The organism is Arthrobacter sp. C9C5 (assembly GCF_013359735.1).
GTDB lineage: Bacteria > Actinomycetota > Actinomycetes > Actinomycetales > Micrococcaceae > Arthrobacter.
Map to the genome: position 1 here is coordinate 1 of NZ_JABFMX010000015.1, position 103,048 is coordinate 103,048.

At 69.0% G+C, this 103,048-nt stretch carries 100 protein-coding genes; 76 read left to right on the forward strand and 24 right to left on the reverse strand.

All coding sequences use genetic code 11. From position 1 onward, the window contains the following. Together HNO80_RS17975 and HNO80_RS12615 are read left to right on the forward strand one after the other, a co-directional pair. Nucleotides 1–663 (forward strand): HNH endonuclease signature motif containing protein (locus HNO80_RS17975; RefSeq protein WP_249777328.1); only part of this gene is annotated, 663 nt, incomplete at its 5' end. A gap of 253 nt (nucleotides 664–916) precedes the next feature. Then, nucleotides 917–1,672: a class I SAM-dependent methyltransferase gene (locus HNO80_RS12615; RefSeq protein ID WP_175323200.1), complete on the forward strand. Its 756-nt coding sequence runs from the start codon at nucleotides 917–919 to the stop codon at nucleotides 1,670–1,672. An 8-nt stretch (nucleotides 1,673–1,680) separates the two neighbouring features. Here HNO80_RS12615 and HNO80_RS12620 read toward each other — a convergent pair whose 3' ends face one another. Both HNO80_RS12620 and HNO80_RS12625 read right to left on the reverse strand, forming a co-directional pair. Beyond that, the gene (locus tag HNO80_RS12620; protein WP_175323201.1) at nucleotides 1,681–2,130 is read right to left on the reverse strand and encodes a hypothetical protein; all 450 of its coding nucleotides are present in this window, start codon (nucleotides 2,128–2,130) and stop codon (nucleotides 1,681–1,683) included. 165 nt (nucleotides 2,131–2,295) lie between these two features. Then, nucleotides 2,296–2,721 (reverse strand): GNAT family N-acetyltransferase, encoded by a 426-nt coding sequence (locus HNO80_RS12625; RefSeq protein WP_175323202.1) that lies wholly within the window; start codon nucleotides 2,719–2,721, stop codon nucleotides 2,296–2,298. 14 nt (nucleotides 2,722–2,735) lie between these two features. On the opposite strand from HNO80_RS12625, the gene HNO80_RS12630 reads away from it, so the two are divergent. Beyond that, nucleotides 2,736–3,317, forward strand: a complete 582-nt coding sequence (locus HNO80_RS12630; protein WP_175323203.1) for a P-loop NTPase family protein — start codon at nucleotides 2,736–2,738, stop codon at nucleotides 3,315–3,317. 34 nt (nucleotides 3,318–3,351) lie between these two features. On the opposite strand, the gene HNO80_RS18100 is transcribed toward HNO80_RS12630, so the two are convergent. Beyond that, nucleotides 3,352–3,474, reverse strand: a complete 123-nt coding sequence (locus tag HNO80_RS18100) for a hypothetical protein (protein WP_283810498.1) — start codon at nucleotides 3,472–3,474, stop codon at nucleotides 3,352–3,354. A gap of 134 nt (nucleotides 3,475–3,608) precedes the next feature. Beyond that, nucleotides 3,609–4,397: a DUF937 domain-containing protein gene (locus HNO80_RS12635; RefSeq protein WP_175323204.1), complete on the reverse strand. Its 789-nt coding sequence runs from the start codon at nucleotides 4,395–4,397 to the stop codon at nucleotides 3,609–3,611. A gap of 235 nt (nucleotides 4,398–4,632) precedes the next feature. On the opposite strand from HNO80_RS12635, the gene HNO80_RS12640 reads away from it, so the two are divergent. The 6 genes from HNO80_RS12640 to HNO80_RS12665 all read left to right on the forward strand — a co-directional run bounded on the left by HNO80_RS12640 (nucleotide 4,633) and on the right by HNO80_RS12665 (nucleotide 12,198). Continuing rightward, complete coding sequence (locus HNO80_RS12640) at nucleotides 4,633–5,637, forward strand: bifunctional riboflavin kinase/FAD synthetase (RefSeq protein ID WP_175323205.1); 1,005 nt, start codon at nucleotides 4,633–4,635, stop codon at nucleotides 5,635–5,637. Nucleotides 5,638–5,666: 29 nt separating this feature from the next. Then, entirely contained in the window at nucleotides 5,667–6,521 is an 855-nt protein-coding gene (gene kynA / locus HNO80_RS12645; protein ID WP_175323206.1) for a tryptophan 2,3-dioxygenase, read from the forward strand. Then, on the forward strand, nucleotides 6,518–7,774 hold the full coding sequence (gene kynU, locus HNO80_RS12650; protein WP_175323207.1) for a kynureninase: 1,257 nt from the start codon (nucleotides 6,518–6,520) through the stop codon (nucleotides 7,772–7,774). The genes kynA and kynU overlap by 4 nt, the downstream gene beginning before the upstream one ends. A 195-nt stretch (nucleotides 7,775–7,969) precedes the next feature. After that, complete coding sequence (rpsO, locus tag HNO80_RS12655) at nucleotides 7,970–8,239, forward strand: 30S ribosomal protein S15 (RefSeq protein ID WP_138769772.1); 270 nt, start codon at nucleotides 7,970–7,972, stop codon at nucleotides 8,237–8,239. 243 nt (nucleotides 8,240–8,482) lie between these two features. Beyond that, nucleotides 8,483–10,732 carry a polyribonucleotide nucleotidyltransferase gene (locus HNO80_RS12660; protein WP_175323283.1) on the forward strand — a complete coding sequence of 750 codons (2,250 nt, stop codon included), beginning with the start codon at nucleotides 8,483–8,485 and terminating at the stop codon, nucleotides 10,730–10,732. A gap of 122 nt (nucleotides 10,733–10,854) precedes the next feature. Next, nucleotides 10,855–12,198, forward strand: a complete 1,344-nt coding sequence (locus HNO80_RS12665; protein WP_175323208.1) for a M16 family metallopeptidase — start codon at nucleotides 10,855–10,857, stop codon at nucleotides 12,196–12,198. Between the two features lie 82 nt (nucleotides 12,199–12,280). Here HNO80_RS12665 and HNO80_RS12670 read toward each other — a convergent pair whose 3' ends face one another. Further along, complete coding sequence (locus HNO80_RS12670) at nucleotides 12,281–12,766, reverse strand: DUF1579 family protein (protein ID WP_175323209.1); 486 nt, start codon at nucleotides 12,764–12,766, stop codon at nucleotides 12,281–12,283. Nucleotides 12,767–13,110: 344 nt separating this feature from the next. Between HNO80_RS12670 and HNO80_RS12675 the strand changes: the two genes are divergently transcribed. The 8 genes from HNO80_RS12675 to HNO80_RS12710 all read left to right on the forward strand — a co-directional run bounded on the left by HNO80_RS12675 (nucleotide 13,111) and on the right by HNO80_RS12710 (nucleotide 21,286). Then, entirely contained in the window at nucleotides 13,111–14,310 is a 1,200-nt protein-coding gene (locus tag HNO80_RS12675) for a substrate-binding domain-containing protein (RefSeq protein WP_175323210.1), read from the forward strand. A gap of 64 nt (nucleotides 14,311–14,374) precedes the next feature. Further along, nucleotides 14,375–15,139, forward strand: coding sequence for an ABC transporter ATP-binding protein (locus tag HNO80_RS12680; RefSeq protein WP_175323211.1), 765 nt, complete (start codon nucleotides 14,375–14,377; stop codon nucleotides 15,137–15,139). Next, the gene (locus HNO80_RS12685) at nucleotides 15,136–15,969 is read left to right on the forward strand and encodes an ABC transporter ATP-binding protein (protein WP_175323212.1); all 834 of its coding nucleotides are present in this window, start codon (nucleotides 15,136–15,138) and stop codon (nucleotides 15,967–15,969) included. Before HNO80_RS12680 ends, HNO80_RS12685 begins: the two co-directional genes overlap by 4 nt. Further along, nucleotides 15,966–16,841, forward strand: coding sequence for a branched-chain amino acid ABC transporter permease (locus tag HNO80_RS12690; RefSeq protein ID WP_175323213.1), 876 nt, complete (start codon nucleotides 15,966–15,968; stop codon nucleotides 16,839–16,841). Before HNO80_RS12685 ends, HNO80_RS12690 begins: the two co-directional genes overlap by 4 nt. After that, nucleotides 16,838–18,091 (forward strand): branched-chain amino acid ABC transporter permease, encoded by a 1,254-nt coding sequence (locus HNO80_RS12695; protein ID WP_249777329.1) that lies wholly within the window; start codon nucleotides 16,838–16,840, stop codon nucleotides 18,089–18,091. Before HNO80_RS12690 ends, HNO80_RS12695 begins: the two co-directional genes overlap by 4 nt. Next, nucleotides 18,088–19,710: a class I adenylate-forming enzyme family protein gene (locus HNO80_RS12700; protein WP_175323214.1), complete on the forward strand. Its 1,623-nt coding sequence runs from the start codon at nucleotides 18,088–18,090 to the stop codon at nucleotides 19,708–19,710. The genes HNO80_RS12695 and HNO80_RS12700 overlap by 4 nt, the downstream gene beginning before the upstream one ends. After that, nucleotides 19,707–20,384, forward strand: a complete 678-nt coding sequence (locus tag HNO80_RS12705; protein WP_175323215.1) for a TetR/AcrR family transcriptional regulator — start codon at nucleotides 19,707–19,709, stop codon at nucleotides 20,382–20,384. The genes HNO80_RS12700 and HNO80_RS12705 overlap by 4 nt, the downstream gene beginning before the upstream one ends. After that, nucleotides 20,381–21,286: an alpha/beta hydrolase gene (locus tag HNO80_RS12710; protein WP_175323216.1), complete on the forward strand. Its 906-nt coding sequence runs from the start codon at nucleotides 20,381–20,383 to the stop codon at nucleotides 21,284–21,286. Before HNO80_RS12705 ends, HNO80_RS12710 begins: the two co-directional genes overlap by 4 nt. Before the next feature lie 58 nt (nucleotides 21,287–21,344). Here HNO80_RS12710 and HNO80_RS12715 read toward each other — a convergent pair whose 3' ends face one another. After that, nucleotides 21,345–21,626 carry a hypothetical protein gene (locus tag HNO80_RS12715; protein ID WP_175323285.1) on the reverse strand — a complete coding sequence of 94 codons (282 nt, stop codon included), beginning with the start codon at nucleotides 21,624–21,626 and terminating at the stop codon, nucleotides 21,345–21,347. Nucleotides 21,627–21,800: 174 nt separating this feature from the next. Here HNO80_RS12715 and HNO80_RS12720 point away from each other — a divergent pair, with 174 nt between their 5' ends. After that, nucleotides 21,801–22,934 (forward strand): helix-turn-helix transcriptional regulator, encoded by a 1,134-nt coding sequence (locus HNO80_RS12720; protein WP_175323217.1) that lies wholly within the window; start codon nucleotides 21,801–21,803, stop codon nucleotides 22,932–22,934. Nucleotides 22,935–22,951: 17 nt separating this feature from the next. Here the strand turns inward: HNO80_RS12720 and HNO80_RS12725 are convergent, their stop codons facing one another. Both HNO80_RS12725 and moaA read right to left on the reverse strand, forming a co-directional pair. After that, nucleotides 22,952–23,218, reverse strand: coding sequence for a MoaD/ThiS family protein (locus HNO80_RS12725; protein ID WP_175323218.1), 267 nt, complete (start codon nucleotides 23,216–23,218; stop codon nucleotides 22,952–22,954). Between the two features lie 7 nt (nucleotides 23,219–23,225). Continuing rightward, nucleotides 23,226–24,362, reverse strand: coding sequence for a GTP 3',8-cyclase MoaA (gene moaA, locus HNO80_RS12730; RefSeq protein ID WP_175323219.1), 1,137 nt, complete (start codon nucleotides 24,360–24,362; stop codon nucleotides 23,226–23,228). An 80-nt stretch (nucleotides 24,363–24,442) separates the two neighbouring features. On the opposite strand from moaA, the gene HNO80_RS12735 reads away from it, so the two are divergent. The 7 genes from HNO80_RS12735 (at nucleotide 24,443) to HNO80_RS12765 (ending at nucleotide 30,153) form a co-directional block, all read left to right on the forward strand. Then, on the forward strand, nucleotides 24,443–26,134 hold the full coding sequence (locus HNO80_RS12735; RefSeq protein ID WP_175323220.1) for a molybdopterin-dependent oxidoreductase: 1,692 nt from the start codon (nucleotides 24,443–24,445) through the stop codon (nucleotides 26,132–26,134). A gap of 26 nt (nucleotides 26,135–26,160) precedes the next feature. Then, nucleotides 26,161–27,378, forward strand: coding sequence for a molybdopterin molybdotransferase MoeA (locus tag HNO80_RS12740; protein WP_175323221.1), 1,218 nt, complete (start codon nucleotides 26,161–26,163; stop codon nucleotides 27,376–27,378). Next, the gene (gene moaC, locus HNO80_RS12745; protein ID WP_175323222.1) at nucleotides 27,366–27,866 is read left to right on the forward strand and encodes a cyclic pyranopterin monophosphate synthase MoaC; all 501 of its coding nucleotides are present in this window, start codon (nucleotides 27,366–27,368) and stop codon (nucleotides 27,864–27,866) included. Before HNO80_RS12740 ends, moaC begins: the two co-directional genes overlap by 13 nt. Beyond that, complete coding sequence (locus tag HNO80_RS12750; RefSeq protein ID WP_175323223.1) at nucleotides 27,863–28,375, forward strand: MogA/MoaB family molybdenum cofactor biosynthesis protein; 513 nt, start codon at nucleotides 27,863–27,865, stop codon at nucleotides 28,373–28,375. Before moaC ends, HNO80_RS12750 begins: the two co-directional genes overlap by 4 nt. Continuing rightward, the gene (locus HNO80_RS12755; RefSeq protein ID WP_175323224.1) at nucleotides 28,365–28,832 is read left to right on the forward strand and encodes a molybdenum cofactor biosynthesis protein MoaE; all 468 of its coding nucleotides are present in this window, start codon (nucleotides 28,365–28,367) and stop codon (nucleotides 28,830–28,832) included. The genes HNO80_RS12750 and HNO80_RS12755 overlap by 11 nt, the downstream gene beginning before the upstream one ends. A gap of 74 nt (nucleotides 28,833–28,906) precedes the next feature. Beyond that, nucleotides 28,907–29,665, forward strand: a complete 759-nt coding sequence (gene dapB, locus HNO80_RS12760) for a 4-hydroxy-tetrahydrodipicolinate reductase (protein WP_175323225.1) — start codon at nucleotides 28,907–28,909, stop codon at nucleotides 29,663–29,665. Continuing rightward, nucleotides 29,665–30,153, forward strand: a complete 489-nt coding sequence (locus HNO80_RS12765; protein WP_175323226.1) for a hypothetical protein — start codon at nucleotides 29,665–29,667, stop codon at nucleotides 30,151–30,153. Before dapB ends, HNO80_RS12765 begins: the two co-directional genes overlap by 1 nt. Nucleotides 30,154–30,216: 63 nt before the next feature. Here the strand turns inward: HNO80_RS12765 and HNO80_RS12770 are convergent, their stop codons facing one another. Further along, complete coding sequence (locus HNO80_RS12770) at nucleotides 30,217–31,452, reverse strand: heparan-alpha-glucosaminide N-acetyltransferase domain-containing protein (RefSeq protein WP_175323227.1); 1,236 nt, start codon at nucleotides 31,450–31,452, stop codon at nucleotides 30,217–30,219. 138 nt (nucleotides 31,453–31,590) lie between these two features. On the opposite strand from HNO80_RS12770, the gene HNO80_RS17980 reads away from it, so the two are divergent. From HNO80_RS17980 to HNO80_RS12805, 7 genes are all read left to right on the forward strand, one after another. Further along, nucleotides 31,591–32,073, forward strand: a complete 483-nt coding sequence (locus HNO80_RS17980) for a hypothetical protein (protein WP_249777330.1) — start codon at nucleotides 31,591–31,593, stop codon at nucleotides 32,071–32,073. Nucleotides 32,074–32,137: 64 nt separating this feature from the next. Beyond that, nucleotides 32,138–33,046: a 4-hydroxy-tetrahydrodipicolinate synthase gene (gene dapA, locus HNO80_RS12780; RefSeq protein ID WP_175323228.1), complete on the forward strand. Its 909-nt coding sequence runs from the start codon at nucleotides 32,138–32,140 to the stop codon at nucleotides 33,044–33,046. 58 nt (nucleotides 33,047–33,104) lie between these two features. Next, the gene (locus HNO80_RS12785; protein WP_175323229.1) at nucleotides 33,105–34,793 is read left to right on the forward strand and encodes a ribonuclease J; all 1,689 of its coding nucleotides are present in this window, start codon (nucleotides 33,105–33,107) and stop codon (nucleotides 34,791–34,793) included. Between the two features lie 249 nt (nucleotides 34,794–35,042). Then, nucleotides 35,043–37,991, forward strand: coding sequence for an FtsK/SpoIIIE family DNA translocase (locus tag HNO80_RS12790; RefSeq protein WP_175323230.1), 2,949 nt, complete (start codon nucleotides 35,043–35,045; stop codon nucleotides 37,989–37,991). Nucleotides 37,992–38,018: 27 nt separating this feature from the next. Then, complete coding sequence (gene pgsA / locus HNO80_RS12795) at nucleotides 38,019–38,657, forward strand: CDP-diacylglycerol--glycerol-3-phosphate 3-phosphatidyltransferase (RefSeq protein ID WP_175323231.1); 639 nt, start codon at nucleotides 38,019–38,021, stop codon at nucleotides 38,655–38,657. Then, nucleotides 38,654–39,163, forward strand: a complete 510-nt coding sequence (locus HNO80_RS12800) for a CinA family protein (protein ID WP_175323232.1) — start codon at nucleotides 38,654–38,656, stop codon at nucleotides 39,161–39,163. Before pgsA ends, HNO80_RS12800 begins: the two co-directional genes overlap by 4 nt. A 159-nt stretch (nucleotides 39,164–39,322) precedes the next feature. After that, entirely contained in the window at nucleotides 39,323–39,775 is a 453-nt protein-coding gene (locus tag HNO80_RS12805; protein ID WP_138769747.1) for a helix-turn-helix domain-containing protein, read from the forward strand. A 103-nt stretch (nucleotides 39,776–39,878) separates the two neighbouring features. On the opposite strand, the gene HNO80_RS12810 is transcribed toward HNO80_RS12805, so the two are convergent. Then, nucleotides 39,879–40,400: a MarR family winged helix-turn-helix transcriptional regulator gene (locus tag HNO80_RS12810; protein WP_175323233.1), complete on the reverse strand. Its 522-nt coding sequence runs from the start codon at nucleotides 40,398–40,400 to the stop codon at nucleotides 39,879–39,881. Nucleotides 40,401–40,441: 41 nt separating this feature from the next. Between HNO80_RS12810 and HNO80_RS12815 the strand changes: the two genes are divergently transcribed. The 6 genes from HNO80_RS12815 to dapF all read left to right on the forward strand — a co-directional run bounded on the left by HNO80_RS12815 (nucleotide 40,442) and on the right by dapF (nucleotide 46,259). Beyond that, nucleotides 40,442–40,660, forward strand: coding sequence for a DUF3046 domain-containing protein (locus tag HNO80_RS12815; protein ID WP_175323234.1), 219 nt, complete (start codon nucleotides 40,442–40,444; stop codon nucleotides 40,658–40,660). A gap of 231 nt (nucleotides 40,661–40,891) precedes the next feature. Then, nucleotides 40,892–41,941, forward strand: coding sequence for a recombinase RecA (gene recA / locus HNO80_RS12820; RefSeq protein WP_138769744.1), 1,050 nt, complete (start codon nucleotides 40,892–40,894; stop codon nucleotides 41,939–41,941). A 145-nt stretch (nucleotides 41,942–42,086) separates the two neighbouring features. Beyond that, nucleotides 42,087–42,572, forward strand: coding sequence for a regulatory protein RecX (locus tag HNO80_RS12825; protein ID WP_175323287.1), 486 nt, complete (start codon nucleotides 42,087–42,089; stop codon nucleotides 42,570–42,572). 72 nt (nucleotides 42,573–42,644) lie between these two features. Beyond that, entirely contained in the window at nucleotides 42,645–44,198 is a 1,554-nt protein-coding gene (gene miaB / locus HNO80_RS12830) for a tRNA (N6-isopentenyl adenosine(37)-C2)-methylthiotransferase MiaB (RefSeq protein WP_175323235.1), read from the forward strand. Nucleotides 44,199–44,304: 106 nt separating this feature from the next. Beyond that, on the forward strand, nucleotides 44,305–45,183 hold the full coding sequence (gene miaA / locus HNO80_RS12835) for a tRNA (adenosine(37)-N6)-dimethylallyltransferase MiaA (protein WP_349627351.1): 879 nt from the start codon (nucleotides 44,305–44,307) through the stop codon (nucleotides 45,181–45,183). Nucleotides 45,184–45,302: 119 nt separating this feature from the next. Next, nucleotides 45,303–46,259, forward strand: coding sequence for a diaminopimelate epimerase (dapF, locus tag HNO80_RS12840; protein WP_175323237.1), 957 nt, complete (start codon nucleotides 45,303–45,305; stop codon nucleotides 46,257–46,259). On the opposite strand, the gene HNO80_RS12845 is transcribed toward dapF, so the two are convergent. Beyond that, entirely contained in the window at nucleotides 46,240–46,854 is a 615-nt protein-coding gene (locus HNO80_RS12845; RefSeq protein WP_175323238.1) for a class I SAM-dependent methyltransferase, read from the reverse strand. The two genes, dapF and HNO80_RS12845, sit on opposite strands and share 20 nt — an antisense overlap. 559 nt (nucleotides 46,855–47,413) lie before the next feature. On the opposite strand from HNO80_RS12845, the gene hflX reads away from it, so the two are divergent. Then, nucleotides 47,414–48,997, forward strand: coding sequence for a GTPase HflX (hflX, locus tag HNO80_RS12850; protein ID WP_175323239.1), 1,584 nt, complete (start codon nucleotides 47,414–47,416; stop codon nucleotides 48,995–48,997). Then, on the forward strand, nucleotides 48,990–51,128 hold the full coding sequence (locus HNO80_RS12855; RefSeq protein WP_283810500.1) for an ATP-dependent DNA helicase: 2,139 nt from the start codon (nucleotides 48,990–48,992) through the stop codon (nucleotides 51,126–51,128). Before hflX ends, HNO80_RS12855 begins: the two co-directional genes overlap by 8 nt. Before the next feature lie 100 nt (nucleotides 51,129–51,228). Here the strand turns inward: HNO80_RS12855 and lexA are convergent, their stop codons facing one another. Continuing rightward, on the reverse strand, nucleotides 51,229–51,978 hold the full coding sequence (gene lexA / locus HNO80_RS12860) for a transcriptional repressor LexA (protein ID WP_175323240.1): 750 nt from the start codon (nucleotides 51,976–51,978) through the stop codon (nucleotides 51,229–51,231). Nucleotides 51,979–52,366: 388 nt separating this feature from the next. On the opposite strand from lexA, the gene HNO80_RS12865 reads away from it, so the two are divergent. From HNO80_RS12865 to HNO80_RS12900, 8 genes are all read left to right on the forward strand, one after another. Continuing rightward, nucleotides 52,367–52,756: a LysM peptidoglycan-binding domain-containing protein gene (locus HNO80_RS12865; protein ID WP_175323241.1), complete on the forward strand. Its 390-nt coding sequence runs from the start codon at nucleotides 52,367–52,369 to the stop codon at nucleotides 52,754–52,756. Between the two features lie 101 nt (nucleotides 52,757–52,857). Continuing rightward, nucleotides 52,858–53,976 carry a histidinol-phosphate transaminase gene (locus tag HNO80_RS12870; RefSeq protein ID WP_175323242.1) on the forward strand — a complete coding sequence of 373 codons (1,119 nt, stop codon included), beginning with the start codon at nucleotides 52,858–52,860 and terminating at the stop codon, nucleotides 53,974–53,976. Nucleotides 53,977–54,043: 67 nt separating this feature from the next. After that, nucleotides 54,044–54,664: an imidazoleglycerol-phosphate dehydratase HisB gene (hisB, locus tag HNO80_RS12875; RefSeq protein ID WP_175323243.1), complete on the forward strand. Its 621-nt coding sequence runs from the start codon at nucleotides 54,044–54,046 to the stop codon at nucleotides 54,662–54,664. Next, nucleotides 54,661–55,419, forward strand: coding sequence for an imidazole glycerol phosphate synthase subunit HisH (hisH, locus tag HNO80_RS12880; RefSeq protein WP_175323244.1), 759 nt, complete (start codon nucleotides 54,661–54,663; stop codon nucleotides 55,417–55,419). The genes hisB and hisH overlap by 4 nt, the downstream gene beginning before the upstream one ends. Beyond that, complete coding sequence (locus tag HNO80_RS12885; RefSeq protein WP_175323245.1) at nucleotides 55,420–55,578, forward strand: CG2302 family histidine operon protein; 159 nt, start codon at nucleotides 55,420–55,422, stop codon at nucleotides 55,576–55,578. Between the two features lie 60 nt (nucleotides 55,579–55,638). Next, entirely contained in the window at nucleotides 55,639–56,385 is a 747-nt protein-coding gene (gene priA, locus HNO80_RS12890; protein ID WP_175323246.1) for a bifunctional 1-(5-phosphoribosyl)-5-((5-phosphoribosylamino)methylideneamino)imidazole-4-carboxamide isomerase/phosphoribosylanthranilate isomerase PriA, read from the forward strand. Nucleotides 56,386–56,398: 13 nt separating this feature from the next. Next, complete coding sequence (locus HNO80_RS12895) at nucleotides 56,399–57,304, forward strand: SseB family protein (RefSeq protein WP_175323247.1); 906 nt, start codon at nucleotides 56,399–56,401, stop codon at nucleotides 57,302–57,304. 63 nt (nucleotides 57,305–57,367) lie between these two features. Further along, a complete protein-coding gene (locus HNO80_RS12900; protein ID WP_175323248.1) occupies nucleotides 57,368–58,687 on the forward strand; it encodes an MFS transporter in 1,320 nt (439 codons plus the stop codon). Between the two features lie 150 nt (nucleotides 58,688–58,837). On the opposite strand, the gene HNO80_RS12905 is transcribed toward HNO80_RS12900, so the two are convergent. After that, nucleotides 58,838–59,224 carry a DUF1844 domain-containing protein gene (locus HNO80_RS12905; RefSeq protein ID WP_175323249.1) on the reverse strand — a complete coding sequence of 129 codons (387 nt, stop codon included), beginning with the start codon at nucleotides 59,222–59,224 and terminating at the stop codon, nucleotides 58,838–58,840. A 394-nt stretch (nucleotides 59,225–59,618) separates the two neighbouring features. Here HNO80_RS12905 and infC point away from each other — a divergent pair, with 394 nt between their 5' ends. The 4 genes from infC (at nucleotide 59,619) to HNO80_RS12925 (ending at nucleotide 62,518) form a co-directional block, all read left to right on the forward strand. Then, the gene (infC, locus tag HNO80_RS12910; protein WP_502707853.1) at nucleotides 59,619–60,653 is read left to right on the forward strand and encodes a translation initiation factor IF-3; all 1,035 of its coding nucleotides are present in this window, start codon (nucleotides 59,619–59,621) and stop codon (nucleotides 60,651–60,653) included. A 115-nt stretch (nucleotides 60,654–60,768) separates the two neighbouring features. Next, nucleotides 60,769–60,963, forward strand: a complete 195-nt coding sequence (rpmI, locus tag HNO80_RS12915) for a 50S ribosomal protein L35 (RefSeq protein WP_009358635.1) — start codon at nucleotides 60,769–60,771, stop codon at nucleotides 60,961–60,963. Between the two features lie 119 nt (nucleotides 60,964–61,082). Then, on the forward strand, nucleotides 61,083–61,553 hold the full coding sequence (gene rplT, locus HNO80_RS12920) for a 50S ribosomal protein L20 (protein ID WP_175323251.1): 471 nt from the start codon (nucleotides 61,083–61,085) through the stop codon (nucleotides 61,551–61,553). 65 nt (nucleotides 61,554–61,618) lie between these two features. Further along, nucleotides 61,619–62,518, forward strand: coding sequence for a TrmH family RNA methyltransferase (locus HNO80_RS12925; protein WP_175323252.1), 900 nt, complete (start codon nucleotides 61,619–61,621; stop codon nucleotides 62,516–62,518). A 111-nt stretch (nucleotides 62,519–62,629) separates the two neighbouring features. Here HNO80_RS12925 and HNO80_RS12930 read toward each other — a convergent pair whose 3' ends face one another. Continuing rightward, nucleotides 62,630–62,896 (reverse strand): GlsB/YeaQ/YmgE family stress response membrane protein, encoded by a 267-nt coding sequence (locus HNO80_RS12930; protein ID WP_056740672.1) that lies wholly within the window; start codon nucleotides 62,894–62,896, stop codon nucleotides 62,630–62,632. Between the two features lie 230 nt (nucleotides 62,897–63,126). Between HNO80_RS12930 and HNO80_RS12935 the strand changes: the two genes are divergently transcribed. Beyond that, a complete protein-coding gene (locus HNO80_RS12935) occupies nucleotides 63,127–64,047 on the forward strand; it encodes a cation diffusion facilitator family transporter (protein WP_175323253.1) in 921 nt (306 codons plus the stop codon). 48 nt (nucleotides 64,048–64,095) lie between these two features. Here HNO80_RS12935 and HNO80_RS12940 read toward each other — a convergent pair whose 3' ends face one another. Continuing rightward, entirely contained in the window at nucleotides 64,096–65,304 is a 1,209-nt protein-coding gene (locus tag HNO80_RS12940) for an MFS transporter (protein ID WP_175323254.1), read from the reverse strand. 186 nt (nucleotides 65,305–65,490) lie between these two features. Here HNO80_RS12940 and HNO80_RS12945 point away from each other — a divergent pair, with 186 nt between their 5' ends. Genes HNO80_RS12945 through HNO80_RS12960 form a run of 4 tightly spaced genes read left to right on the forward strand, consistent with a single transcriptional unit; the run spans nucleotide 65,491 to nucleotide 68,842 of the window. Continuing rightward, on the forward strand, nucleotides 65,491–65,934 hold the full coding sequence (locus tag HNO80_RS12945) for a (deoxy)nucleoside triphosphate pyrophosphohydrolase (RefSeq protein WP_175323255.1): 444 nt from the start codon (nucleotides 65,491–65,493) through the stop codon (nucleotides 65,932–65,934). A 42-nt stretch (nucleotides 65,935–65,976) separates the two neighbouring features. Beyond that, the gene (locus tag HNO80_RS12950) at nucleotides 65,977–67,134 is read left to right on the forward strand and encodes an NAD(P) transhydrogenase subunit alpha (protein WP_175323256.1); all 1,158 of its coding nucleotides are present in this window, start codon (nucleotides 65,977–65,979) and stop codon (nucleotides 67,132–67,134) included. Continuing rightward, nucleotides 67,134–67,472 (forward strand): NAD(P) transhydrogenase subunit alpha part 2, encoded by a 339-nt coding sequence (locus HNO80_RS12955; RefSeq protein WP_175323257.1) that lies wholly within the window; start codon nucleotides 67,134–67,136, stop codon nucleotides 67,470–67,472. Before HNO80_RS12950 ends, HNO80_RS12955 begins: the two co-directional genes overlap by 1 nt. Beyond that, nucleotides 67,469–68,842 carry an NAD(P)(+) transhydrogenase (Re/Si-specific) subunit beta gene (locus tag HNO80_RS12960; protein WP_175323258.1) on the forward strand — a complete coding sequence of 458 codons (1,374 nt, stop codon included), beginning with the start codon at nucleotides 67,469–67,471 and terminating at the stop codon, nucleotides 68,840–68,842. The genes HNO80_RS12955 and HNO80_RS12960 overlap by 4 nt, the downstream gene beginning before the upstream one ends. A gap of 63 nt (nucleotides 68,843–68,905) precedes the next feature. Here HNO80_RS12960 and HNO80_RS12965 read toward each other — a convergent pair whose 3' ends face one another. Beyond that, the gene (locus tag HNO80_RS12965) at nucleotides 68,906–70,045 is read right to left on the reverse strand and encodes an Rv2578c family radical SAM protein (protein WP_175323259.1); all 1,140 of its coding nucleotides are present in this window, start codon (nucleotides 70,043–70,045) and stop codon (nucleotides 68,906–68,908) included. 93 nt (nucleotides 70,046–70,138) lie between these two features. On the opposite strand from HNO80_RS12965, the gene pcp reads away from it, so the two are divergent. Next, the gene (pcp, locus tag HNO80_RS12970) at nucleotides 70,139–70,780 is read left to right on the forward strand and encodes a pyroglutamyl-peptidase I (protein ID WP_175323260.1); all 642 of its coding nucleotides are present in this window, start codon (nucleotides 70,139–70,141) and stop codon (nucleotides 70,778–70,780) included. Nucleotides 70,781–70,816: 36 nt separating this feature from the next. Here the strand turns inward: pcp and HNO80_RS12975 are convergent, their stop codons facing one another. Further along, nucleotides 70,817–71,455, reverse strand: a complete 639-nt coding sequence (locus HNO80_RS12975; RefSeq protein ID WP_175323261.1) for an SIMPL domain-containing protein — start codon at nucleotides 71,453–71,455, stop codon at nucleotides 70,817–70,819. Between the two features lies 1 nt (nucleotide 71,456). Beyond that, entirely contained in the window at nucleotides 71,457–71,927 is a 471-nt protein-coding gene (locus HNO80_RS12980; protein ID WP_249777331.1) for a hypothetical protein, read from the reverse strand. Between the two features lie 204 nt (nucleotides 71,928–72,131). Here HNO80_RS12980 and pheS point away from each other — a divergent pair, with 204 nt between their 5' ends. The 3 genes from pheS (at nucleotide 72,132) to HNO80_RS12995 (ending at nucleotide 76,490) form a co-directional block, all read left to right on the forward strand. Continuing rightward, the gene (pheS, locus tag HNO80_RS12985; protein ID WP_175323262.1) at nucleotides 72,132–73,193 is read left to right on the forward strand and encodes a phenylalanine--tRNA ligase subunit alpha; all 1,062 of its coding nucleotides are present in this window, start codon (nucleotides 72,132–72,134) and stop codon (nucleotides 73,191–73,193) included. 2 nt (nucleotides 73,194–73,195) lie between these two features. Then, a complete protein-coding gene (pheT, locus tag HNO80_RS12990; protein WP_175323263.1) occupies nucleotides 73,196–75,739 on the forward strand; it encodes a phenylalanine--tRNA ligase subunit beta in 2,544 nt (847 codons plus the stop codon). Between the two features lie 73 nt (nucleotides 75,740–75,812). Beyond that, a complete protein-coding gene (locus HNO80_RS12995) occupies nucleotides 75,813–76,490 on the forward strand; it encodes a 4'-phosphopantetheinyl transferase family protein (RefSeq protein WP_175323264.1) in 678 nt (225 codons plus the stop codon). 30 nt (nucleotides 76,491–76,520) lie between these two features. Here the strand turns inward: HNO80_RS12995 and HNO80_RS13000 are convergent, their stop codons facing one another. The 4 genes from HNO80_RS13000 to HNO80_RS13015 all read right to left on the reverse strand — a co-directional run bounded on the left by HNO80_RS13000 (nucleotide 76,521) and on the right by HNO80_RS13015 (nucleotide 84,186). After that, on the reverse strand, nucleotides 76,521–77,897 hold the full coding sequence (locus HNO80_RS13000) for a M1 family metallopeptidase (RefSeq protein WP_175323265.1): 1,377 nt from the start codon (nucleotides 77,895–77,897) through the stop codon (nucleotides 76,521–76,523). Nucleotides 77,898–77,962: 65 nt separating this feature from the next. Further along, nucleotides 77,963–81,895 carry a Pls/PosA family non-ribosomal peptide synthetase gene (locus tag HNO80_RS13005; RefSeq protein ID WP_217500905.1) on the reverse strand — a complete coding sequence of 1,311 codons (3,933 nt, stop codon included), beginning with the start codon at nucleotides 81,893–81,895 and terminating at the stop codon, nucleotides 77,963–77,965. Between the two features lie 94 nt (nucleotides 81,896–81,989). Beyond that, nucleotides 81,990–82,955: a quinone oxidoreductase family protein gene (locus HNO80_RS13010; protein ID WP_175323266.1), complete on the reverse strand. Its 966-nt coding sequence runs from the start codon at nucleotides 82,953–82,955 to the stop codon at nucleotides 81,990–81,992. Between the two features lie 127 nt (nucleotides 82,956–83,082). Beyond that, nucleotides 83,083–84,186 carry a fatty acid desaturase family protein gene (locus HNO80_RS13015; protein ID WP_175323290.1) on the reverse strand — a complete coding sequence of 368 codons (1,104 nt, stop codon included), beginning with the start codon at nucleotides 84,184–84,186 and terminating at the stop codon, nucleotides 83,083–83,085. Nucleotides 84,187–84,371: 185 nt separating this feature from the next. On the opposite strand from HNO80_RS13015, the gene argC reads away from it, so the two are divergent. The 10 genes from argC (at nucleotide 84,372) to HNO80_RS13065 (ending at nucleotide 94,575) form a co-directional block, all read left to right on the forward strand. After that, nucleotides 84,372–85,403 carry an N-acetyl-gamma-glutamyl-phosphate reductase gene (gene argC, locus HNO80_RS13020; RefSeq protein WP_175323267.1) on the forward strand — a complete coding sequence of 344 codons (1,032 nt, stop codon included), beginning with the start codon at nucleotides 84,372–84,374 and terminating at the stop codon, nucleotides 85,401–85,403. Beyond that, entirely contained in the window at nucleotides 85,400–86,566 is a 1,167-nt protein-coding gene (argJ, locus tag HNO80_RS13025) for a bifunctional glutamate N-acetyltransferase/amino-acid acetyltransferase ArgJ (protein ID WP_175323268.1), read from the forward strand. The genes argC and argJ overlap by 4 nt, the downstream gene beginning before the upstream one ends. Nucleotides 86,567–86,591: 25 nt before the next feature. Beyond that, on the forward strand, nucleotides 86,592–87,524 hold the full coding sequence (gene argB / locus HNO80_RS13030; RefSeq protein ID WP_175323269.1) for an acetylglutamate kinase: 933 nt from the start codon (nucleotides 86,592–86,594) through the stop codon (nucleotides 87,522–87,524). 164 nt (nucleotides 87,525–87,688) lie between these two features. Next, a complete protein-coding gene (locus HNO80_RS13035; RefSeq protein WP_175323270.1) occupies nucleotides 87,689–88,903 on the forward strand; it encodes an acetylornithine transaminase in 1,215 nt (404 codons plus the stop codon). After that, a complete protein-coding gene (argF, locus tag HNO80_RS13040) occupies nucleotides 88,900–89,892 on the forward strand; it encodes an ornithine carbamoyltransferase (protein WP_175323271.1) in 993 nt (330 codons plus the stop codon). The genes HNO80_RS13035 and argF overlap by 4 nt, the downstream gene beginning before the upstream one ends. After that, nucleotides 89,892–90,422 carry an arginine repressor gene (locus HNO80_RS13045; RefSeq protein WP_175323272.1) on the forward strand — a complete coding sequence of 177 codons (531 nt, stop codon included), beginning with the start codon at nucleotides 89,892–89,894 and terminating at the stop codon, nucleotides 90,420–90,422. Before argF ends, HNO80_RS13045 begins: the two co-directional genes overlap by 1 nt. Before the next feature lie 60 nt (nucleotides 90,423–90,482). Then, the gene (locus HNO80_RS13050; RefSeq protein WP_175323273.1) at nucleotides 90,483–91,688 is read left to right on the forward strand and encodes an argininosuccinate synthase; all 1,206 of its coding nucleotides are present in this window, start codon (nucleotides 90,483–90,485) and stop codon (nucleotides 91,686–91,688) included. 5 nt (nucleotides 91,689–91,693) lie between these two features. Next, the gene (gene argH / locus HNO80_RS13055) at nucleotides 91,694–93,118 is read left to right on the forward strand and encodes an argininosuccinate lyase (RefSeq protein WP_175323274.1); all 1,425 of its coding nucleotides are present in this window, start codon (nucleotides 91,694–91,696) and stop codon (nucleotides 93,116–93,118) included. Between the two features lie 138 nt (nucleotides 93,119–93,256). Continuing rightward, nucleotides 93,257–93,778 (forward strand): pyridoxine/pyridoxamine 5'-phosphate oxidase, encoded by a 522-nt coding sequence (locus HNO80_RS13060; protein ID WP_175323275.1) that lies wholly within the window; start codon nucleotides 93,257–93,259, stop codon nucleotides 93,776–93,778. A 56-nt stretch (nucleotides 93,779–93,834) separates the two neighbouring features. Continuing rightward, a complete protein-coding gene (locus HNO80_RS13065; RefSeq protein ID WP_175323276.1) occupies nucleotides 93,835–94,575 on the forward strand; it encodes a maleylpyruvate isomerase family mycothiol-dependent enzyme in 741 nt (246 codons plus the stop codon). 44 nt (nucleotides 94,576–94,619) lie between these two features. Here HNO80_RS13065 and HNO80_RS13070 read toward each other — a convergent pair whose 3' ends face one another. Both HNO80_RS13070 and HNO80_RS13075 read right to left on the reverse strand, forming a co-directional pair. Beyond that, on the reverse strand, nucleotides 94,620–95,135 hold the full coding sequence (locus HNO80_RS13070) for a methylated-DNA--[protein]-cysteine S-methyltransferase (RefSeq protein ID WP_175323277.1): 516 nt from the start codon (nucleotides 95,133–95,135) through the stop codon (nucleotides 94,620–94,622). Next, entirely contained in the window at nucleotides 95,132–96,775 is a 1,644-nt protein-coding gene (locus HNO80_RS13075) for a DNA-3-methyladenine glycosylase 2 family protein (protein WP_175323278.1), read from the reverse strand. The genes HNO80_RS13070 and HNO80_RS13075 overlap by 4 nt, the downstream gene beginning before the upstream one ends. 101 nt (nucleotides 96,776–96,876) lie before the next feature. On the opposite strand from HNO80_RS13075, the gene HNO80_RS13080 reads away from it, so the two are divergent. From HNO80_RS13080 to tyrS, 5 genes are all read left to right on the forward strand, one after another. After that, on the forward strand, nucleotides 96,877–97,518 hold the full coding sequence (locus tag HNO80_RS13080; protein WP_175323279.1) for a DNA-3-methyladenine glycosylase: 642 nt from the start codon (nucleotides 96,877–96,879) through the stop codon (nucleotides 97,516–97,518). A gap of 9 nt (nucleotides 97,519–97,527) precedes the next feature. Beyond that, entirely contained in the window at nucleotides 97,528–98,193 is a 666-nt protein-coding gene (locus HNO80_RS13085) for a hypothetical protein (RefSeq protein WP_175323280.1), read from the forward strand. Between the two features lie 54 nt (nucleotides 98,194–98,247). Further along, on the forward strand, nucleotides 98,248–98,811 hold the full coding sequence (locus HNO80_RS13090) for an adenine phosphoribosyltransferase (protein WP_349627349.1): 564 nt from the start codon (nucleotides 98,248–98,250) through the stop codon (nucleotides 98,809–98,811). Nucleotides 98,812–98,980: 169 nt separating this feature from the next. Continuing rightward, nucleotides 98,981–101,209, forward strand: coding sequence for a HelD family protein (locus tag HNO80_RS13095; protein WP_175323281.1), 2,229 nt, complete (start codon nucleotides 98,981–98,983; stop codon nucleotides 101,207–101,209). 138 nt (nucleotides 101,210–101,347) lie between these two features. Next, nucleotides 101,348–102,661 carry a tyrosine--tRNA ligase gene (gene tyrS / locus HNO80_RS13100; protein ID WP_175323282.1) on the forward strand — a complete coding sequence of 438 codons (1,314 nt, stop codon included), beginning with the start codon at nucleotides 101,348–101,350 and terminating at the stop codon, nucleotides 102,659–102,661. Nucleotides 102,662–103,048: the final 387 nt, after the last annotated feature.

Sequence of the window (103,048 nt, forward strand, 5' to 3'; positions counted from 1 at the left end):
CGGCCCCAGGTCATGGTCACCATCGACTACCGCGACCTCCTCGAACGCCTCCACCACGAAACCAACATCAACACTGACACCGACGCCAAGACGGGTCCGTTCGGGACCGGCGACGCCACCGGACACAGCCCCGGAGTGGGCCCGCTCGGGTTCACCGGCACCGGAGCCAGCGGACGCGGCACCGGCGCGGGGGCCGGCCGCCGCGGCGGCGACGGCCCCGGAGCGGGACCGCTCGGGTTTGCCGGCACCGGGACCCTGGCCTTCACCGGACCCGTCACCGCCGCGACCATCCGCAAGATCGCCTGCGACGCGGACATCATCCCCGTCCTGCTCGGATCCCGGGGCCGGATCCTGGACGTCGGCCGCACCAGCCGGATCTTCCCGCCCCACATCCGCAAAGCCATCACCGCCCGCGACCAGGGCTGCGCCTTCCCCGGCTGCACCATCCCGGCACCCTGGTGCGAAGCCCACCACATCACCTACTGGTCCACAGGCGGCAGCACGTCCACCAACAACGGAACACTCCTCTGCTCCCACCATCACCACCTGACCCACAAAGAACAATGGACCATCCAGATCCGCGCCGGAATCCCCTGGTTCATCCCGCCACCCCACCTCGACCCACGCCAAACACCCCGAAGAAACCACTACTTCAGATGCTGAACAACGAAGCCGGTCGACCGGAATCCGAACGGTCACGCGCCGGGGGAGTCCAGCAGGACCGCCGGGACCGGTCGTGACCGCAGCGAGGGCGGTCATGGGGCCTGGGCTCCGAGACCGAACACCCGAGACCGAACACCCGAGACGGAAGACCGACAGTCGAAGACGTGCGGCCGGAGGCTGTGGATCGAATGTTGGCCGGCGCAGGCGGCGCGGGCCGACGGAGGAACTGCACAGCAGAGGCGATAGTGACGGGATGACAAACCAGCAACAGCTCTGGGACGACGAGGCCGCGAGGAAGTACGACACGCCTGGAGAGGGAATGTTCGCGCCCGCGGTACTCGGCCCCACGGTAGAGGTGCTGTCGAAGCTCGCGGGCGACGGACCGGCCATCGAATTTGCCATTGGCACGGGCCGGGTCGCGATTCCCCTTTCAGAAGCAGGGGTTCGAGTCAGCGGTATCGAACTGTCCCACGCGATGATCTCCCGCTTGCGTGAGAAGGCCAGCGAACGCCATATTCCCGTCGTTCAGGGCGACATGACCGAGGCAGTGGCGGGTGAGAACTTCTCGCTTGCATTCCTGGTGTTCAACACCATCGCCAACCTCTTGACGCAGGACGAGCAGGTGCGCTGCTTCCAGAACGCTGCGCGCCATCTTGCACCTGGCGGGCGCTTTGTCATAGAGCTCTGGGTGCCACAACTCCGTTCACTGCCGCCCGGCCAGGGTGGGACGGTTGAAGTGAGCAAGCCCGGGTATCTCCTGGTTGACACGTATGACGTGCTGCACCAGCACGTCATTTCGCACCATGTGCGCTTCGGGCCGGAACTGTCGGATGGGCGGGAATCGCGGATCGGACGGACGCCGCACCGATACATCTGGCCCAGCGAGCTGGATCTCATGGCCCGGCTAGCCGGCTTCGAGTTGGAATCCAGGTGGGCGGACTGGGACGGCAGCGAATTCACCGGAGAATCCCGCAGCCACGTGTCGGTGTACCGGCTTACTTCACCCTGAAGGACCGCTCAACCGGCTTTGAAGGGGAGCGGGGTGCCGGGCGGGAACGGGACAGCGCCCTGTTCCGGCGTCATCGTGAACCATTCGCCGTTCTGCTCGGTAAGGAAGAACAGTTGCCGCGCGCCGGTGTCGAGCGGATCGCCGTCGGGATAGGACTTTCCGCAAGTCACCGGCATGGACGCGATACGGACCGGGTCCGCACCAATTCCGCCCTTGAGTACCTGCTCCACTTCTACCGTGTGAACGTTCGCCTGGTATCCGTAGCTCCGGACCTCACCGTCCCCCTTGACCGGCTTGCCGACCAGAACCGCACTGGCGTGTTCGACGCGCTGTTGCATCGTCTCGAAACGGACCCAGTCGACGCAGACATCCGTGCGGGTGACCGGCACGAGCCAGCAACCGCAGAGCAGCACTCCCGAGAGAACGCCGATGATCGCTGTCCCCGCCAGTCTCCGCATGCTCAGACTGTAGCTTCGGTCAACCGCGTGGTCCATGGAAAACCACCGTCGGGAACACAGCCGGCGGAGACCGCTGCCGGCAATGCGGGCCCACGGAGAGCGCGAAAAGCAGCCGCCGCAGACTCGCGCGCGACGGACCGCCGCCGGCCGCTCCACACCGGCGCGTCAGCGGAATAGCGCGAAAACCCGCAACGGCTCAGGACTAAAGTCGGCGCCTTCGGTGAAACCCAGGGCCTCGTAAAAGGCTCGCTGGCCCGGCTTGTTGTCGGTGAGGAGGACCGTCTGCCGGACGTGCCCGTACCGTGCCTGCACGGCTTCCAGCAGCGTCCGTCCCACACCGGTCCCTTGGAGCGCCGGGTCCACGAGGATGTCCTGCAAGTAACAGATGCTCGCATCGTCGGAGACGGCCCGGGCAAGGCCAACAAGTTCCCCTCCGGCACTGCGAGCCGTGACCACAAAAGAAGAATTCCGGATGGCCCGTACGAGCAGTCCCGGGTCCCGGGTGTAGGCGGCCCACCCGACGGATTCGTACAGCGCCAGTGCCTCGGCGTCGGACACGTCGGCGCTGGCGGAGATTGAGAACTGAGGCATCGCATCAGTGTGGCATGCTGAGCTTCGTGCACCCCCGGAATCCAACCGCTGCCCCCTCGCGAGTCCTCTTCTACGGCGTCACAGGAAGCGGGAAGTCCTCCGCCGCCCGTGCCTATGCGGCGAGAACGGGGCTCCCGGAATTCTCTGCCGACGACGATATCGGCTGGCTTCCGGGCTGGCGGCAGCCGGACACCGCCGTGCAGCGGGAGCTCGCGGCGCGCATCGCCGGCCAGGATCAGTGGGTCCTCGACAGTGCCTATGGAGTGTGGCGTGACCTTGTTGTGCCGCGCGCGGAGCTGATCGTAGGACTGGACTATCCGCGCTGGCTTTCGCTGCTTCGGCTGCTCCGCCGCTCGCTTCGCCGGGTCATCGCCCGGGAAGAGGTCTGCAACGGAAACCGGGAAACTTTCGGCCGCCTCCTCGCGCCCGACTCGATCATCGGCTGGCATTTCCGCTCGTTCAGTCGCAAGCGACGGGTCATGCGGGAGATGCAGGCCGCACCCGGCACCTCGAAGGTCCTCATTTTCCGTCACCCCCGCGAACTCGAGGCGTGGCTCCAAGGGCTCCCGAAAGCAGGCCCGCGCCCTGCCGGGTAGTGTGGCAGCCCCTTCCCGCGGGGCCAGGCCTGCGTCAGCGGACCGGCTCGCCCTGGGCGTTGACCGGGAAGTCCGCTATCACGCGATTCGTCGTCGTATCGATGATGACCACGGAATGATCCGGCCACCCCGGGTCGGGCACGACCGTGTAGCTCACGTCCGTGAGTTTCGTCGGCCGGCCCGGTTCTGCCGCCTGTCCGGCACCCGCCAGACCGCCCGACACCAAACCGGCGGACGGCCCCCGGCGTCGTCAGTAACCCGCCGAAGGCCGCCCGCCACCCATTGCGGACGCTATTTCTTCCCGAACAGCCCGCCCAACAGGCCGCCGAGGCCTCCGTCGGTCTTCTGTGTGTCGCTCCGCGTGTCCTGCGGCACGTCCTCCTGCTGGCCCGGGAGGTCAATGTCGATCAGCTCACCCGGCTGCGGCTCACTGCCGGACGGCTGGTCCTGCGGGACAGCCTGCGGCTGGAGCTCAGGCTCGGCGGCATTGCCGGCGTCCGGGGCTACAGCCTCATTGGCCGTCCGCTGCTGCCCACCGCCAAGCATGCCCCCGAGGATGTCGCCCAGGCCGCCGCCGGCAGCGCCGCCGCCGAGAATTCCACCGAGGATGCCGCCTAGGTCAATGCCGCCGGCCCCGGCACCAGCCCCGGTCCCGCCGCCGGCCTGGCCGCGGCCGCCCAGGACCTTGTTCGCGAGGTATGACATGACGATCGGCGCGAGCAGGGGCAGGAGCTTGCGGACCAAGTCCCCGCCCATGCCGCCGAGCTGCGCGGTTCCCGCCAGCTGGTTGGCGACCTGGTCCTGCTGGCCGCCGAAGACATGGTTAACGATCTTTTCGCCGTCGGCAGTGTCCACCTGCGCCGCATCGACGCCGCCGTCGACCAGCCCGTCGCGGTGCTGGCCGAGCGCGGACTCCAGCGAGGCCGCGCCCTCCGGAGCCTGTGCGTTGTTATGCAGTCCGGCGAGGAGCGTGGGCACGGCGGCCTCCACCGCGGCCTGGGCGGTCTGCCGGTCAGTTCCGAGCATGCCGGCAATTTGGTCTACCGGGATCTGCCCGAGGATGTCCTGGAGCTCAGTCATGGCGTTCTCCTTCAGCCGCGGGCCGGGCCGCGGACATTGTTGGCGGCGCCGGCAGCGTTGCCGTGGCCGAACTGGTGCCCTTGCATCGTAGCCGGGGGCGGGGGAGGCGGAAAGGCGTCCGCCGGAGCCCCGGGTGCCGTCCAAGAGCCGGGGCGATAGCGGGTAATCTTAGAGAGTTCCGGAGCCGGCCCAACCCTCCGGAGGAGTCAATGGCAGGCAGCAAAAGGCGAGGTAGATGGTCCACATCTGGAACGATCCGTCCGAAGTCCCGGCGGACTTCGGCCCGTCCGTGGTCACGTTCGGGAACTTCGACGGCGTGCACCGCGGCCACCAGCAGGTGCTCTCGCAGCTCATCCGCACGGCCCGCCTGAACCATGCCCGCGCCGTCGCCATCACGTTTGACCCGCACCCGGCGCAGGTCCACCGCCCCGAATCCGCCCCCGAGCTGATCATGGGGCTGGAGGACAAGCTCGTCGCCCTCGGCGAGGTGGGCCTCGACGCCGTCCTGGTGATGAAGTACTCGCTCGAACTGGCCAGCCTCACGCCGGAAGAGTTCGTTTCCTCCGTGCTGGTCGATGCGCTCAAGGCCAGCCACGTGGTGATCGGCCACGACGCCCGCTTCGGCCGCGGCAACTCCGGCGACCTGGACACCATGAAGGAACTGGGGGAAAAGCTCGGCTTCGAGGTCCAGGTCATCAGCGAGTTCGGTTCCGAAGGCTACCCGCTGCACCACGGGCACGACGACGGCGACGACGACGGCGCGAGCGACCGCCGCTGTTCCTCGACCTGGGTCCGGGAAGCGCTGCGGGAGGGCGACGTCGCCACCGCCGCCGCGGTCCTGGGCCGGCCGCACCGGATGCGCGGCGAGGTGGTCCACGGGGCCGCCCGCGGCCGCGACCTCGGTTTCCCCACGGCCAACCTCTCCTCCGATGCCAGCGGCTACATCCCCGCGGACGGCATTTACGCCGGCTGGCTCGTGGACCAGGCCGGCACGCGCTGGCCCGCCGCGATTTCCGTGGGCTCCAACCCGACCTTCGACGGCGTCAGCCGGCAGGTCGAGGCGCACGTGATCGACCGCCCGGAAGAGGCCGTCGAGGACTTCGATCTGTACGGCCAGACAGTGGTGGTCGAGTTCGTGGCCCGTTTGCGCGGCATGGTCGCGTACCGTGGCCCTGAGGCGCTGGTCGAGCAGATGCGGCTGGACGTCGTGCAGGCGCACGACATCCTTTTCGCCGGCTAGCGCGCCCCGTTTGGCAAGGAAGGCAAGACGTGACGATTGAGAAGAACACGCGGGAGCTGGACAAGGACATCGTCCGCGACTTCAGCGCCCGGATGAGCTACGCCTCGTACCTGCAGTTGCCGACGCTGCTCAGTGCCCAGCAGCCGGTCAGCGAGCCGGAGCACCACGACGAGATGCTGTTCATCATCCAGCACCAGACCACGGAACTGTGGCTCAAGCTCGTGCTGCACGAACTCCGTAGCGCCGCCGCCTGGCTGCGCGCGGACGACCTCGGCTCGGCGCTCAAGGCGATCGCCCGGGTCAAGCACATCCAGAAAACCCTGACCGAGCAGTGGTCCGTGCTGGCCACGCTCACGCCGACCGAGTACTCCCAGTTCCGCGGCTTCCTCGGCAACTCGTCCGGGTTCCAGTCCAGCCAGTACCGGGCGGTGGAATTCCTGCTCGGCAACAAGAACCGCAAAATGCTGCCCGTGTTCGAATCAGACCCCGAAGCCCACGGGATGCTCCAGGAACTCCTCGAAGCCCCGAGCATCTACGACGACTTCCTCGCCTACCTCAAGCGCCAGGGCTTCGACGTGCCGGCCTCGGTGCTCAACCGGGATGTCAGCCAGGCCCACGAGTTCTGCCCCGAGCTGGTCCCGGTGTTCAAGTACATCTACGAAAACGCGGCCAGTAACTGGGGCGCCTACGAAGCCTGCGAGGAACTCGTAGACCTGGAGGACAACTTCCAGCTCTGGCGCTTCCGGCACCTGCGGACCGTGCAGCGCACCATCGGGATGAAGGCCGGCACCGGCGGATCCAGCGGCGCCGCGTTCCTGCAAAAAGCCCTCGAACTGACCTTCTTCCCGGAGCTGTTCGCAGTCCGCACGGAGATCGGCCAGTGAGCGCCGAACCCGCCGCCCAGTTGGGCGCCGATGGTCTGTGGCAGCGCGCGCTCGACCTCGACGCCGCAGATCCCCTCGCCTCCTACCGCGACCACTTCGTCGGCACGGACACGGAGCTGTCCTACCTCGACGGCAACTCACTGGGCCGTCCGCTCAAACGGACCGTCACGGACATCAGCAGCTTCATCCAGGACAGCTGGGGCGGGCGCCTGATCCGCGGCTGGGACGAGGAATGGCTGGAGCTCCCGCAGGCCATCGGAGACCAGCTTGGCCGCGCCGTGCTCGGCGCCGCCGCGGGGCAGACCATCATCGCGGATTCCACCACGGTGGTGCTCTACAAGCTGATCCGCGCCGCGCTGGCCGCCGTCACCGACCCCAGCCGCACCGAAATCGTGCTGGACACGGACAACTTCCCGACCGACCGCTACCTCGTCGAAGGCATCGCCCGCGAAGAGGGGCTCACCCTGCGCTGGATCGAGGCGGACCCTGCCTCCGGCGTGACCGTGGAGCAGGTGCGCGCCGCCACCGGCCCGGCCACCGCCGTCGTGGTCCTGAGCCAGATCGCCTACCGCTCCGGATTCCTCGCGGACCTGCCGGGCATCACTGCCGCCGTGCACGACGCCGGCGCGCTGGTGGTGTGGGACCTGTGCCACTCCGCCGGTTCGGTGGAGATCGGCCTGGACGCCGCGGACGTGGACTTCGCCGCGGGCTGCACCTACAAATACCTGAACGGGGGACCGGGCTCGCCCGCGTTCGCCTACGTCAATGCCCGGCACCTGCCCGGCCTGCAGCAACCGATCTGGGGCTGGATGGGGCGCAAGGACGCCTTCGAAATGGGGCCCGGCTATGAGGCCGCTGCCGGCATCCGGGGTTTCCTCAGCGGTACCCCGGCCGTCTTCGGCATGCTCGCCATGCGCGGCACGCTGGACCTGCTCGAGGAAGTCGGCATGGCCGCCGTGCGGGAGAAATCCCGGCTGCTGACCGCGTTCGCCGTCGAACTCCACGACGCCTGGCTCGAACCGGCCGGGGTGCGGCTGGCAACTCCGCGGGACCCGGAGCTGCGCGGCAGCCACATCACAGTGGACCACCCGGCCTTCCGGGAGATGACGGCGGCGCTGTGGGAGCAGGACGTGATCCCGGACTTCCGTGCGCCGCAGGGCATCCGGATCGGCCTGTCGCCGCTGAGCACCTCGTTCGCCGAGCTGTACCGGGGCGTCGCGGCGATCCGCGGGCTGCTGGCAGACTCCGAGTAACAGTGGACGCCGTGCGGACTGTTTAGACAACTTCGACGGCGTGCCAGTAAACTAAACGTTGGATCCGGCTGCAGTCCGTGGCGGCTGGCTCTTGTTGTGCTGTGGAGGCCCTCCCAAGGGGCAGGGATTTCCGGCGCGGCACCCCCGGCAGTGAATTACTGATTCGGGCCTCACGGCACATCTCTAGGAGTTAACGTGGCACTTGAAGCCGCTGTAAAGCAGTCCATCATGAAGGATTTCGCAACGTCCGAGGGCGACACCGGTTCGCCGGAGGTCCAGGTTGCAGTCCTGACCCAGCGGATCAAGGATCTGACGGAGCACATGAAGGAGCACAAGCACGATTACCACACCCAGCGCGGTCTGCTGGCCATGGTTGGTCGTCGCAAGCGCATGCTCACCTACCTCAAGAACACTGACATCAACCGCTACCGTGCGCTCATCGAGCGCCTCGGCCTGCGCCGCTAGTCAGCTCTAAGGGGCGGCCCTTTCCATCGGAAGGGGCCGCCTTCTTCAAAAAAACTCAACAGGAGGATCAACCGCATCACGCATTCGCGGTCCTCGGTAGTGATCTCCGGGAACGGCTTCAAGGACTGAAGCCTTGGCCCGGGGGTCTCGATCGATGACCGGGTGCAGTGCAGTCCAGTAGACAGATGCTGGACTGGGTTGATGCGGCTGGACTCCGTAAATCAAGAAACGGAGGTGACTCTCTTGGAGGGTCCCGAAATCCAGTTCTCAGAAGCCGTCATTGACAATGGCCGCTTCGGCAAGCGGGTTATCCGCTTTGAAACCGGCCGTCTTGCCAAGCAGGCAGCCGGCGCAGCAATGGTCTACATCGATGAAGAGACCGCGCTGCTGTCCGCAACCACCGCCGGCAAGCACCCGCGTGAAGGTTTTGACTTCTTCCCGCTGACCGTCGACGTCGAAGAGCGCATGTACGCCGCGGGCCGCATCCCGGGCTCGTTCTTCCGCCGCGAAGGCCGTCCCTCGACGGAAGCCATCCTGGCCTGCCGCCTGATGGACCGCCCGCTGCGCCCCGCGTTCGTGAAGGGCCTCCGCAACGAGGTCCAGATCGTCGTCACCGTGCTGTCCATCAACCCGGACGAGCTGTACGACGTCGTCGCGATCAACGCGTCCTCGATGTCCACCCAGCTCTCCGGCCTGCCCTTCTCCGGCCCGATCGGCGGCGTCCGCGTTGCCCTCGTCGCCGACGAGCACGGCTCGCAGTGGGTTGCCTTCCCGAAGCACTCGCAGCTTGAGAACGCCGTCTTCAACATGGTTGTTGCCGGCCGCATCGCTGGCGACGACGTCGCCATCATGATGGTTGAAGCCGAAGCCACGGACAACTCCTGGAACCTGATCAAGGAACAGGGCGCCACCGCCCCGACCGAAGAGGTTGTTTCCGAGGGCCTCGAGGCCGCCAAGCCGTTCATCAAGGCCCTCTGCGAAGCGCAGTCCGACCTGGCAGCCCGCGCCGCCAAGCCGACCGTCGAGTTCCCGGTCTTCCTGGACTACCAGGACGACGTGTACGCCGCTGTGGAGTCCGCTGCCGCCGAGAAGCTGGCCGCTGTCTTCCAGATCGCCGACAAGCAGGAGCGCGACACCGCCTCCGACGAGCTCAAGGACGAGGTCACCTCTTCCTTGGCCGGCCAGTTCGAAGGCCGCGAGAAGGAACTGTCCGCAGCCTTCCGCTCCGTCACCAAGCAGGTCGTGCGCCAGCGCATCCTGAAGGACCAGATCCGCATCGACGGCCGCGGCCTGACGGACATCCGCCAGCTCACCGCCGAGGTCGAGGTCCTGCCCCGCGTCCACGGCTCGGCCATCTTCGAACGCGGCGAGACCCAGATCATGGGTGTCACCACGCTGAACATGCTCAAGATGGAACAGCAGATCGACTCGCTGTCTCCCGTGACGCGCAAGCGCTACATGCACAACTACAACTTCCCGCCGTACTCCACCGGCGAGACCGGCCGCGTCGGTTCGCCGAAGCGCCGCGAAATCGGCCACGGCGCCCTCGCAGAGCGCGCCATCATGCCGGTGCTTCCGTCCCGCGAGGAATTCCCCTACGCCATCCGCCAGGTGTCTGAGGCCCTCAGCTCCAACGGTTCGACGTCGATGGGTTCCGTCTGCGCCTCCACACTGTCCCTGTTCAACGCAGGTGTGCCGCTGAAGGCTGCCGTTGCCGGTATCGCCATGGGCCTGGTTTCCGACCAGGTTGACGGCCAGACCCGCTACGCCGCGCTGACCGACATCCTCGGCGCCGAAGATGCCTTCGGCGACATGGACTTCAAGGTTGCCGGTACCTCCGAGTTCGTCACGGCCATCCAGCTGGACACCAAGCTCGATGGCATCCCGGCCTCGGTCCTGGCCGCCGCCCTGAAGCAGGCCCGCGAAGCCCGCCTGCACATCCTGGACGTGCTGAACTCCGCGATCGACACCCCGGACGAGCTCTCCGAGTTCGCGCCGCGCGTCATCGCGGTCAAGATCCCGGTAGACAAGATCGGCGAGGTCATCGGCCCGAAGGGCAAGATGATCAACCAGATCCAGGAAGACACCGGAGCCGACATCTCGATCGAGGACGACGGAACTGTCTACATTGGCGCCACGAACGGCCCGTCTGCCGACGCAGCACGGTCCGCGATCAACGCCATCGCCAACCCGCAGGTCCCGGAAATCGGCGAGCGATACCTGGGCACGGTCGTCAAGACCACGACCTTCGGCGCCTTCGTTTCCCTGACCCCGGGCAAGGACGGTCTGCTGCACATCTCCGAGCTGCGCAAGATCGCCGGCGGCAAGCGCGTGGACAACGTCGAGGACGTAGTTTCCGTAGGCCAGAAGATCCAGGTGGAAATCACCAAGATCGACGACCGCGGAAAGCTCTCCCTCTCGCCCGTCGTGGCCGATGAGGAAGGGTCAGCGGACGCTGCCAACGCTGAGGTCTCGGAGGAGTCCGCAGAGTAGTATTTCCCGACTCGCACAGCGGGGCCGGTGGATTCGTCCACCGGCCCCGCTGCCGTTAAAGGCAGGTAGGATTGCAGGCAGATTTGGCACGTTTCCCGTGACGGTTTTATTGAAAGGCCTTAATGACTGTCGTCCCCCTGCCGCTTGAGCAGAACCAGCACGCTGACACCCTCATCCACGGAGCCGACGGCGGCTCGCAGGTGCGTCGCTCGGTGCTGCCCGGCGGTGTCCGGGTGCTGACCGAGGCGATGCCGGGGCAGCGCTCCGCAACCATCGGTTTCTGGGTCGGCGTCGGCTCGCGAGATGAGGCCCCCGGGCAGCACGGCTCCACCCACTTCCTGGAGCACCTGCTGTTCAAGGGCACCAAGCGGCGCACCGCGCTGGAAATCGCCTCCGCCTTCGACGAGGTGGGCGGGGAATCGAACGCCGCCACCGCCAAGGAGAGCACCTGCTACTTCGCCCGGGTGCTGGACACGGACCTTCCGATGGCCATCGACGTCATCGCGGACATGATCACCGGCGCCGTGTTGGACCCGCAGGAGATGGAGCAGGAGCGCGACGTCATCCTTGAGGAAATCGCCATGGACAGCGACGACCCCACCGACGTCGCGCACGAACACTTCGTTGCCGCCGTGCTGGGCACGCACCCGCTCGGCCGCCCGATCGGCGGCACCCCGGATGCGATCCGCGCCGTCGCCCGCGACTCGGTCTGGGACCACTACCGCCGCTATTACCGTCCGGACGAGCTTGTCATCACCGCCGCCGGGGGACTGGACCACGACGTCGTCTGCGAACTCGTGGTGGACGCTTTGCACTCCGCCGGCTGGGAACTCGAACACGACGCCGCCCCCGTGCAGCGCCGCTCCACCGATCGCGCCTCGATCACCGGCACCGCGGGCCTGCACGTGGTCAAGCGCCCGGTGGAACAGGCCAACATCATCATGGGCTGCCCGTCCCTGGTCGCCACCGATGAGCGACGCTTCGTAATGAGCGTGCTCAATGCCGTCCTGGGCGGCGGCATGTCGTCCCGGCTGTTCCAGGAGGTCCGCGAGAAGCGCGGCCTGGTGTACTCGACCTACTCCTTCGCCTCCTCCTACGCCGACGCCGGCTACTTCGGCATGTACGCCGGCTGCACGCCGTCGAAGGTCCGGCAGGTCTTGGAGCTCCTCGGCGCCGAACTGGACAAACTGGCCGAGGGCGGCATTTCCGAAGAGGAACTGCGCAAGGCCGTCGGCCAGCTCAGCGGCGGCATCGTCCTGGCCTTGGAGGACACCGGTTCGCGGATGTCCCGGCTGGGCCGCGCCGAACTGGTCTCCGGCGAATACCAGGACATCGACGAGACGCTGCGCCAGATCAAGGCCGTCACCGCGGCCGAGGTCCAGGAGCTGGCGCGCGAACTCGCCGCCGCCCCGCGCACCGTCACAGTGGTCGGTCCGTTCGAAGAATCCGAGACCTTCGGCCTCTGACCCGGACCCTCCCTCAGCTCCGGAGGGGTAACTGCCGGACCCTCCCTAAGCTCCGGAGGGGTAACTGCCGGACCCCCTCAGGTCAGGCGGCGACGGGAGCGGGCTCGGGGACGCGGCGGCACACCGTGGTCATGAAAGGGCTGAACTCGCTCGCGCTCCCTAGCCTTAGCCCGGCGGCGTGAGTTAGCTGGCCGTCCTCGACCCGCAGGGTGTGCCGGGCGGTGCCGCGGTCGCTGCGCCGTTCGATGGTCAGGGTGCCGTCGTGCCAGCTGGCCCGGGCGGGCGCCTCCGGGGGCAGGCCCATGCTGTTGACGTGGTACCAGAGCGTGTCGGGATGGTCTGGGTCCATGGTGAAAACCCCGACGCCCTCGGTCTTGACGCCGTCGGCGTCGGTGTGGCGGTAGCTCATGGTCACAGCCAGGCCGGCTGCGGCGCGGGCGAAAACGACCTCGGCCGCGGCGGTCCGGGCCGGACCCCAAGCCGTGGCTTCCCACTGGGTGGTGCCGTTCCATTGCCCCAGAAATGACTCAAGGGCCTCGTGTGCGCTGCCTGGCAGCGGTCGATCCATGCTTCCTCCGACTGGGATTCCTTCCGACTGGCCCCGCCACCATCATCACGCCGAGTCCCGCGGCTGTAAAGGATCGGACCCGGTTGGGATCTGAGGGAGGGTCGGATATTCCCGCTCCTGGTCTGACGGAGGGTGGGGTGTTTCCGCGCCCGTCTGCGGGAGGGTCGCAGACGCACGTGGGCGGGAAAGTTGCCGTTTCGTTACCGGGGCTGCCCCGAAGCCCATTGACACGGTGTGAGCCGCATCATAGGTTTGCCGTAATCTGAATCACCTTTCAGGTTTAGCTGCTTCCTCCTGTCGGATCTCCTGCTGAGATTCCGCGGATTCTCAATGAAAGGCATCCCGTGAAGGATACAAAGAAGTTCCTGATGGCCGCCGTGATGGCCACGGGGCTCGCCCTCAGCGCCTGCGCGCCCACCGCCGGGTCGGCCGCGCCGGCGGGCTCCGGCGGGGCCGGCAAAGCCGCCGAGCCCGTCAACGTCGGCATCATCTACTCCAAGACCGGACCGCTCGCGGCCTACGGCGCGACCTACTACGAGGGCCTCCAGGCCGGCATCGACTACGCGACCGGCGGCACCGGCGAAATCAACGGCGCCAAGATCAACTTCACGTACGCCGACGACGGCGGCGACCCGGACAAGGCTGTCACCGCCGCCAAGGACCTGATCGGCAAGGGCTACAAAGTCATCGGCGGCACGGCTTCTTCCGGCATCGCGCTGAAGCTCGCCGAGCAGGCCCAGCAGAACAAGGTGCTGTACATCTCCGGCCCAGCCGCGACCGACGCGATCCAGGGCATCAACAAGTACACCTTCCGCTCGGGCCGGCAGAGCCTGCAGGACGTCGCCACCGCGGGCACCTTCATCGACATCAAGGGCAAGAAGGTGATGGTGTTCGCGCAGGACAACGCCTTCGGCCAGGGCAACGTCGCCGCGGTCAAGGCCGTCCTCGGTGCCAAGGGCGCCACGGTGGAATCCATCCTTGTGGCGGAGGGCCAGGAGCTCACCCCGTTCGCCCGCCAGCTCATCGACGCCAAGCCGGACATGGTCTTCGTGGCCTGGGCCGGGGCAACGACCGGCAGCATGTGGCAGGCGCTGAGCCAGCAGGGCGTCTTCGACACCGCGCCCGTCGTGACCGGACTCGGTGACGCGGCCAGCTTCGGCGCCTATGGCCCGGCAAGCTCCAAGATCAGTTTCCTCAACCACTACTTCCCCGGTGTCGCCGGCAACGAGGTGGAAAAGAAGATGATCGCCGCCGTCGAGAAGGCCGGCCACAAGGCCGACCTCTTCACGCCGGACGGCTTCGTCGCCGGCCAGCTGATCGTCCAGGCCATCAAGGAGGGCGGCTCCGATCCCGACGCCATGGTCAAGGCCCTTGAAGGCTTCAGCTTCGACGGCCCCAAGGGCAAGGAAACCGTCCGCCCCTCGGACCACGCCCTGATCCAGGACATGTACCAGGCCAAGCTCGTCCAGAAGGGCGGCACCTGGGCTCCCGAGCTCGTCAAGGTGGTTCCCGGCGACACCGTCGCGCCGCCGGAAAAGAAGTAGCCGCCCGGCGCGTTGGCGCCAGGCACCCTTCCCCGGACCAGACCGCGAGAAACGAAGGACCAGTATGAAGACCCCAGCCCTGCCCGCCCTTGCGGTGGACGGCCTAGGCTTGCAGATCGGCGGTGCACGCATCCTCCAGGATGTGGGCTTCGCCGTCGGCGCCGGCGAAATGATCGGCGTGATCGGCCCCAACGGGGCCGGCAAGACCACCTTGTTCAACCTGATTTCCGGCGTGCTGCGGCCCACCGCGGGCAGCATCATGCTGAACGGCAGGGAGATCACGGCCGCGCCGATCCACCGCCGGTCCCGGGCAGGGCTGGGACGGACCTTCCAGACCTCCAACCTGTTTCCCAGGCTCAGCGTGCTGGAGAATGTCCGGCTCGCCGCCCAGGCGAAGCTCGGCGGCAGCTTCAGCATCCTGCGCTTCCCGTCCGCTTCGGACGAGGCCACCAGGATCGCCCGCGGCACCATCGACGAGGTGGGGCTCACCAGCAAACTCACGACGCCGGCGGGGGACCTCTCGCACGGCGAAAAGCGCAAGGTCGAAATCGCCGTGCTGCTGGCGACGGATCCCGCCGTCGTCCTGCTCGACGAACCGATGGCCGGGGTGGCGTCGGGGGACGTCCCGTCCCTCACCCAGATCATCCGGGGAATGCACCGGGACCGCGGCTGCACCGTGATGATGGTGGAGCACCACATGGACGTCGTCCTGGGCCTGGTGGACCGGGTCGCGGTGATGCACCACGGCAGCCTGCTGGCCCTGGACAGCCCGGACGCCGTCATGGCCGACCCCACCGTGCAAAGCGCCTACCTCGGAGAACCCGTATGAGCACCGCAGCGGACAACCGCGCCACCGAAGCCCGTCCCATCCTGAGGGTCGAGTCCCTGTTCGCCTCGATCGCCGGCCAGCAGGTCGTGGAGGACGTGTCCTTCACCGTCCCAGCCACCGGGATCACGGCCCTGCTGGGCCGCAACGGCGTCGGGAAGACCAGCACCATCAAGGCCATCATCGGCCTGATCGACCGCACCGGCACCGTGGAACTCGACGGGGAGCGGATTGAGAAGGAAGCCACCTTCAAGATCATCCGCAGCGGCGTGGGCTACGTCCCCGAGGACCGCGAAGTCTTCTCCAAGCTCACCGTCGCGGAGAACCTCCGGCTCGCCGAACGTGACGCCGCGCCCCGGCGGCAGCTGGTCGAGGAACTCTTCCCGGACCTGCTGGCGCGCGCCGGGCAGATGGCCGGTACGCTCTCCGGCGGGCAACAGCAGATGGTCTCGCTGGCGCGTGCCCTGCTGAACACCAATAAGATCCTGCTGGTCGACGAACCCACCAAGGGCCTCGCGCCCAAGATCGTCGGCGAGGTGGCGGAGACCCTGGCCGAGGCAGCCAGGACCGTCCCGATCCTGCTCGTCGAGCAAAACCTCCAAGTGGTCCGGCAACTGGCCGAGGGCGCCGTCGTGCTCTCCGGCGGACGCGTGGTCCACACCGGCCGGGCCCTCGACTTCCTCGACGACGCGGGGCTGATCCAGCGTCACCTGGGCGTGTCCACGGACCCGGCCGCTGCCGGGAATCCCGCGATGGAACCCGCCGGGAAACCCGCTATGGAACCCGCCGGCAAACCCGCCGCGGAACCAGCCGAGAAAGGCGCTGCCCTGTGAGCACCCTCGTCCTGCTGCTGTTCACCGGCCTCGGTCTGGGTGCCCTGTACTTCCTCGTGGCCGCCGGGCTGTCCCTGATCTACGGACTGATGGGCGTGCTCAACTTCGCGCACGGCGCCTTCCTGACCCTGGGCGCCTTCACCGGCTGGGAAATCGCCCGCCGCACCGGCTCCGACAACTGGGGGACGTTCCTGCTGTCCCTCGTGATCGGGGCCGCCGCCGGCGCCGCCTTTGCCGCGTTCACCGAGTTCGTCCTGATCCGCAGGCTCTACCAGCGCCACATTGAGCAGGTGCTCGTCACGGTGGGCCTCTCGCTCGCCGCGGTGGCGCTCTTCGACGGCATCTGGGGCACCGACCCGGTATTCATCAAGGGGCCGGCCTGGTTCAAGGACACCACCGAAATCCTCGGCGCCAGGATCCCCAACGACCGCTTCATCTGCATCATTGCCGCGCTTCTGGTGCTGCTTGCCCTGGTGTTCTTCCTGAAAAAGACCCGCTACGGCATGATCATCCGCGCCGGCGTGGAAAACCGGTCCATGGTCACCGCCCTGGGGATCGACGTCCGCAAGGCCTTCACCCTCGTCTTCACCATCGGCGGGGCGGCGGCCGGCCTCGGCGGGGTCCTCGCCTCGCACTACTTCGGCTACGTTTCGCCCATGCTCGGCGGCTCGCTGCTGATCTTCGCTTTCATCGTCACGGTGATCGGCGGGCTCGGCTCGCTGACCGGGGCGGCCATCGCCGCCGTCGCCGTCGCCGTCCTGCAGCAGTTCGCGAACTTCTACCTCGGCGGCACCGGCGACTTCGTCGTCGTGCTCGCCCTGGCGCTCGTGCTGCTGTTCCGTCCCACCGGCCTGCTCGGGAGAACCTCATGACCACCCACACGGACACTTCCAGCACCGACGGCACCAACATCGACGGCACCAACACACGACAGCCGGTGGCCGACGGCGGCGCCGCCCGCCGGAGCCGGAAGGCCGACGCGCAGCCGGGCCCCGGCACGGCTCCCGACGGCGCGCGCCCCGGCCCGGCGGGCCGCAGGCTCGCGGCGTGGGCCGCGGGCGGCGCCGGAGTGCTGCTCCTGGTCCTGCTTCCGCTGCTGAACATCTCGCTGCCCGGCGTGCTGCCCGGCCCCAGCTACACGCCCGGGTCCCTGCAACTGCTGGCCATGTGCATGCTGATGGCCGCCGCCGCCCTGACCTACCACCTGCTGCTGGGTGTGGCCGGGCTGCTGTCCTTCGGGCACGCCCTCTACTTCGGCGCCGGCGTCTACGGGCTCGCGATCATCCTGCAGAACTTCGATATCCCGCTGCTGCCGGCGATGGGGTTGACCCTGCTGATCGTGATCGTGCTGGCCCACGTGGTGGGCAGCATCAGCCTGCGCGTCAGCGGCATCCCCTTCGCCATGGTCACGCTGGCCTTCGCGCAGGCCGGGTCGGTGATCGTGGGCCGCAACCCCGAGGGCAGGACCGGCGGCGACGAGGGGCTGACGCTGCGCACGGACAACCTGCCCGATTTCCTGGTGGGCGTGGTCAACACCCGCAACCTGTACTGGCTGGCCCTGGCCGTGCTTGTCGCGGTCTTCGTCATCGTCACCTGGGTGCAGTCTTCCCGGGCCGGCCACGCCGCGGCCGCCGTGCGCGAGAACGAACTCCGGGTCCGCGTCCTGGGCCTGCAGCCCTACCTCGTGAAGCTGCTGATTTTCGTGGTCTCCGCCGTGCTGGTCTGCGTCATCGGCATGGTCTTCCTGTTGCTGCAGAGCGGCGCCGTGCCCCGGGCGGTGTCCGCGGACTTCACCGTCACGTTGCTGGTGATGGTGGTCCTGGGTGGCGTGGGCTCGCGCTGGGGCGCCGTGGTTGGCGGCGTCTTCTACACCATCCTCGACCAGCGCCTTACGACGCTGGCGAACTCCGAGGCGGTGAAGTCGCTTCCGGATGTTCTGCGTGTACCGTTGTCCGAACCGTTGTTCATCCTCGGCACCCTCTTCGTCCTGGTGGTGCTCTTCCTGCCGGGCGGCCTCACCGGAGCCGCCGAGCGGCTGGCGCAGCGCCGCAACCGGCGCGGCCAGCGTGGTGGTGGCGGCGGCACTTCGACGTCGCGCGAAATCCTGGAGGAAGCCGCATGAGCAACCCAACCGGTCCGAACCAGGCCGACGGCCTGCACACCCTGGGCCGCTGGACCACCGACCGCAGCCTTTCCACCCCGCACCGGGTCGCCATCGACGACCGCGGCTGCACCCTGCTCTACAGCGAGCTGGAACGCCGGGCCTCTGCCCTGGCTGGCGGGTTCCGTGCCGCCGGTTACGGGATCGGGGACCGGATCGCGAGCCTCACCGGCAACAGCTCGGACCACGTGGTGGCCTTCTTCGCCTGTGCCAAGGCCGGGCTGGTCCTGGTCCCGCTGTCCTGGCGGCTCTCGCCCCGGGAACTCGCGGCGCAGCTCGAACTCGCGGAGCCTCAGCTGCTGCTGGTGGAAGGCGAGCTCGACTCGCTCGCCGCCGCGGCGTGCGCAATGCTGCCGCACCGGCCGCGGACCGCTGCCCTGGGCCCCGGCGGCGTCGAAAGGGCCGTCCCGCCGCCTTCGCGCGTGCGGCCGGCGGCCTCGACCGACCCCCGCGCGCCCCGCCGGGACGTGCGCGACGACGATGCCCTGCTGATGATTTTCACCTCCGGTACCGAGGGGGCCAGCAAGGCCGCCGTCCTGACCCACGCCAACTGTTTCTGGAACAACCTCTCGCTCTCGCGGACCCTGGACATGGGCAGCAACGACGTGGTGCTGGCCGTGCTCCCGCAGTTCCACGTGGGCGGCTGGAACATCCAGCCGCTGCTGGCCTGGTGGGTCGGCGCCACCGTGGTGCTGGAACGCGGGTTCGATCCGGGCCGGGTGCTGCAGCTCATCGCCGAGCGGGGCGTGACCATGCTGATGGGTGTCCCCACCCAGTACCTGATGCTGGCCGAACACCCGGACTTTGCGCACGCGGAACTGGGCAGCCTGCGCCACGCCGTGGTGGGCGGGGCGCCGATGCCGGCGCCGCTGCTGCGGATCTGGCACCGCCGGGGGGTGGCCTTGAGCCAGGGCTACGGCCTGACCGAGGCCTCGCCCAACGTCCTGTGCCTGCCGAACGACGACGCCGAACGGATGGTGGGCTACTCCGGCAAGCCGTATCCGCACGTCGCCGTCGCCGTGGCAGACCCGGTCACCGGAGAAATCCTCGACGGCGCCGCCAGCGGCGAGCTGCTGGTGGGAGGCCCGGGCGTGTTCGCCGGCTACTTCCGCGACCCCGCCGCCACGGCAGCCGTGCTCGCCGGCGGCTGGCTGCGCACCGGCGACCTGGTGGAGCGCGACGCCGAGGGGTACATCAAAGTCGTGGACCGGCTCAAGGACATCTACATCTCCGGCGGCGAGAACGTGGCCCCGGCCGAGGTCGAGGCAGCCCTGCTGGCCCACCCGGCGGTGGCGCAGGCCGCCGTCGTCGGGGTGGAGGACGCGCGCTGGGGTGAAAGCGGCATGGGCTTCGTGGTGGTCCGTCCCGGCATGGCCACCGACGAGCAGGAGCTGCTGGAACACTGCGCCTCCCAGCTGGCCCGCTTCAAGGTCCCGGCGCGGATCGAGCTGGTCGCCGCGCTGCCACGCACCGCACTGAACAAGGTGCTCCGCGCCAGGCTGCGCCAGGAACTGGCCGGGAGAACTCCGGCGGAGCGCCTTCCTGCCGGCCGCGGCTCCGCGGCAGGGGGACGGGCATGAGCGCCGCGCCGCGCACCGCCCGCGGCACCCGCACCCGGGCCAAGCTGCTCGAGGCCGCGGAGTCGGTCTTCGCCTCGGTGGGCTACCACGAAGCCTCGATCGTCAAGATCACGGAGGCGGCCGGCGTCGGCCTCGGCACGTTCTACCTGTACTTTGACGGCAAACAGGCCATCTTCGACGAAGTGGTCGAGGACCTGAACCGGCGCGTCCGGCACGCCATGACCGACGCGGCCAAGAGCGCAGGCACCCGGCTCGAGGCGGAACGGGCCGGCTTCCGGGCCTTCTTCCGCTTCACCGCGCAGCACCCCGCCCTGTACCGGATCATCCGGCAGGCCGAGTTCGTCTCGCCCGGCGCGCTGCGGCTCCACTACACCCGGATCGTCAACGGCTACATCGAGGGCCTGAAAGCGGCCCAGCTCAGCGGCGAGGTCCGGGAGATGGACCCCACCGTCGCGGCCTGGGCCCTGATGGGCATCGGCGAGCTGATCGGCATGCGCTGGGTCCTCTGGGACGAGGAAGGCGCCGAACCCGCCGCCGGCGCCCGGCCCGACGTGCCCGAAGAAGTCTTCGAGGAAATGATGCAGTTCATCGAACGGGCCCTTGCGCCCTCGCCCGGTTCCGCCCCAGGAACGGCCGCGAACCCCACACCGCCCCAGGAAGGGACAGCCCCATGACCCAGACAGCCAGCAAGGACACGTACCGCACCGCCGAAGTGGAGGTCCGCGGCGGCACGTTGCACACCGCCATCTGGGGCCCGGACGAGCCCGACGCCCCGACCATCCTCGCCGTCCACGGGGTCACCGCCTCGCACAAGGCCTGGCCGTACCTGGCCGAGGCGCTGCCGGACGTCCGGATCATCGCTCCGGACCTGCGCGGCCGCGGCCGCAGCAATGCCCTGCCCGCACCGTACGGGATGCCCTCGCACGCCGAGGACCTCGCTGCCGTGCTGGCGGCGTTGGCTCCGGAGCCGGTCGTCGTGGTGGGGCATTCGATGGGCGGCTTCGCGTCGGTCGTCCTTGCGAACCTGTTCCCGGAGCGCGTCCGCTCGCTCGTGCTGGTGGACGGAGGCCTGCCGCTGCAGGTCCCGGAGGGGATCTCCGACGAGCAGCTCATCTCCTCGGTGCTCGGCCCGGCTGCCGAGCGCCTCAACGCCACGTTCCCGAGCCGCGAGGTGTACCGCTCCTTCTGGCGGCAGCACCCGGCGTTCAGCGCCGGCTGGGGACCGCTCGTGGAAGCCTACGTGGACTACGACCTCACCGGCGAGGAGCCGGAACTGCGGCCCTCCACGCGCTATCAGGCGATGGCCGAAGATACCGCGGAACTGCACCGGGGCGCCTCACTGCTCAAAGCGCTGGACGAACTCGCCGTGGACACCGTGGTCCTCCGGGCGCCGCGCGGGCTGCTCAACGAGCCGGCCGCCCTCTATGCGCCCGGGTACCTGGACGAGTGGGCCGCGAAGCTGCCGTCCCTGCGGGTCCGGGAGGTGCCGGACGTGAACCACTACACGATCGTGATGGGCGAGACCGGTGCCGCGGCCGTGGCGGAAAGCGTGCGGGAGGCCCTGGCCGGCAGTTGAGGGAGCCTGTAGACGGGGCCTAGCCGCCGTCGTCGCCGGAGTGCCTGACGGCGGCGGATCAGGGCGCGGACTCGATAATCCGGGTCGCTGGGGCTCCCTGCAGGGCAGGGGCCGCGGCGGGCGAATTCCAGACGGTTGCCTGAAGCTTCGCCAGTAGGGCTTCGGCCTGGGCACGTTGCTCGAAATCGAGCTCGACTACCACATAGTTCGGGTCATCCACCGGACGGCTGATGCGGGGTGCGGTGACTCCCGACGCCGCGCGGTTGACCGGGTCACGGTCGAACGCTTCCTTCCACAGCTCGTAGTCCTTGATCTTGTGCTCAATCTGCAGGGTGAACATCACGAGCCCTCCTTATGTCTCTTCTCTGGCTGCGGGATGTTCAACGGTAGGCGCGGCGGGGCGGCGCGCGGTATCCCAGATTTCTGGTGGGGGTGCCGGGTTTCGGTCCCGCGTCCGGCCCGCACCTTTAGCCGGCCGATTCAGAAGGCAAAGCCCGAGGGGCATACTGATTCCATGGCCACCAGTTGGGCGCTGAGCCGGAGTCTGGAACGAATCGGCTACCTCTGCCGCGACGTGCTGGATGACCGGGAGCTGCGCCGGGAAGTGCTTGCGGAACTCGGAAAAGTGGTGCCGTTCAGCGCCTTTGCCTGGCCGTTGACAGATCCGGAATCGGCCACCGGGATCTCGCCGATGGCCAGGATTCCCTGTCCGGACGAGCTGCCTGAGCTGATCCGGCTTAAGTACCTGACGGCGGACGCCCGATGGACCTCCCTGATGGGCCAGCGACGGCCGGCGACGACCCTGCTGATGGCCACTGGCGGGCGGCCGGCGCGCAGCCGACTCTGGAACGGGCTGTTGATCCGCTACGGGGTGACGGACGTGCTGTCCGTGGTTTTCGCCGATAAACATGGGTGCTGGGGCTGGCTCGACTTGTGGCGTGGCGGGGACGAGGGCACGTTCTCCGAGCCCGAGACCGATTTCCTCGCCACGGCGGCACCGCTGTTGGCAGCAGGCCTGCGGCGGAGCCGGGCGGCACAGTGGCAGCGGGACGTTGGAGGTGGTGCCGGGGCCCGGACGGCTGTTGGGAAGTCCTTGCCGCCCCAGGCCGTGCTGGTCCTCGACGAGCGGCTGGCCGTGAGGGGCCAGACGGCAACGGCCGGCGACTGGCTGGGGCTGCTGCAGCGCGGGCCCCGGCCGTATGAGGGCATCCCCGCGGAAGTCTTGAATGTCGCCGCCCAACTTCTGGCGAGGGAAGCCGGGGTGGACGCCCACCAAGCCATGTCCCGCGTTCCGGTGGGGCACGGCGCCTGGGCTCTTTTGCGCTCCGCCCGGATGGACCCCGGGAAAGGGGGAGCGCCTCCGCTCGCGGTGACTATTCAGGAGTGCCCGGCAGCGGACCGGCTGGAAGCGTTTGCCCGCTGCTTTGCGCTGACTCCGCAACAGCACCGGCTGCTGGGGCTCGCCGCCGGCGGCCTCAGCACGTCTGAGCTGGCAGCTGCCCTGCAGATCCGCCCCTACACCGTGCAGGACCTGTTCAAGGCTGTCTTCGTGGCCTGCGGTGTCCGGAGCCGGGGTGCGCTGCTGGGCCTGGCTCTCGGAGCCGCGGCTGTGTCGCCGACCGCCGCCTCGGCATCAGACGGGCGGTGAGGACCAGTTGACGGAGCCTAGCCGCCGGCGAAGGGCGGCAGCACGTCGACGACGTCGTCGGGGCCCAGGACCGCGGCAGTATTACGGACGGCCACCTCATTGAGCAGGAAGCTGGACCGGGACAGGATGCGGACCAGCGGCGGCGTGCCCGCCGGCGGCTCAGGGCGTTCGACGGCGAGGACCGCCTCCACCAGGGTGGCCAGCGTGGCGCCGTCGGGCAGCTCGAACTTTTCCTCGTCCACGCCGGCGGCAGCGCGCGCGGCAGCGAAGTAACGTACGTTCACGGGTGGTTCAGCCTCCGATGGCGCTCATGCTGCGGTCCGGCTGGACGAAGTCCGGGGCGTCCAGTCCGACGTGGTCCATGCCGTGGGCCTTGGGCTTGAGCCACATGGCGTCCTGCCAGCGTTCGGCGAGTTGTTCGTCGCTGGCGCCCCCGCGCAGCAGCCCCAGCAGGTCGGTTTCCTCGCGGGAGAAGAGGCAGCTCATGATCTTCCCCTCCGCGGTGATCCGGGTCCGGCGGCAGTCCGCGCAGAACGGTTCGGTGACCGAGGCGATGATCCCCACGGTGCCCAGCACGGGGCCCGTGGCCTGGTCCGTGCCCGGCACGCGGGCGCGGACCTCGAAACGCTCGGCCGGGGCGCCGTCGCGCTCCCGCGGATCGGCGCTGAGCACGTAGTCGACGGAGAGCAGGTCCCGGATCTCCGCTGCGGTAATCATGTTCCGGCGGGTCCAGCCGTGGTCGGCGTCGAGCGGCATCTGTTCGATGAAGCGCAGTTCGTAGCCGCGGTCCAGGGCCCAGGCGAGCAGCGAGGGGGACTCGGCGTCGTTGATGCCGCGCATCAACACGGCGTTGAGCTTCACGGGTCCCAGGCCGGCGGCCCAGGCGGCGTCGACACCGGCGAGGACGCGGCCCAGGAACGGCCGCCGGGTCAGCTTGGTGAAGGTTTCCTCGTGCAGCGAGTCCAGGGAGACATTGATCCGGGTCAGCCCGGCTGCCTTCAGCCCGGCCGCTTTCTTGTCCAGCCCGACCGCGTTGGTGGTCATCGAGATCGGCAGGTCCGGGTGCGCCTGGCGAAGGGCGGAAATAATGTCCAGCAGGTCCGCCCTGACCAGCGGTTCGCCGCCGGTGAGCCGGAGTTCGCGGACACCCAGCTGTTCGACGCCGATCCGCACGATCCGCACGATTTCCTCCGCCGTCATGACGGCCTGCTTGGACAGCCATTCGAGGCCTTCGGCCGGCATGCAGTAGCTGCAGCGGAGGTTGCATTTATCCGTCAGCGAGAGCCGCATGTCGGTGGCGCGGCGGCCGTATCGGTCCACCAGCCCGGCAGGCATTCCGGCCGGGCGCCCGGCCGGCTGCGGCGCCGGTACGTCCGCGCCGGGGCCGCTTTCCGCGCGGGGCTGGGGCATGCCAAGCTGAACACTCATAAGGTCAGGCTACGCCACTGCGGGCCAGGCATCACGCCCCGGAGCCAACGAACTGGCGCCTGCGAACTTATGCTGGAAGCGTGAACACGTCCCGGGCCGTTCCATCTTCGGCCCCCAGCGGAACGCCGCAGCCCGCCCCGCGGCGCACCCCGTGGTGGGCCGCCGCTGCCGGGGTGGCCGCCGTCGGGGCCGGCGTCGTCCTGGGGGAACTGGCGGCCGGGCTGCTGAGCCCCTCGGTTTCGCCGGTGACGGCCGTCGGGGGAGCGGTGATCGACGCCGTCCCGCCGGGCGTCAAGGACTGGGCCATCTCGCTCTTCGGCACGGCCGACAAACTGGCCCTGCTCGGCGGAATGGGACTGGTGATTGCGGCCCTGGCCGCACTGGGCGGGGTGCTGGAATGGCGCCGCCGCTTCGCCGGGCTGGCCGTGATCGCCATCTTCGGCCTGGTGGGCGTCGCGGCCGTGCTGACCCGGGCCGAGGGGAGCGCCAACGCCGTTCCCGAGCCGCTGCTGGCCGCCGTGCTGGGCATGGTGCTGCTGCGCTGGCTGATCCGCCGGCTTAAAGACTGGTCCGACGCCGACGCCGACGCCGACGCCGACGCCGACGCCGACCCCGCAGCACCGGCCCCGGCAGCCTCCGCAGAGGCAACCCCCGCAGCGGGCGAACCGGCCAAGGGCCCCATGGGCCAACCACCCGCCCGCCCCGCCCGCCGCCGCTTCCTGCAGTCCCTGGCGGTTACGGCGGCCATCGCGGGCGTGGGCGGGGTGCTTGCATCCACCCTGCGCGGCGCGGCGGCGGCCGTCGTGGAGCTGCGCGGCAAGCTGGTCCTGCCCGGCCCGGCGTCCCGGGCGCAGCCGATACCCGCAGGAGCCGAGCTTGGGCTCGCTGGACTGGACCCCCTGATCACCCCGAACAAGGACTTCTACCGGATCGACACCGCCCTGCGCGTTCCGCTCGTGGATCCGCACCAATGGAAGCTCAAAGTCACCGGGCTGGTGGACCACGAGGTCGAACTGGACTTTGACGCCCTGCTGGCCAAGCCCCTGACCGAGCGGTACATCACCATCGCCTGCGTCTCCAACGAGGTGGGCGGCGAGCTGATCGGCAACGCGCGCTGGCTCGGCTGGCCGGTCCGGGAACTGCTGGCGCAGGCCGGCCCGAAACCGGGAGCGGACATGGTGCTCTCCCGCAGCGCCGACGGCTGGACCGCGGGCACGCCGCTGGAGGTGCTCACGGACACCCGGGACGCGCTGCTGGCGGTGGGGATGAACGGGGAGCCGCTGCCGCTCGAGCACGGCTTCCCGGTCCGGCTCGTCGTGCCGGGGCTCTACGGCTACGTCTCGGCGACCAAGTGGGTCACCGAACTGAAAGTCACCCGGTTCGCGGACGACGTCGCCTACTGGACGCCGCGGGGCTGGAGCGAGCGCGGACCGATCAAGACGTCGTCGCGGATCGACGTGCCGCGGGCCGGCCGGAGCGTGAACGCGGGGACGGTGGACTTCGGCGGCGTGGCCTGGGCCCAGCACCGCGGCATCGGCAAGGTGGAAGTGCGCGTGAACCGCGGCGAGTGGGAGCAAGCCGAATTGGCACCCGCGATCTCCACAGACACCTGGCGCCAGTGGAAGCTCTCAGTGCCGCTGGGCCCGGGACAGTACGAGGTCCAGGTCCGGGCCACCGACCTCGCCGGCGTCCCGCAGGTGGAGGAGCGCGCCCCGGTGGCGCCCAGCGGGGCCACCGGCTACCACACAGTTACAGTGGACGTGAAGTCCTAGCCAGCCGAGCCAAAGGTCAACAACGTATGCACCGCACCGCGAACAGGCCCGTAACCGTGGAAGCGCACCGGGACAAGGTCCGCGCGCTGCTGGCACCCCTTGCCGCCCGCGTGGACACCGTGCCGCTCCGGGACGCGCTGGGCCGGGGACTGGCCGCCGACATCACGGCCCCGCTGGACCTCCCGCCGTTTGCCAACTCGCAGATGGACGGCTTTGCCATCCGCAGCGCCGACGTGCCCGACGGCGGCGCCGAACTGCGCGTCGCGGCTCCCGTCCCGGCCGGCGCACAGCCCGCCGAACTGGCCCCCGGCACAGCCGCGCCCATCATGACCGGAGCCATGATCCCGGCCGGGGCCGACGCCGTCGTCCCCATTGAGCAGGCCGTTCCGGATTCCTTCCCCGCCCCCGGGGAAACCGCCACCGTCCGCCTGCCCGCGACCCCGGCGGGCACCTTCGTCCGCGACGCCGGCAGCGACATTGCCGCCGGCCAGCCAGCCTTGGCCGCCGGAACCTTCCTGGGCCCCGGGCAGCTGGGGCTGCTGGCCGCCCTGGGCCTGAGCCAGGTGCCGGTGCACGCCGTGCCGAGGGTCCTGCTGGTGACGACCGGCGACGAGGTGGTGGAACCGGGCAGCCCGCTGCAGCCCGGCAAGATCTACGACGCGAACGGCACCCTGCTCGAATCCGCCCTCCGCCAGGCCGGCCTCCACGTCACCCGCACCGGCATCTCCGCCGACAACCCCGAGGAGCTGGCATCCCTGCTGCGCCGGCACGCGGCTGAGGTGGATCTGATAGTCACCACCGGGGGAGTCAGCAAGGGCGCGTACGAGGTGGTCCGGCAGGCGCTGGCGGGCCACGACGTCGAGTTCGGCGGCGTGGCAATGCAGCCGGGCGGCCCGCAGGGCATCGGCACCTTCGACGGCGTCCCCGTCCTCGGCTTCCCGGGGAACCCGGTCAGCTGCCTCGTCTCCTTCGAAATGTTCCTGCGGCCCGTGCTGGCCGAACTGTTCGGCTCGCCGGCGCCGCGGACCGTGGTCCGGGCCCGGCTGGCCGAAGCACTGACTTCCCCCGAAGCCAAGCACCAGGTCCGGCGCGGCACCCTCGGCGCGGACGGCACCGTCCGCTTGGAAGGCGGCGCGGGATCCCATCTGGTGCACGCACTGGCGCACTCCAATGCCCTCGTGCAGCTTCCGGTGGGAACCGCGGCGCTCGCCGAGGGCGACGAGGTGGAAGTATGGATGCTGTGAACGAAGCAGATACCCCAGACAAGCCCGTGCTGACCCATCTCCGGCAGGACGGCACCGCGCAGATGGTCGACGTGTCCAACAAGGCCGAGACCACGCGGGAGGCCACCGCCACCGCCACGGTCAACAGCACCGCCGAGGTCCTGGCCCTGCTCGGTGCCGGCGAACTGCCCAAGGGAGATGCGCTGGCCGTCGCGCGGGTGGCCGGAATCCTGGCTGCCAAGAAGACCCCGGACCTGATTCCGCTCTGCCACCCGCTGCCGATCACCAAGGTGACCGTCGATTTCGAGCTCGACGCCGAGTCCGTCACCGTGTTCGCCACGGTCAAGACCCGCGGCGTGACCGGGGTGGAGATGGAAGCCCTCACCGCGGTCTCCGTGGCGGCCCTGAGCGTGTACGACATGATCAAGGCCGTGGACAAGCATGCGGTCCTGACGGACATCAAGGTGCTGGCCAAAAGCGGCGGCAAGAGTGGGGACTGGACACTGTGAGCAGCACCGAACCGCACCGCCACGGCGAGGCCACCGGCCGGAAGGCCGGCATCGTGATCGCCTCCACCCGCGCCGCGGCCGGGGTCTATGAAGACCTCACCGGCCCCGTCATCGTCGACTGGCTGACCGAACACGGCTTCGAGCCGTTTCCCGCGCTGGTAGTTCCCGACGGCGAGCCCGTCGGTGCCGCCCTGCGTGCGCTGCTGACCCAGCACCCCGCCGTCATCATCACCAGCGGGGGCACCGGCCTCAGCCCTACCGACGCCACCCCGGAACAGACGCTGCCGCTGTTGGACCGGGAGATCCCCGGCATCATGGAAGGCCTGCGGAGCGCGGGCACCGCCAAGACCCCGACCGCCATGCTGAGCCGCGGCCACGCCGGCGCCGCCGGCAGCACCTTCATCGTCAACCTCCCCGGATCCCCGAAGGGCGTCATGGACGGCCTGGGCGTGCTGGACCCGATCATCGGACACCTCTGCGACCAGCTGGAAGGCAGCCATGGACACTGAATCCGGCTTTGAAATCGTGCACGCCGTCCTCAGCGCCGAGCCCATCTCGGTGGACCAGGCCATCGCGGCGGTCGAATCGGACACGGCCGGCGCCGTGGTGAGCTTCAGCGGCGTCGTCCGCAACCACGACGGCGGCAAACCGGTACAACGGCTCAGCTACAGTGCGCATCCCACGGCACACCAGGTGCTGGCCGACGTCGTCGCGCAACTCGTCGCCGAGCAGTCGGCGGCCGGGGCGGGCCAGCCGGGCCAGCCGGTCCGGATCTGGGTCGCGCACCGGACCGGCTCGCTGGAGATCGGTGATCCCGCCCTGGTCTGCGCCGTCTCTGCGGCGCACCGCGGACAAGCCTTCGCGGTCTGCGCCGAACTCGTGGACCGGATCAAGGAGCAGGTTCCGATCTGGAAGGAACAATTCTTCGCCGACGGCACCGTGGAGTGGGTGGGCGCGGGCGGGTAGGAGCCGCGGCGCGGGGTGGTAACGTACGGGCCCCGGTTCCAGCCGGGAACCGCCCCGGCGGTAGGGTTGAAGCCATGATCGAACAACTCGCCGTCGCCGTCCTGGGCGCCAACGGGCGCATGGGCGCCGAGGCCGTCAAAGCCGTGGAAACCGCCGAAGACCTGAAGCTTGTCGCAGCCCTGGGCCGCGGCGACTCCCTCGACACCCTGGTGGACTCCGGCGCCCGCATCGTGATCGACCTGACCGTGCCCGAGAGCACCGAAGCGAACGTCCGCTTCGCCGTCGAACACGGCATGCACGCCGTCGTCGGCACCACCGGCTGGGACGCGGAACGGCTGGCCCGGCTCGAAGCGCACCTCGCGGGCCAGCCCGGCACCGGCGTCCTCATCGCCCCGAACTTCGCCCTCGGCTCGGTCCTGGCGTCCGCCTTCGCCGCGAAGGCGTCCCGCTATTTCGAATCGGTCGAAATCGTTGAGCTGCACCACCCGGAGAAGGTGGACGCCCCCTCCGGCACCGCCGTTCGCACCGCCCAGCTGATTGCCGCCGAGCGCGCCAGCGCCGGCGTCGCGGCCAGCCCGGACGCCACCACCAGCGAACGCCCTGGCGCGCGCGGCTGCGAGGTCGACGGTGTCCGCGTCCACAGCGTCCGGTTGCGCGGCCTCGTGGCGCACCAGGAGGTCCTGCTGGGCGGCCCGGGGGAGCAGCTGACCTTCCGCCACGACTCCTTCGACCGCGCCTCCTTCATGCCCGGCGTGCTGCTGGGCGTGCGCAACGTCGCGGCGCACCCGGGGCTCACGGTAGGCCTGGACGGCTACCTGGATCTGGGCCTCTGATGGTCAACCTCCTCGCGGCCTTCAAGGCCAACCGCACCAAGATCTGGGTGGGCGCGGTGACGCTCCTGCTGGTGTTCTACCTGGTGGTGTCCCTGCAGCGTTCGGTGCTGCTGCTTTCCGATTCAAACCTGGTGGCGAAAGCCCTCGGTCTGGCCTACCTGCTGCTCCCGATCGTCGGGGCTTGGGCGCTGGTCAGGGAGCTCTTGTTCGGGGCCCGGACCGAGCGGCTGGCCAAGATCCTGGAAGCCGAGGGCGGCCTGCCGGAGGACACCCTGCCGCGCACCCCCGCCGGCCGAATCATCCGCGAGGCCGCGGATCTGGAGTTCGAGAAATACCGGGCGGAAGCCGAGGCCGCCCCCGGGGACTGGCGCTCTTGGTTCCGGCTCAGCTGCGCCTACGACGCCGCCGGGGACCGCAAGCGCGCCCGTGCCTCGATGCGCGACGCTGTCCGCCTCTTCCGCGCCGGGTCACCGGACACCGGCGCTTAGCCAGGCGCCCCCTGGCGGTTCGCCATTGGCCGGCGAACGACGGCGGTTAGCCGTTTCCTGCGCCTAGCGTGTCCGTGCCCAGCGGCCGCGGCCCAGCTGGTTCGCGCCGTGGCCCACCCATTCCAGCGGTCCGCGCCAGGCCTGTGCCGCGAAAACGCCGCCAATGACCAGCGCGGCGACCGCCTGGGCCCAGTAAACGCCTTCCGTGCTCCAGCCGGCGGGAAGCGGGTGTCCGTGCAGCGACGCCATCAGGCACACATGCGCCGTATACAGGCTCAGGGTCAGGGCGCCGGCGCCGCGGAGCGGGAGCAGCAGGTCCAACTGCACCCAATCGGCGAGCCGTCCCAGCAGCAGGCAGAAACCCACCACCGCGGCGGCGACGCCGGCGGTGTGCAGCAGGTCCAGCGTGGTGCCCGAATGCGGGGCGCTCGAGGCCAGCCACCAGACAGAACCGGACTGGTCGATGCCCGCGAGGTTCACCTGCAGCAGGCTTGCCAGGGGATAGGCCGGATCGCCCACCTGCTCCTGCAGCGCCGCCCGGCCGCCCCAGTCCTCCATCAGCACCACGCTCAGCCACTTGGCGATAACCGCGGCGACGGTCCCGGCGGCCAGCAGCAGCCAGGGAACGGCCGCCTTAGCCAGCGCCAGTCGGCCGATCGCCAGTCCGATGAGCAGGTAGGCGAGCCATTGCAGCACCGGGTAGTACCCGGTCAGGAACAAGTCGCCGAGCAGCCGCGCCGGAGTGGCCAGATCCTCCCAGCCAGGGTTGTGGCCGAGCCGGAGGGGCGGTTCGGCGGCCAACAGCCACGGGCGCAGGAGATAGGCCAGGACCGGGGTAGCCAGCAGCCAGGCCGCCGCCAGGGCCCAGAGGCGTTTCGCGCGGAGGCCGAGGAACGGCAGCACACAGAGAAACAGCAGGGCGTAGTTGACCAGGATGACCGCGATGTTGACTTCCAGGCCGCCGAGGGAAAGCCCGACGGCGCCCACGACGAGGGCCCGGAGCGCGACGCCGCGGCGGGCCGCCCATAACTCCGAGCCCTCCAGCGGGCGCTCCTTTCCGGTGGACAGCGCTAGGCCTATCCCCGCGAGCACGGCAAAGAGTGCGGCCGCGCGGCCGGAGAACGCCAGGCCGACCCAGGTGGGGGTGAGCTGCGCATCGGCTTCGAAGGTGGGGAGCACGTGGGTCGCCATCATGCCCAGCAGCGCCAGCCCCCGGGCCGCGTCGACGCCGGCAAGCCGGGGCGCCGCCGCCTTGGTCCTGGCAGTCCTTGTAGTCGTAGCCATGCCGCGCGAGGTCATCTTCTGATCGTCTCACGTCCGGCCGACCCCGGCCCGTTGGCCGTCCCATTGCCAGGGCTGTGCCGGCCGGTGCGGCCGTCTGGTACAGCGGCAACACAATCCTTGTATTCGAATATATGTTCGAATAATATGGCCAGTATGAACAATGCATCAGAGCCGGCCCCCGGTTTCCATCAGGCAGCCGGTCTCCACCAGAAAGCCGGTTTCCATCAGGCAGCCGGTCTCCACCAGAAAGCCGGTCTCCACCAGGCAGCCGGCCCCCTCAAGGCAACTGGCGCCGTCAATACCACCGTCAATACCACCGGCGTCCTCAAGGCCATGAGTCCGGGTGTCGTGGATTTCCTCTTCCGGCGCCTAGTCGCGGGGGAGGCGGCCGAGGACGTCCAGTGGCATCGTGAGGGGACGGCCCTGTCCGCCGAGGCGCCCGGCGCCGAGCTGGCCCGCCGGCTCGCCGAGACCGACCTCGAGGCGCTCACCCCCACGGAGCTGTTTCACTATGTGCGTGCCGCGCAGCGGCTCTCGGCCTGGGCTGAGGCGCTGCGCGAGGAGGCCGTGAGCCGCTACTGCGCCGTTCCCCCGGGGCGTCCCGAAGCCCCGGCAGACGCGGCACGGGAGGGCTGAATTTGACGCGCATCACTCTGTCGCCATTGTCCTAACAAGCCACGGACAAGGTAACGTTTTTCCTATGGCTGACTCTGACATTCGCTCTTACACGTTTGGAACCCTTGTGACCGCCATGGTCACTCCGTTCACCAACGACGGTGAGGTCGACTATCAGCAGTCCGCAGAGCTGGCCAACAAGCTCGTCGACGACGGCAACGACGCCCTCGTAATCTCCGGCACCACGGGCGAAACCTCCACGCTGGAAGACGACGAAAAAGAAAAGCTGTTCCGCGTCATCGTCGAGGCCGTGGGGGACCGGGCCAAGGTCATTGCCGGCACCGGCACCAACCACACCTCGCACTCGATCGAGATGGCCAAGCGGGCCGCCAAGGCCGGCGCGCACGGCCAGCTGATCGTCACCCCGTATTACAACAAGCCGAGCCAGGCCGGAATCCAGGCCCACATCGAGGCCGTTGCCGACGCCGCGGACCTGCCCGTCATGGTCTATGACATCCCGGGCCGTGCCGGTGTCCCGATCCTGCCCGAAACCATGATCCGGCTCGCGGAACACCCCCGCGTCATCGCCCTCAAGGACGCCAAGGCCGACTTCGCCGCGGTCACCCGCGTCATGGCGAACACCGAATTGGATGTCTACTCCGGAGACGACGGGCTGACCCTGCCGTGGATGGCGGCCGGCGCCGTCGGGCTGGTCAGCGTCTCCGCGCACGTGGCCACCAAGCAGTACCGTGCGATGATCGATGCCGCACTTGCAGGCGATTTTGCCACCGCCCGCACCATACATTTCGAACTGGACCCAGTGGTCCGTGCAGTGATGACCCATATCCAGGGTGCTGTTGCTGCGAAGCAAGTTCTTAAGTGGCAGGGAGTCCTGCCCAACTCGGTTGTCCGTTTGCCCCTCGTGGAGCCGGGCGAAGCCGAGATCGAAACGATCCGCGAGGACTTGGCGGAGGCAGGACTCGTCTTCTCCTGATCCGGCCCTGCCTGATCGAAAGAAGACCTCTCCTGTTCCGCCTGGAAAGTAGTGCACTATGACCCAAACCGCCCTTCCCGGCCTTGTCACGCCGCCGAAACTGCCCAAGAACACCCTGCGGATCGTTCCGCTCGGCGGCCTCGGGGAGATTGGCCGCAACATGACTGTCTTCGAAATCGACGGCAAGCTGCTCATCGTTGACTGCGGCGTCCTCTTCCCGGAAGAGACCCAGCCCGGCGTCGACCTGATCCTGCCCGATTTCTCCTACATCGAGAACCGCATGGACGACATCGTCGCCGTCATCCTCACGCACGGCCACGAGGACCACATCGGTGCCGTCCCGTACCTGCTGCGCCTGCGCAACGACATCCCCATCGTCGGCTCCCAGCTGACGCTGGCCCTGATCGAGGCGAAGCTCCAGGAACACCGGATCAAGCCGAACACGCAGATCGTGAGTGAGGGCCAGGTCCAGAAGCTCGGCCCCTTCGAATGCGAATTCGTGGCCGTCAACCACTCGATCCCGGACGCCCTCGCCGTCTTCCTGCGCACTTCCGGCGGCACCGTGCTGCACACCGGCGACTTCAAGATGGACCAGCTTCCCCTCGACGGCCGGATCACCGACCTGCGGCACTTCGCCAAGCTCGGTGAAGAAGGCGTGGATCTGTTCATGTCCGACTCCACGAACGCGGACGTCCCCGGCTTCACCACCGCGGAAAAGGAAATCGGCCCCACCCTGGACCGGCTCTTCGGCCAGGCGTCCAAGCGCATCATTGTGGCCTCGTTCTCCTCGCACGTGCACCGCGTCCAGCAGGTCCTCGACGCCGCAGCGAACCACAACCGCAAGGTGGCCTTCGTCGGCCGCTCCATGGTCCGCAACATGGCCATCGCCGCCAAGCTCGGCTACCTCGAAGTGCCGGCGGGCATCCTCGTCGACATCAAGAACATCGACAACCTGCCGGACAACCGCGTGGTCCTGATGTCCACCGGCTCCCAGGGCGAACCGATGGCGGCGCTGTCCCGCATGGCGAACGGCGACCACCGCGTGGTCGTCGGCCAGGGCGACACCGTGATCCTCGCCTCCAGCCTCATCCCGGGCAATGAAAACGCCGTCTTCCGCATCATCAACGGCCTGCTCAAGCTCGGCGCGGACGTCATCCACAAGGGCAACGCCAAGGTACACGTCTCCGGCCACGCGGCCGCGGGTGAGCTCCTTTACTGCTACAACATCCTTGAGCCGCTCAACGCGATGCCGGTGCACGGCGAGACGCGCCACCTGATCGCCAACGGCAAGATTGCCCTCGAGTCGGGCGTCCCGGAGGAGAGCATCCTGCTGGCGGACAACGGCACCGTCATCGACCTCCGCGACCACCAGGCCGACGTCGTGGGCCAGGTCGAGGTCGGCTTTGTCTACGTTGACGGCTCCAGCGTCGGCGAAGTCACCGAAGCGGACCTCAAGGACCGCCAGACCCTGGGGGATGAGGGCTTCATCTCGATCATCACGGTCATCCACCGGGCCACCGGCAAGGTGGTCTCCGGGCCGGAGATCCACGCCCGCGGCGTGGCCGAGGACGATTCGGTCTTCGACGAGATCATCCCCAAAATCAACGCCGCACTCGAGGAAGCCGTGCAGAACCGGGACCACACCTCGCAGCAGCTCCAGCAGGTTGTCCGACGCGTCGTCGGCACCTGGGTCAACCGCAAGCTGCGCCGCAAGCCCATGATCATCCCGGTGGTCCTGGAGGCGTAGGCCCCGCGCGCGGCCCGGCAAAAAGCACAGCCCGGCAACGAGCAGAGCCCAAGAGCTGAACTGAAACGGCCCTCCCCGGCCGGCACCGCCTTCCCGGCGGCGCCAGCCGGGGAGGGCCGTTTTCGTTGCCAGAAAGCCCCGAGGGCGCAAGTTGGGCGCGGGAAACCAGCCGCCCGGGCGGTTCAACATGATCCCCGCCCGCCCCGGAAATCCGCGGTTTTCCGCCCGGCGTCGGGTACCGTTGCGGGTATGGCGACACGCACCTCCTCCGCGCCTAGAGGCAACTCCAGCGGCAATTCACGCGGCAATTCAAAGAGCAACACCGGCAGCTCTGCAGGCCGGGGCTCAGGCGCAGCTGCGTCCAAGACCAGCCGTCCGCAGGGAACCGCGCGCACCCGGCAGCTGCCCGCCGTCGAACCGCGGCAGCCCTGGCTGGTGCGAATTGTGGCCGGGGCCTGGCTGGGGGTCGGCCATGTGGTGGGCGCCGGTATCCGCCGGATTGGCCACGACGTCAGCGGCCTCGACCCGGCAGACCGCCGCGACGGCGCTGCCCTGTTCAACCTCGCGCTCGGCGTCTTCATTGCCACCTTCGCCTGGTGGGGCTTCCAGGGCTGGCTCCCGGACCTGGTCTTCGGAATCGTCAACGGCACCTTCGGCTGGATGTCCCTGCTGCTGCCGCTGATGCTCTTCGTCTGCGCCTTCCGGCTGTTCCGCCAACCGGTCGACGGCCGCGGCAACAACCGGATCGGCATCGGCTTCCTCATCATGACCTTCGCCGGCTGCGGCCTGGCGCACATCATCGGCGGCCAGCCGACGGTCGCCGACGGCTTCGACGGGCTCCGCCGCGCCGGCGGCATGCTCGGCTACCTCGCCGCCGCCCCGCTGGCAACCATCCACGCCGCCGTCCCGGTCGCCCTCTACAGCCTGCTGGCCTTCACCTCGCTGCTCATCGTCACGGCCACGCCCTTCGGCGCCATCCCGTCCCGGCTGCGCGGCGCCTACGAGCACCTGATGGGCATCGACCTGCAGGACTACCAGGACGAAGCCGAGAACGACGCCCACGACCGCAGCTACCTGTACGAGAATGACGCCCCCGCACCCAAGAAGAAGCGCAAGCGCCTCTTCGGCAAGGACGACGACGGCGACGCCCGCCTGGAAGGCTACGTCGGCGACGAAGCCTTCGAACACGCCGTCGTCGACGACGACCAAACAACCGCAGGCGCCGCCGGCACGAAGGCAGGCGGCAAAGCCGCCAAGGCCGTGGCGCCCGGCGTCCGGCGGCCCACGCAGGCCGAAATCGCCGTCGAAAAGATCAAGGCGGCCCAGGGTCTTGGCAGCACCGCGGCCGGAGCCGCGGCGGACAACGCCACCGAGGCCATCCCGCTCGTCACCCCCGGCATGGTCGCCGCCGGATCCCTGAACGCCCCCCTTAACCCCGGCGCGGCCGCTCCCAAGGTCCCCGCGAACCCGGTCGCCCCGGCGCCGCCGCCCACCCCGATCCCGCAGCGCACCGAACAGCTCTCGCTCGCCGGCGACGTCACCTACACGCTGCCGGCGTCGGACATGCTCACCCCCGGCTCCATCCCCAAGGAGCGCACCGAGGCCAACGACGCGATCGTCGCCTCGCTGACCGAGACGCTCACCCAGTTCAACGTCGACGCCCAGGTCACCGGCTTCAGCCGGGGGCCCACCGTGACCCGCTACGAGATCGAGCTGTCCCCGGGCACCAAGGTGGAACGCGTCACCGCCCTGTCCAAGAACATCTCCTACGCCGTCGCGAGCTCCGATGTGCGCATCCTGAGCCCCATCCCGGGCAAGTCCGCCATCGGCATCGAGATCCCCAACACGGACCGCGAGACCGTGTCGCTCGGCGATGTCCTGCGCAGCCAGAACGCGCGCCGCACGGACCACCCCATGGTGATGGGCGTCGGCAAGGACGTCGAGGGCGGCTACGTCGTCGCCAACCTCGCAAAGATGCCGCACCTGCTCGTGGCCGGTGCCACCGGCGCCGGTAAGTCCTCGTTCGTGAACTCGATGATCACCTCGATCCTGATGCGCGCCACCCCGGATGAGGTCCGCATGGTCATGGTCGACCCCAAGCGGGTGGAGCTGACCGCCTACGAGGGCGTCCCGCACCTCATCACCCCGATCATCACCAACCCCAAGAAGGCCGCCGAAGCGCTGCAATGGGTGGTCCGCGAAATGGACGCCCGCTACGACGACCTCGCCAACTACGGCTTCAAGCACATCGACGACTTCAACAAGGCGGTCCGGGCCGGAAAAGTCCACCCGCCGGAGGGCTCCAAGCGCGTCATCCGCCCGTACCCGTACCTGCTGGTGATCGTGGACGAACTCGCCGACCTCATGATGGTGGCCCCGCGCGACGTCGAAGACTCCATCGTCCGCATCACCCAGCTGGCCCGCGCCGCCGGCATCCACCTGGTGCTCGCCACGCAGCGGCCCTCCGTCGACGTCGTCACCGGCCTGATCAAGGCCAACGTCCCGTCCCGCATGGCCTTCGCCACCTCCTCCGTGACCGACTCCCGCGTGGTCCTAGACCAGCCCGGCGCCGAGAAGCTGATCGGCCAGGGCGACGCGCTCTTCCTGCCGATGGGCGCCTCCAAGGCGATGCGTGTGCAGGGCGCCTGGGTGACCGAGTCCGAAATCCACAAGGTCGTCGAACACGTCAAGGGCCAGCTCAAGGCCGTCTACCGGGACGACGTTGCCCCCGAGGCGCAGAAGAAACAGATCGACGACGACATCGGAGACGACCTCGAGGTCCTGCTGCAAGCCACCGAGCTCGTCGTCACGACGCAGTTCGGCTCGACGTCGATGCTGCAGCGCAAGCTCCGCGTCGGCTTCGCCAAGGCCGGCCGCCTGATGGACCTGCTGGAGTCCAGGGGAGTGGTGGGCCCCTCGGAGGGCTCCAAGGCACGCGACGTCCTGGTCAAACCGGACGACCTTGCCGCGGTCCTGGCCGCCATGAAGGGCCAGGACGGCCCGGTCGCCGCCGATTCGCAGACGGCCGCGCTGAGCGAGAACGCGAACGCCAACATCGCCCAGGGCGGCTACGCGGAGGACCTGGTGGCCGCCGACCTGGGCAACCGCACCCAGAGCGTCGACTACTACGATGGGGCCGACGGTCCCGGCGACGACGACGAGGGTTCCGAGGACGCCTGGTCGCTGACCGGACGGTAGCTGGCGGCGAGACGGTAGCCTAGGAAGGTGACTAGCGCCGAAACCAACGCCGGGTCCGCCCCGCGGATCTGGAACCTGCCCAACATCCTCACGATGCTGCGGATCGCGCTGGTGCCGTTTTTCGTCTGGTTCCTCCTCGCCGATGCCCCGGGCCTGGACGCGCAGAACGGCGCGTGGCGCTGGGCCGCCGTCGTCGTTTTCGCGGTGGCGATCTACACGGACAAGCTCGACGGCGACATCGCGCGCAGCCGCGGGCTGATCACCGACTTCGGCAAGATCGCGGACCCGATCGCGGACAAACTGCTGATCGGCTCGGCCCTGGTGATGCTTTCCCTACTCGGCGAACTGCCCTGGTGGGTCACGGTCCTGATCCTCGTCCGCGAGTGGGGCGTCACGGCGCTGCGCTTCTTCGTCATCCGCTACGGCGTCATCCCGGCATCCCGTGGCGGCAAGCTCAAGACCGTGGTGCAGACCGCGGCGATCTTCCTGTACGTGATGCCGCTGGCCTCGATTGCGCCGTGGCTGGGATTCCTGGCCTTCGCGGTCATGATGGCGGCCCTGGCGATCACGGTCTGGACCGGCGCCGAATATCTCGTTGAAGCCCTCAAGCTGCGCGCCAACGGCATCCGGGCCAAAAAGCAGCAGGTCCAGGAGGGGACACCATGAGCAATCCGCAGCCGAACGCCCACCCGGGGCTCCACCCGAATCTGCACCGACTCGCCGAGCAGGCCGTGGCCCGCGCCATTGAGCGCGGGCTGACCGTGGCCACGGCGGAGTCGCTCACCGCCGGAATGGTAGCGGCCGTGCTGGCCGACACCCCCGGTGCGTCCGGCATGCTGCAGGGCGGTGTGGTCGCCTATGCGAACCCCGTCAAGGCCAGCGTCCTGGGCGTGTCCCGCGAACTCCTCGACGCCGCCGGCTCCGTGGACGGGCAGGTCGCCGCGGCGATGGCCTCCGGCGCGCGCACCGCGTGCGGTGCCGACGTCGCCGTGGCCACCACCGGGGTGGCAGGCCCTGAGGCGCACGACGGCAAGGACGTGGGAACGGTCTTCATCGGCCTCGCCACGGCAGAGGGCGCGACGTCGTTCGCGTACCGCTTCGAGGGGGGGCGCCAGGAGATCCGGGCGCTGGCCTGCGGCGCCGCCCTGGAGCGCCTGCTCGAAGCCCTGTAGCCGGCAAGCTACCGCGGGTAAAGTTGCCGGGAACAAAAGTTGATTCCGAATAGTTGTTACATTGTGTCGCCCCGGAATAAGGGTGGCGCCTAGGATGAAATCATCACAACGTTCGCACTCAACCGCGAACAACACATACGAGGGAGCAAGGCGATACAGATGGTAAAGCAGCCCGTATCCGTAAACGGCGTTGTCCGCTGGAAGGATGTGGGCCTCGCCGATCAGGCAAAGAGCGAACAGAAGGAGCGCAAGATGGTCGTACTTCGTCACGAAATCGGTGATGTCCTGCGCGATGTCCGCCAACGCCAAGGCCGTACCCTCCGCGAAGTCTCGCACAGTGCCCGTGTATCCCTGGGCTACCTGAGTGAAGTGGAACGCGGCCAGAAGGAAGCCTCCTCGGAGCTGCTCTCCTCGATCTGCTCGGCCCTCGACGTCCCGTTGTCCAGCATGCTCCGCGAAGTCAGCGACCGCGTCGCCGTGGCCGAGGGCGTAGCGGTACCGGACACCGTGCCCCAGGAATTCGCGCAGCGCTACGGCCGTGACCTGGACCGTGAACTCAACACCGAGTTGAACGACGAGCTGGCCACGGGCCTGCTCTCCGGGGCCCGCTAGCCCCACCCCATTCGATCCAAAGGAAGGTCCCCGGCGGTGTGCCGGGGACCTTTTCCGTGTCCTGGAGCCTATGTTCTGGCCTGTGCTCCTTCTCCGGAGCGGCTTAGAGGCCTTCGTCCCGCGGGAAGCCGTCGCGTTCGTAGGTGGCGTTGAGCTTCGCCATGTAGCCGGCGAAGGCTTCCAGTTCCCCGGCCGGCCACTCCGCCAGCCGTTCGCGGAAGACCTCGCGCCGCGCATCCTGGACCAGGTGCATCTTCTCCTCGCCCTTGGCCGTCAGGCTGATGGCCTGGGCACGGCCGTCCAGCGGGTCGGCTTCCTTGGATACCAGGCCGAGGCCTTCCAGGAAGGCGACCTGGCGGCTCACCGAGGGCTTGCCGACGCCGATGCAGGAGGCCAGTTCGGTCAGCCTGATGGGGCCCTTGGTCCGGAGTACCGACAGCAGCCCGTAGGCCGCAGGCTCCATCTCGGGATGGACTTGGCGGGAGAGCTGCTGCGACATGGAACGGGCACGCCGCCAAAGCAGGCTCAACTGGCGCTCGACGGCGGCCAGCGCCTCCTCCGCGGAGGGTTCGCCGGTCCCGGAAATGGGCGCCGGATCCGGGCCGGCATCGCTTGGGTTGCTCATAGCAACCATTCTAGGGTCCGCGCCCGTGAGAGACTTTATCGGTGAGAATCAGCGACTTCTGGCGGCTTATGGACGACGAGTTCGGGGCGGGATATTCCCGTGTCCTCAGCAGCTCCCTGGTGCTGGCGGGCGTTGGCGGACGCACCGCGGACCAGGCCCTGAGCGCGGGCGTGCCGCCCAAACAGGTCTGGCTGGCGCTCTGCGAGGTCCAGGATGTGCCCGCCGAGCGGCGGCTCGGCCGCGACGTTAAGCCGCGCTGACCGGGCGCCGGTCCGGCACGGGTCCGGCACCGGCCCGCGGGCATCGGAGGACTGACACGCCGTTGCGATTGTTCGAATATCTGTTCGGGTCGGGCTATGCTTTTTTCAGAGCGTTATCCACATACGCGACGGCGGCGGCAACTTTGTCAGTGGCTGCCACTAGCGTCAGGGATGACATAACAACGGCCGCGACGGCCACTCTCCAGCGAGAAAGTATTAGAGGTGTGAATCATGGCCGCAGCCCCGGATCGCCAGAAGGCGCTCGACGCAGCGCTAGCCCAGATTGACAAGCAGTTCGGCAAGGGCTCCGTCATGCGCCTGGGCGACGAAGTCCGCGCGCCCATCGAGGTCATCCCCACCGGCTCCATCGCACTGGACGTGGCCCTCGGAATTGGCGGCCTGCCCCGCGGCCGCGTCGTCGAGATTTACGGCCCTGAGTCCTCCGGTAAGACCACCGTCGCGCTGCACGCCGTGGCCAACGCCCAGCGCCAGGGCGGCATCGCCGCCTTCATCGACGCCGAGCACGCCCTCGATCCGGAATACGCCGCCAAGCTCGGCGTCGACACCGATGCGCTTCTCGTCTCCCAGCCGGACACGGGTGAGCAGGCGCTCGAAATCATGGACATGCTGATCGGCTCCGGCTCGCTGGACGTGATCGTCATCGACTCCGTCGCCGCGCTGGTACCCCGCGCCGAAATCGAAGGCGACATGGGCGACAGCCACGTCGGCCTGCAGGCCCGGCTGATGAGCCAGGCGCTGCGTAAGATCACCGGCCGGTTGAGCCAGACCAAGACCACCGCCATCTTCATCAACCAGCTGCGCGAGAAGATCGGCGTGTTCTTCGGCTCCCCGGAAACCACCACCGGTGGTAAGGCGCTGAAGTTCTACGCCTCGATCCGCATCGACGTCCGCCGCATCCAGACCCTCAAGGAGGGCGCGGACTCCGTCGGCAACCGGACCAAGGCGAAAATCGTCAAGAACAAGATGGCTCCGCCGTTCAAGATCGCCGAATTCGACATCATCTACGGCCAGGGCATCTCCCGCGAGGGCGGCATCATCGACATGGGTGTCGAGCACGGCCTGATCAAGAAGTCCGGCTCGTGGTTCACCTACGACGGGGACCAGCTGGGCCAGGGCATGGAGAACTCTCGCCGCTTCCTGCGGGACAACCCGGAACTCGCCGCCGAACTCGAGCGCCTGATCAAGGAAAAGCTCGGCGTCGGCGTCAAGGCAGCCGACCCGGAGGAATCACCGAAGCTGAAGGCCGTTGACGGCTTCTAACAGCCGGGCCTCCGCCGCACGACGCCGCAAGGGGTCAGGATTCCCTTCCCGGAATCCTGGCCCCGGCGTCGTTGAGGGCCCCGGCGACCCGCACCGTCCCGGGCCGCCGGCGCCGGAGCAGGATGCCGACGCTGATCCCGCCGCCGTGGCACGCGCCGTCGTGCTGCGGCAGTTGACCAACTCGCCCAAGAGCCGCCTGCAGCTTTCCCGCAAGCTGGCCGAGCGCAACATCCCGGACGACGTGGCCGAGGCCGTACTCGACCGCTTCGAAGAGGTCCGCCTCATCGACGACGCCGAGTTCGCCGACATGTGGGTGCGGAGCCGGTCCCAGACCCGGAAGCTGGCCAAGGGCGCCCTGCGCCGGGAGTTGGCCGAGAAGGGCATCGATGAGGAGACCGCTGCCGGCGCCCTCGAACAGCTCAGTGACGAGGACGAGGAAACCGCGGCGCGGGAACTCGTGGAACGCAAGCTGCGGAACGCGCGGGGACTGGAGGACCGTGCCGAGCGGGACAAGACGGTCCGTCGGCTGGCCTCCATGCTCGCGCGCAAGGGCTACCAGCCGTCGCAGGCCTTCCGGATCGTGGGGGAGGTTCTGGACGCTGCCCTCGAAGAGCAGGACGGCGGGGCCTGACGCGGGGCCTGCCGCGGCACCGGAAACGAGGCCGCCGCGAATACGGCCGCGCCGAACCGGTACCCTTAACAGGTGAGTTTGACCATTCCTTCCCCCGCCGCCGGCGGAGCCCCTTATCCGGATGAGACTGCCCCGGCCCGTACCTACCAGGTGCGGACCTTCGGCTGCCAGATGAACGTGCACGACTCCGAGCGGATGTCCGGAATGCTCGAAGCCGCCGGTTACGTCCGCTCCGAAGGCGAACTGGCCGACGTCGTCGTCTTCAACACCTGCGCGGTGCGGGAAAACGCCGACAACAAGCTCTACGGCAACCTCGGCATCCTCCGCCCGGTCAAGGAAGCCAACCCCGGCATGCAGATCGCCGTTGGCGGCTGCCTGGCGCAGAAGGACCGCGAAACCATCCTCAAGAAGGCGCCCTGGGTCGACGCGGTCTTCGGAACCCACAACGTCGGCGCCCTGCCCGCCCTGCTGGACCGCGCACGCCACAACGACGAGGCGCAGCTGGAAATCCTGGAATCGCTCGACGTGTTCCCCTCGACCCTGCCCACCAAGCGCGACTCGGTCTATTCGGGCTGGGTCTCCATCTCGGTCGGCTGCAACAACACCTGCACGTTCTGCATCGTTCCCGCGCTGCGCGGCAAGGAAAAGGACCGCCGGCCCGGCGACATCCTCGCCGAGATCCAGGCCCTCGTCGACGACGGCGCCATCGAGGTCACACTGCTGGGCCAGAACGTGAACTCCTACGGCGTCGAGTTCGGCGACCGGCAGGCGTTCTCCAAGCTGCTGCGGGCCTGCGGCGAGATCCCCGGGCTGGAGCGCGTCCGGTTCACCAGCCCGCACCCGGCCGCCTTCACCGACGACGTCATCGACGCCATGGCCGAGACCCCCAATGTCATGCCGCAGCTGCACATGCCCCTGCAGTCCGGCTCGGACAAGGTGCTCCGGGAGATGAAACGGTCCTACCGTTCCACCAAGTTCCTCGGCATCCTGGACAAAGTCCGGGAGAAGATTCCGCACGCCGCCATCTCCACCGACATCATCGTCGGGTTCCCCGGTGAAACCGAGGAGGACTTCCAGGCCACGCTCGACGTCGTGGAAAAGTCCCGCTTCGCCACCGCCTTCACCTTCCAGTACTCCAAGCGGCCCGGCACGCCTGCCGCGGAACTCCCGGACCAGCTGCCGAAGGCCGTGGTCCAGGAACGCTTCGAACGGCTCACCGCCCTGCAGGACCGGATCGCGGCCGAGGAAAACGCCCGCCAGCTCGGCCGCCGCGTCGAGGTCATGGTCACCGCGCAGTCGGGCCGAAAGGCCGGGGAAACCCACCGCCTCTCCGGCCGCGCGCAGGACCAGCGCCTGGTGCACTTCTCCGTGCCGGCCGGCGCCGAAACGCCCCGCCCCGGAGACCTCGTCACGGTGACAATCACCGAGGCCGCGGCGTTCCACCTCGTCGCCGACCCGGCCACTGCGGACGATTACAGCCTGCGCCGCTCCCGCGCCGGCGACGCCTGGGACCGGTCCCAGGCCGATTCCTGCGGCGCTCCGGCCGCCGGCGGAGCCGGTAGCGGGTCGGGAGGCACGTCCGGCGTTTCGCTCGGCATGCCGAGCCTCCCGGTCCGCGCCCGCTAGCGCCGTGGCCGCCCCCGCCCCGCACGACGGCCCCGACACCGCCGGCACCTCCAACGTTTCCGCGACGCCGGGAAGCCCCGGCGCCGCCGGATCGACACCGCCGGTCATCGCCGTCGTCGGGCCCACCGGCTCGGGAAAGTCGGATCTGGCTGTCTCGCTGGCACTGGCCCTCGACGGCGAGGTCGTCAACGCCGACGCCATGCAGTTCTACCGCGGCATGGATATCGGCACGGCCAAGATCACCGCCGCCGAACGCAGGGGAGTGCCCCACCACCTGCTGGACATCCTCGATGTGACCGAGGAGGCCAGTGTCTCGGACTTCCAGCAGCAGGCGAGGGCCGTGATTGCGGACATCCACGCCCGGGGCAAACGGGCCATCCTCGCCGGCGGTTCCGGCTTGTACGTCCGCGCCGCCCTGGACGTGCTCGAATTCCCCGGAACCGATCCCGCCATCCGGCGCCGCCTCGAAGCGGAGGAAGCAGCGGCCGGCCTCGCCCCGCTGCGTGCCCGGCTGCAACTCGTGGATCCGGTCTCCGCCGGGCGGCTGGGCGACGCACGCCGTGTCATCCGGGCACTGGAGGTCTTCGAACTGACCGGCCGGCCGTTCAGCTCCTTCATGCCCAGCCGGGAGTACTTCCAGCCGGCCGTGCAGATCGGGCTCCAGGTGGACCGCGAACAGCTGCGGGCACGCCTCGCCGCCCGCGTTCACGCGATGGTGCAGCAGGGGCTGCTGGCCGAGGTCCGGCGCCTCGACGCCGAAGGACTGCGCCGCGGCAAGACCGCCTCGCGAGCCTTGGGCTATGCGCAGTTCCTGAAAGTCGTCGACGGCACGTCGGCCCCGGAGCAGGCCGCCGAAGAAACCATTGTCGCAACCCGGCAGTTCGCCCGGCGCCAGCTCACCTGGTTCCGCGCTGACCCCCGGATCAGCTGGCTTGACTGGCAGGACCCCGGACTGCTGGCGAAGGCCACCGCGCTGTCCCGCTAAAGATCTCCCGCTAGGGATCCCTCCGCTGCTCCGCCTGCGGCTTCCACCGCTGCGGCTTCTGCCGGGGTGGCGGGTGTCACGGTTCCGTCCCGGCCCGGCCGGAACGGTAACCTTGGAGCATGGACGAAACCCTTGCCGCGGCCGCTGACCACCACGCTGCTTCAGACACTGCCGCGCTCGGCGGCCTGAAGTTCTCGAAGGGCCACGGAACCGGCAACGACTTCGTCCTGATCGCGGACCCCAACGGTGCCCTCTCCGTCACCCCGGAGCAGGTCGCGGCCCTCTGCGACCGCCACCGCGGCATCGGCGGCGACGGCCTCATCCGCGCCGTTCCCTCCCGGCTGCTCGCCGAAGGCCGGGAGCTGCTCGCCGACCACCCCGGAGCCGAATGGTTCATGGACTACCGCAACGGAGACGGCTCGCTCTCGGAAATGTGCGGCAACGGCGTCCGCGTCTTCGTCCACTTCCTCATCAATGAGGGACTCGTCGACCTGCCGGCCGGCGAGTCGCTCACCATTGGAACCCGCGGCGGTGCGAAGACCGTGGTCCGGACGGCGGCTGGCTACGCCGTGGACATGGGTCCCTGGGAGTTCATCTTCCCGGGAGAAGCCACCGCGCGGGCCATGGATTCGCTGGTCAGCGCCGACGGACTGGAAGTCGCCAGGCCCGCGCTGTCCGTAAGCATGGGAAACCCGCACACCGTGGTCGCGCTGGCGGAACTCTCGGAACTCGACGCCACGGAACTCTTCAGGGCACCCCGCGTAGACCCGGTGCCGCCGCACGGGACCAACGTTGAGTTCGTCGTGCCGTCCGAGCCGCTCGTTCACGACGGTGTCGGGACCATCACCATGCGCGTGCACGAACGGGGAGTGGGGGAGACCCTGTCCTGCGGGACCGGCGCCTGCGCCGCCGCCGTCGCGATCCGGCACTGGGCCGGCCAGGGCGCTCCGGACACTTGGAACGTTAAGGTTCCCGGCGGCGTCGTCGGCGTGAAATTCTTCCTCGCAGCGGACGGCCACGAGCATGTGGAGCTTAGCGGCCCCGCCGTGATCGTTGCTAGCGGGACGCTTTCCTGACCCGCAGGATCCGGAAGGATTTTGACGTGCTCTCGCGGGTGACGGTGAAGCTGCTGTCGAGTTCCGCGGTGAGCCAGCGCTGAAGCGAATCCGAACCAAGGTTCTTCTGCACCACCAGCCAGGCCGACCCGCCCGGGGCAAGGCGCGGCAGCCAGAGCAGCAGCAGGGCGTGGAGTTCGTCCTTGCCGATCCGGATGGGCGGGTTGGACCAGATCGTGTCGAAGCGCAGTTCCGGGTCGACGTCCCCGGGTGCGCTGGCCGTGACATTCTCCAGCCCCAGCAGGGCCGCATTTTCATTCGTCAGCGCCACGCAGCGCTCATTGACATCCACCGCATAAACCCGGGCATGCGGCGCCCTCAGGGCCATGGTCAGCGCGATCGGCCCCCAGCCGCAGCCGATGTCCAGCAGGTTCCCCTGCGGTGCCGGGGCCGGGACGTCTGCAAGCAGGACGGCGGTTCCCTTGTCGATTCCATCCGGGCTGAAGATCCCCGAGGACGTCTGCAGTTGCCGCTGCTCGCCGGCAAGCTCCACGGTCAGTGGCTTGCGGGTGAACGGCCCGGCGGGCTGGGCGCTGAAATAGTGTGCAGACTCCATAACTGGCCAGATTAGTTGGCGGTCCCGCGGTATGGGAAACCGGCCTGGACACGCCGGCGACCCGCACAGCCCGGCCGCGCCGGGGCCACGGCACGGTCTGCTAATCTTAAATACATGATCCTGAACTTCAAGTAACCGGCACGGGCCTTCGATTCGTAGTCGAAAGTCCCGTCCCCGCAGCGACGCAGGTAGTTACCTTCCGCTCAGTGCGCCCCCTCCGTGATGCAATGCATCACCCGCTGGCGCCAGATGACTTGGAGTCAAGCCTTGAAGCCAAAGGGCTTTAAACCAAAACAGTGCCCGGCAGCAGTTGCCGCAGTGCTGAACGGACCGTTTCTCCCCGCCACACGGCGCCATCAGACGCCATTCCCCTCCCATATCCACCGCCCCGCTCCCTTGTTTAGCGCTTCACCAGGGAGCCCCGCCCGGCCAGCGGCGCCGCAGCCGCCAGGCAACCCAGGAGGCACGGATGACCAATAGTCGTCAGCCCAGCGCGAATACCGCGCCACGAAACACCGAACAGCACTATTCTGAAGTTGCAGACCCTTCAAAGGAGACCATGACCAGTCAGCCCAACACCGGACCCGATTCAGCCGCCCAGGACATGAGCCCTGCGGAAATCCAGGCTGTCATCGACCGGATCCTCTCCAAAGATGCCCCCGCCCCGAAGGCCGGACGCAGCGCCGACGCCGGGCACCCCGGCGAGTCCAAGGCGGTGTTCGGCAAGGCCCAGGCGATTTCGCGGCTGGATGAGGAACACAGCAGCTACGACGGCGACCAGCAGGACCTCGAGGAGCGCCACGCGCTGCGCCGAACCGCCGGCCTGTCGACGGAACTCGAAGATGTCACCGAAGTCGAATACCGGCAGCTGCGCCTCGAGCGCGTCGTGCTCGCCGGGCTCTGGACCGAAGGCACCCTCGCCGACGCCGAAAACTCCCTGCGCGAACTGGCGGCCCTCGCGGAAACCGCCGGTTCCGAGGTCCTCGACGGTCTCGTCCAGCGCCGCGCCAAGCCCGACCCTGGCACCTTCCTGGGCTCCGGCAAGGCCCAGGAGCTCAAGGACATCGTGATGTCCACCGGCGCAGACACGGTGGTGGTCGACGCCGAGCTCGCCCCGTCCCAGCGCCGCGGCCTGGAAGACATCGTCAAGGTCAAAGTCATCGACCGCACGGCCCTGATCCTGGACATCTTCGCCCAGCACGCCAAGAGCCGCGAGGGCAAGGCCCAGGTGGAACTGGCGCAGCTCGAATACCTGCTCCCGCGCCTGCGCGGCTGGGGTGAGTCGATGTCGCGCCAGGCCGGTGGCCAGGTGGGCGGCGCCGGAGCCGGCATGGGTTCGCGCGGCCCCGGTGAAACCAAGATCGAGCTGGACCGACGCCGGATCCGCACCCGGATGGCCAAGCTGCGGCGCGAAATCGCCGCGATGAAGCCGGCCCGGGAAACGAAACGGGCCAACCGCCGTCGTAATGCCGTGCCGTCGGTGGCGATCGCCGGCTACACCAACGCCGGTAAGTCCTCGCTGCTGAACCGCCTGACCGACGCCGGCGTCCTGGTGGAGAACGCGCTGTTCGCCACCCTGGACCCGACGGTCCGCAAGGCCGAAACCTCGGACGGCCTGGGCTACACCCTAGCCGACACCGTGGGCTTTGTCCGCTCGCTGCCGACCCAGCTCGTGGAGGCCTTCCGCTCCACCCTGGAGGAGGTCGCCGACTCGGACCTGATCCTGCACGTCGTCGACGTCTCCCACCCCGATCCGGAGGGCCAGATTGCGGCCGTCCGCCAGGTGTTCAGCGAAGTCGACGCCCGCAAGGTGCCGGAAATCATCGTCCTGAACAAGGCCGACGCCGCCGACCCGTTCGTGATCGAACGGCTCAAGCAGCGCGAACCGCGCCACGTTGTGGTCTCGGCACGCACCGGGGAAGGCATCCCGGAGCTGCTCAAGGCCATCAGCGAGGGCATTCCGCGGCCCAGCGTGAAGATGGAGCTGATGATCCCGTACAACCGCGGGGACCTGCTCAGCAAGCTGCACGAGACCGACGCCGAGATCATCAGCCTCGACCACGAGGAGACCGGCACCCGTGCCGTGGTGATGGTGCGCGAGGGGCTCGCGGCCGAACTGGATTCCTTCGTCAGCAATGACTGAACCAGCGGTGGCCGAAGGGGCGGCCGCGCCGTCCGAAAGCAGCCCGTCCGAAAGTGGCCCGTCCGGCGACGGCCCGGCTAAGAGCAAGGCTAAAGGCGGCCCGTCCGGCGAGCAGTTCGTGGTTGAACTGCTCGACCGGGCGGTCGCCGGCATGGGCGGCCAGAGCCGCGACGGCCAGCACGAAATGGCCCGGCAGGTGGCGCGCGCGATCGAGACCGGCGACCACCTGCTGGTCCAGGCCGGCACCGGCACCGGCAAGTCCCTGGCCTACCTGATTCCGTTGATCGCCCACTCGCTGGTCAGCGACAAGCCCACCCTTGTCTCCACCGCCACCCTGGCACTTCAGACCCAGATTGTCGGCAGGGACCTGCCCCGGCTCCTTAAGACCATTACCCCGGCCTTGGAGCGGCCGGTGAAGGTCGCATTGGTCAAGGGCCGGTCCAACTATGTCTGCCGCCATAAGCTCGAAGGCGGCTTCCCCTCCGAGGAGCCGTCCGAGGGCCAGCTGTTCTCCCTCGGCGAGGACACCTCCGTGCCGCACTTCGCCGCCGCGATGGGCGGCCCGTCCTCGCAGCTCGGGAAGGAAGTGGTCCGGCTCCGCGACTGGGCCGAGGACACCCAGACCGGGGACCGCGACGAGCTCATGCCGGGCGTGACCGACCGTGCCTGGCGGCAGGTCTCCGTCACCTCGATGGAGTGCCTGGGCGCGCAGAAGTGCCCGCTCGCCGCCGAATGCTTCAGCGAACTCGCCCGCCAGAACGCCGCCGACGCCGATGTGGTGGTCACCAACCACGCCATGCTGGCGGTCAGCGCCTTCGAGGGCCTTGCCGTGCTGCCCGAATACGACGTCGTGGTGGTGGACGAGGCTCACGAACTGCAGGACCGGGTCACGGGCGCCGTGTCCGGCCAGCTGTCCGTGGCCATGGTGCACGCCGCCGCCTCCGGCGCCCGCAAGCACACCGGGATCACCGTGGATGCGCTCAATAACGCCGCGTCCAACCTTGAACTCGCCATCGAGGGCGTTCCCAGCGGGCTGATGCCGAACGGACTGAACAGCGAACAGCTCGACTGCGTGGACCAGTTGCGCGACGCCTGCCGCGCCGCGCTCTCCGATTCCAAGGGGGACAGCGCCAGCACGGCCGACGGCGGCCGGCAGCTTGCACGGTCCCGGCTGATGGTGATCCTGGAACTGTGCGAACGGCTCCTGGCCGCCAAGGAGAACCGCGAGGTGGTGTGGTTCTCCCGCAACAGCAGCTTCGACCCGCAACAGGGCTACTCGCAGCCCGATGACTCGGCGCCAGCCCTGATCAACATCGCCCCGCTCAGCGTCGCCGGTCGGCTGCGCGAGGGGCTGTTCGCCGACCATACCGTCGTCCTGACGTCGGCAACCCTGGCGATCGGTTCGGCCTTCGAGCCGGCGGCCGGAGGGCTCGGACTGGTGGGCCCGGGCGCACCCAGCTGGACCGGCGTCGACGTCGGTTCACCCTTCGAATATCCGAAGCAAGGCATCCTTTACGTTGCCAAGCACCTGCCCAAGCCGGGCCGGGGAACATCCCCGGAAGCCCTCGATGAGCTCGAAAAGCTGATTCGCGCCTCCGGCGGCGGTGCCCTGTGTCTCTTCTCTTCCCGGCGCGCCGCCGAGGAAGCGGCCGAGGCGATGCGTCCCCGGCTGGGCCTGAGCATTTTCTGCCAAGGCGAGTCGACCATGACCGCGCTCGTGAAGCAGTTCGCCGATGAGCCGGACACCTGTCTCTTTGGCACCATGTCGCTTTGGCAGGGAGTCGACGTGCCCGGGAACTCCTGCCGCCTGGTAGTGATCGACAGGATTCCGTTCCCGCGGCCGGACGATCCGTTGATGACCGCCCGCTCCCGGGCCGTGGCCCAGTCCGGCGGCAACGGCTTCATGAGCGTCTCGGCGACCCATGCGGCGATCCGCCTCGCCCAGGGCGCCGGCCGGCTGATCCGTTCGACGTCGGACAAGGGCGTGGTCGCGGTCCTTGATTCCAGGCTGTCCACCGAACGGTACGGGGCGTTCCTCCGGGCCGCCCTGCCCCCGTTCTGGCCCACCACCGACCCATCGGTGGCCATGGCCGCACTGGAACGCCTCGCCAAGGAGAGCCCGGCCAAGTAGGCGCCAACGCGAGAGGCCCCGTCCGGAACTGCGGACGGGGCCTTCGAGCTGCCGGGAGACGGGCCAGCCGGGCGGCCGGCCGGAGTGGTGTGGCCGGGGGCTACAGGGAGCGCAGCACCGAGACGACCTTGCCCATGATGACGGCATGGTCGCCGAGGATCGGCTCGTACTGGGTGTTCTGCGGGAGCAGCCAGGTGTGGCCGTCCCGTTGGCGGAACGTCTTGACCGTGGCCTCGTCGTCGAGCAGGGCGGCAACGATGTCCCCGTTGACGGCATCGTTCTGACGCCGGACGACCACCCAGTCGCCGTCGCAGATGGCGGCGTCGATCATCGAATCGCCCGCCACCCGGAGCATGAACAATTCGCCGTGGCCCACCAGTTGGCGCGGCAGGGGCATCACGTCCTCCACCACCTGGTCGGCCAGGATCGGACCGCCGGCGGCGATACGGCCCACAAACGGAACCATCGCGGTGTCCGTGGCGCTGGCAAGCTCCGAGACGGCGAGGCCGCCGACAGCCCGTAGGCCGCTGGACTTCTCCACGCCGGAAATCCTGGTTGTGCCCTCATCCAGTGTCAGCGGCATGAGCACTTCCATGGCGCGCGGCCGCTTGGGGTCCCGCCGCAGGTAGCCGAGCTTTTCCAGTTGCGAGAGCTGGTGGGTGACGCTGGAGAGGCTGGCGAGCCCGACGGTGTCGCCGATCTCGCGCATCGAGGGCGGGTAGCCGTTGTCCGTCACGGAACGCTGGATGGTCTCCAGGATCTTCTTCTGCCGGACGGTCAGGCTTTTCGGCGCCCGGCCGGTCTGGGGGCTGCGCTGGGAAGCCCTCCCGCCGGCGGCTTGTGCTGCCATGTTCGCCATGCCTTTCCATTCCGCCCGGCCGCTGTGGCTACCGGGACCTGCCGAGCTGAAAATGTCAGACCCCGCTGATCAACTGATGTTCATCAACACAAGTGGTTGTCCTGTGATTCAAAAGTAGGCCAGCCTGCAAGGTTTTTCAAACATTTGTTCTAGCGAGTCTCGACAATGTTCGTTCATAAGTGCTAAAACAGGAACAGCAAAGTTCGAATATGTGTTCGAAGCTTCACCCTCGGGCCGGTCCGCTAGTTTCGGTTCTGTGTTCGAAGTTTCGTGTTCGAGGGTTCGCATTCGAAGGTTTTGCGTTTGACGGTTAGGCCGGTTGGCGGCAGGTACGAGGAGTACGCCGGGCGGCACAGATAAGTCCAGGAGGGCTCAGCTCATGTCAGCAGTAAGCGCTATTTCCGGTTCGCTGGTTTCCATTCCCGTGCAGGCCGCACCGGCGGCACCCGCCCGGCAGGCTCCGCTGCGGCTGACCCGCCGCGGCCGGTTCGTCTTCTTCGGGCTGCCGCTGGTTCTGCTGGCCGTGCTCGTCCTCTCACTGTCCGGCTTCCTGAATGCTCCGGCCAAGGCCGCCGACTCGGCCGCGGAGCTCTCGCTCACCCCGACGGTCACCGTCACGGTCCAGCCGGGGGAGTCTCTCTGGGCCATCGCCGGCGCCGTGGCTCCGGAGCGCGATCCCCGTGACGTGGTCGCCGACATCGTTCAGCTCAACAACCTCGGAGCCGCCCGCGTGATCCCCGGCCAGCAGCTCTACGTACCCTCCAAGTAAGCCGCACCCGGGCGAATGGCGCGCCGTGCCATCGGTGCCGTGGGGCGCCCCTTCGCGGTCACAGTTTCGGGGCGGGGCCGGGTCTCACTTAAACTGGGCAAGTGACTGACCAGCTAGAGCGCCTCAACCGACTGCCCCTCCGGACCAATCTGCGGGGACTGCGCCCCTACGGTGCGCCCCAGCTGGATGTCCCCATCCTGCTGAACGTCAACGAAAACACCCACGGCGTCCCGGCCGACGTCCGCGCCGCCATCGCCGAAGCCGTGACGGAGGCCGCTGCGGGGCTGAACCGGTACCCGGACCGCGAGTTCACCGAACTGCGGGAAGCCCTCGCCGAGTATCTCGGCCACGGACTGGACGCCACCAACATCTGGGCGGCCAACGGCTCGAACGAAGTCCTGCAGCAAATCCTCCAGGCCTTCGGTGGCCCGGGACGCACCGCGCTCGGCTTCCCTCCCACCTACTCGATGTACCCCCTGCTCGCCGCCGGCACGGACACCGAATACATCGTCGGAGTACGCGCCGAGGACTACGGGTTGAGCGCCGAATCGGCGGCCCGCCAGGTCCGGGAGCTGAAGCCCAATGTCGTCTTCCTCTGTTCGCCGAACAACCCCACCGGCACAGGCCTGGGGCTCGACGTGGTCGAGGCGGTCTACGAGGCCGGAGAAGCAAGCCAGACCATTGTCATCGTCGACGAGGCGTACCACGAGTTCGCCCACGACGGCACGCCCAGCGCCCTGACGCTGCTGCCCGGCCGGGAGCGGCTGATCGTCTCGCGCACTATGAGCAAGGCCTTCGCCCTGGCCGGCGCCCGGCTTGGCTACATGGCGGCGGCACCGGAGGTCACAGATGCCCTGCGCCTGGTCCGCCTCCCGTACCACCTCTCCGCCATCACCCAGGCGACGGCGCTGGCCGCCCTGCGCCACCGGGTGGCCCTGATGGCCGACGTCGAGGACATCAAGCGCCAGCGGGACCGGATCGTGACGGAGCTGACCCGGATGGGCCTCAAGCCGGCCGCCTCGGATTCGAACTACGTTTTCTTCGGCGGCCTCGAGAACCCGCACGAGACCTGGCAGGGTCTGCTCGACGCCGGCGTGCTCATCCGCGACGTCGGCATCCCCGGCCACCTCCGCGTGACCGCCGGAACTGAGACGGAAACCACAGCGTTTCTGGAAGCACTGGAACGGATCCTGACCGGCCACGAAGTAGAGTCCGCCTAGACTTAAGCCAGGACCCACGCACACCGCCCCGTTCGCCGGGCGCCCGCCTCATCCAAAGGACACCCACATGAGCAACACCGGATCAGCCGCTGCCCGGACCGCACGCATGGAGCGGACCACCAGCGAATCCTCCGTCCTGGTCGAGATCAACCTGGACGGCACCGGCGTCTCGGACATCAGCACCTCGGTGCCGTTCTACGACCACATGCTGACCGCGCTGAGCAAGCACTCCCTGATCGACATGACGGTCAAGGCCACCGGCGACACCCACATCGACGTCCACCACACCGTGGAAGACGTCGCCATCACCTTCGGCGAGGTCCTCCGCACGGCGCTGGGCAACAAGGCAGGCATCCGCCGCTTCGGCGAGGCCACGGTCCCGCTCGATGAGGCGCTCGCGCAGGCCGTCGTCGACGTCTCCGGCCGGCCTTACCTCGTGCACGCCGGCGAACCGGCCGGCCAGGAATACCACCTGATCGGCGGACACTTCACCGGATCCCTGACCCGGCACGTCTTCGAGGCGATCACCCTGCACGCCGGGATCTGCCTGCACATGAACGTCACCGCCGGCCGGGACCCGCACCACATCGTCGAGGCCCAGTTCAAGGCCTTCGCCCGTGCGCTCCGGGCCGCCGTGGAGCCGGACCCGCGCGTCGAGGGCATTCCCTCCACCAAGGGCGCACTGTGACCGGCAAGGTGCTCCGGGACGGCGCCATCATCAACCCCGACGCCGCGAGGAAGCCGGCTTCGCCGGAGGGCAAGCCCACCGTCACCGTGCTCGACTACGGTTCCGGCAACGTCCGCTCGGCCGTCCGCGCCCTGGAACGCGCCGGGGCCGAGGTCATCCTCAGCTCCAAGCCCGAAGACGTGCTCAACGCCGACGGGCTGGTTGTCCCCGGCGTCGGTGCCTTTGAGACCGTCATGAACGAGCTCAAGGCCGTTGACGCCGTGCGCATGATCGGCCGCCGAGTCGCCGGCGGCCGGCCCGTGCTCGCGATCTGCGTGGGGCTGCAGGTCCTGTTCGAAGCCGGCGTGGAACACGGCACCGTCGCCGAGGGCATGGGGGAGTGGCCCGGCAAGGTCGAGCTCCTCCCGGCCGAGGTCGTACCGCACATGGGCTGGAACACGGTCACCGTGCCGGAGGGCTCCCGGCTCTTCGCCGGCGTCGAGAACGAGCGCTTCTACTTTGTGCACTCCTACGGCGTCCAGCACTGGGACTTCGACGTGATCCAGCCGCGCATGGCGGCCCCGCTCGTCACCTGGTCCGAGCACGGCGCCCCGTTCATCGCGGCGGTGGAAAACGGCCCGTTGTGCGCCACCCAGTTCCACCCGGAAAAGTCTGGCGACGCCGGTGCGCGCCTGCTGCGCAACTGGGTCGACAGCCTCCGTGGCGGCGCCAAAGCCGGCGCCGGCCAGGCCGGCACCCCGGAACAGAACGCCTAGATGTGGTCCATAGTCCTGATGGGCCTTGCCGGCCTGCTGGTCGGCGGCGCCTTGTCCTTCCGCCAGCAGAAAAGCCCGCTGTGGGTCCAGATCGTGTTCTACTTCCTGGCCGGCATGTCGCTGCTGGCCGCCTGGCTCTTGACCCTGCCGGGGAACTGACCGGCCTGCAAACGCGCTCCCTTTCCCGACCCGCCGCCCCAACACCGTGAGGACCCTACGATGACCACCGAAACCCCGCTGCCGGTACTCGAGCTGCTCCCCGCCGTCGATGTCGTCAACGGCCAGGCCGTGCGCCTGGTCCAGGGCGAAGCCGGCAGCGAAACCAGCTACGGCACGCCGCTGGAAGCCGCGCTCAACTGGCAGGAACAGGGGGCCGAATGGGTTCACCTCGTCGACCTCGACGCCGCCTTCGGCCGCGGGTCAAATGCCGAACTCTTGCGGGAGGTCGTGGGCCGGCTGGACATCAAGGTCGAGCTCTCCGGCGGCCTGCGCGACGACGAGTCCCTGGAAAAGGCCCTGGACCTCGGGGTCGCCCGGGTGAACCTGGGCACCGCGGCGCTGGAGAACCCCGAGTGGACGCAGCGGGTGATCGAGCGCTTCGGCGACAAGATCGCCGTCGGCCTCGACGTCCGCGGCACCACCCTCGCCGGCCGCGGCTGGACCAAGGAAGGCGGCGACCTCTGGGAGGTCCTCGGCCGCCTCGAGGAGGCCGGCTGCGCCCGCTACGTCGTCACCGACGTCACCAAGGACGGCACGCTGCAGGGCCCCAACGTGGAGCTGCTGCGCCAAATGGTGGAGAAGACCGGCAAGCCCGTCGTGGCTTCCGGTGGCATCTCCAGCCTCGAGGACCTTTTGGTCCTGCGCTCCCTCGTGCCGCTCGGCGTCGAGGGCGCCATCGTCGGCAAGGCCCTCTACAACGGGAACTTCACGCTGCCCCAGGCCCTCGACGTTGCCGGCCGCCGCTAGGCACATCCCAGCCATGGAGCACAGCACCCAGCCCGCCGGGCGGCCGTTACCCGGGCATATTGCTGCCGCCCTCGCGCGTGCCGGCGGGGCGACGGACTCGGCCGGGCAGCCCTGGGCGGGCCGCAGCCTCAGCGGTGACGACGCCAGGATCCACAACTTCGAGGACGACGACGGCGCCGCCGACGCCGGCTACCTGGCCGCCTTGGCCGCCCTGGCCGCCGGCCAGGGCGACGAGGCATCGGTAGTGGCATCCCTGGCGACCGCACGCGTCTTCGTGCCGATCCTCGCCCGGCTCGTCGAAGAAGGCGAGGCTGTGATCGGCCAGGAAGGCAAGGAACAGCACGGCGGTGAGCTGCACGGGGACAAGCAGGCGGACATGGCCCTGGTAACCCTCAAGGCACCCGACGGCCGGACTGCGCTGCCGGTGTTTACCTCGGCCGAAGCCCTGGCCGCGTGGCACTCCGAGGCCCGGCCCGTGGCGGTGTACGCGGCACGCGCCGCGCTCTCCGCCGTTGCCGAGGGCGCCGAACTGCTGGTGCTGGACCCCGGCTCCGCCGCCACCTTCGTGGTGCGCCGCCCGGCCGTCTGGGCGCTGGCCCGGCAGCACGCCTGGACGCCCAGCTACAGCGATCCGGCGGTAGCGGAAGCGGTCGAAGCGGCCGCGGCCGGTGTTGCGGCCCTCCGCCGCGTGGAAATGCATCCCGGCGCTGGCGTTGCGTCGGCGCAGGCCGGCGGCAGCCAGCTTCCCGGCGGCGGCGCCGGTCCGGAGCTGCGCGTGGTGCTGTACCTTGAAGACGGACTCAACGCCGCAGCGGTGCAGTCCATCGTGGCCGGCCTCAACGATGCCTGGGCCCGGAATGAAACGTTTGCTGAACGGGTTGACTCGATCGAAATCAAGTTGCAGCGCGCAGCTCAATAGCCGACGGCCAGTGCGGAGACATCCCGGGGCTGCCGAAGGCAGTACTCAAAGGAATGCAGTTTCGTGAATTTCGCGCTTTACCGGGACCTGCTGGCCGTGAGGCCCATCAGGAACCTCCTGCTGGTCGGCATGGTCGCCCGCATCCCGCACTCCGCCGCAGGCGTGCTGTTGACCCTCCACATCGTCCTCACCCTGGGCCAGGGCTATGCCGCGGCCGGGGCGGCTGCCGCTGTCATGACGATTGGCATCGCCGTCGGCGCCCCGTGGCGCGGCCGCCGCGTGGATACCGTGGGCCTGCGGAGGGCGCTGATCCCGTCCGTCGTCTCCGAGACCGTCATCTGGTCGATCGTGCCCCACGTCAGCTATGAGCTGCTGTTGCCGCTGGTCTTCGTGGGCGGCCTGCTGACGCTGCCGATCTTCAGCGTCGTGCGCCAGTCGCTGGGAATCCTGGCCAGCGGGGAGCAGCGGCGGACGGCTTTCGCCCTGGACGCGATCAGCACCGAACTGGTCTTCATGATCGGCCCCGCCGCAGGTGCCCTCGTCGCCACCGCGGGCTTCTCCGTGCTGGGCCTGACCGTGGTGGGGGTCGCTACCTCCCTGTCCGGCCTGTTCCTGATGTGGATCAACCCGCCCACCCGCAGTGCCGCGCCCGGCGTCGAACCGGATCCGGCGTTCGAGGCGAGCCAGCAGATGGGTGCCGAGACGGCCCTCGTCGCCGCGGCGCCCCACGTCCAGGAGGCTGCAGCGGAACTGGCGCCGCTGGCTGCCGCGGAACAGCGGCGGCAGGGCCGGCTCGGGTTGCGGCACAAGGTCATCCACAACTTCGCCTGGTTCACGGCCGCCGTCGCGGCGGTCTTCGCCGTCGCAGCCGGGGCGGGCATGGTGCTCAGCGGCACCGACGTCGGAATTGTCGCCGCACTGCAGACGGGCGGCCATCAGGCCGAAATCGGCATCGTTTTCCTGTTCTGGTGCGCGGCATCGGTGCTGGGCGGCCTGGTCTACGGCGCCATGCACCGGCCTGTCTCACCGGTCCTGCTGTTGCTGGGCATGTCCGCACTGACCCTTCCGATGGCGTTCGCACAGGACACCTGGACGCTCGCACTGCTCTCGCTGCTGCCGGGCCTGTTGTGCGCACCGGTGCTCTCTGCAGCCTCCGAGAAGGTGGCCGAACTGGTCGAGGAGGGCCGCCGCGGCGAGGCGATGGGTTGGTACGGCTCGGCCCTCACCGGCGGCGTGGCGCTCGGCGCCCCGCTGGCCGGGCTCTTCATTGACGGCGTGGGCCCGGGCGCCGGCTTCGTCTCGGTGGGACTGGCCGGCGTCGTGCTGTGCCTCGTGGGCCTGGTCCTGCAGCACCGCCGACGGCGGCGGCTCGCCGCAGCCTGACCTGCCGCAACCCTGCCAACGGAGGAGTTAACGCCGGCGGCGGGCGGACCGATGTGGTCCGCCCGCCGCCGTCGTCGTTGCCTGCTGGCTGTGGGTGCTCAGCGTGTCCCGGCAGATGGGGCCTTGTTTACGGGCCCTAGTTGACGGGCCCTAGTTGACGGCGCCGGTGTACTTCTCGCCCGGACCCTTGCCCGGCGCGTCCGGAATGGCGGATTCCTCGCGGAAGGCCAACTGCAGGGACCGCAGGCCGTCGCGCAACGGGCCGGCATGCTGGGAGCCGATCTCGGGGGCCGCGGCGGTGACCAGTCCGGCGAGGGCGGTGATCAGTTTGCGCGCCTCATCCAGGTCCTTGAGCTCTTCGGCGTTGTCCTCGGCGGCCAGCCCGAGCTTCACTGCGGCGGCACTCATCAGGTGCACTGCGGCGGTGGTAATGACTTCGATCGCGGGGACCTCGGAGATGTCGCGGATCTGCTGGGAAACATCGGCCTGGGCATCGGCCGGCTGGTAAACGTGTGAATTACGCTCTGGTGTGCTCATGCTGGTAAGCTTGTCACAGACCAACTGAATGTCGTTATTTCTGCAGAAGTCCACAAACGGAACAGAGACCCGGCGGCGCCACGTGCGTTGAGCCGGTATCTTTCTGTAGGATTGGTTTTCAGTTTGCAAGCGGAGTTCTCTCCCACCCGCGTCAGCCGCGAGTATTCCCTAGGAATCAAGGTTGCCGGGTACCTGGTCGGGCATTTTCTCCGGGCATTACGCCTGGCGGGTATGCATGCCGCCTCCTCGCGAGGACGGCAGTACCGATCTTTGAGGCCTTCGATTGCTCCGGCAATTGGAGGCCTTCTTCATTTGCCGGCGGAGTACCCCTCACGAACACAGGAGCTTTAACATTAGCGAGCCAAGAATCAATGAGCGTATCCGCGTCCCCGAGGTGCGGCTGGTCGGCCCTGCAGGCGAACAAGTAGGCGTCGTCCGTATTGAGGATGCCCTGCGTTTGGCTGCCGAGTCCGATCTTGATCTCGTTGAAGTTGCACCGCAGGCCAAGCCTCCGGTGTGCAAGCTGATGGACTTCGGCAAGTACAAGTACGAAGCCGCCGTCAAGGCACGCGAAGCCCGGAAGAACCAGACCAACACGGTCCTGAAGGAAATCCGCTTCCGCCTGAAGATCGACACCCACGACTACGAGACGAAGCGCGGCCACGCGCTCCGCTTCCTCGGCGCCGGTGACAAGGTCAAGGCCATGATCCAGTTCCGCGGCCGTGAGCAGCAGCGCCCCGAGATGGGCATCCGCCTGCTCCAGCGCTTCGCTGACGACGTCGCCGAGGTGGGCGTCGTGGAGTCAAGCCCGCGCATCGACGGCCGCAACATGGTCATGGTTGTCGGACCGCTGAAGAACAAGGCGGAAGCCAAGGCAGAGGCACGCCGTGCAACGCAGCGCGCAGAAGCCAAGGCCGAGAACGAAGCCAAGGCTTCGGGCGGAGGCCGCGTTGACACGTCCGGCCCCGAGGCACCCCTGACGCAGTCGCTTGCCGATCTTCTTCCGGAGGGCTACCAGGTCCGGACTGAGGCGCCCGAAGCCGAGGCAGCCGTGACGGAGGCTCCGGCAACGGAAGCCCCCGCCGCTGAGGCGCCCAAGGCAGAGGAAGCCGCGGCAGAGGCTCCGGCAACGGAAGCTCCCGCCCAGGAAGAGCCGAAGCAGGAGGCCCCCAAGGCCCCGAAGGCGGCTGCTCCGAAGCAGGCAGCTCCGAAGGCGGCAGCGAAGCCCGCAGTGACCAAGGCGCCCGCGGCTCCCAAGGCTGCAGCACCGAAGGCGCCTGCGGCACCGGCAACGCCGGCGGCCGAGAAGCCTGCACCGAAGCCGGTTGCGGCGCCGAAGCCGGTCGCCCGGCCGGCGGCTCCGAAGCCTGCGGCACGGCCGGCGGCCCCCAAGGCCGCCCCGAAGCCGGGCAGCAAGAAGACCAACTAGTTCACGGCTGACGGACAGCAATGTCCGGCAGCAAGCAACCAGCACGCCGCCCGCAGGGGTGGCTGCACGAAAGACTGCAGACCCCGTCTGCGGATACGTAAGGAGATCGGTTCCCATGCCGAAGATGAAGACCCACAGCGGTGCTAAGAAGCGCTTCAAGCTGACCGGTAGCGGCAAGCTGCGCCGCCAGCAGGCCAACCGCCGCCACTACCTCGAGCACAAGTCCTCCAGGCTGACTCGCCGCCTCGCCGGCGACAAGATCGTCTTCAAGGGCGACGCCAAGGTCATCCGGAAGATGCTCGGCATCTAAGTTCCAAGTTCTCGGATCGATTGCCACCTGGCAGCGGTCCACTACCAAAAAGGCTTCTCAGGCCAGCCGGGTTTTCCGGCAGTAGATGCTTGGGATCAGAATTCTGAAGGAGTACGCACGTGGCACGTGTGAAGAGGGCGGTCAACGCCCACAAGAAGCGCCGGGTTATCCTCGAACGCGCAAAGGGCTACCGTGGACAGCGTTCACGCCTGTACCGCAAGGCCAAAGAGCAGCTGCTGCACTCGTTTGTGTACAGCTACGGCGACCGCAAGAAGAAGAAGGGCGACTTCCGCCGCCTGTGGATCCAGCGCATCAACGCTGCTTCCCGCGCCAACGGCCTGACCTACAACCGTCTGATCCAGGGCCTCAAGGCCGCTGAGGTCGAGGTTGACCGCCGTATGCTGGCCGAGCTGGCCGTCTCCGACGCCAACGCCTTCGCCGCGCTGGTCAAGGTCGCCAAGGACTCGCTGCCTGCTGACACTTCCGCTCCGGCCGTCCAGGTAGAGGCTGCTGCGGCCCCGAAGGCTGCGAAGAAGCCTGCCGCGAAGAAGCCTGCTGCCAAGAAGGCTGACGCCGAGGCCGCAAAGTAGTTCCTGCCGCCGTCGAAAGACAGCGTCGTTCAAGAACTGCTCGCGAGAGCAACTAAGGTTCTTATATGAACGAAACCGGGCGCCCGCAAGGCTTTCCACTTTCCAACCCTCGAGCAGATCGAGTGAGGAAGGTGGCACAGCTTGCCGGGCGTCCGGCCCGTTTAAAGCGCAGCGAGTTCCTGGCCGAGGGCCCGCAGGCTGTCCGGGAGGCCCTGGTCCTGCACCAGAAGAGGATTGCCGCGGGGGAGCCCGGCCTCGTCTATGAGGTCTACGCCAGTGAGGCCTGCCTGGACCGGCACCCGGACCTGGAGGCACTCGCGGAGGGCACCACCGCCTACCTCGCCACGGACGAAGTGCTGGCCGCGATGGCGGACACGGTCACCCCGCAGGGCATCCTCGCGGTCTGCGGCTTCCTGGACGTCGGCCTCGACCAGGTGCTGGACGCGAACCCACGACTGGTCGCGGTCCTGTGCCAGGTCCGCGACCCCGGCAACGCCGGAACCGTGCTCCGGGCCGCCGACGCCGCCGGTGCGGACGCCGTCATCCTGACCGCCTCCAGCGTTGATATCTACAACCCGAAGGCCGTGCGCTCGACGGCCGGATCCCTCTTCCACCTGCCCGTGGTGCTCGGCGCCGATGTAGAGGAACTGGTGGCGCGCTGTAAGGAACGCGGCATCGGTGTCCTCGCGGCGGACGGCCAGGGCCAGCTGAACCTCGACCGGCTCCAGGACGAGAACGCGGCCCGGCGGCTCGGAGCGTCCGCGGCCGAATCCGAGTACGCCCTGGAACAGCCAACCGCCTGGCTGTTCGGCAACGAGGCCCAGGGGCTGTCCGAAGAGGAACTCGCCCTCGCAGACCACCGGGTCGCCGTGCCGGTCTACGGAGCGGCGGAAAGCCTCAACCTCGGCACCGCGGCAACGGTTTGCCTTTACGCCAGCGCCAGGTCGCAGCAGCGCTCCGCTTAGCCGGTACCACCTTCAGAAAAACCAACGACGGCGGGGGCCCACCAAATGGTGAGCCCCCGCCGTCGTACCTTCACCGCTGCGGCACTGCAGCCGGGCGGTGACGTGAGAGATTTACGTGGTCCGGTTTCGCCCGGTGATGGCGCCGTAGATGCCGGCTACGACGAGGCCGCCGACAATGGCCAGGATCCAGGAACCGAGGTTCCAGAATTCCATCTTGCCGCCGCCGAACAGCAGGTCGCCGATCCAGCCGCCGACAATGGCTCCGACGACGCCGAGCACGAGGCTGGTGACCCAGCCGCCGCCGACCCTGCCAGGCATGATTGCCTTAACGATTGCACCTACAATGAGTCCGAGAATGATCCAGCCTAGAAAGCCCATTTCTCCTCCTACATATTCGTCGGCATTCACCTTAGGAATCCCGATTATGGCTTCAAGCTAACACAGGCGTGATCGCGTGTCAGCAACATCACACTCAATCGTTACGTACCGCAGGCGGCCCCGCCGCGGTGCGGGAGCGGGCCCTAAAACGGGTACGGTGTTCCTTGCGGACCCGGGCGCACGGCGCTTTCCGCAAGTCCCCCTGAAAAACCTCCAAAGGAGAAGCTCTCTTGGCTGCAAACGGCGGTACCAAGGCGATTGTCGCGGCGCTGGCCGCCAACCTGACGATCGCCGTCCTCAAGTTCATCGCATTCATCCTGACGCTGTCCTCATCGATGCTCGCGGAGGCTATCCACTCGCTCGCCGATTCAGGGAACCAGCTGCTCCTGCTGGTCGGCGGAAAGCGCGCCAAGAAGGAAGCGAGCCCCGAACACCCGTTCGGCTACGGCCGGGAACGCTACATCTACGCCTTCATCGTCTCGATCGTGCTCTTTTCCGTCGGCGGCCTGTTCGCACTCTACGAGGCCTGGGGCAAGATCCAGCACCCGCACGGCATTGAAGGCGACTTCTGGTGGGTCCCGCTGGCCGTGCTGATCGGCGCGATCATCGCCGAGTCTTTCTCGTTCCGGACCGCCATCCGGGAGTCCAACCCGCTGCGCGGCAAGCAGAGCTGGGTCCACTTCATCCGCAACGCCAAGCAGCCCGAGCTGCCCGTGATCCTGCTGGAGGACTTCGGCGCCCTGCTGGGCCTGCTCTTCGCCCTCTTCGGCGTGAGCCTGACGCTGGTGACCGGTGACGGCATCTGGGACGCCCTCGGCACCGGGATGATCGGTCTGCTGCTGGTGGCGATCGCCGGAGTGTTGGCCGTGGAAACCAAGTCCCTGCTGCTGGGCGAGTCGGCGACCAAGGCCGACGTCGCAAAGATCCGCGGCGCCATCGAGTCCGACGGCACCAGCATCATCCACATCAAGACCATGCACCTCGGCCCCGAGGAACTGCTGGTCGCGGCCAAGATCAGCGTCGGCGCGGCCGACTCGGGCCGGGACATCGCGGCGGCCATCGACGCCACCGAGGTCCGGATCCGCGACGCCGTGCCCACCGCCCGGGTGATCTACCTGGAACCGGACGTGGAGCGCGTCAGCGCCAGCTAGTCCGCGCGTTCCACCCGGAGGCCGCTGGTCCGGTACCGCATCATGCGGCTACCGGACCAGCGGCTTTCTACGTTCGACCGCGCCGCTGAGGGCCGCGACGCCGAGGCCCAGGATGGCAAGCACCGCCCCCACGAGGGCTGGCGCCACGTAACCCCAGCCCCACGCGATGACGAGGCCGCCGAGGAAAGCGCCCAGGGCGTTCGCCACGTTGAGGGCCGCATGGTTCAGCGAGGACGCCAGGGACGGCGCGTCGGGGGAGGCATCGAGGAGCCGGGTCTGCAGCGCCGGGACGAGCATGGAACCGGCGGCCCCCACGACGAAGACCATCACGTAGGCGGACCAGGGCCAGTGCACGGCCACCGCGTAGACCACCAGCGCCACGGCAACGCCGGGCAGGACCCAGTAGATGGTGCCCATGACGGATTTGTCCGCGATCCGGCCGCCGACGATGTTTCCCACCACCATGCCCACGCCGTAAAGGGCGACGACGAGCGGCAGCCACTCCGAGGGAATGCCGGCCACCGAGGTCATGGTGTGGGCGATATAGGTGTACGTGGCGAAGAAACCGCCGAAGCCGACCACGCCGATCAGCACGGCGAGCCAGACCTGCAGCCGCTTCAGCGCGCCGAGTTCACGGCGGATGCTCGCGTCGGCGTGGGGTTTCTGGAACGGCACGAACTTCCAGAGCATGGCCATGGTGGCGATGCCGATCAGGCCGACCAGCAGGAAGAGCAGCCGCCAGCCGAAGTTCTGTCCCAGCCAGGTCCCGAACGGCACCCCGATGACGTTGGACACGGTCAGGCCGGCCATCACCATGGAGATGGCCCAGCCGCGCTTGGTCGGCGCGACCAGGGAAGAGGCAATGACCGCGGCAACCCCGAAGAAGGCGCCGTGCGGCAGGCCGGCGGCGAAGCGGGACACCAGCATGGTGCCGTAGTCCGGGGCGATGAAGGAACTGAGGTTGGCGAGGCTGAAGAACAGCATGAGCCCCAGTGCGAGGTACTTGCGCGGCAGTTTGGCACCGACGGCGGCCAGCACCGGGGCGCCGACCACCACGCCCAGGGCATACGCCGAGATCAGGTGCCCGGCCTCCGGAGTGCCGATGCCCAGGCCCTGCTCCACCTCCTTGAGCAGGCCCATCATGGTGAACTCGGTGGTGCCGATGCCGAATCCGCCCATGGCAAGGGAAATGATGGCGAGGGCAAGGTGGCGGGTGCCGGTTTTCGGCGTCGCGGGGGCGTCTTTGGTGGTTGTCATCCGTCTACTTTTCGGGAATGATCCCGGCTGGAGCCAGGAGAATGCGGCGCAGTGGTTCGGCGTGGAGTCTCTGTGCAGGGAACGCGGGGCGAGGGCTCCGGTATTCCAAAATTCCAACGGCGTACGCCAGGTCTCCCATCATTGTCCCCCGGCAGCCACGGCCGCGGCGCCCCTAGACTGGTGGACGTGACTGAACTCATCAACGTTGTCGGCGGCGCAGTAGTGGATTCCCTGGCCGAGCCCCGGACCCTCCTGGTGGCGAGGCGGACCGCGCCGCCCCAGTTTGCCGGCATGTGGGAGTTCCCCGGCGGCAAGGTGGACCCGGGTGAGGCTCCGGAGCGTGCGCTGCACCGTGAACTGCTGGAGGAACTCGGGGTGGAGGTCCGGCTGGGTCCGGAGCTGCCCGCTGAGACACCGACCGGCTGGCCGCTCAACGGCCGGGCCGCGATGCGGGTCTGGTTCGCCGAGCTGGCGGCCGGCACGCCGCAGCCGCTGGAGGACCATGACGAACTCCGCTGGGTGGCGCTGACGGACCCGCAGGAAGTCCTGGGGCTGCCCTGGATCCCGGCCGACCTGCCGATCGTGGAAGCACTCCTGGCGGCCGTCGCGGCGGAACCCTCGCCAAACTGAGTCCTGTGTGCCTACGCTGGGGCGAACCGAGAGGAGCTGGGCGTGCAGGTGGGGGTCAGACGGGAACAGCGTGCGGGGGAACGCCGGGTGGCGGCCACCCCCGAGACGGTGCGGCAGCTCACGGGCCTCGGCTTGTCGCTGCTGGTGGAATGCGGTGCCGGCGTCGCATCCGGCTACGGCGACGCCGACTATGAGGCGGCCGGGGCCAGCCTCACCCCGGAGCTCCCGCTGGACGCCGTGGATGTCCTGCTGCACGTCCGCCCACTTTCCCCGGAAACCGCCGGCGCGCTGCAGCCCGGCACCGTCACCATCGGCTTTGCCTCACCGGCTTCGGAACTGCCGGCCGTGGGTGCCCTCGCCGCCGCCGGCGTGACATCCTTTGCCTTGGAACTCGTGCCTCGGATTTCCCGCGCCCAGTCCATGGACGCGCTCAGCTCCCAGTCCCTGGTCGCCGGCTACCGCGCCGTGCTGGAGGCGGCCCTGCGCTACCCGAGGTTCTTTCCGTTGTACATGACCGCGGCCGGGACCATCCCGCCGGCCCGGGTGCTGGTCCTCGGCGCCGGCGTCGCAGGCCTGCAGGCGATCGGCACCGCGAAACGGCTCGGCGCGCGGGTCTCGGCCAACGACATCCGCGCCGCCTCCGCCGACGAGGTCGCTTCGATGGGCGGCACCTTCATCAACCTGGAGCTCGATACTGGAGCTGCGAACGCGTCCGCCGAGGGCAGCGGCGGGTACGCCCGTGAACTCGCGGAGGACCGCGCCGCCCGGCAGCGTGCCTTGCTGGCGCCACACGTCGCCGCGGCGGACGTGCTGATTACGACGGCGGCGATTCCGGGCCGTGCCGCCCCGCTGCTCGTCACCGCCGACATGGTGGCCGGGATGCGGGCCGGATCCGTCGTCGTGGACCTCGCCGCGGAATCCGGCGGCAACGTCGAGGGAGTCATCGCCGGCCGGGACATCCTGGTTCCGGTCCCGGGCGGCGCCGTGACGCTGGTGGGGATGCAGGACGCGGCGTCTGCCGTTGCTTCCGACGCGTCCCGGCTGTACGCCAAGAACGTCGCCAACCTCCTGGCCCTGATGACCGTGGACGGCAAGGTGGTCCCGGACTTCGACGACGACGTCGTCGCGGGGGCCTGCCTGACCCACGACGGCGCCGTCCGGCACGCCGGCACGGCTGCAGCGATGGAGGCCCACAACTAATGGATGCTGTCACGTTGCTCACGGTGGTGGTGCTCGCCGTCTTCGTCGGCTTTGAAGTCGTCTCCAAAGTCACCAGCAAGCTGCATACCCCGCTGATGTCCGGCGCCAATGCCATCCACGGCATCATCCTGGTCGGCGCGGTCATCGTGGCGGGCCAGGCCGACGACCCCTGGCTGCTCGCCGTCGCGTTGCTCGCGGTGGTCCTCGCGACCGTCAACCTGGTCGGTGGCTTCGTCGTTACCGACCGGATGCTGGAGATGTTCGGCCCGCGGAAAACCGCGCGTCCCGGCGGTTCGGCCGGTGCCGGCACCGGCCGGACGGAGGAGGAAGGCCAATGAGCATCCTCGCCCCGGCCTGGACCGCGCTGTTCTATCTCGTGGCGGCCGTTTGCTTCATTCTCGCGCTGAAAGGCCTCAGCTCGCCCCGGACCGCCCGCCGCGGCAACGCCATCGGCGCGGCCGGTGCTGCGGTGGCCGTGGTGACAGTGTTCCTCTCCGCGCGGCTGGAGAACATTCCGCTGATCCTGGCCGCCATCGCCGTCGGCACCGCCCTGGCCGTACCGGTGGCCCGGCGCGTGCAGATGACCCAGATGCCGCAATTGGTGGCCCTGTTCAACGGGGTGGGCGGCGGCGCGGCCGCACTGGTCGCGGTGCTGGAACTCGGCCACAGCGGGGACTCCTGGGTGCGGCTGGCCGTCGTCTTCACCATGCTGGTCGGTGCGGTGTCCTTCGCCGGTTCGGCCGTCACGGTTGGGAAACTGCAGGAGCTGATCAGCACCCGCCCGTTGCTCTTCCCGGGCATGCCTGCCGTGATGGTGCTCGTCCTGGCGGGCGCCCTGACCGCCGGGGGATTCGTTGTGCTGACGGGGTCGGCGGGCTGGGCCGGGGCGCTGCTGGTGCTGGGCCTGGCCGCGGGTCTGCTGTTGGTGCTCCCGGTCGGCGGCGCCGACGTGCCGATCGTGATCTCGCTGCTGAACGCCTTCACCGGCCTCGCCGTCGCCGCGTCCGGGATCGTGCTCGGCAACGTGCTGCTGCTCGTCGCCGGGACGCTCGTGGGCGCCAGCGGCACCATCCTGACCAAGGTGATGGCCTCGGCCATGGGGCGCGGCGTGGCCGGCATCATGTTCGGCGCCTTCCGAGGCGGATCCACCGCGGGTTCGACCACCCTCAGTGACCGGCCGGTGCGCTCCTCCTCGGCCGAGGACGTCGCCGTCCAGCTCGGCTATGCCCAGCGTGTCGTGATCGTGCCGGGCTACGGCCTCGCCGTCGCCCAGGGCCAGCACACGGTAGCCGAGCTCGCCACCGCCCTCACGGCCAGGGGAGTCGACGTCGTCTTCGCCATCCACCCCGTGGCCGGACGGATGCCCGGGCATATGAACGTGCTGCTGGCGGAGGCAAACGTGCCGTACGAGTCGCTCCGGGAACTCGAGGAGGTCAACCCGGAGTTCGCCAACACGGACATCGCCTTAGTGGTGGGGGCGAACGACGTCGTCAACCCCGCCGCGAAGTCGTCCCCGGGGTCGCCGATCTACGGGATGCCGATCCTCGAGGTGGTCCAGGCGCAGCAGGTGGTGTTCCTGAAGCGCTCGATGCGGCCGGGCTTCGCCGGAATCGAGAACGAGCTCCTGCATGACCCCAAAACGACCCTGCTGTTCGGCGACGCCAAGGATTCGCTCTCCAAGGTCCTCGGAGCGGTCAAAATCCTCTAGGCACCGGTCCGGGGAGGGGCTCGGGCACCGGACCCGGGAGGGGGCAGGAAGAGACCGCGCCGCTCAGAAGAGCGTGGGCTGCGCTGTTCCGGCGGTGAGGCTGGCGGTGACGCCGGCGCGGTAAGCCGCCGCTCCGGGCGCTGCCGGCCCGGGGATGCTGCCTGCCGGGTACTGGGCCTCCTCCTCCCGCGGATCATCGTTGAGGTCCCGGTGGCTGAACCCCGAGGAGCCCAGGAAGCCGTGCCGGGACTTGAAGTACCGGATGCGGCCCGCCAGCCAGGCGCGGTATTCCTTGGAAGCGTAGGAACCGCCGCCGTAGAGGCGGCGGTACTTTCCGGCGAGCTGGGGGTGCTCACGGGCGATCCACTGCATGAACCACTCCCGGGTGCCGGGTTTGAGGTAGAGCGCCCCTGCCGTGACGCCGGTGGCGCCCGCCGCTGCGAGCGAGCCGAAGAGCGAATCCAACGCTTCGTCGGAGTCCGAAAGCCAGGGCAGGATGGGCATCGCCATCACGCCGCAGGGAAGCCCCGCGTCGCGCAGCCGGGATACCAGTTTGAGCCGGGCCCGGGGGCCGGGAGTTCCGGGTTCCACCGCCTCGGCGAGCCGCTCGTCGGTCATGGCCAGCGAGATCCCCACGCCCACGGGGACCTGGGCGGCGGCGTGCTTGAGCAGCGGGATGTCCCGGGCCAGCAGCGTGCCCTTGGTGAGGATGGACAGCGGAGTGCCGGAGTCGGCCAGGGCGCCGATGATGCCGGGCATCAGCTGGTACCGGCCCTCGGCGCGCTGGTACGGGTCCGTGTTGGTGCCCAGGGCGACGTGATGACGCTGCCAGGAGGGCTTGGCCAGCTCCTTGCGCAGCACCTCGGCGGCGTTGATCTTGACCACCACCTGGCTGTCAAAGTCCAGGCCGGCGTCGAAGTCGAGGTAGGTGTGGCTCTTGCGGGCGAAGCAGTAGACGCAGGCGTGGCTGCAGCCGCGGTAAGGATTGACCGTCCACTCGAACGGCATGCGGGAACCGGCGGCCACCTTATTGAGCACCGATTTGGCGGTGACCTCATGAAAAGTGACCCCGGCAAACTCAGGGGTGGAGACGGACCGCACGAGTCCCGCCAGCGGCAGCAGGGCCGGAGAAGCAGGCCCGGCGGCGGACCCGGCAGGGGGAGTTTCACCGCTTGGCCTCAGTGCTTGCGCGTCCCATCTCATGAATACATTCGAATATATGTTCGATCTTAAGTCAAGGACCGCGGGCCAAAGAAACGGCGCCGGCACGGACCGCAGCGTTGCTAGGCTGGGCCCATGATTCTCCTGACCGGCTTCGAACCATTTGGCGGCGAACGCAGCAACCCGTCCTGGACCGCGGCGCGCGGGGCGGCCGCCCTGCTCGAAGCCGAGGGCCACGAGGTGGCGGCGATCGAACTTCCCTGCGTCTTCGGGGACGCCATCACGGTCCTGCACGCGGCCCTGGCGGAGCACCGCCCGGACCTCGTGGTCTGCGCAGGACAGGCCGGCGGCAGGGCACGCATCTCGCTGGAGCGGGTCGCGATCAACTGCGATGACGCGCGAATCCCGGACAACGCGGGCAACGCCCCGGTCGACGAGCCTGTAGTCCCCGGCGCCCCGGCGGCCTACTTCAGCACGCTGCCGGTGAAGGCGGCACTGGAAGCGCTGGGAACGGCGGGGATTCCCGCCGAGGTGTCACAGACGGCCGGGACCTACGTCTGCAACCACGTCTTTTACGGCCTGATGCACGCCCTGCGGCTCACCCCGGGGGCACGCGGCGGCTTTGTCCATGTACCGTACGGGCCGGACCAGGTCCCGCCCGGAAGCGGACTGGCCTCGCTCCCGCTCGAGCAGATGGTGCAGGCGCTCGCCGTCGTCGTCCGGACCGCGCTGGCGACGACGGCGGACCTCAAGCTCGCCGCGGGCGCCACCCACTAGCCCCGCCCCGCAGGAACGGCCGCCCGGCCGGTGAGCTCAGTCGAGCAGCTCCCAGACGACGTCGGCGGCCGCCGTGACGCTGGAACCGCCCGCCTCGACGGTCAGCGGCTCGGACGCCGCCACGCGCTGCATCCTGGCCAGCGGGATGGGTGAGGCGGCCCCGGACTGCTGCGTTACGGAGAGTGTCCTGCCCAGCCGGGCGCCCGCCAGCGCGGCGAAGTGCTCGGCCGCGGTGCGGGCATCGTTCCAGGCCGCCTCCCGGGCGCGCGCCTCGACCGCGGAGGGATCCGCAAAGCCGAGTTCCAGCCCGTTGAGGCGCACATCGTCCCCGCCGGCCGCGACCGCCGCGGCAATGAGCGCGGAAGCGGCCGCCAGCTCGCGGAGCCGGACACTCAGCGTGCTGGAGGCCAGGTAGCCGGAGACGAGCTGCCCGCGGCCCTCCTGCCAGCTGACCTCGGCCCGGACGTTCAGGCCCGACGTCGTGATGTCCGCGTCCGGCACGCCGTGCTCCCTGAGCACGGCCGTGATCGCGGACGAGGCACGGGCGGCGTCGCCATACGCCGCCTCCACCCCGGGGCGGCGGCATTCGACGCCGATGGAGAGGGTTAGCAGGTCCGGCGCGGCTTCCGCGGTGCCGGATCCGGTGACCGCAATGGACCTGGGAGTTTCCGTCATGTCATGCCTCGTTCCGCTCGGGGGCCGTGCTGGCAGGTTTTTCTGGGGGCGTCGTGGGGAAGCGCTTAAGGAGGGCCGGGGGGTAGCCGCCGGCCCGGAGCCCGGCGTGCCGCTCAAAGGGGTTGGCCGATCCGGGGTTGCCCGTCCGCCACAGCGACCAGGCAGCGGACAGGAAGTACAGCGGCAGGAACGGCACGCCCAGGCACCAGGCGTACTGGGTGCTGTGCCGTTCCTCGTGCCCCAGCAGTACCGGGTTGCCCAGGGCTTCGGCGGGACCGGCCCGGAACAGCACCACGTTGCCCACGGTGAACGCCGCCGCGAACGGCAAGCGCCAGCGGTACCCGGTGGCGAGGATCAGGCCACGGGGGCCGCGGCGGACCCTGGTCCGGGCGCAGGCTGCCAGCAGCAACCCCAGCGGGGTCGATGCATTCAACAGATTGGCAAGCTGCCGCAGCCGCTGTCCGGACGTCATGAGGCCATGGTAGCGGGGGAGCCGTGTTGCCCGGCGGGCCCTCTCCGTCACGTTCGGGCGCCCGGACGCGTTCAACTAGACTGGAGGGGAGCGCCCGCCGGAACGATTTTGGCGAGCCCTGCCCTTTGTCGACGCACCGGTTCCTGCACCTGTTGAAGGTACTGCGTGCGCTGGCATCACCCGACTCGTAGCTAAGAACAGTAGATGACTGAAACTTTGCCGGGCGCCGCCGTCCCGAACCCTCTGGATGAAGCCGCCATCACCGCCGCCGTAGACCAGGCCGTCGCCGCCATTGCCGCCGCCTCGACGCTCGATGAGCTCAAGGCCGTGCGTCTGGCCCACACCGGGGAAAAATCCGCGCTGAGCCTGGCCAACCGTGAGATCGGCGCGCTGCCCAAGGACCAGAAGGCCGCCGCCGGCAAGCTCATGGGAGCCTCCCGCGGACGCGTCAACAAGGCGCTCGCGGACCGCACGGTCGAACTCGAGGCGGAGAACGACGCCCGCATCCTGGTCGAGGAAACCGTGGACGTCACGGCTGCTCCGCGCCGCCGTCGCGCCGGTGCCCGCCACCCGCTGTCCACGCTGCAGGACCGCGTCGCGGACATCTTCGTCGGGATGGGCTGGGAGATCGCCGAGGGCCCCGAGGTCGAGTCGGAGTGGTTCAACTTCGATGCGCTGAACTTCAAGCCGGACCACCCGGCCCGCGAAATGCAGGACACCTTCTTCGTGGAGCCGCCCGAGGCCCACCTGCTGATGCGCACCCACACCTCCCCGGTGCAGGTCCGCTCCATGCTGGAACGCGAGGTGCCGATCTACGTGCTGTGCCCCGGCAAGGTGTTCCGCACCGACGAGCTGGACGCCACGCACACCCCGGTCTTCCACCAGTTCGAGGGCCTCGCGATCGACAAGGGCCTGTCCATGGCGGACCTGCGCGGGACCCTGGAGCACTTCGCCCGCCAGATGTTCGGCGACGAGGCCCAGATCCGGTTGCGCCCCAACTACTTCCCGTTCACCGAGCCGTCCGCGGAGCTGGACATCTGGCACCCGGGGGCCAAGGGCGGCCCGCGCTGGATCGAGTGGGGCGGCTGCGGCATGGTCAACCCCAACGTGCTGCGCGCCGCCGGCATCGATCCGGACGTCTTTTCAGGTTTTGCCTTCGGCATGGGCATCGAACGCACCCTCATGTTCCGCAATGAGGTCGGCGACATGCGCGACATGATCGAAGGCGATGTACGTTTCAGCGAGCACTTCGGGATGGAGATCTAACAGTGCGTATCCCACTTTCCTGGCTGCGTGAATTCGCAGCGGTACCGGCCGGAGCGACGGCCGAAGACGTGATGGCCGAACTGGTCAAGGTCGGCCTCGAGGAGGAAGCGGTCCACCGCCCCACCGACGCGCTCCAGGGCCCCATCGTGGTGGGCCAGGTCCTGAGCCTGGTCAAGGAGCCGCAGTCCAACGGCAAGACCATCAACTGGTGCCAGGTCCGCGTGGTCCCCGAAGGCCAGGAGCAGACGCTCACCGGCGACGGCATCGACCCCTCCGGCGTGCAGGGCATTATCTGCGGCGCACACAACTTCGTGGAAGGCGACAAGGTGGTGGTCACGCTTCCGGGCGCCGTCCTGCCCGGCGACTTCCGGATCTCCGCCCGCAAGACCTACGGGCACCTGTCCGCGGGCATGATTGCCTCCGTCCGCGAACTCGGCATCGGCGAGGACCACGACGGCATCCTGGTGCTTTCCCGGATCGGCCTGGACCCGGAACTGGGCACCGACGCCATGGAACTGCTCGGCCTCTACGACCAGGCCGCAGAAATCAACGTCACCCCGGACCGCAGCTACTGCTTCTCGATCCGCGGCGTAGCCCGGGAATACGCGCACGCCACTGGCACCGGCTTCACCGACCCCGCGTCCAAGGTGCAGGCCCCCGCTGCCCTGGCCGGCGGCTACCCGGTCAAGCTCAACGACGACGCACCGATCTACGGCAAGCCCGGCTGCGACCGCTTCGTCGCCCGCACCGTGCACGGTGTGGACGCCACCCGTCCCACCCCGCCGTGGATGTCCGCCCGGCTCCGCCTCGCCGGCATCCGCTCCATCTCGCTGCCGGTGGACATCTCCAACTACGTCATGCTGGAGCTCGGCCAGCCGCTGCACTTCTACGACCAGGACAAGCTTTCCGGCGAGATCGTAGTCCGCCGCGCCGTCGCCGGCGAGAAGCTCAAGACCCTGGACGGCAAGGACCGCGCGCTCGACGCCGAGGACCTCCTGATCACGGACGGCTCCGGCCCGATCGGCGTCGCCGGTGTGATGGGCGGTGCCGCCACCGAAGTCAGCGACGCGACGTCGACCATCCTGATCGAAGCGGCGCACTTCGAGGAAGTCTCGATTGCCCGTTCGCGCCGCCGCCACAAGCTGCCCTCAGAGGCGTCCAAGCGCTTCGAACGCGGCGTGGACTGGCACGTTGCCCATGTGGCCGCCCAGCGCGCCGTCGACCTCCTCGTTGAACTCGCCGGAGGCACGGCGGACGAGGCCGGCACCGACGTCGGCACCGCGCCCGCCCCGGTTACCGTGCAGTTGCCGGCGGCCTTCGCCGCCGAGCGGATCGGCATCGACTTCACCGAGGAACAGATCCTGACCTCGCTCCAGGACCTCGGCGCCGTCGTCGAAAAGACCGGCACCGGCTACAGCGTCACGGCCCCGAGCTGGCGCAACGACCTGGAAACGAAGGAAGACCTTTCCGAGGAAATCGCCCGGCTGGTCGGCTACGACAAGATCCCCGCGACCCTGCCCGTGGCGCCTCCGGGCCGCGGACTGACCCGCGTCCAGCAGCAGCGCCGCCGGCTCGTGCAGGCCCTGGCCGACGCCGGCCTGACCGAGGTGATGGCGTACCCGTTCGTCTCCAAGGCCGCCAACGACACCTTCGGGGTCGCCGCGGCCGGCGCGGAGCGCAAGGCGCTCAAGCTGGCCAACCCGATCAGCGAAGAGCACGGCTACCTGCGGACCTCCATCCTGCCGGGCCTGATCGAGGTCGCCAAGCGCAACCACTCCCGCGGCTTCCGCGACCTCGCGCTCTTCGAGTCCGGGCTGGTCTTCCTGCCCGGCGACACGCTGGGCACCGCCTCGATTCCGCCGCTGGGCGCCAAGCCCTCCGATGAGGTGCTGGACGGCCTGTACGACGGCGTCCCGGACCAGCCGCTGCACCTCGCCGCCGTGCTGACCGGCCACGATTCCCCGGCCGCGCCGGCGCACACACCCCGTGCCTGGGACTGGGCCGACGCGCTGGACATCGCCCGGCTCGCCGGTGACGTCCTCGGCGTCGAACTCGTGGTCAGCAAGGGCCAACACCAGGCGTTCCACCCGGGCCGTGCCGCGCAGCTGGCGCTCCGCAGCGGCGAGGTCGTGGGCTACGCCGGCGAACTGCACCCGAAGCTGCTCGCGGCGCACGACATGCCGGCCCGCTCGGTGGCGCTGGAGCTGAACGCCGATGCGCTCTTCGAAGCCGCCGCCGACGTGATCGTCGCCCGTCACATCTCCAGCTACCCCGTGGCGACCCAGGACGTGGCCCTCGTGGTCGCGGCCGAGGTTGCGGCGGACGAGGTGCTGGCCGCCCTGCGCGAGGGCGCGGGGGAGCTGCTCGAGGAGGTGTCCCTGTTCGACGTCTACGCCGGCAAGGGCATCGAGGAGGGCAAGAAGTCGCTCGCCTTCAACCTGCGCTTCCGGGCCGACGACCGGACGCTGACCGCGGACGAGGCCTCGGCCGCCCGCGACAGCGCGGTCGCTGCCGCGCACGAGCGTTTCGGCGCCGTGCAGCGCTAGCGCCTACGAAGCCCCCGGAGGGAAGCCCCCGGGGGCCCCGGAGGGAAAGCCTGAAATACAGGAGGGCGGGACCATGGCATCGCAGTTGATTGTGCGGTCGGTCCCGCCCTTTGGCGTACCCGGCGCACCCGAGGTACTGGACGCCGCCGCCCGCGAACAGCTGGACGACGTCGAGCTCGGGCGCGCCCGGGGCCTGGAGCCAGGTCCGCGGGCGGCGTTCCTGGCCGGCCGGCTGGCCCAGCGGCGGCTGGCCGCCGAACTGCTGGACGTGCCGCCGGCGAAGCTCATAGCCGCCTACGACTGTCCGCAGTGCGGTCCCGGAAGCCCGCACGGCAGGCCCGGCTACACCCTGAGCGGCGCGCCGGCGCCGCTGCTGCTCAGCCTGTCCCGCAGCGCGGGCTGGGTCCTGCTGGCCGCCGTGCTGGATCCTGAAGCGGGGCTGCGCCTCGGCGTCGACGTGCAGGACCCGGCGGGTGCGGATTTTGACGGCTTCGACCAGGTGGCGCTGGGCCGCGCGGAACGTGACAGCCTTCGCGGCCTCTCCGCGGCGGGGCTGCTGCACGGACGTGCCCGGCTCTGGGCACGCAAGGAGGCTTGGCTCAAGCTGTGCGGCACCGGGCTGCTCACCGCGCCCGAGACCGTGGAGGTGCTGCACCGGCCCGGCATCCGGGACCTGCCGCCCGACGAATCAGGACTGCCCGCGCAGTTCGCTGCCGCCCTCGCTCTCTCCGCGCTTCCGGGCCGGGGTTAGCGCGGTCTCAGGGCCAAATTTTTCAGGCGGTCAGCCGGCCGGCAGGGGCGGCAGCGCCTCTTCATAGAGCCAGGGGTGCAGCACAGCCTCGGCGTCCATCCCGGTGACGCGGTCCGCCGCCAGGATGAAGTCCTCCGTGGTGACGGAGCCGTGCCGCTGGCTGCCGGTCCACTCGTGCAGGAGCGCGAAGAAGGCAAGATCGCCGCAGCGGAGGCGGACCGCATGCAGGGCGAGGGCACCGCGCTTGTAGACGCGGTCATCGAACATCAATTCCGGTCCCGGGTCACCGACCAGCAGGTCCTGGCCCTCGCGGTTGAGCATCCGCCAGGCAGCCCGCGCGCGGTCGGCCACACTCATGATGCCGGCCTCCTCGGACCAGATCCACTCCGCGTAGCAGGCGAAGCCTTCGTGCAGCCAGATGTCCTTCCACGACGCTGCCGTCAGCGAATTCCCGAACCATTGGTGGGAGAGCTCGTGCGCGATCAGCCGCTGTGATTCCCAGTCCGACGCCAGGTGGTTGCGGCCGAAGATGGACAGGGACTGGGCCTCCAGCGGGATCTCCAGGGCGTCCTCGGTCACCACCACGGTGTAGCCGGCGAACGGATAGGGCCCGAAGCAGCTGGTGAAGGTTCGCATCATCTGCGGCTGGAGGGCGAGCCCGGCGCGGGCCTCGGCCGACAGTTCGGCCGGCACCGCGGCGGTCTGGGCGACGTCGCCGGCCGTCCGGTCCGGGTTGAGCGGCAGCAGCTCGTACCGGCCGATCTGGACCGTGGCGAGGTAGCTGGCCATTGGTTCGGACTGCTCGTAGACCCAGGTTTCGCGGCTGGAACGGGCCTGGTGCGAGACCAGCACCCCGTTGCAGACGGCCCGGTAATTGGCGTCGGTGGTGACCGCGATGCGGTAGCTGGCCTTGTCCCGCGGATGGTCGTTGCAGGGAAACCACGACGCCGCTCCGTTGGGCTGCCCGGCGACCAGGACGCCGTCGCTCAGTTCCTCCCAGCCCACCTCTCCCCAGAGCCCGCGGCGGGGCGCCGGGTTGCCCTCGTAGCGGATGTCCAGGGTGAATTCGTCGCCGGGCAGCAGCGCCGTGTCTGGCACCACGACCAGCCGCTCAGCCCGCTGGTTGAACTTGCGCACCTTCCGGCCGGGCATCAACACCTTCGTCGCGCGGAGCCCGGTCAGGTCCAGGACAATGGCGGAGCTCTGGCGACGGGCGACGGCGTGCAGCGTCGCCCGTCCGCCCAGATGGTTGCTGTTGATCCGGTAGTCGAGCTCCAGCTCGTAGCGCGTGACGCGGTACACGTCGGTGCCGTGGCCCGGCATGTACGGATCAGGAGCGGCCGCGGGCGTTGCGGCCGGCAGTTCAGCGGGAAATTCCTCGGCGGCGGCTGAGGCGGTGGGGCTCATGGCACGGCTTTCGGTCGTTGCGGTGGGCGGGAGGCGTCTTCCGGGTCAGGAACTACCGGGCGGGGCTACTTGGGCTTGGGTGCCGGAACATCCGGGCCGACCCACGGGCTGACCGGATTTCCCATCCAGTACGTGGCGGCCGGGACCGTTTCGCCCCGCATCACGAGTGATGCCGAGCCCACCGTGCCGCCGTTGCCGATCCGGGCCCGCGGCAGGATGACTCCGTGCGGACCCATCGTGGCCCCGTCTTCGAGCGTAACAGTGTCGATGCTCATGACCCGGTCGTGGAAGAGATGGGTTTGGACCACGCAGCCGCGGTTGACCGTGGCGCTGCGGCCCAGGGTGACGAGGTCCGCCTCCGGCAGCCAGTAGCTCTCGCACCAGGTGCCGGCACCGATCTTGGCGCCCAGGGCGCGCAGCCACCAGACGAGGGCCGGGGTGCCGGATGCCGCGCGCGCGAACCAAGGGGCGCTGACCATCTCGATGAAGGTGTCCACCACCTCGTTCCGCCAGATGAACGAACTCCAGAGCGGGTGCTCACCGGGACGGATGCGTCCCACCAGGAGCCACTTCGCGACGACGGCGCTGCCGGCAGCAGCCGCGCCGGCCAGCAGGACGACGACGCCGCCCAGGAGGGCGGCCGCCGCGTAGTTGAAGGTGCCGGCCAGCCAGTCCAAGGCCACGAGCACGCCCGCGGCGACGGCGACCGTGAGGACCACCGGGACAAAGCGGCAGAGCTCCCACAGGGCACGGGCCAGTTTGAGCCGCAGGGGCGGCTGGAAGGTGCGGGTGTCGTCGGAGGCGATCGCGGTCCTGCGCAGCCGCACCGGCGGGCTGCCCAGCCATGAGGTCCCTGATTTCGCCTTCGCAGGGGTCGCGGAGAGCACCGCCACGAGGGAGTTCTTGGGCACGCTGCGCCCCGCGGCGGTCATGCCTGAGTTGCCGAGGAAGGAGCGTTTGCCCACCTTGGCCGGCGCGATCTTCATCCAGCCGCCGCCGAGCTCGTAGGACGCGATCAGGGTGTCGTCGGCCAGGAAGGCCCCCTCGCCCACGGTCGTCATTTTCGGGATCAGCAGCACCGTGGAGGCCTCCACGTTCCGGCCGATCCTGGCGCCGAGCAGGCGAAGCCAGATTGGTGTGAAGAGGCTGGCGTAGACGGGGAAGAGCAGGTCCCGGGCCAGGTCGAGGACCCGTTCCGTCGCCCACACCTGCCAGCCGATCCGGCTGCGTACCCGGTAGTAGCCGGTGCGCAGCCCGACGCCGAGCAGGCGCGTGGTGGCGAGAACCAGGACCAGGTTGGTGCCGAACCACGCGAGCGCGGCCAGCGGGAGCGAGTACGCCAGCTGCAGCAGGGCCGCGGCGAGTGAGTCGCGGCCTTGGATGAAGAGGAACATCACCAGCCCGGCCGCCGCGGCGGACAGGTAGGGGATCAGGGCCAGCAGGGCCGAGGCGGAGGCGAAGCCGGCAAACCAGAGCCGGCCGATCAGGTGGTGCTCCGGCGGCGTCTCGGGCCAGCCCTGTTTGGCTTTGCCCCGGCGTTCTGCCGGGGAGCCGGCTACCAAGTGGCCGGCTTTGACCTTGCCGAGGACGGCGGAGCCCGGCTCTACCTGCGCCCCGGCGCCGATGCTGGCACCCGGCATGAGCGTGCTGCGGGCGCCGACGACGGCGCCGGCTCCGATCCGGATCGCGCCGATGTGGACGGAGTCGCCGTCGATCCACCAGCCGGAGAGATCGACTTCGGGTTCGATGTTGCAGCCGTTGCCGAGCGTGAGCAGCCCGGTCACCGGCGGCAGCGAATGGAGCTGGACGTTGTTGCCTATCGTGGCACCCAGGGCCCTGGCGTAGTAGGGCACCCACGGGGCGCTGGCCAGGCTGATGGCGCCGGCCAGGTCTTGGATTTGTTCGGCCAGCCACAGGCGCAAATGCACCCGGCCGGAGCGAGGGTAGCTCCCGGGGGAGACGTTGCGCAGCAGGAGCCGCGCCGCGGCCACTGAGATCGCCATCCGCCCGGCCGGGCTGACGAACACCAGCCAGGAGGCTCCCACCCACCACCAGGACAGGGTCGGCGCCGCGGTGAAACCGGCGAGGGACGCGAGCAGATTGTTCGCCACCATCAGGTAAGTCAGCCAGCGCATCCCGACGAGGATGTGCAGCGGGATACCCAGCAGCGTCTGGGCCCACTGGGCGCGGCGGGACGTGGGACGCACCGAACGCTCGCCGGCCGCCGGGGCCCCGCCCTCCGGGAGGGACTGGCGTGCCGCATCGACCAGGGCGCCGATCCGGGGAGTGGCATAGATATCCGCCACCGTGATCGTGGGGTAGCGGACGCGCAGGGCGGAGACCAGCTGGGCCGCGGCCAGCGAGCCGCCGCCGAACGCAAAGAAGTCGGCATCGAGGTCCGAAACGGTCCCGCCCAGGACAGCGCTCCACTGTTCGACGATCCAGCGAGCGTCATCCGGAAGGTTCAAGGGCGCCGCCGCGGCATCCGCCGCCCCCGCCCCGGCCAGCGGCCACGGCAGTGCGTGCCGGTCCACCTTGCCGCTGGTCTTGGTCGGCAAGGCGTCCACGACCGTGAGCAGCGGGATCAGCGGGGCGGGCAGGGTGGACGCGAGCAACTGCCGTGCGGCCGCCAGGTCCAGCTCCCTGCCGTCGGCCGGTGAGAGGTAGCCGACCAGCACCTGGTTCCCGGCCGCCGTCGTCCGCACCGCTGCCGCCGCCCCGGCGACGTCGGTCAGCGACTGGAGCGCGGCGTCGATTTCGCCGAGCTCGATCCGGCGGCCGCCCAGTTTGACCTGTTCGTCGGCGCGGCCGACGAAGAGCAGTCCCGCCCGCTCGTAACGGACCAGATCGCCGGACCGGTAGGCGCGGGACCAGCCCAGCGCCGGCAGGGGAGCGTACTTTTCCGCGTCCTTGGCCGGATCGAGATAGCGGGCCAACCCGACGCCGCCGATGATGAGCTCCCCGATTCCGCCCTCGGCGACCGGCACCCCGTCGGAGTCGACGACGGCGAGGTCCCAGCCGTCGAGCGGCAGTCCGATCCGGACCGGTCCCGGCCCGCCCAGCGGCGCGGCGCAGGCGACAACGGTGGCCTCGGTGGGCCCGTAGGTGTTCCAGACTTCGCGTCCGTCCACAGCCAGCCGCTCGGCGAGTTCGGGCGGGCAGGCTTCGCCGCCGAAGATCAGCAGCCGGACGCTTTCGAGTGACTCCACCGGCCACAGCGCGGCGAGCGTGGGCACCGTGGAGACCACCGTGATGCCGTGGTTGATGAGCCAGGGGCCCAGGTCCATCCCGGTCCTGACCAGGGCGCGCGGCGCCGGGACCAGGCATGCCCCGTGCCGCCAGGCGAGCCACATTTCCTCGCAGGAGGCATCGAAGGCCACCGAGAGCCCGGCCAGCACCCGGTCCTGGGGCCCGATCGGCTCGGCCTGGAGGAAGATCCGCGCCTCGGCATCGACGAAGGCGGCGGCCGACGCGTGCCGCACGGCGACGCCTTTGGGCGTGCCGGTGGATCCGGAGGTGAAGATGACCCAGGCATCGTCCCCGGGGACCGGCTGCCTGGCGGCCGGGAAGGGCCGGGGATGGCCGGCGTCCGTGACGATCGTGCCGCCGGCGCGCAGGATGCCGGCAACGCGGGCCTCGCTGAACACCAGTTTGGCCCGCTCGTCGGGGTCGTCCGCGTCCACCGGAACGTAAGCGGCCCCCACGAACAACACCGCCAGGATGGAGATGTACAGCTCGTTGGTGCCGGAGGGGATCCGAACGCCGATCTTGTCACCTGCGCCCAGGCCGGCCAGGTGCAGCTTCCTCGCGGTGGCCCGGACCTCGTCCATCAGCTGGGCATAGCTCAGGGAGCGACGGCCGTCGTCGAGCGCGGAGGCGTCCGGAAAGCGGTCGGCGGTGTCCCGCAGGACATCGATCAGGGTCCGCTCCGGCGGCGCCGCGAAGGCGCCCGGCAGCTGCGGCTGATAGGCGGCGCCGGCCGGGGGATCGCCGACCAAGGGGACGCCGCCGGCCGGCGTTTGGTGCTCAATCACAGGGTGATTCTCCCTGCAGCAGATGAACGGAAGACATCGGTGCCACTCCCGGGCCGGATCAGGGGACCAGGATGACCTTGCCGGTGGTGCGGCGCTGCTCCAGATCGGTGTGGGCGGCGGCGGCGTCGGCCAGATCGTAGCGGGCGCCGATCCGGACCTTGAGGCTGCCATCCGCCACGGCGGCGAAGAGTTCGTCGGAGCGCCAGCGGCGTTCCCGTGCGTCGCGGAGGAAGTGGGTGATGGTCGGCCGGGTCAAGTAGAGCGAGCCGCCGGCGTTGAGCCGCTGCGGGTCGAACGGCGGCACCGGACCGGACGCCGCGCCGAAGAGCACAAGGGTGCCGCGGATCCGCAGCGCCGCCAGGGAATCGTCGAAGGTGTCTTTGCCGACGCCGTCGTACACCACGTGCGCGCCGGCGCCGTCGGTCAGCTCGCGCACCTTTGCGGCGAAGCCGTCGTAGCGCAGCACATGGTCGGCGCCGGCGCCGCGGGCCAGCGCCTCCTTCTCATCGGTGGAGACGGTGGTGATGACGTGCGCGCCCTTGGCCTTGAGCAGCTGGATCAGCAGCAGGCCGACGCCGCCGGCGCCGGCGTGCAGCAGCACGGTCTGGCCCTCTTCCACCTTGAAGGAGGAGTTGATCAGGTAGTGCGCGGTGATTCCCTGCAGGGGGAGGGCAGCGGCGGTGTAGTCGTCGACGCCGCGGGGCACCGGCAGCGCCTTGTCCGCGTCCACGAGGGCGTACCCGGCGTAGCAGTTGACACCCTCGGCGGTGGCGACCCGGTCGCCGGCAGAGAAGCCGCTCACGCCGTCGCCCAGCTCCTCCACGGTTCCGGAGGCCTCGGAGCCCGGAGTGAAGGGGTACTGCACCTTGTAGACGCCGCTGCGCTTGTAGGTGTCAATGAAGTTCACGCCCGCGGCGGCGACCTTGATCAACAGCTGGCCGGGCCCCGGAACCGGACGGTCGACTTCGGCGAGCTCGAGGACCTCCGGTCCGCCGGACTGCCGGGCGAGGATTGCGTGCGTCATGTGTCTCCTTCTGAAGTGTCAGGGCCTATTGAAGCGCCAGCGCTCCGGGGAGGAAGATTCCTCGGCCCGGATCCTGAGACCATCCTAGGGACAGCGGCGCGCCGGGCGCAGCGTGCGCGGCGCGCCGCTAGTAACGGCGGGTAACGGTGGCCATCGGGCATTCGAAGTGGCGGCCCGCGGCGAGGCCGACGTCGTTGAGGTAGCGCACGATGATGCCATAGGACTGCAGCAGGGTGGTTTCGGTGTACGGGACCTGGTGCTTGGCGCAGAACTCGCGGACGATCACGGCGGCCTTGTCCAGCTGGGGCCGTGCCATGTCCGGGAAGAGGTGGTGCTCGGCCTGGCGGTTGAGGCCGCCGAGCAGGATGTCCATGAAGCGGCCGCCGGAAATGTTCCGGGAGGTGAGGACCTGGCGGCTGAAGAAGTCCACCCGGCTGTCAGCCGGCAGCACGGGCATGCCCTTGTGGTTCGGGGCGAAGGAGGCGCCCATGTAGAAGCCGAAGACGGCGAGCTGCACGCCGATAAACGCCAGTGCCATGCCCCAGGGCAGGAATGCGAAGGCGAGCACGGGCAACACGCTCAGCCGGGCCGCGAGGATCGGGATCTCCACCCAGCGGTGCGTGACTTTGGCGCGGCGGACGATGAACCTGACCGAATCGATCTGCAGGCCCAGGCCCACGAGGAACAGCAGCGGGAAGAAGAACCAGCCCTGCTTGCGGGTCAGGAAGGAGAACCGTCCCTGCCGGGTCGCCGCGGCTTCGGGGAAGAACGCGATCGCGCCGGTGGCGATGTCCGGATCCTTGGAGATCACGTTTGGGTGGTTGTGGTGCGCGCCGTGCTTCTGCTCCCACCAGGAGTAGCTGATGCCGGCCACCGACGTGGCGAGCAGCCGCGCGGCCCAGTCGTTGGCGCGGCGCGAGGCGAAGATCTGGCGGTGCCCGGCCTCGTGGGCCAGGAAGCTCAACTGGGTGCAGAGGATGCCCAGGGCTGCCGCGATGAGGAGCTGGAACCAGCTGTCCCCGATCAGCGCGAAGCCGAACCAGGTGGCGGCCATCAGCAGGGCCAGGACGGAGAAGACGGTGACGTAGAACCCGGTGCGACGTTCCAGCAGGCCTTCGGCCTTGACGCGCTTCAGCAGTTCCGAATAGCTCAGGACGACGGCGTTGGGCTGCCGGACCCGCGGCTGCGGGCGCGCCGGAGAGTCGGCGGAAAGTGTGGTGGAGGGGGTCATGAAACGCATGCCTCGTAACTGTTACGGGCAACGCTGCAGCCGACATTTGCGGCCGCACGGTCTGGATCACCCTCTACCCAGCATACGCTGACGGTTTCGCTCCCGTCCGGACATGGCCTTGGACATGACCGCACACATGCATAAATATCGGGCTCTATGCATAGTCTTGCTGTACACTCGGTGCTATGACTATTTCTGTTGCCGTCTCCGGCGCAAGCGGCTACGCCGGCGGCGAGGTACTGAGGCTCCTGGCCGGTCATCCCGACGTCACCATCGGCGCCATCACCGCGCACAGCAACGCCGGTTCCAGACTAGGGGAATTGCAGCCGCATCTCCATGGCCTGGCGGACCGGATCCTCGAAGACACCACCGTGGAAAACCTGGCCGGACACGACGTCGTGTTCCTTGCCCTCCCGCACGGGGCGTCCGCCGAGATCGCGGCGCAACTGCCCGCCGGCACAGTCGTGATCGACGCCGGCGCGGACCACCGGCTGGAGGATCCGGCGGCGTGGGAGAAGTTCTACGGCTCGCCGCACGCCGGCACGTGGCCCTACGGGCTGCCCGAGCTGCCGGGCCAGCGTGAGGCACTGCGCGGCGCCACCCGGATCGCCGTGCCGGGCTGCTACCCGACGTCGGCCCTGCTGGCCCTCACTCCGGGCTTCAGCAACCACCTGCTCCAGGCCGACGACGTCGTGATCGTCTCCGCTTCCGGCACCTCCGGGGCCGGGAAGGCCGCGAAGGTGAACCTGATCGGCGCCGAGGTGATGGGCTCGATGAGCCCCTACGGCGTTGGCGGCGGGCACCGGCACACCCCGGAGATCGAGCAGGGTCTGTCCAAGGCGCTGAACGCGCCGGTCACGGTGTCCTTTACGCCCACGCTGGCCCCGATGAGCCGCGGCATCCTCACCACGGCCACCGCGAAAGTCCGGCCGGACGTGACGGCTGAGGAACTGCGCCGCGCCTGGGCCGAGGCGTATGACGAGGAGCCGTTCGTGCACCTGCTGCCGGAGGGCCAGTGGCCCTCCACCAAGTCCGTGCAGGGCTCCAACCACGCCGTGATGCAGCTGGCCCTGGACGGGCACACCGGCCGCGTGATCGTGACGTGTGCCATCGACAACCTCACCAAGGGGACCGCCGGCGGCGCCGTGCAGTCCATGAACATCGCCCTCGGCCTGGCTGAAACCGCGGGCCTCGACCTCCAGGGAGTCGCACCGTGAGCATCACCGCCCCCAAGGGATTCCGCGCTGCCGGGGTCAAGGCCGGCCTCAAGGCCTCCGGAAACCCGGACCTGGCCCTCGTGGTCAACGACGGCCCCAACAAAGCCGCCGCCGCCGTCTTCACCTCGAACCGGGTGGCCGCCGCGCCCGTGCACTGGTCCCGCGAAGTCATCAAGGACGGCCGGGTGGACGCCGTGATCCTCAACTCCGGCGGCGCCAACGCCTGCACCGGCCCGCAGGGCTTCCAGAACACCCACACCACCGCGGAAAAGACTGCCGAGGCACTCGGTGCCTCCGCGACGGACATCTTCGTCTGCTCCACCGGCCTGATCGGCGAACAGCTTCCGATGGACAAGCTCGTCCCGGCGATCGGCGTCGCGGTCGCGGAGTTGAACGCCGACGGCGGCCCGGCCGCGGCTACCGCAATCATGACCACTGACTCGGTGTCCAAGCAGGCGGTCTTCACCGGCGCCGACGCCGAGGGCCGGGAATTCACCATCGGCGGCATGGCGAAGGGCGCCGGCATGCTTGCCCCGGGCCTGGCCACGATGCTCGTGGTCCTCACCACGGACGCGGAGGTCCAGCCCGAATTGCTCGACGTCGTGCTCCGCGACGCCACCCGCGTCACCTTCGACCGGGCCGACTCGGACGGCTGCATGTCCACCAACGACACCGTGGTGCTGCTCGCCTCCGGCGCCACGGGCGCCGTGCCGTCCGCCGTCGACTTCGGCAAGGGGCTCACCCAGGTGTGCGCGGAACTGGCCCGCAAACTGATCGGCGACGCCGAGGGCGCCAGCCACGACATCGCCATCCGCACCTTCAACGCCGCGAGCGAGAAGGACGCCGAAGTGGTCAGCCGTGCCGTGGCCCGCTCCAACCTTTTCAAGACGGCCATCTTCGGCAAGGACCCGAACTGGGGCCGCGTGCTGTCCGCCGTGGGCACCACCGACGCGGCCTTCGAACCGGACCAGCTGAATGTCTCGATGAACGGCGTGCAGATCTGCCGCAACGGCAGCATCGGCGAGGACCGCGGCCTCGTGGACCTGGAGCCGCGCGAAGTCCTGGTCGAGATCGACCTGCAGGCCGGCGCCGCCGAGGCCACGATCTGGACCAACGACCTGACGCACCAGTACGTCCACGAAAACAGCGCCTACTCCAGCTAGGCCGTTCCCGGAGGGACGAACGCACATGAACACCCAGACCCGCGAGACCACTTCTATGGCCGACGCGCAGGGCAAGGCCGGCACGCTGATCGAGGCGCTGCCCTGGATCCAGCGCTTCGCCGGCACCACCATGGTGATCAAGTACGGCGGCAACGCCATGGTCAATGACGAGCTCCGCCGCGCCTTCGCCGAGGACGTCGTCTTCCTGCACCACGTCGGCATCCACCCCGTGGTGGTGCACGGCGGCGGCCCGCAGATCAACGCCATGCTCAGCCGGCTCGGCATCGAATCCGAGTTCAAGGGCGGACTGCGCGTCACCACGCCCGAGGCCATGGATGTGGTCCGCATGGTCCTCACCGGCCAGGTGGGGCGCGAACTCGTGGGCCTGATCAACTCGCACGGGCCCTACGCCGTCGGGATGTCCGGCGAAGACGGCGGACTGCTGCGCGCCGTCCGCACCGGCACCGTGGTGGACGGCGAAGAGGTGGACCTGGGCCTGGTCGGCGAAGTCGTCGGGGTGAACCCGGAAGGCATCCTGGACATCGTGGCGGCCGGCCGGATCCCGGTGATCTCAACCGTCGCGCCCGAGACCTCCGCAGACGGGTCCACCACCGGGCAGGTACTCAATGTCAACGCGGACACCGCCGCGGCGGCCCTCGCCGAAGCCCTGGGTGCGTCCAAACTCGTGATCCTGACCGACGTCGAGGGCCTCTACGCCAACTGGCCGGACCGCTCCTCGCTGATCTCCTCGCTCACGGCCTCGGAACTGCGTGAACTGCTGCCAAGCCTGGAGTCCGGCATGATCCCCAAAATGGAAGCGTGCCTGAAAGCCGTCGACGGCGGCGTGGAACGCGCGCACATCGTGGACGGCCGGCTGGCGCACTCGATGTTGCTGGAAACCTTCACGACGGCGGGCATCGGCACGCAGGTCGTCCCGGACGAGGAAGTGAACGCATGAACGAAACTGTAGGCGTGAGTCCGACCGGCGATGGGGCCCCCGCCCGTCCCCAGCCTCACCCCGTCCTCGCAAGCTCGGACGGGGACCCCGGAGACGGGGGGCCCATCGCGGTGCCCGACCACACCCGGGCCCCCATCGCCGGCTCGGCCCCCACAGCTTCCGTTATGACTGGAACGGGTAGCGGAGCCGACTGGCTGGCCCGCTACTCCTCCTCGCTGCTTGGCGTCTTCGGCACCCCGCAGCGCGTGCTGGTCCGTGGCGCCGGCTGCCTCGTCTGGGACGCCGACGGCAAGGAATACCTGGACCTGCTCGGCGGCATCGCGGTCAACGCGCTGGGCCACGCCCACCCGTTCGTCACCTCGGTGATCTCCAGCCAGCTGGCCACACTGGGCCACGTCTCCAATTTCTTCACCAGCCCCACCCAGATCGCCCTCGCCGAGAAGCTGCTGGACATTTCCAAGGCGCCGGCCGGGTCCAAGGTGTTCTTCGCCAATTCCGGCACTGAGGCCATCGAAGCGGCGTTCAAGCTGGCGCGGCGGAATTCCGGTTCGGAGGCGCAGCCGCGGACCAAGATCATCGCCCTCGAAGGCGCCTTCCACGGCCGCACCATGGGCGCCCTGGCGCTGACCTCGAAGGAGGCCTACCGGGCGCCGTTCGCGCCGCTGCCCGGCGGCGTCGTGCACGTCCCCTTCGGTGACATCGATGCCCTCCGCGCCGCCATTGACGACACCACCGCCGCCGTCTTCCTCGAACCGATCCAGGGCGAGGCTGGCGTCCGCCCGCTGCCCGCCGGCTACCTCCGGGCCGCCCGCGAAGCCACCAGCGCCGCCGGCGCCCTGCTGATCCTGGACGAGGTCCAGACCGGCATCGGCCGCACCGGCAAGTGGCTGGCCAGCGAAGACGCCGGAATCGTGCCCGACGCCGTGACCCTCGCCAAGGGCCTGGGCGGCGGGTTCCCGATCGGCGCCCTGCTCACCTTCGGCCCCGAGGTGTCCGCACTGCTCTCCGCCGGCCAGCACGGCACCACCTTCGGCGGCAACCCCGTCGCCACCGCGGCCGCCCTGGCCACCCTGCACGTGCTGGAGAACCAGCAGGTGCTCGGCCACGTCCGGGAAGTGGGGGAGCACCTGCGCACCGGCCTCGCCGGCATCGACGGCGTCACCGAGGTCCGCGGCGAAGGCCTGCTGATCGGCTTCGACCTCGACGCCGACGTCGCCGCCGCCGTCGTCACCGCCGGACTCGACGCCGGGTTCATCGTCAACAGCCCCGGCCCGCACACCATCCGGCTCGCGCCGCCGCTGATCCTCACCGCGGCCCAGGCCGACCGCTTCCTCGCCGCCCTGCCGGCCCTCCTCCAGACCGCAAAGGACGCCCAGTGACCACAGTTCCCACCCGCCACTTCCTCAAGGACACGGACCTCACCCCGGCCGAGCAGGCCGAGGTCCTGGACCTCGCCGTCCGGATGAAGGCGGCCCCGTACAGCGTCCAGCCCTTCGCCGCGGAAGGCAGCGGCCGCAAGACCGTGGCCGTGATCTTCGACAAGACCTCCACCCGCACCCGCGTCTCCTTCGCCACCGGGATCGCGGACATGGGCGGCAACGCCCTCATCATCAACCCGGGCGAAGCCCAGATCGGCCACAAGGAGTCGGTCGAGGACACCGCCAAGGTGCTCGAACGCATGGTTTCCACCGTCGTGTGGCGGACCGGGGCGCACGCCGGCCTCGTCGAGATGGCCGAGAACTCGCACGTCCCGGTGATCAACGCCCTGTGCGACGACTACCACCCCTGCCAGCTCCTCGCCGACCTGCTGACCGTCAAGGAGCACAAGGGCACGCTGGCGGGTCTCACCATGAGCTACCTCGGCGACTCCGCCAACAACATGGCCAACTCATACCTGTTGGCCGGCGTCACCGCGGGCATGCACGTGCGCATCTCCGGCCCGGAGGGCTACCTCCCCGCCGCGGAAATCGTCGCCGCCGCGGAGGAGCGCGCCGCCCTGACCGGCGGCTCGGTGCTGGTCACCGTTGACGCCGCCGAGGCCCTCCGCGGAGCCGACGTCGTCGCTACCGACACCTGGGTGTCAATGGGCCAGGAGGACGAAAAGGAAGCCCGGCTGCAGCTGTTCCGCGAGTACTCCGTAGACGAGGACGCGATGAAGCTCGCCGCGCCGGACGCCGTCGTGCTGCACTGCCTCCCGGCCTACCGCGGCTACGAAATCTCCGCCGGCGTGATCGACGGCCCGCAGTCTGTGGTCTGGGACGAGGCGGAGAACCGACTGCACGCGCAGAAAGCCCTGATGGCCTGGCTCATGCACCGCTCCGGCCTGGCAGTCGTGGACGGGCTGGCGCCGGTGGACGGGCTGGACTGATGTCCGTTCAGCCCGCCGCCCAGGGGGCCAGTCCGGCCACCAAGACGGCCCGGCAGGCGCGGATCACCGCGATCCTGACCGGCGAATCCGTCCGCTCGCAGGCCGAGCTGGCGGCACTGCTCGCGGACGACGGCGTCCAGGTCACCCAGGCCACGCTGTCCCGCGACCTCGTGGAGCTCGGCGCTGTACGGGTCCGCGGCAAGGAAGGCGTGCTCGTGTACGCCGTGCCGGGGGAGGGCGGGGAACGCGCGGCCAAAAGCGGCGTGACCCAGGAAATCCTCGACGCCCGGCTCGCGCGGCTCTGCGGCGAACTGCTCGTCACGGCCGAGGCCTCCGCGAACCTCGTGGTGCTCCGGACCCCGCCGGGCGCCGCGAACTTCCTGGCCCTCGCGATCGACCACTCGGTGATGCCATCGATCCTCGGAACCATCGCCGGGGACGACACCGTGCTGCTGGTCACCCGCGACCCGGCCGGCGGCGCCGCCGTCGCCGCCCGCTTCCTGCAGCTGGCTGAAGAAGCCGGCCAGTGACCCCTATCCCTGAACTTTCACTAGACAACCCAAGAACCCAACAACTAAGGAGCATTTGAAGTGACTGAGCGTATTGTGCTGGCCTACTCCGGTGGCCTGGATACTTCCGTAGCCATCGGCTGGATCGGTGAAGCGACCGGCGCCGAGGTCATTGCCGTGGCGGTCGACGTCGGACAGGGCGGCGAGTCGCTGGAGACCATCCGCCAGCGTGCCCTCGGCTGCGGCGCCGTCGAAGCCTACGTGGCCGACGCGTCCGACGAGTTCGCGAACGAGTACTGCATGCCCACCCTGAAGGCGAACGCCCTCTACCAGGGCCACTACCCGCTGGTCTCCGCGATCTCCCGCCCGGTGATCGTCAAGCACCTGGTCAAGGCCGCCCGCGAATTCGGCGCCACCACGGTGGCGCACGGCTGCACCGGCAAGGGCAACGACCAGGTCCGCTTCGAGGTCGGCATCCAGACCCTCGGCCCGGACCTGAAGTGCATCGCCCCGGTCCGCGACCTCGCCCTGACCCGCGACAAGGCCATCGCCTTCGCCGAAGAGAAGGGACTGCCGATCGAGACCACCAAGAAGAACCCGTACTCGATCGACCAGAACGTCTGGGGCCGCGCCGTCGAGACCGGCTACCTCGAGGACATCTGGAACGCCCCCACCAAGGACATCTACGACTACACCGCCACCCCGGAATTCCCGCCGGCCCCGGATGAAGTCACCATCTCCTTCGAAGCCGGCGTGCCGGTCGCGATCGACGGCGTCAAGGTCACCCCGCTGCAGGCCATCAAGGAACTGAACCGCCGCGCCGGCGCCCAGGGCGTCGGCCGGATCGACGTCGTCGAGGACCGCCTGGTCGGCATCAAGTCCCGCGAAATCTACGAGGCTCCCGGCGCGATGGCGCTGATCACCGCGCACAAGCACCTCGAGGACATCACGATCGAGCGCGAGCAGGCCCGCTTCAAGGCCACGGTCGGCCAGCGCTGGTCCGAGCTGGTCTACGACGGCCAGTGGTTCTCCCCGCTCAAGCGCTCCCTGGACGCCTTCATCGAAGACACCCAGCGCTACGTCTCCGGCGACATCCGCATGGTGCTGCACGGCGGCCAGGCGATCGTCAACGGACGCCGCTCCGAGACCTCGCTCTACGACTTCGACCTCGCCACCTACGACACCGGCGACACCTTCGACCAGTCGATGGCGCGCGGCTTCATCGAGCTGTGGGGCATGTCCGCCAAGGTTGCCTCCGGCCGCGACATCCGCGTCGCAGGAAAGTAGCCCGCGTGGCTGAGCAAAGGTCCGCAACTAACGAGGGTGCGTTGTGGGGCGGCCGGTTCGCCGGCGGCCCCGCCGACGCCCTCGCCGCGCTGAGCAAGTCCACGCACTTTGACTGGCGGCTGGCCCGCTACGATATTGCCGGGTCGAAGGCGCACGCCCGCGTGCTGCACAAGGCCGGGCTGCTGGACGACGCTGAACTGGCGGGCATGCTGGATGCCCTGGACCGGCTGGACGCGGACGTCGCCTCCGGCGCGTACACCCCGGCCGAGTCCGACGAGGATGTGCACGGTTCGCTGGAACGCGGCCTGATCGAGCGCGCCGGCACCCAGCTGGGCGGAAAGCTCCGCGCCGGCCGGTCCCGCAACGACCAGGTGGCCACGCTGGGAAGGATGTTCCTGCGCGACCACGCGCGGATCATCGCCCGCGGCGTGCTCGCCACGATCGACGCGCTGATCGGCCAGGCCAAGGAACACCGCGGGGTGGCCATGCCCGGCCGCACCCACCTCCAGCACGCCCAGCCGGTCCTGCTTAGCCACCACCTGCTGGCCCATGCCTGGGCGCTGCTGCGCGATGTGCAGCGGCTGGCCGACTGGGACAAGCGCGCGGGGGTCTCGCCCTACGGCTCCGGCGCCCTCGCCGGTTCCTCGCTGGGCCTGGACCCGGAGGCCGTCGCGGCGGACCTCGGCTTCAACTCGGCCACGCACAACTCGATCGACGGCACCGCCTCCCGCGACGTCTTTGCCGAGTTCGCGTGGGTGTCGGCCATGATCGGCGTGGACCTGTCCCGGGTCTCGGAGGAAGTGATCCTGTGGGCCACCAAGGAGTTCTCCTTCGTGACCCTGCACGATTCCTACTCCACCGGCTCCTCGATCATGCCGCAGAAGAAGAACCCGGACGTGGCCGAGCTGGCCCGTGGCAAGGCCGGCCGTCTGATCGGCGACCTGACCGGTCTGCTCGCCACGCTCAAGGGCCTGCCGCTCGCGTACAACCGCGACCTGCAGGAGGACAAGGAACCGGTCTTCGACGCCGCCGACACCCTGGAGCTGCTGCTCCCGGCCGTGTCCGGCATGATCGCGACCCTGAAGTTCAACACCGAACGGATGGAATCGCTGGCACCCCAGGGCTTCGCGCTGGCCACGGACATTGCCGAATGGCTGGTCCGGCAGGGAGTTCCGTTCCGCGAGGCGCATGAACTCTCCGGCGCCGCGGTGAAGCAGGCCGAAAGCCGCGACGTGGAACTCTGGGACCTGACGGACGAGGAATACGCCGCCATCTCGGAGCACCTGACGCCGGAGGTCCGCACGGTGCTGTCCACCGAGGGCTCGCTCAACAGCCGCAACTCGCAGGGCGGCACCGCGCCGGCCGCCGTCGAACGCCAGCTGCTGGCGCTTGAGGCGGAGCTCGAGGGCGTGCGCACGTACGCCGGCTAACAACCAGACGCTCCCTCACTTCTTGCGGCGTTTCCCCCGACGCTCCTGCACTCCCTGCAGGAGCGTCGGGGGATTCCCTGCCAAACGTGAGGGAGCGTTGTGCGTTTGGCGCCGAAAACTCCCCGCTAGCATTGCGGCATGAGCGAATCGTTCCGCCAGTTCCTGCGCGCCTTGCCCGACTTCCCGGACGTGCTCCCGGACTTCGACCCGGCGACGGCGCCCGAAGACCCCGCGGAGCTGTTCCGGCAGTGGCTCACCGACGCCCTGGCGGCCGGGGTCCCGCAGCCCAACGCCTGCAGCCTGGCCACGGCTGACGCGCAGGGTCGGCCGTCCTCGCGGATGCTGATCCTCAAGGACATCGACGACGACGGCTGGCACTTCGCGACGTCCCGCCAGTCGCGCAAAGGCCGGGAACTGGCAGAGAACCCGAGCGCTGCGCTGAACTTTTTCTGGCAGCAGCAGGGCCGCCAGGTCCGTGTGGCCGGCGAGGTCGTGGAGCTCTCCGCGGAAGCCTCCGCCGCCGATTGGCACGATCGGCCCGGCGCCGACGGCACCGCGAACCCCAGCTGGCAGCTCTACGCCCTCCGGCCGCGCGAGCTCGAATTCTGGCAGGCCCGGCACGACCGACGGCACATCCGGCACCGTTACGGGCCGCGCTGAGACGGCTCAGCCCAGTTAATCACCGTTAATCCGGTGGCTCCGTTAGGATGGGCGCCATGACCTCAATCACCCCTGAAAAACTGCTGGAGGAACTCCGCCGCGCCGCCGACGTCGTGACCGGAATCGCCGCCAAACTGGACGACCAGGACGTCCTGGCCCCGTCCGAACTCCCAGGCTGGACCCGCGGGCACGTCCTGGCCCACCTGGACGGAATCGCCAACGCGATGGCCCGCCAGGTTGAATACGCCGGCCGCGGCGAAAGCATCGAACTCTACGACGGCGGCTTCGAGGGACGCACCCGTGCCATCGAACTTGCCGCCGGCCACAGCGCTGAGCAGCACCGGGCCGCGCTGGCCGCTGCCGTCGGGCGTGCGCTGGGCGCCTTCGGGTCGCTGGAGGCTGCGGGCTGGCGGGAGCCGATCAGTTACCGCGGCGGCGTTGTGTTCGACGGCGGCCTGGCGCTCTGGCGCGAACTCACGATCCACGCCACCGACCTCGGCACCGGCCGCGGCCCCGAAACGTGGAGCAAGCCGTTCTGCGAGCATCTCTTCGAGTTCCTGGCCGCCCGGGTGCCGGAGGGCGAGCGGTTTGTGCTCCAGCCGCTCGGCCTGCCCTCCGTCGCGGTCGGCGCCGCCGGCGGACGCTCCACCGCCATCAACGGCATGCTCACTGACATCGCGGCATGGCTGGCCGGGCGCACCCCCACCCTGGGGAGCCTGCGCGCCACGGCCGCGGCCGACGGCGTCGAACTGCCCGCGCTGCTGCCGTGGCCCGCGGGCGTTCCAGTGACGAACTAGGCCAGCGAAGAACCAGGCCAGTGAAGAACTAGGGTGCAGGCAAACTAGGCCTGCACGGCCATGGCCAGCTGCCGTTCGCGGTCCAGCAGGCTCTCCTTGATGGCGAGCCCCCAACGGAACCCGCCCAGGCTCCCGTCGGTGCGGATCACCCGGTGGCATGGCACGAACAAGGCGGCCGCGTTGAAGGCGCAGGCGCTGGCCGCCGCCCGGACGGCCTTGGCGTTGCCGGACAGTTCCGCGTACTCGGTGTACGTCACCGGATGCCCCGGCGCCACGGTCCGGAGCATGTCCCAGGCATGGCTGCGGAAGGGGCCCGATTTCTGCAGCACCGGGACATCCATCGCGGCTCGCGGGTTGCCGGCGTAGAACTCCTCGACGGCGGCAGATATGCCGCCCAGTTGCGAGACCGGTTCGTAGCCGCCGGGCAGCAGTTCCGGATGGATCTGGCCGGTGAGTTCGCCGGGCACCGCGGTCCAGCCCGAGGCCAGCACCGCGCCGTCCCGGGCAATGATGGTGAACGGGCCGTCCGGGGTGGACATGGTCAAAAGCTGGGCTTTCATTTCGTCACTTTCTTCGAGGCTGCTGTCGTGGTCCGTGCTGTCTTGGTCCGGACTGAGTTTGTCCGCGCTGTCTTGCTCCGCGCTGAGTTTGTCAGCGGGCCGGGCCGGGCCGATGCGGCCGCCCGCCAGAGGTGCATGGTGGCGTAGGAGCGCCAGGGACTGACCTCCCGAAAATCGGGAGTGAGCGAATCGGGAGAGATCGAACCGGGGGAGAGCGGCTCGGCGGACAGGCCATCCGCAGCCGCGGCGGCGCCACCGGCGTTATCGTCTGTTTCCTGCGCCAGCGAGCGGATACCGTTGCGGACCGCGGCGTCGTTGGCCAGGAAAACGTCCGGGGCGCCGATCACGCGCATCGCGACATAGCCCACGGTCCAGGGCCCGACGCCGGCCAGCGGCAGGAGCTTGGCCTGCAGCCCGGCCAAGTCGTCGCCGTAGCCAAAATCCAGTTCACCGGCGGCCATCGCCGCGGCGGCGCCGCGGATGGAGCCGATGCGGCGCTGAGGTCCGCGCAGCAACTGGAACCCGGTGTCCGCGATGTTCGCCGCCGTCGGGAAGAGCCGGTGCAGGCCGTCCGCCGGAACCAGGCTCTCGCTGCCGCACGCGGAAAGCTGGACCAGGGCCGTCCTCGCAGCCGCGACGGTGATCTGTTGGCCGATCATGGCGCGGATCAGCAGCTCCTGCGGATCCACGGCCCCGGGCATCCGCATGCCGGGAGCGGCGGCAACGCTGGCCGCCAGCCGCGGATCGGCGGCGAGTGAGGTATCGATCGCGACCGGGTCGGCGTCGAGATCCAGCAAGCGCCGGACCCGGCTGAGCAGCGAGGCCAGATCCCGCAGGTCCACCGCCCCAATGGTCAGCCTCAGGGGCCGGCCCGGGGAGCCGGCATCGTAGTCCACCCGGAAGCGGGCGTCCCCGTGGGCCAACCGCAGGGTCCGGGCGTAGGAGGCGGAGCTCCCTTCCTCGATGCCCGGGATGGCGCGGACGGCCAGGAATGCGAACACCCCAGGATCGAACGGCTCCCGGTAGGGCAGGTTCAACGTCAGCGCCGTGGAGGCCACCGCGGCCCGGGCCGTCGCCTGCTGGTGCCGCGCCGTGGCCCGCAGCGCCGAGGGGGTCATGGCAAAGACCTCGGTGATGGTCTCGTTGAACTGCCGGACGCTGCTGAAACCCGAGGCGAACGCGATGTCGGCGGCCTTCATCGAGGTGGAGACCAGCAGCGTCCGGGCGGTCTGGGCGCGGCTGGCCCTCGCCAGCGAGAGCGGGCCGGCACCGAGTTCGTGGCTGAGGATGCGGTTGAGCTGGCGCGAGGAGTAGCCGAGCCGCGAGGCGAGTCCTTCCACGCCGTCGCGGTTGATCACGCCGTCGTTGATCAGGCGCATGGCCCGGCCCGCGACGTCGGAGCGGACATTCCACGCCGGTGTGCCCGGCACGGCCTCGGGGAGGCAGCGTTTGCACGCCCGGTAGCCCGCGTCATGCGCGGCGGCGGACGTCTCGTAGAACGTGACATTGCCGGCCTTCGGGGTCCGCGCCGGGCAGGAGGGCCGGCAGTAGATGCCGGTGGTGCGGACAGCGGTGTAGAACTGCCCGTCGAAACGGGGGTCCCGGGCATCGATTGCCCGGTAGCGCTGCCAAAAGTCCATGGGTCCATCCTGCCAGCCTCCGGCGGCCTCTGCTAGCGGAAATCGGACACGGCCGTGAGGGGCCGCTATGCCGCGATTGAGGGGTTTGTTAAAGTCGGAGGATGGATTCCAGCGTGACGCCTGACGCCCTGCGCGGGCTGCTGTCCGCCGACGCCCGAACCGTGGCCCCGCTGCTGCTCGGCGCGGTGTTGACGCACAGCGGCCATGGCGGACCGGTTGCGGTGCGGATCACCGAGGTCGAGGCCTATCTGGGGCCGGAGGACTCGCTCCACCCTGATCCAGGCTCGCACACCTTCCGCGGCCAGACCCGGCGGAACGCCCCGATGTTCGGCCCGGCGGGGCACCTTTACGTCTACTTCACCTACGGGATGCACCATTGCGCCAACATAGTCTGCGGTCCCGAGGGGGTGGCCTCCGCCCTGCTCCTGCGCGCCGGTGAAGTCGTGGCGGGGGAGGAACTGGCCGAGGCGCGGCGGCCGACGTCGAAAGCGCCGAAGGACCTCGCCAGCGGTCCGGCCCGCTTCGCCACCGCCCTGGGATTGACGACGGCGGACAGCGGCCGCGACGCGCTCAGTGCTCCGTTCCGGCTCGAGCTCCCGGCCGTCCCGGCAGCCGCGATCAGCTCCGGGCCGAGGGTGGGCGTCTCCGGCGCCGGCGGCACCGACGACTACCCGTGGCGTTTCTGGCTCACTGGCGACCCGACCGTATCCCGTTACAAAGCCGCGAAGGTCCGGACGGCTTAGCCGGCAATCATGGGCGAAGGCAAGCGCGGAAAGCCAGGCAGCGAGCTCGAACGGCTGGTGATTTTTGAGCAGCTGGCCGCCGAGTATTTCCGGATGGTGGCGCTGTTCCAAGCCGACGCGGAGCCGCCAGCGGTGCGCTCCAGCGCGGGTGGGATAGAGAGGGAGCGCAGGCATTGGATCGAGCTTTTTCGTGCCGCCCTGCTGCGCAAATTCATCGTGCGCGATGAACACGTTTCACTCAAGCTTGTAGTGAGGGCGCTCCGGCTCTGCAACTACTCGGCGGACCGCCACCTGACGGAAGGTACGGAGCAAGTGGTTGAGCTGTTCACCGCGGAGATGGTCCAAGGCCGTCAGCCTGTGCAGCCAGGGTCCGGACAAGGCGAAGGTCCGGCCCCGGATGAAGGGCCGGACCGCTTCGAGGACGTTCTCTATGGACGGCTTTTGCACGGCGACGCCGACCGCTTCCACCGCTCCAGCTGGGCAAACGACTACGCCCGCCTCAGCGTCGCAGCGGACAGCCGGTTCGACGCGGAGCACGCACTCGCCAAGGCGCTGGAACTCGTCAGGTACGGATTTGCCCATGACCTCCTGCGGTCCCCGGAAGCAGCGGTCGACGCGGCCGGCCCGCCTGCGGACGGGCCGCCTGCGGCCGACCCGCCGACGCCCGACGGGTAGGCCGGTAGGCCGCGGTCGGAACGATCGTTTGCTACCAGCCAGTAAGATTGATGGGTGAAACAAAGCGAGCAGGCCCAGCCCCAGACCAGCAACGCAATCCCGGTGGACGAGCTGATCGCCAGCCTGTGCGCCACCGTCCCTGACTACCCCAAGCCGGGAATCGTCTTCAAGGATCTGACCCCGGTCTTCGCCGACGGGGCCGCCCTCAAGGCTGTAGTCGATGCGCTGGTGGCGCCCTTCCACGGCCAGTTCGACGCCGTCGCCGGCGTGGAAGCCCGCGGCTTCCTGCTGGCCGCAGCCGCCGCCTACGCTACGGACACCGGCGTCGTCACCGTCCGCAAGGCCGGCAAGCTGCCGCGTGAAGTGGTCTCCGAGGACTACTCGCTGGAATACGGCACCGCCACCCTGGAACTGCACAGCGCGGACCTGGCGCCGGGCACCCGGGTGCTCATCCTCGATGACGTCCTCGCCACCGGCGGCACCCTGGGCGCAGCCTCCCGGCTGTTCGAACGCTGCGGCGTCGAGGTGGCCGGCGTCGGCGTGGTGATGGAGCTCGGCGGGCTGAACGGCCGCGCGGCACTGGCCGGCCACCGCATCCACTCCCTGCTGAACCTCTAGCAGCCGGCAGTCGGCCGGATGCGTCCCAGAGTGCATCGACGGAGGGCGCGGCGGCCTCGGTAGAATGCCTGAAAAAAGCCCAGTCTGATGAAAACTGACATATTTCGGGAGCGGACACCGAAATGGTTGTAGGATGGTTGGTCTGTCTTTTTCGATAGGGGAACGTTCGATGCACGACGCTGATTTGGCCCATGAACGCGACTATGTAGCCGGACTGTATGCCCGGCTGGATGAGCTGCGGGCGGAGAAGCGCGCCCAGCTCGCCCAGGTTCGCCGCGCCGGTGCCGTGGGCACCATGCAGAACGTCTCCGAGCGGGACGCGTTCGCCGCACTCTACGAGGACCGCCTCGCCCAGCTCGACGCCGTCGACGACCGCCTCGTGTTCGGCCGCCTGGACCTCGACTCCGGGGAAGCCCAGTACATCGGCCGCATCGGCCTGACCACCGAGGACCTGCAGCGGCTGATGGTGGACTGGCGGGCGCCCGAAGCGGGCCACTTCTACCAGGCCACTGCCTTCGACCGGCAAGGTGTACGCCGACGCCGGCACCTGATCCTGCAGGGCCGCGAAGTCAAGGCGATCGAGGATGACGTGCTCGACGCCGACATGCTGGCAGACAACGACTCCCTGCAGGGCGAAGGTGCGCTGCTCGCGGCCCTGAACTCCAAGCGCACGGGCCGGATGTCGGACATCGTGGGCACCATCCAGTCCGAGCAGGACCGGATCATCCGTTCGTCCATCTCCGGGGCCCTCGTGGTCCAGGGCGGACCCGGCACCGGCAAGACCGCCGTTGCCCTGCACCGCGCCGCCTACCTGCTCTACACCCACCGGGACCGGCTCAAGACCGCCGGCGTGCTGCTGGTGGGCCCGTCGTCGTCGTTCATGAACTACATCGAACGGGTGCTGCCGTCCCTGGGCGAGACCGGCGTCGTGATGGCGAGCCTGGGCCGGCTGATGCCCGGCATCCACGCCGTTGCCGAGGACGATTCCGACGTCGCGGCCATCAAGGGCCGGCTCGACATGGCCGAGGTCGTCGCCAACGCGGTTGCCAACCGGCAGCGGATCCCGGCCGAAAACCGCGTCCTCGAAGTGGACGGCCGCAAGCTCGTGCTGACGCCGCGGCAGGTCCGCCGTGCCCGCGAGAAGGCGCGCGCCACCGGTAAGCCGCACAACGAGGCCAGGGTCTCCTTCGTCAAGATCCTGCTGCGCGAACTGACCGAGCAGATGACCGAACTGGTCGAGGCCGGCAGCATCGGCAACAACGCCGACCGTTCCTACCTCGCCGAGGACGTCCGTTCGGCGCGGGACGTCCGCGTGGCCCTGAACCTGTGCTGGATGCCGATGACCCCGGAGAAGCTGGTGGGCGAGCTGCTGAGCAAGCCCGCCATCCTCGAGGCCTGCACCCCGAACCTCAGTGCGGCCGAACGCGCCCGGCTGCTCCGGCCGGCCGGTTCGCCGTGGACCGAGGCCGACGTGCCGCTGCTGGACGAGGCCGCCGAACTGCTCGGCGAACTGGATCCGGCTGCCGGCCGTGGCCTGGCCCAGCAGGAGCACGACCGGGCCCGCGACCTCGCCAACGCCAAGCAGACCCTGGTCAACATGGAAACGGCCGGTGTGGATGTCCTCATCTCAGCCGAAGAGCTCGTGGACCAGAACCAGGAACGTGAGGCGCGGCTGACCGCGGCGGAGCGGGCCACGAGCGACCGCACCTGGGCCTTCGGGCACATTGTGGTGGACGAGGCGCAGGAGCTCTCGCCCATGCAGTGGCGGTTGCTGGTCCGCCGCTGCCCGCTGAAGTCGTTCACGATCGTCGGCGACATCGCCCAGACGAGTTCGGTGGCCGGGGCCAAGTCCTGGCAAAGTGCACTGGCCCCGATGTTCGGTGACCGCTGGCAGCTTGAGGAACTCACCGTCAACTACCGCACCCCGTCGCAGATCGCCGAGGCGGCCGCCCGGATGGCCAATGCTGCCGGCCTGGTCGTCTCCGCGCCCAAGGCAGTCCGCGAGGGACGCTGGTCGCCGGTGATCGACCGCGTCGAATCCGGCGCGATCGTGCCCCGGCTCCTGGAGGTGCTTCCCGAGGAATTGGATGCGCTCGACGGCGGCCTGCTGGCCGTGATCGCCGACGGCGGGCTCCTGCCGGAGGCCACGGCCGCGCTGCGCGCCGCGTACGGCCGCCGCGTCGGCACGGGCGCCGGCAGCTACGAGCAGGACATTGTGGTGATCAGCCCCCGCGAAGCTAAGGGGCTGGAGTTCGACGGGGTCGTGGTGCTGGAACCGTCCGCCATGCTCAACCACGAGCACGGCCGGGTCGGCGATCTGTACGTCGCGATGACCCGCCCCACCCAGCGCTTGCGTCTCATCGCGGCCGCCGCCGTGCCGGCAGGCATCGAAGACTAAGGCCGGCCCCCGCCCCGGTGGCGGCGGCCCAGGCTGCCGCCCCGGGACACCGCGGCTGTGCTGGGCCCGTCACACCCTGTGCCGTCACGAGCTGGAGCGGGGCCGTCGGGCCCCGTCGATCCTGCTAACTTAGATTCCGTGTCCCAGCTAAATGATCTTCAGTCCCAGCAGAACGACCCCGGCTTCGCCAACATCTGGCAGGAGCTGAAATGGCGCGGCCTTGTCCACGTTTCGACGGACGAGGCGGAGCTGGAGAAACTGCTCGCCGGCGCCCCCGCAACGTACTACTGCGGCTTCGACCCCACCGCGCCCAGCCTGCACCTGGGCAACCTCGTGCAACTGCTGCTGATGCGCCGGCTCCAGCTGGCCGGGCACAAGCCCTTGGGGTTGGTGGGAGGTTCCACCGGACTGATCGGCGACCCCCGGCAGACCGCCGAGCGGGTGCTCAATACCCCGGAGACCGTAGCGGAATGGGTCGGCCGGCTGCAGGGCCAGGTCCAGCGCTTCCTTAGCTTTGAGGGCGACAACGCGGCCCGGATGGTCAATAACCTCGACTGGACCGCCCCGCTGAGCGCCATTGATTTCCTGCGCGGCATCGGAAAGCACTTCCGCGTCGGCACGATGATCAAGAAGGACATCGTTGCCACCCGCTTGAACTCGGACGAGGGGATCAGCTACACCGAGTTCAGTTACCAGATCCTGCAGGGCATGGACTACCTGCAGCTGTTCCGCGACTACGGTTGCGTGCTGCAGACCGGCGGCTCCGACCAGTGGGGCAACCTCACCAGCGGCACGGACCTGATCCGCAAGGTGGAGGGCAAACACGTCCATGCGCTGGGCACGCCGCTGATCACCAACTCGGACGGCACCAAGTTCGGCAAGAGCGAGGGCAACGCGATCTGGCTGGACGCGGAGATGTGCAGCCCCTACGCCTTCTACCAGTTCTGGCTCAACACCGCCGACGCTGACGTCGCCGCCCGCCTCAAGGTCTTCACCTTCCTCAGCCGCGCTGAAATCGAAGCCCTCGAAACCTCGGTCGCCGAGCGCCCGTTCGCACGTGTTGGCCAGCGGAAGCTTGCCTACGAGGTGACCTCGCTGGTGCACGGCGTCGAGGCCACCGAAAAGGTCATTGCCGCCTCGGCAGCCGTGTTCGGCGGCGGGGACCTGACCGCCCTGGACGCTGAGAGCCTCCAGGCCGCGACTGCGGAACTTCCCTCCGCCACCGTGGACGGCTCCGGGCTCGGCATCATCAACCTGCTCGTGGCCACCGGGCTCTCCGAAAGCAAGTCCGCGGCCCGGCGGACCGTGGGGGAGGGCGGGGCTTACGTGAACAACACCAAGATCTCCGATCCCGACGCGGTTATCGCGCCGGACGAACTGCTGCACGGGCGCTACCTGTTGTTGCGCCGCGGCAAGAAGAACCTGGCAACCGTGGAGGTTTCGGGGGCCTAGCCGGCACCGCACGAAGAGCAGCGGTTCAGCCTCACGCACGCTCCCCTCCGGCCGATTTGCACGGCCGCAGGGGAGCGTGTATTGTTTTCTGAGTCGCCGCCGTTGAGTGGTGACCAACCCCCAACAAAAAGAAGCAATTCTTCCTGCGCAAGACGTGGGAAATCGAAATTGCTTCGCATTTTGCTGGGCGCATTCGCTTCTGCGGAGTGAATTTCGGAAGAACTTCCGGGTTTGCAAAGTGGAAATGAATGAAATAAGCTAAATACATCGCAGCGAAGAAATGCGGAACAAAAAGAAATTCACCGAGTGAATTGTTTCGAGAAGTATTCGAATGTGTCTGTTGTTTGAGAACTCAATAGTGTGCCAAGTTTGTTGATACCAATTTAT

Excerpts from the sequence above, each read along its gene's own strand:
- HNO80_RS13095 (WP_175323281.1), top strand. The coding sequence starts at position 98,981 with ATGCACGACGCTGATTTGGCCCATGAACGCGACTATGTAGCCGGACTG.
- HNO80_RS12620 (WP_175323201.1), bottom strand. The coding sequence starts at position 2,130 with ATGCGGAGACTGGCGGGGACAGCGATCATCGGCGTTCTCTCGGGAGTG.
- HNO80_RS12960 (WP_175323258.1), top strand. The coding sequence starts at position 67,469 with ATGAGCATCCTCGCCCCGGCCTGGACCGCGCTGTTCTATCTCGTGGCG.
- HNO80_RS12625 (WP_175323202.1), bottom strand. The coding sequence starts at position 2,721 with ATGCCTCAGTTCTCAATCTCCGCCAGCGCCGACGTGTCCGACGCCGAG.
- hisB (WP_175323243.1), top strand. The coding sequence starts at position 54,044 with ATGAGCAACACCGGATCAGCCGCTGCCCGGACCGCACGCATGGAGCGG.
- HNO80_RS12695 (WP_249777329.1), top strand. The coding sequence starts at position 16,838 with ATGACCACCCACACGGACACTTCCAGCACCGACGGCACCAACATCGAC.
- HNO80_RS12925 (WP_175323252.1), top strand. The coding sequence starts at position 61,619 with ATGAACGAAACCGGGCGCCCGCAAGGCTTTCCACTTTCCAACCCTCGA.
- HNO80_RS12905 (WP_175323249.1), bottom strand. The coding sequence starts at position 59,224 with ATGAGCACACCAGAGCGTAATTCACACGTTTACCAGCCGGCCGATGCC.
- HNO80_RS12955 (WP_175323257.1), top strand. The coding sequence starts at position 67,134 with ATGGATGCTGTCACGTTGCTCACGGTGGTGGTGCTCGCCGTCTTCGTC.
- HNO80_RS12965 (WP_175323259.1), bottom strand. The coding sequence starts at position 70,045 with ATGAGATGGGACGCGCAAGCACTGAGGCCAAGCGGTGAAACTCCCCCT.
- HNO80_RS17980 (WP_249777330.1), top strand. The coding sequence starts at position 31,591 with ATGAACAATGCATCAGAGCCGGCCCCCGGTTTCCATCAGGCAGCCGGT.
- HNO80_RS12705 (WP_175323215.1), top strand. The coding sequence starts at position 19,707 with ATGAGCGCCGCGCCGCGCACCGCCCGCGGCACCCGCACCCGGGCCAAG.
- HNO80_RS13070 (WP_175323277.1), bottom strand. The coding sequence starts at position 95,135 with ATGAAAGCCCAGCTTTTGACCATGTCCACCCCGGACGGCCCGTTCACC.
- HNO80_RS12630 (WP_175323203.1), top strand. The coding sequence starts at position 2,736 with ATGCTGAGCTTCGTGCACCCCCGGAATCCAACCGCTGCCCCCTCGCGA.
- HNO80_RS12670 (WP_175323209.1), bottom strand. The coding sequence starts at position 12,766 with ATGGATCGACCGCTGCCAGGCAGCGCACACGAGGCCCTTGAGTCATTT.
- HNO80_RS12710 (WP_175323216.1), top strand. The coding sequence starts at position 20,381 with ATGACCCAGACAGCCAGCAAGGACACGTACCGCACCGCCGAAGTGGAG.
- HNO80_RS12740 (WP_175323221.1), top strand. The coding sequence starts at position 26,161 with ATGCACCGCACCGCGAACAGGCCCGTAACCGTGGAAGCGCACCGGGAC.
- HNO80_RS12680 (WP_175323211.1), top strand. The coding sequence starts at position 14,375 with ATGAAGACCCCAGCCCTGCCCGCCCTTGCGGTGGACGGCCTAGGCTTG.
- HNO80_RS13035 (WP_175323270.1), top strand. The coding sequence starts at position 87,689 with ATGACTGGAACGGGTAGCGGAGCCGACTGGCTGGCCCGCTACTCCTCC.
- argC (WP_175323267.1), top strand. The coding sequence starts at position 84,372 with ATGACTATTTCTGTTGCCGTCTCCGGCGCAAGCGGCTACGCCGGCGGC.
- HNO80_RS13010 (WP_175323266.1), bottom strand. The coding sequence starts at position 82,955 with ATGACGCACGCAATCCTCGCCCGGCAGTCCGGCGGACCGGAGGTCCTC.
- HNO80_RS12785 (WP_175323229.1), top strand. The coding sequence starts at position 33,105 with ATGACCCAAACCGCCCTTCCCGGCCTTGTCACGCCGCCGAAACTGCCC.
- HNO80_RS12640 (WP_175323205.1), top strand. The coding sequence starts at position 4,633 with ATGGTCCACATCTGGAACGATCCGTCCGAAGTCCCGGCGGACTTCGGC.
- HNO80_RS13080 (WP_175323279.1), top strand. The coding sequence starts at position 96,877 with ATGGATTCCAGCGTGACGCCTGACGCCCTGCGCGGGCTGCTGTCCGCC.
- HNO80_RS13065 (WP_175323276.1), top strand. The coding sequence starts at position 93,835 with ATGACCTCAATCACCCCTGAAAAACTGCTGGAGGAACTCCGCCGCGCC.
- HNO80_RS12995 (WP_175323264.1), top strand. The coding sequence starts at position 75,813 with ATGGCATCGCAGTTGATTGTGCGGTCGGTCCCGCCCTTTGGCGTACCC.
- lexA (WP_175323240.1), bottom strand. The coding sequence starts at position 51,978 with ATGGCAGCACAAGCCGCCGGCGGGAGGGCTTCCCAGCGCAGCCCCCAG.
- HNO80_RS12755 (WP_175323224.1), top strand. The coding sequence starts at position 28,365 with ATGGACACTGAATCCGGCTTTGAAATCGTGCACGCCGTCCTCAGCGCC.
- HNO80_RS12855 (WP_283810500.1), top strand. The coding sequence starts at position 48,990 with ATGACTGAACCAGCGGTGGCCGAAGGGGCGGCCGCGCCGTCCGAAAGC.
- HNO80_RS12885 (WP_175323245.1), top strand. The coding sequence starts at position 55,420 with ATGTGGTCCATAGTCCTGATGGGCCTTGCCGGCCTGCTGGTCGGCGGC.
- HNO80_RS12805 (WP_138769747.1), top strand. The coding sequence starts at position 39,323 with ATGGTAAAGCAGCCCGTATCCGTAAACGGCGTTGTCCGCTGGAAGGAT.
- rpmI (WP_009358635.1), top strand. The coding sequence starts at position 60,769 with ATGCCGAAGATGAAGACCCACAGCGGTGCTAAGAAGCGCTTCAAGCTG.
- HNO80_RS12800 (WP_175323232.1), top strand. The coding sequence starts at position 38,654 with ATGAGCAATCCGCAGCCGAACGCCCACCCGGGGCTCCACCCGAATCTG.
- HNO80_RS12635 (WP_175323204.1), bottom strand. The coding sequence starts at position 4,397 with ATGACTGAGCTCCAGGACATCCTCGGGCAGATCCCGGTAGACCAAATT.
- dapF (WP_175323237.1), top strand. The coding sequence starts at position 45,303 with ATGGACGAAACCCTTGCCGCGGCCGCTGACCACCACGCTGCTTCAGAC.
- HNO80_RS12790 (WP_175323230.1), top strand. The coding sequence starts at position 35,043 with ATGGCGACACGCACCTCCTCCGCGCCTAGAGGCAACTCCAGCGGCAAT.
- HNO80_RS12615 (WP_175323200.1), top strand. The coding sequence starts at position 917 with ATGACAAACCAGCAACAGCTCTGGGACGACGAGGCCGCGAGGAAGTAC.
- moaC (WP_175323222.1), top strand. The coding sequence starts at position 27,366 with ATGGATGCTGTGAACGAAGCAGATACCCCAGACAAGCCCGTGCTGACC.
- HNO80_RS13000 (WP_175323265.1), bottom strand. The coding sequence starts at position 77,897 with ATGAGCCCCACCGCCTCAGCCGCCGCCGAGGAATTTCCCGCTGAACTG.
- HNO80_RS12665 (WP_175323208.1), top strand. The coding sequence starts at position 10,855 with ATGACTGTCGTCCCCCTGCCGCTTGAGCAGAACCAGCACGCTGACACC.
- HNO80_RS12975 (WP_175323261.1), bottom strand. The coding sequence starts at position 71,455 with ATGACGGAAACTCCCAGGTCCATTGCGGTCACCGGATCCGGCACCGCG.
- HNO80_RS12930 (WP_056740672.1), bottom strand. The coding sequence starts at position 62,896 with ATGGGCTTTCTAGGCTGGATCATTCTCGGACTCATTGTAGGTGCAATC.
- HNO80_RS12980 (WP_249777331.1), bottom strand. The coding sequence starts at position 71,927 with ATGACGTCCGGACAGCGGCTGCGGCAGCTTGCCAATCTGTTGAATGCA.
- HNO80_RS13015 (WP_175323290.1), bottom strand. The coding sequence starts at position 84,186 with ATGACCCCCTCCACCACACTTTCCGCCGACTCTCCGGCGCGCCCGCAG.
- HNO80_RS12700 (WP_175323214.1), top strand. The coding sequence starts at position 18,088 with ATGAGCAACCCAACCGGTCCGAACCAGGCCGACGGCCTGCACACCCTG.
- HNO80_RS13085 (WP_175323280.1), top strand. The coding sequence starts at position 97,528 with ATGGGCGAAGGCAAGCGCGGAAAGCCAGGCAGCGAGCTCGAACGGCTG.
- argB (WP_175323269.1), top strand. The coding sequence starts at position 86,592 with ATGAACACCCAGACCCGCGAGACCACTTCTATGGCCGACGCGCAGGGC.
- HNO80_RS12765 (WP_175323226.1), top strand. The coding sequence starts at position 29,665 with ATGGTCAACCTCCTCGCGGCCTTCAAGGCCAACCGCACCAAGATCTGG.
- HNO80_RS12895 (WP_175323247.1), top strand. The coding sequence starts at position 56,399 with ATGGAGCACAGCACCCAGCCCGCCGGGCGGCCGTTACCCGGGCATATT.
- HNO80_RS13060 (WP_175323275.1), top strand. The coding sequence starts at position 93,257 with ATGAGCGAATCGTTCCGCCAGTTCCTGCGCGCCTTGCCCGACTTCCCG.
- dapA (WP_175323228.1), top strand. The coding sequence starts at position 32,138 with ATGGCTGACTCTGACATTCGCTCTTACACGTTTGGAACCCTTGTGACC.
- HNO80_RS12715 (WP_175323285.1), bottom strand. The coding sequence starts at position 21,626 with ATGTTCACCCTGCAGATTGAGCACAAGATCAAGGACTACGAGCTGTGG.
- dapB (WP_175323225.1), top strand. The coding sequence starts at position 28,907 with ATGATCGAACAACTCGCCGTCGCCGTCCTGGGCGCCAACGGGCGCATG.
- HNO80_RS12770 (WP_175323227.1), bottom strand. The coding sequence starts at position 31,452 with ATGACCTCGCGCGGCATGGCTACGACTACAAGGACTGCCAGGACCAAG.
- pheS (WP_175323262.1), top strand. The coding sequence starts at position 72,132 with ATGACTGAAACTTTGCCGGGCGCCGCCGTCCCGAACCCTCTGGATGAA.
- pcp (WP_175323260.1), top strand. The coding sequence starts at position 70,139 with ATGATTCTCCTGACCGGCTTCGAACCATTTGGCGGCGAACGCAGCAAC.
- HNO80_RS12720 (WP_175323217.1), top strand. The coding sequence starts at position 21,801 with ATGGCCACCAGTTGGGCGCTGAGCCGGAGTCTGGAACGAATCGGCTAC.
- HNO80_RS12865 (WP_175323241.1), top strand. The coding sequence starts at position 52,367 with ATGTCAGCAGTAAGCGCTATTTCCGGTTCGCTGGTTTCCATTCCCGTG.
- HNO80_RS13075 (WP_175323278.1), bottom strand. The coding sequence starts at position 96,775 with ATGGACTTTTGGCAGCGCTACCGGGCAATCGATGCCCGGGACCCCCGT.
- HNO80_RS12685 (WP_175323212.1), top strand. The coding sequence starts at position 15,136 with ATGAGCACCGCAGCGGACAACCGCGCCACCGAAGCCCGTCCCATCCTG.
- hflX (WP_175323239.1), top strand. The coding sequence starts at position 47,414 with ATGACCAGTCAGCCCAACACCGGACCCGATTCAGCCGCCCAGGACATG.
- recA (WP_138769744.1), top strand. The coding sequence starts at position 40,892 with ATGGCCGCAGCCCCGGATCGCCAGAAGGCGCTCGACGCAGCGCTAGCC.
- priA (WP_175323246.1), top strand. The coding sequence starts at position 55,639 with ATGACCACCGAAACCCCGCTGCCGGTACTCGAGCTGCTCCCCGCCGTC.
- HNO80_RS13045 (WP_175323272.1), top strand. The coding sequence starts at position 89,892 with ATGTCCGTTCAGCCCGCCGCCCAGGGGGCCAGTCCGGCCACCAAGACG.
- HNO80_RS12845 (WP_175323238.1), bottom strand. The coding sequence starts at position 46,854 with ATGGAGTCTGCACACTATTTCAGCGCCCAGCCCGCCGGGCCGTTCACC.
- moaA (WP_175323219.1), bottom strand. The coding sequence starts at position 24,362 with ATGAGTGTTCAGCTTGGCATGCCCCAGCCCCGCGCGGAAAGCGGCCCC.
- HNO80_RS12810 (WP_175323233.1), bottom strand. The coding sequence starts at position 40,400 with ATGAGCAACCCAAGCGATGCCGGCCCGGATCCGGCGCCCATTTCCGGG.
- HNO80_RS12940 (WP_175323254.1), bottom strand. The coding sequence starts at position 65,304 with ATGACAACCACCAAAGACGCCCCCGCGACGCCGAAAACCGGCACCCGC.